The organism is Nocardia sp. NPDC050799 (assembly GCF_040654015.1).
In the GTDB taxonomy this organism is placed as follows: domain Bacteria; phylum Actinomycetota; class Actinomycetes; order Mycobacteriales; family Mycobacteriaceae; genus Nocardia.
This window is the reverse complement of sequence record NZ_JBFAHF010000031.1, coordinates 7,983-94,745: the sequence shown is the minus strand read 5'-3', so window position 1 is coordinate 94,745 and position 86,763 is coordinate 7,983. Positions and strand designations below refer to the sequence as shown.

The following is an 86,763-nucleotide window of genomic DNA, read 5'->3' as shown; positions in this document are numbered from 1 at the left end:
GCCTCGGGACTCGAGCCTTCGGCTCATGCGCTTTCGAGGCCGAAACGGCGAGACGGGCCTCAACCCTTCGAGGTGTCTCGTAAAACTCGACGCATGCGGGTTGCGTCGGCATTCGATGTTCGGATCCCATGCCGACTCGATCGCCCGGGCGCCTGGCGTCTGATCGTTTTCAGGAACACCAGCACCCTCTCGATGCCGAGTCTTACGAGACCCTGAAAGGGTCGAGGCCCGTCCCGCCCTTAGCCGAAGGTGCTCAATGGTTGCATTCTTCGGGTGGCCCACCGCACATTGCATGCGCCGCAGGCGCGAGTCCCGAGGCCTGAACGGCGGGACCGAGGGGGCCTCGACCCTGCGGCGCCGGAGGCGCCGCCAATAGACACGAATCACACTGCGACGCGCCGTATGCGAGCAGATCCGTGAGCGTGTCTACCCCACTCGCGTCGGTGCGGCGGGTTACGCTCATCGGCGTGATCTCCATGCGTCGTTGCTGCCGACCCGGCTGCAAGAATCCGGCCGTCGCGACGCTCACCTATGTCTACTCGGACTCCACCGCGGTGGTGGGCCCGCTGGCGACGGTGGCCGAACCTCATTCCTGGGACCTCTGCGCAACCCACGCCTCCCGGATCACCGCCCCCAAGGGCTGGGATATGGTCCGGCACGAAGGCGGCTTCTCCACCAGCCCCGACGACGACGATCTGACCGCGCTCGCCGAGGCCGTTCGCGAGGCCGGGCTACGCCGCCGCCCGCCGGAACCCGATCAGCGCGGCTACCGCGACCACAACCCACCGCCCCGGCCCACCCGCACCGGTCGCCGCGGCCATCTCCGGGTACTCCCCGATCCTCCCGGCTGAACTGTGCTTATTTGCGGCGCCTCCGGCGCCGCGGGGTCGAGGCCGACGAAGTCGGCGCCGAAAAGTAGGGTAGTCGCCATGACAGTCGCCCGCCCTGCCGAGTCCGTGAACGCGGTGATCAAGGCCTACGACATTCGCGGTGTGGTCTCCGACCAGCTCGACGCCGATTTCGTCCGGGACACCGGTGCCGCGTTCGCCCGGTTGATGCGAGGTGAGCAGGCACGGCGCGTTGTCGTCGGCCACGATATGCGCGCCTCGTCTCCCGAGCTGGTGGCGGCTTTCGCCGAGGGCGTGCGCGCGCAGGGACTGGATGTGGTCCACATCGGGCTCGCATCCACCGATGAGCTGTACTTCGCCTCCGGCCGGCTCGACTGCCCGGGCGCCATGTTCACCGCCAGCCACAATCCGGCCCGCTACAACGGCATCAAGCTCTGCCGTCCGCGAGCGCTACCGGTCGGTCAGGACACCGGTCTGGCGGCCATCGCCCAGGAGCTGGTGACAGGGGTGCCGGGTTACGACGGCGAGCCCGGTACCGCCACCGAGGTCGATCTGCTCGAGGATTACGCCGCCTTCCTGCGCGACCTGGTGGATCTGGGCGGTATCCGGCCGCTGACCGTGGCGGTGGACGCCGGAAACGGGATGGGCGGGCATACCGTCCCCGCGGTCTTCGGCGCGCTGCCGCAGGTCACGGTCGTACCGCTGTACTTCGAGCTGGACGGCAGCTTCCCCAACCACGAGGCCAACCCGCTCGATCCGAAGAATTTGGTGGATCTGCAGGCGCTGGTCCGTGACTCGGGGGCCGATATCGGCCTGGCCTTCGACGGCGACGCCGACCGCTGTTTCGTGGTCGACGAACAGGGGGAGCCCGTCTCGCCGTCGGCCATCACGGCGCTGGTCGCCGAACGGGAGCTCGCCAAGGAGCCCGGGGCCACCATCATCCACAATCTGATCACTTCCCGGTCGGTACCGGAGCTGGTGACCGAACTGGGCGGTAACCCGGTGCGGTCGCGGGTGGGTCATTCGTTCATCAAGCAATTGATGGCAAGTTCCGGCGCCGTCTTCGGCGGGGAGCACTCCGCGCACTACTATTTCCGGGACTTCTGGGGCGCCGATTCCGGCATGCTGGCCGCTCTGCACGTACTCGCGGCCCTGGGCGAGGACAAGCGGCCCGTTTCGGAACTGATGTCCTCCTACACCGCCTACGCCGCCTCCGGCGAGATCAACTCGACCGTCGACGACGCGGCCGCGCGGACCGGCGCCGTGCTCGACGCGTTCGGCGGACGCGCGGTCTCGGTAGACCGACTCGACGGCGTCACCGTGCAACTACCGGACCATGCCTGGTTCAACCTGCGCGCTTCCAATACCGAACCGCTGCTACGACTCAACGTCGAAGCCAGGTCCCAGGAGGAAGTAGACGCACTCGTGACCGAGATCCTGCGCATCGTCCGCGCCTGACTGGAATAGTGGAAATACACACCGTGGATTCGCCCGTTCCAGACCCGGTGTCCACAACGCGGGCGGTCGCGGCCGAGACCGACAACAGCGCGATGAGGGGAGGTGCCACGCCCGATGATCGCTGATACCCCGGTACTCGATCTGGACGATGCCGCAATGCTCGAAGCCGCCGATACCGGCGGCGCCCTCCGTTCGGCTGCGTCCGGTGGCGCCCAGGTGCGTGCCACCGCGGCAGCCGTGGCAGAAGGCGCACTCGCCCGGCTCGATGGTTTGCGCCCGCGAAGTCTGCTGCTGGTCTCCGGCACCGGGCGGGCCGCCCGGGCCGCCGCGCTGCTCGTCGCGGCGCTCGGTGACCGGGCCGGTCTGCCGCTGGTCCAGGTCACCACCGTGCCCTCCTGGGCCGGTCCGCTGGACGTGGTGCTGGTGGCCGGTGACGACGCCGGCGATCCACGGCTCATCGATGCGGTCGACCGCGCGCTGCGCCGCGGCGCGGAGGTGGTCGTGGCGGCACCGGACGAAGGTCCGTTGCGGGCCGCCGCGGCCGGGCGGGCCGCGCTGCTCGCACCCCGCATTCCGGTACTCGACGAGAACCGGCTGCTGCGCTACCTCGGCATCGGCATCGCGGTGCTGCGGACCATCGACGGGCACCGCAGCGCCACCTTCCTGCCCGAACTGGCCGAACTGGCCGATGTCCTCGACACCGAGGCCCTGCGCGACGGCCCGCAGCACGAGGTCTTCCATAATCCCGCCAAGAATCTGGCCGCGCGGACCCAGCAGCGCGGACTCATCCTCGCCGGTGACACCGAGGCCACCACCGGGCTGGCGGTGCACGCGGCCGAGGTGCTGCTGCAATCGGCGGGCCGCACCGCGACCGCGGTGGACCTCGCCGTCGCCGTGACAGCGCTACCCCGCCTGGTGAATGCCGCCACCGCGGCCGCGCCGGACTACGATCCGCTATTCCACGACGAGCAACTCGACGGCCCGCCGCCGGTGGAGAAGAAGCGAATCTTCGTGTGCAGTACCGACTCCGATCTCGTCGCGGCGCGCCGCCGGATCGCGGTATTCGGTGGGGCGGGCGGCGGCACCGTGGACGCCGACCTGGTCACCGCGGAGCTCGAAGCGATCCCCGTCGATCCCGCCCGCGCCGGATCGACGGAACCCCCACCGGCGCCCGCCCCGATCGGCGGTGAACTGGAACGTCTCGCGGTGCTCGCGCTGCGCTGGGAGATGGCGGCGGCCTATCTGCGGCTCATCGGTGGCCGGGCGATCGCGGCGAGCGATCCGGACAGCTACGACGGGGGACACTACTAGTGCACGAACTAGTGGGTGCACTGCGCTCGTACGCCTGGGGCTCACGCACCGCGCTCGCCGAACTGTGCGGACGCCAGGTCCCGTCGGCACATCCGGAAGCGGAATTGTGGTTCGGTGCCCATCCCGCCGATCCCGCCCACCTGCGCACCGACAACGGCACCCGGTCGTTGCTGGAGGTGGTGTCGGAGAACCCCGGCGAGGAACTCGGCCCGGCCGCCGGGCGGTTCGGTGACCGGCTGCCGTTCCTGCTGAAGATCCTGGCCGCCGAGGAACCGCTGTCGCTGCAGGCCCATCCGAGCGCGGAACAGGCACGGTCCGGTTTCGCCCGGGAGAACCGCACCCGGGTGCCGCTCGATTCCCCGATGCGCAACTACCGCGACGACAGCCACAAACCCGAACTGGTGGTCGCGCTGGAGAGGTTCGAGGCACTCGCCGGTTTCCGTGACCCGCTGCGCACCGTGGACCTGTTCCGGGCGCTGGATGTCGCCGAACTCGCCCAGTACGCCGACCTGCTTGCCGCGCAACCCGATTCCGACGGCCTGCGAACCCTGTTCACCAGCTGGATCACCCTCCCGCCGACCGCACTGGACACCCTGCTGCCGACCGTGCTGGACGGCTGCGTGCGGTATCTGTCCGGTTCCGAACGCGAATTCGCCGCCGAAGCCCGCACCACCCTGGAACTGGCCGAAGCCTATCCCGGTGACGCCGGTGTACTGGCCGCGATGCTGCTGAACCGGATCACCCTGCAACCCGGTCAGGGCCTGTTCCTCGCCGCCGGGAATCTGCACGCCTACCTGCACGGTGTGGCCGTGGAGATTATGGCCAACTCCGACAACGTGCTGCGCGGCGGTCTCACGCCCAAACACGTTGATGTCCCGGAACTGCTGAAAGTGCTGGATTTCGAACCGATCGACCTGCCCTTGGTCCTCCCCCGGCCCGCCGGCGACGGTTCCGTCCGCTACCCCACCCCCGCTCCCGAATTCGCGCTGCGCCGCTTCGACCTCACCGCCGGATCCGCCCTGGTACCCCTGACCGACGCGGGCCCGGGCATCGTGCTCTGCACCTCCGGTTCGGCCCGTTTACTCGACGGCGATTCGAAGGTCACGCTGACCCGCGGCTCGGCCGCGTGGATTTCGGCGACGGACAAGGACATCCGCGCCCAGGCCACGGGCGAACCCGCCACGCTGTTCTGCGCCTGCGTCGGCGCTGCGTGAATCAGGGGAGCCGGTCCACCGGGTAAGGCACGTCCGGGCGACGGAATGGGTGCCGAAGTTTTCGCGGCGGGGGTTTGCCTCGCGCGCTGCTCGAGCGTTGCCGAGATGATCGGTGGCAGGCCGGCCGGTGAAGGTCGGAGATGGGCTTACCCGTGAAGGTGAGAGGCAGGCCGATACAAGAAGGCAAGTTGTGGGCTCGCTCGTGAAGGTGCTGTGTTTTTTGGCGGCGCCTGCGGCGCCGCGGGGTTGAGGCCCCTTTGTCTCGCCGTTTCGGCCTCGAGACTCGAGCCTTCGGCTCCTGCGATGTGCGGTGGGCCCTCCATAGAGTGCGACCTTTGAGCACCTTCGGCCAAGGGGCGAGACGGGCCTCAACCCTTTGAGGTGTCTCGCAACACTCGATACATGCGGGTTGCGTCGGCATTCGATGTCCGGATCGGACGCCAACTCGACCGTCCGGCCGGCCTGGCATCTGATCGCCTTTACGAATACATGGACCCTCTCGGTGCCGAGTCTTACGAGGCCCTGAAAGGCCGGGCGATTCGCGAGAACCTGGTGGACGGGACCACGATCGACCGCCTGATCCATATCAAGACCCAGTATCTGGGCCCGAAGGAGCTGCTGGTGGCGGCGAAGGTCGCGGTGACGCCGGGGCTGGATATCTCCCAGATCGCGGCGGGTATCGATGCGGCAGAGAACCGGGTGCGGGCAGCGGTCCCGGCCGCGCGGATCATCTATCTGGAACCGGACCTGTATCGCGAGACCACACCCGAGGCCTAGGGCGCCGGGTCCGGTGCGGTGTCCGCGGTGAGCAGCCGGTAGGGGTCGGCACGGTTGCCGAAGACCGTGCGCAGTGCGTGCCGGGCGGCGTGTACACCGCTCATTCCGTGGACGCCGCCGCCGGGCGGGGTGGCCGAGGAACACAGGTAGATGCCGGGCAGTCCGGTGCTGTACGGATTCCAGCGCGGTACCGGACGGAAAACGGTCTGCGCGAGGGTCATCGCTCCCGCGTTGATATCGCCGCCGACATAGTTGGCGTTGTAGGCGGGCATTTCGGCGGCCGTCCGGACATGTTTCGCGAGGACCAGATCGCGGAAGCCGGGGGCGAATCGTTCGATCTGGTCGGCGACGAGTTCGCTGACGTCCCGGTCGGAGCCGTGCGGCACGTGGGCGTAGGCGTAGAGAGTGTGCTGTCCGGCGGGGGCCCGGGTCGGGTCGACCACGCCGGGCTGGATGACCAGGGTGAAAGGGCGGTCGGTGTGGATTCCGGCGGCTACCGCGTGTTCGGCGACCATCGCTTCGGCCCGGCTGCCGACCAGGTGCAGGGTGCCGGCTTCGGCGCATCCGGGTGCCTGCCACGGCACCGGCCCCGAGAGCGCGAAATCCACTTTGCAGGAGCCGCCGCCGTAGCGGTAGCGGTCGAGCCGGCGGCGATATCCGGTGGGGAGGCGGTCGCCGGCGATCCGGACCAGTTCGGCCGGCGCGATATCGCAGAGGATCGCGCGAGCGGCCGGGAATTCCGCCAAGGAGTCCACCCGATGTCCGGTGTGCAGCCGCCCGCCGCGCCGGCGCAGGTCGGCGGCCAGCGCGTCCATGATCGCCTGGCTACCACCTCGCGGCACGGGCCAGCCGACCGCGTGGGCGAGGGTGGCCAGCAGGAGGGCGGCGCCCACGGCGGGGAGCTGCCGGGGCGGGATGATGACGTGTTCGGCGACCCCGGTGAACAACGCGGGCGCGACCCCGTCACGGAAACGGGTGTTCCACAGTGGGGAGCCCTGTTCGAGCATGCGCAAACCGAACCGGATGGTGGCGACACTGAACGGAATGTGCCGCATATCCGACATCGCCGTGCGTACGACATGCTGCCAGTCCCGGACCAGCGGGCCGAACAACGAGCGCCAGGCCTTACCGTCGGCCCCCAGTTCGTCGGCCGTCCGATCCAGGTCCCGCCACGCGATCCCGGCGGTGCCGCCGTCCAGTGGATGGGCGTAGGAGGCCGCCGGGGTGAGCAGTTCGACCCCGTGCGCGGCGAGATCGAACGCCTGGAAGAAGGGGGAGGCCAGGGCCATGGGATGGGCGCCCGCACATTCGTCGTGCCGGAACCCTGGCAGGGTTGTTTCCGCGGTCCGGCAACCGCCGCCCAGGGTATCCGCGGCCTCGTACACCTCGACCTCGAGGCCCGCGGCGGCCATGGTCACCGCCGCCGCGAGGCCGTTGGGGCCGGAACCTACCACTACGACATCCGCCATCCCCCGATTCTGCCTTCTCGGATGGTTCAGGGTCGGACAGCCACCGCGTCCACCTCGAACAGCATTGTCGGTAGCGCGAGGGCCGCGACGCCGATCAGCGTCTGGACCGGTGGCCGATCACCCCAGATCTCGCGGTGTGGTGACTGTCGACAGTGATCCGACGATTCGCGCGCCGACTGTGACATCACCACCGCGGATCAGGCGATGGGCTGCCCGGCCCGGGCGCGGGGACCGGTGTGGACCGGCAGGGTCTCGTAGCCGTGCAGGGTGTACAGCTGCCGCCGCCGCGGCGTACCGCCGAGCCGGAGGTCGGGGAACTGTTCGAAGAGAGCGCGCAACGCGTGGGCCGCCTCCATCCGGGCGAGGCCGGCGCCGAGACAGGCGTGGATACCGCTGCTGAAGCCGAGGTGTTCCCTGGCGTTGGGGCGCGTGATGTCGAAGCGGGCCGGGTCGGGGAACATCGCCGGATCGCGATTGGCGCCGGCCAGCGACAGCACCAGGGTCGCGCCCTTGCGCAACCGGCGGCCCGCGATGTCCACATCGGTGTGCGCCAGCCGCGCGGTGGTCTGCACCGGGGGATCGAAACGCAGGATCTCCTCCACCGCGCCGGGCCACAGCTCCGGCTCGGCCCGGAGGCGGGCGAGCTGCTCGGGATGTTCGAGCAGCAGCACAATGCCCTTGGAGATGAGATTGACCGTGGTCTCGAAACCCGCGCCCATCAGCAGGGTCGCCGACGCGCAGAGTTCATAGGAAGACAGTTCTCCCTTGCGGACCAGGCTGCTGAGGATATCGTCGCCGGGTTCGGCGCGCAGCCGGTCGATATGGTCGAGCAGATAGTCCTGTACCGCTTCCGACGAGCGCATTGCGCGGTCGTGGGCGCGCCAGGAGATACCGATATCCAGCAGCGGGCTGATGGCATCACCCCAGCTCAAGAACATCCGCCGATCGCGATCGGGAAACCCGAGCATCTCGGAGATGATGGCGATCGGCACCTGCGACGCGAACTGGCCGACCAGGTCGGCGGGAGCGTCCTCGGGCAGGGCGGCGAGCAGTTCGTCGGTGACCGTGACGACCCGGTCCCGCAGGCGGCCGATGGCCCGCGGGGTGAAGGCCGCCGCGACCGGTTTGCGCATCCGGGTGTGTTCGGGCTGGTCGATCATCAGCATGGAGGGCGGATCGACGGGATTGGCCGGGATCGGGCGCCGCGCCAGGGCACGGCGGGCGAACCCGGGCAGACGGACGAGCGCGGGCATGCCCACCCCGAAGCGGTTGTCCCGTAATACTTCCCGGACCACCGCGTGATCCATGGTGATCCAGAGGGGCCCGGCACGGTGTATGCCGCCCTCCCCGCGTAGTTCCTCGAGTAACGGGTACGGGTTCGTGATCCCTTCGGGTCCGCCGTTGAGGCGGGCGAACAGATCCCCCCGGCGCAGCTGCGCCTTCTTCGCGACGCGGATCAGCCCGTGCTGATTCACCCAGCGGAACACGTATTCCGGTTTCATCCCACCCACTCCTGTCGTACGACGACTTCCCGGTGCCTCGCCCGCCCGACGGCCCGGGCGGCGGACAGGTGGCAGCCGGCCGACGGGTCGCGTGCGATGTCCACCGGCACCGGAGGACCACCGCTACGAACGGTACGGACCGCGCGGTGGCCGGGGAACCTGCCGGAGTCGGAAACTCCGGCCCTACCGTGGTAGGAGACGAACCGTCACAGGATGCAGGTGACCCGTTCGCTCTCTACCCGCCGCTCCCGCAACGCCGGATCCGGATTGGCCACCTGGACCAGGGAGGCGCCCGCGGTGAGCACCGCGAGATAGCCGTCGATCAATTCGGCGGGCGTATCCCAGGAGGCACTGGAGAGCACCCGGTCGCCTTCGGCGAAACCCTGCCGGGCAGCGGATTTCCGGGCCTCGGTGAGTACCTCCGATACCGGCATACCGTCGAGGGCCGCACCGGTGCCGCCGGGCAGGAACTGATCTCCGTGCACGCGGACCGCGGTCGCGTAGTCGGTGACCCCGATCGGCAGATTCCGGGCCGGCCCGCCCATCGGGTCCAGCGACAACGCCGCCACCTCGGGCGCGTCCTCGGTTTCGGCCAGCCGGTCCGCCGCGGCGAAAACGAGTTCCGCGTCCGGGTCGGCGTGCAACACCACTTCGGTTCCGGCCCACCAGCAGCCGAGCAGGACCGCCGCGGTCTGCCAGTGGGCGGGCAGCAGCACCGCGACCCGGGCGCCCGGAGTGAGCCCGAACTCGTCGCGGATCAAATTGCCGGTTTTGGCGGCCCAGTTGGCGAGGGTGATCCCGGACAGCTCGATCCGGGCGCCGGTCGCGTCGTCGTACCAGGTGACGCGGGGGGCGGCCGGTTCGCGGTCCAGAATCGGCTCGAGCACCGCTTCGGGAAGGGTTGTTGCCTGGTCTATGTCACGCATCGTCTGCTTTCGGCGCTCAATTCACACAGGTGGGTCCGTCTTCGGCCGCCGCAATCGGCGGCGCGGGCGGCACCGGAGTGGCCGAGGTCGACGTAGAGCCGAAATCGATCACGTCTCCGCTACCGGATCCGGGGCCAGCGTAGTCGCTCGTCAGCACCACGCTCACCGCTCCCGTCGCAATCGACGGATCCGAGACGACGGGTACCCCGCCCAGCGCGGCCGCGACCGCCTTCGCGCCCGGATCCGACGCCGAGGGGGCGCGCACCTGGCTCTGCGACACCGGCCCACCGGAATAGTTACCCACTGACCCCTGGGTGTAACCGAGACCGAGGAGTTCCTGGGCGACCGCGTTCGCCAGGCCCGAGACCGTGCTGGAGTTGTACACCGATACCTCGACGTTGCCCGGGTTCACCGAGGGGGTGGTGGTTTCGGTCTCGGGCCGGCGGGTCGGTTCCTCGCCGACCAGCGCGGCGACATAGTCGTGCACCTCGTCGGGATCGACGCGGACCACCGATTCCCCGTTGGTGGTGGTGCCGTTGAGATCGGCGACCGGAACCGTCTCGAAGGTGACCTCCCCGGCGGCGAGACCCTGGAGCTGGTTCAGGAAACCGATCAGATCCCAGCCCTCGTCGAGTACGACGGTGCGCCCCACGGCGTCGCTGAGTTCGCGCAACCGGCTCGGATTGCTCAGCGTGTCAGCGCTCACGACCTGGTGGACCAGCTGGGCCATGAACACCTGCTGCCGCACGATGCGGTCCAGGTCGCCGCGTTCGAGATTGTGGCGTTGCCGCACGAAGCTCAGCGCCTGGGGCCCGTCGAGCTTCTGCCGCCCGCCCGGGAAATACGCTCCCGAGAGCGGTTCGTCCACCGCATGGCGCAGGCAGACGTCCACCCCGCCGACCGCGTCGGTGAGCAGGACGAAACCGAGCAGGGAGACCTCGGCGTAGTGGTCGACGGTGATCCCGGTGAGCCCGGCCACCGATTCGATGAGTGCCTGCCGGCCGCGCTGGGTCGACTGCTCCTCGGCGTCGTCCGCCGAGACCCCCTCGGCGAGCAGATCGTCCTGCACGGTCTGTTTGGTGACCCCGTACGCGGAATTGATCTTGCCCTTGCCCAGGCCCGGGATATCGACATAGGCGTCGCGGGGTATCGAGATGGCCGTGGCCGAACGGCCGTCGTTGGGCACGCGCACCAGCACGATGGTGTCGGTATTGGTGCCTATCTCGTCACCGGCGTGCAGCATGGCCCGTTCGGCGTCGGTGAGGGGGTTGCCCTTGGCGTCGGTACGCGAATCCACGCCGACGAGCAGGATGTCGACCGCGCCGTCGGTATGCCCACCCAGGCCCAGATCGCTGATCCGCTCGATGTTCGAGACCAGGGAATCCACCCCGCGCCAGGCGAACCCGGTCGCCACCAGCACCATCAGAGCAACCGATGCGACCAGCACCCGCACCGGGCTCCACAACGTCGGCTCCCCACGCTGCGCCACCTTGGACTTCCTCTCCCCTTACGGATCGGTCGAGGACCCCGACCCACTTCGCGTATGCCGTCGAAACACCTTCCGCACCACGCAGGCTAACCAACAGCAGCCCGGGTGACCCCGATTCGGCGACCGACGGCGTGCCAGACTGGGCCGGTGAACGCCGCGCTACCGCCCGCAACCGAAGTAGCCGACCGTCTCCTCGTCACCGGGGCGGGCGGTCAGGTGGGTGGTGAACTACTCCGGCTGATACCCGCTCTCCGGGCCTTCACCCGGTCCCGGCTCGACATCACCGATCGGGCAGCGGTGGAATCAGTGGTCCGTCCCGGCGATATCGTCCTCAACTGTGCCGCGTTCACCGCGGTCGACCGGGCCGAATCGGAACCCGACAGCGCGTTCGCCGGTAACGAGACCGGCCCGGCGGTACTGGCCGCGGCCTGCGCGCGCGCCGGCGCCCGGCTGATCCACCTCTCCACCGACTACGTCTTCCCCGGCACCGGAGACACCCCCTACGAACCATCCGATCCCACTGGGCCCACCACGGTGTACGGCCGCTCGAAACTCGCCGGGGAACGTGCGGTGCGTGATCTGTGCTCGGGGGCCCACATCGTGCGGACGGCCTGGGTGTACGCCGGGACCGGCACCGATTTCGTGACCACCATGCGTCGCCTGGAAAAGGAACGAGACACCATCTCCGTGGTGAACGATCAGATCGGCTCCCCCACCTTCGCCGCCGACCTCGCCGCCGGACTGCTCGAACTGGCCGCGAGCCCCACGGCACCCGCTGTGTTGCACGCCACGAACTCCGGCCGGGCCAGCTGGTACGACCTGGCCCGCGCGGTATTCGCCGGTATCGGCGCCGACCCCGAGCGGGTCCGGCCGTGCACCACCGCGGAATTTCCCCGGCCCGCCGCCCGGCCCGCTTTCTCGGTGTTGTCCGGGACCGCTTGGCGCGAGGCCGGACTGACGCCTTTGCGCCCATGGGAATCCGCGCTGACCGAGGCACTGAACCGGGCCGCCCGTTAGGGTGGTGCGCTGTGAGCGCTTCCGATACCCCGCACGACCGGCCACGTCTGGCCGTGGTCACGGTCACCTATTCGCCGGGCGAACATCTCGAGCATTTCATCAGCACCCTGGCCACGGCCACCGCGGAGAAGCCGCAGGTCATCCTGGCCGACAACGGCTCCACCGACGGTGTCCCCGAACTGGTGGCCGACGCCAATGCCCATGTGCGCTTCCTACCGACCGGCGGCAATATCGGATACGGCGGCGCCATCAACCGGGCCGTCGCCGAACTCGACCCCGAACTCGAATACGTGTTGATCGCCAACCCGGATATCCGGTGGGGCAACGATTCCATCGACATCATGCTCGAAGCGGCCCAGCGCTGGCCCCGGGCCGGCGCCATCGGGCCCATGGTCCGCGAACCCGACGGCAGCGTCTACCCCTCGGCTCGCTCGGTGCCCGGGATCATGGACGGCGCGGGTCACGCGATCCTCGGCGCCGTCTGGAAGACCAACCCGTGGACCCGGCGCTACCGTCAGGAGAACGAGGAGATCTCCGAACGCACCGTCGGCTGGCTGTCCGGGTCGTGCCTGCTGGTGCGGCGCGCGGCGTTCGATTCGATCGAGGGCTTCGACTCGCGGTACTTCATGTACATGGAGGACGTCGACTTCGGCGACCGGATGGGCCGGGCCGGCTGGCACAACGTCTTCGTGCCCGACGCCGAGGTCACCCACGCCAAGGGGCACGCGGCGGGGCGCCACCCCGAGACGATGCTGCCCGCCCACCACGCCAGCGCCTACCGCTTCCAGGCCGACCGGCATCCGCACTGGTGGCAGGCCCCGCTGCGCTGGGCGCTGAAGGCCGGACTTGCGGTGCGCTGCCGGATTGCGGTTCGATCCGCTCTGCGTGCACGGGAGCGGGAGCAGGCCGGGTAGACAACCGACCGCTGCCGTGCCGGGTCGATGATCGAAAGGGAACAAGGGAGCTCCATGGCATCACAAGCAGGCGCGGACGCGGTGATTCTGGTCGGCGGAAAAGGGACACGGCTGCGGCCGCTGACCCTCTCGGCGCCCAAGCCGATGCTCCCGACGGCCGGGCTACCGTTCCTGACCCATCTGCTGACCCGGATCGCGGGCGCGGGCATCACCCATGTGGTGCTCAGCACCTCCTACAAGGCCGAGGTCTTCGAGGAGTACTTCGGTGACGGCGCCGAATTCGGCCTGGAACTCGAATACGTCACCGAGACCGAACCGCTGGGCACCGGCGGCGGTATCCGCAATGTGCTGTCCCGGCTCACCGCGGACAACGTCATGGTGTTCAACGGTGACGTCCTCGGCGGCACCGACCTGACGTCCATTCTGGAGACCCACGAGAAGACCCGGGCCGACGTCACCCTGCACCTGGTGCGGGTCAGCGATCCGCGCGCCTTCGGCTGCGTACCGACCGACGCCGACGGCCGGGTCACGGCCTTCCTGGAGAAGACCCAGGACCCGCCGACCGACCAGATCAACGCCGGCTGCTACGTCTTCCGGCGCGAATACATCGAGAAGATCCCGGCCGGGCGCCCGGTCTCGGTGGAGCGCGAAGTCTTCCCCGCGCTACTGACCGAGGGCGCCCGTGTCCAGGGTCACGTCGACACCTCGTACTGGCGGGATATGGGCACTCCGGAGGACTTCGTCCGGGGTTCCGCGGACCTGGTCCGCGGAATCGCCCCCTCCCCCGCGCTCCCCGGTCAGCGCGGTGAATCCCTCGTGCACGAAGGCGCCGGGATCGCCCCGGGCGCCCTGCTCATCGGCGGTACCGTGGTGGGCCGCGGCGCGGAAGTAGGCGCCGGTGCCCGCCTCGACGGCGCCATCCTGTTCGACGGCGCCAAGGTGGAGGCCGGGGCCACGGTGGAACGCTCCATCATCGGTTTCGGGGCTCGCATCGGCCCCCGCGCCCTGGTCCGCGACGGAGTGATCGGCGACGGTGCCGTCGTGGGCGCCCGCTGCGAACTGCTGCGCGGCGCCCGGGTGTGGCCGGGAGTCGAGATCCCCGACGGCGGGATCAGGTTCTCCACCGACGTGTGAGAGTTACGCGAAGCCGACGGCGCGCTCTCCCCAGGCGGTGAGCAGGTCGCCCTCCGGGTCCGGTACCACTCGGTCGATCGAATCGATCAGCAACGTGTCCCGCGACTCCGGATGGTAAGGCGGCCAGTGTTTCGACCCGTCCAGCGCGGCCGGGACGCCGTGCACGGCGAAGGCCAGCCAGCGGCGCATCATCCGGCCCGAAACCTCGGCGGCCTGTCTACGGCCCCCGAGCCAGAAGGTGGGGTCGTGGTCGAAGGTGCCGAAGTTGCCGAACACGTACGGCAGTTCGGTGGCGTGCCCGGCGCCGACCCGGGCCGCCCGCAGCATGGGCGTGGCGTGGTCGAACCGGTACATCCAGGTCCGTGAATGCTGGGCGTGGCCGTCGGCCACCCACAGGGCCGGCATCCGGAACGCCGCGTCGGTGGACATGGCCAGCGCACCCCGTGGCTTCGCCAGGTCGGGATACACCGCGGTGATCTCCGCGAGCCGTTCCGCCGTCAATCCGGGATGCCCGGCCTGCACCTGTTCGAGCATCATGTTCACCGCTTGCGGGGTCACCGGCATGATCGGCGACCGGAACAGCCGGAACAGCGACGCCTCGTCCTTGTTGGTGCCGATGATGAGCGGTACCCGATGTGACCGCCCGTCCCGGAATCGGTCGGTGGGATAGCCGGGCAGCAGATCCTCGTCGACGACCGGGGCGGCGGCCAGAGTGCCGGGCGCCTGCAGCGGCACCTCGTCGATCAGGACCGCGGCGGCCCGCACGATCCGCTCGAGTGGGCATTCGAGCAGTTCACCGATCCGGGCGCGGGGCAGGTCGACCAGTTCACGGAAGCGTTCGGCCACCCCGGCCGCGCGTTCCTGCCCGTACACGGCGGTGGCGGGCGGGCTCTGCGCGATGGCCCGCTGAAACAGGCCGGCGGCCCGCGGCGCGGTGAGCAGCGCGGTGACACAACCGGCCCCGGAGGATTCCCCGAAAAGGGTCACATTCCCCGGGTCGCCGCCGAAGGCGCCGACATTGTCGCGCACCCATTCCAGGGCCGCGAGCTGGTCGAGGAGGCCCAGATTGGGAACGAACTCGTCGGACAGCGACGACAGGTCCAGGAACCCGAACGCGCCCACCCGGTAGTTCACCGTCACCACCACCACGTCACCCATCTCGGCCAGGTGGCGACCGTCGTAGACGCCCTGGGCCGCGGAGCCGAGGCAGTACGCGCCGCCGTGCAGCCACACCATCACCGGCCGCGGTTCCTCCGACGCGGTGGCCGGCGCCCAGATATTGAGCCATAGGCAGTCCTCGCCCATGGCCAGCGAGCGGTCCATGGGCACAGTGTTGGCCATATCCTGCGGCGCGATCTGCCCGGCGACCAGACAGTCACGGACCCCGTCCCAGCGTTCCGGGGCCCGCGGGGGCCGGAACCTGCGAGGTCCGGCGGGTGCGGCGGCGTAGGGAATACCCCGCCAGACCGCTACCGCGCCCTCCCGGCTACCGCGGACCGTGCCGAACTCGGTCCGCGCCATCGGGGCGCGCTCGTCGCCCACCGCAGGCGTCCCCTCGAAGCACTGGACGTTCATCACAGACCTCCTCTACCTGTGCATTCGAGGGTACGACCGAAGTGGTTACACTTCGGTTCCAAAAATGTCGCGTTGCATCGCGAAAAAGGGCCGCCGGGCCGCCCTAGAATTCGGGCATGCCGAGTTATGAGTTCCGCTGCCGCAGCTGCGGCGACACTTTCGAGATCAACCGACCGATGGCACAGGCGTCGGATCCGGCCCGGTGCCCACACGGCCACGACGACACCGTGAAACTGCTGACCACCTTCGCGACCATCGGCCGCGCGGCTGCTCCGGCCGTCTCCGCGCCCGCCGTGCCTACCGGCGGTGGCTGCTGCGGCGGCGGGTGCTGCGCCTGATCCGCATCCCGAACCGGATCGCCGCCCGGCCCGGCCCGGCGGATCCGCGGGGCGGTGTGGCGTCTCTTCTGCTGCAGCCCTGGGCACGACTCATTCCGTGACGCCGGGATCCGCGCTGCCGCGGTCGCGGTCGATATGGCCGAGATCGCGCTCCGGGGCGATCCGGTCGCGGACCCGCTGTTTGAGGACGGCGATATCCGGAAATCCCCCGTCGGCCCGGCGCTCCCACACCTGGGTGTCGTCGACCATGATGCGGAAGACGCCGCCCTCACCGGGAATCAACGCGACCTCGCCGATATCGGTGGTGAAAGTGGCCAGCAGCTCCTGGGCCATCCAGCTCGCACGCAGCAGCCAGCGGCACTGGGTGCAGTATTCGATGGCGATACGCGACACGACAGGCACATTACCGGCGGACGGGACGGGTGGCCGGGCAGCCGGCCGGGCCGGTCACCATCTGTCGACCTCCCCGTCCACGTACTGCCAGCATCCGTCGACCCGCAGGAACCGGCTGGTCTCGTGCAACCGGCCCCGGCCACCCGGATCCCGATAGTGCGCGGTGAATTCGACGGTCCCGGATTCATCGAACGGACCGCCCCCGGCCGTGTGCTGGATCTCCACGAACAGCCAGCGCCGGGCGGGGTCGAGATCGAGTTCGGCGGGGCACGTACCGGCGTGCCAGGTGCGCCGTAGATAGCCGATGTCACCCACCGCGAAGGCGGTGAACCGGGACCGCATCAGCGCTTCGGCGGTAGGCGCCGGGCGACCGGCCAGCAGCGGACCGCAGCAGTCACCGAAAGTATCGCCGCGGCGGCACGGGCACGGCTTCGTATCGTCCACGTCCCGATTGTGCCCGGCGGGTGCCGGCCGCCTCGGATACCGCCCGCTCATCCGGGTACGGCGGCCAGTTCGGTGGCGATCCGGGCAGTGTCGTCGCGCCAGCGGCGCAGCTCGGTGACACCGGGCGCGAGCTCGTAGTCGTGATGATGAGTGGCATGCGACAGCGCGGTCCACAGGGCGGCGATCCGGGCGGCGGTGAGCGGGTCGGTCACCACCCGCAGCGCCAGGAGCTGGGCCCGCATCGGACAGCGTGCGAGGTCGGGTTCGGTTCGCGACCACAGATCGTCCACCGACTGTTCGAGCGCGATCCGCAGGATCCACGCGGTCGCGCGCGACCAGACGCCGCCGGCGGCGGGCACCGATCCCTCCAGCAGCCGATCCACCACCGCCAGTCTGTCCCCGATACCGGGCCGCGGCACGGGGTCCTCGGCGGGGCGGGGCCGCACCGGCCGGCCGTCGGTCCGCGGGCCGCGGCTCCGGCCGTCGCCTCCGCGCCGCCCCGAGCCCCGGTCCCGGCGTCCGCTCACCCCGCCAGCCACTCGGCGAAACGTTCGGTATCGGCGATCAGCTCGGCGAGATCGCGGTCGATCGGTACATGGGCGCCGGCGGTGGCATCGCGCACAACCTCGACCGCCCAGCGCCCCTCCTTGGCCAGCTGTTTGTTCAGATCCTCGATCCGGTGCCCGGGACCCAGCACCGCGAGGGTGACCATTGCCCGGGTCGATTGGGCCCGGTCGATCCGCCGCTGGACCTCCCGGTGATCCATCCCGCCGCCGAGCAGCACCCGCTTGGCCCGGGCCAGGCTCGCCGCCTCCAGCGCGGAACGGCAGCAGGTCGCGACGAGTTCGTCGGCGATGGTCCGGGGCAGCTGCGGAGTGCGCAGCAGAGCGCGCGCGTCGTCGAGGTAGCGGTGAACCGGGTCGCTGGACAGCCGGACCTCCACCACCGAGCGTTCCCGGCGCTGCACCTCGACGATCCGGGCGTCGATCTGCATCCGGCGCACTGCCTCGGCGAGCCGGTCGTCGTGGGTGAACACCACCACCTGGCGTTCCCAGGCGACAGTGGCCAGCACCCGGGCCAGCCCGTCCACTTTGGCGGGATCCATCGCCTGGACCGGATCGTCGATCACCACGAACCGGAACGGGCTCGCCGCGACGGTCGCCCGCGGCAGGAACAGGGCCAGGCCGAGCGCGTGCAACTCGCCCTGGCTCATCACCCCGAGCGCGGCGCCGTCCACATCGTCCACGGTCACCTCCAGCTGCACCCGGCGCGCGCTGTTCGCGTTGCCCTGCAAATGGATGCCGCCGAGTTCGACGCTGCTCTGCTGGCGCAGGGTCTGCCACACCCACCGGGCGGTCCCGGCCAGCGGGGCCAGCCGCTCGTCACGCACCCGTGCGGTGGCCGCTTTCAACCACTCCTCGGCCGCGCGGGTGGTCTGTCGTTCCGCGGCCTGCGCGGTGACCGTGCGGGTGAGTTGGAGCCAGGCACTCAGGCGCGGCGCGAACGGTGCCCAGGCCTCGTCGAGCCGGTCCAGCTCCTTACCGGCGCACTGCTGGGCGAAATCCAGTTCCGCGGACAGATGCTCGTGCTCGGCGCGTAACCGGCCGGGCAGTTCGTGCGGCTCCCCGGATTCGGGCAGACCGACCCAGCGGACCCAGGCCTCGCCCAGCGCCACGGTATCGAGGCCTGCCGTCTCCGCCGCGGCCAGCGCCGGCGGATGTTCGCCCGTGAGCACCCGCAGTTCCGCCAGCGCCCGGGTGAGCTCGTCGCGGGCCCGGACGAGATCCGCCGTCCGTACCGACAGTCCGTCGATCGCGGCCGCGGTATCGAGCGACCACTGCCGATCCAGCGTGCCGCCACCGCAGACGGGACACGGCGCGGTGCGGTGATCGTCGGCATCCGGGCCCGTCCGTGATCCGGCCGACGAGAACGCCGGATCGGCAGCGGGCGGCCCGTGCGTGGTGACATGCGCGTACGCGGCCCGCAATACGTCGAGGACGCGCAGGTCCGCGGCCATTTCGGGTGAGGTTGCCGCGGCGACCGCGGCAGCCGCGGTGGAGATCCGGGCCGCCAGCGCGGCTATCCGCCCGGCCGACGGCAGCTCGAGGGCGAGTACCGCGCGCAACGCGGCCGGTTCCGGCCCGCCGGCGGTATCCCCCACCAAAGTCTCGAGCGCGGCGATATCGGGGGCCGGTTCGCGCAACAGCGCGACCGCGCGCCGCGCGCGCGGATCGGTGACCTCGGCGAGTTCGGTCAGCAGGGTCTGCCTGTCCCGGCGCGCGGTCCGGGCCGCGCGCTCGAGGTCCAGGCGGCGGACCCGGATTCGCTCGTGCGCGACGATCAGTTCGTCCAGACCGAGCAACTGGTGCAGCGCGTCGAACAGTTCGCTGGGCTTCCCGTCCACCAGCGCGCCGAGTTCGCTGTAGGACAGGAAAGGCCGGTACAACTCCATGGGCAGCGCCCAGTCACCGCTCGCGAACACCTGCGCGGGCCCGTCCCCGTGCCGCTGGGTCCAGGTGCCGCCCGGCAGCGGTTCCTCGGCGTCCCATTCCCGGGCGACGGTCAGCGCGGGTTCCGGGCCGTCGGTGCGCAGTTCCAGTTCCACCCGGACCGGGCCGGACCGGTGCAGGTTGCGCCAGCCCTCGCGCCATGCGGTCGAACGGCCGTCCCAGCGCCGGTTGCCGCCGGTCAACGCGAGTTCCGCGGCTTCGGCGAAACTCGATTTCCCGCTGCCGTTGCGGCCGGTCACCAGCGTCAGCCCCGGGCCGGTGGGCAGTTCGAGCGTGGTCTCCGGCCCGATACCACGGAACCCCCGCACCCGGATGGCGCGCAGAAAGACGCCGTCGAGGCCGGAACTCGTTGCGTTCGCGGTCGATTCGGCGGATCCGGGCGGCGGATCGAGGGCCGCGCGCACGAGCGCGGCCACCGCGGCGGGAATATCCGGATCCGCATCGACGCGGCGCGTTATCACGTCGGCGGGCCGGACGGATGTCGCCCCGGATTCCTCACGCACAGAGTTCACGGAAGTTCTCCACCCCCTCGAGGCCACACGCCTGTCGAGCCCCCGTGTGTGGTCGTACGGTCGAAAGCTGTGCGGAACGCTACCCGATAGCGGCCGTTCCGGACAGAGCCGGTTCTCGGCTCCGTCCCGGACGGTTGCGATACACCGCGCCGGAACCGAGCGCGGGGAAGTACGCACGGCCGGCGGCTCGAACGTGCCCGCGGGGATGGGATCTGGTCATCGGCCGACCCGACCGGCTGCCGATGGCCACCCCTCGCCAACCCCGTCGGGCAGCTCGTCGGTGTGTCACCCTTCAGGGGTGGCTCGGGCTGGCCGAACAGAACAGAATGCCAGACTCGATCGGATCACGCAACATTTGCGATATTGCCCAGCGCCTCGAATCCGGTTCGGCGCCAAGCTCTTCCATCAGTGACCATGCCGCGGAGAAATTCTGTCGGTGCGGTGCGATAGAAATCTCTCGACCGAGAGACGGGGCATCATGACCGACCGAAACGAGTCCGCCGGATGACACAACGGTGGAGCGAGAACCAGGTGACAGCACTCGCGCCCGATACGAGTTCCCTCACCGCCGCCCGCAAACTGGCCGGAAAATGGTCCGGCACCGGCTGGTCCGGGACCACACTGTGGGGATTGTGCAAAGGCAGCGGGCAAACTCCGTACCAGACGATCATCGATCTGGCCGGGCCCGCTTTCCGCTGCTCCTGCCCGAGCCGCAAATTCCCGTGCAAACACGGCCTGTCACTACTGCTGATCTGGTCTGTGGGCACGGTGGCGGAGTCCGCCGAAACAGCCGATTTCGCCGCCGAATGGATCGGCCGGCGCGCCGCGAAGGCAGCCGCTCCCCCGAAACCGCCGCGCGGCGGCGATCCGGCCACCGCGCAGCAGCGGCAGGAACGGGTGAAAGCCGGCCTGGCCGAACTCGATACCTGGCTCACCGACCAGATCCGCACCGGACTGGCCCAGACAGATCGCTCCCACGCGGCGTTCGAGGCGGTGGCAGCGCGGCTGGTGGACGCCCAGGCGCCCGGCCCGGCCGCCGCGGTGCGCCGCCTGCCCGACGCGGTGGTGCGCCGGGCGAACTGGCCGGAGGTGCTGCTGGGCCGGTTCGCGTGGCTGCACCTGCTCATCACCGCCCATACGCGATCGGACACGCTGCCCGCACCGCTGGCGGCCGCCGTCCGCAGCCATATCGGCTATCCGGTTCCGGCGGAGACGGTGCAGGCCGAACCCCCGGTGACCGATCGGTGGCTGACCGTCGGCATGCGCACCGAGGAAGAAGACCGGCTGCACACCCGCCGGACCTGGCTGCACGGCATGCGCACCGGCCGGTGGGCACTGCTGGTGGATCATTCTTTCGGCTCGCCCGTCTTCCCCGCGAACACCCCCCCGATCGGCCTCGCGGCCGAGTACGCGGTGCACTTCTATCCGGTCGCGGCGCCGCTGCGCGCGGTGGCCGGATCGGCCCGGGGCGAGGCGGCAGCCACCGCCGCGGAACCACCGGAGACCGCCGGATCGGGGACCGTCGCCGCGGCGCTGACGGATTTCGCGACGGCGGCGGCCGCCGATCCGTGGCTGGAGTCCTGGCCTGTGCTGCTGCGCGGGGTGACACCTGTCCGGCAGGGCGAGGACTGGCTGATCGGCGAATCCGACGGTACCGCGCTGCCACTCGCGGAGCCCGCACAACCGTGGCGGCTGCTCGCGCTGTCCGGCGGCCGGCCGGTGACCGTCTTCGGTCTCTGGACGGGCCGGCGGCTGGAGCTGATCTCCGTCCTGGCCGACGGAGATTTCCACGATGCCGGGCCCGCCGCGGATGCCGCCGGCTCCGCCGTCGCCGCCACACCGGAGGCGGCGTCGATCGCCCTGCTGGGTACCGCACGCGGCGCGGGCACACCGTCGGGGATCGGTGCACAGGTCGCCGCGGCCGTCGCGGCGCTTCCGGAGCGGGATGCCGCGCAGCGCCTGCTCGCGACCACCGCGCTGGAGCTGGCCTGGGCGCGCGGCGGCTATCTGCCCCGCCGGGTCGAGGTATCCGGTGCGCCGGCCGCCGACGACCCGCGACCGGCACTCCCCCGTGCGGCCGCCGACCGGCTGGCCCTGCTGATCGAATCCCGGCCCGAATTCCTGTCCGAATGGTTCGCCGCCGCCGCACCGCACGAGTACCGCGCCCCGCACCGGCTGGTGGGACCGCTGCTCGAATTCGCCGCGGGCAACGGCGAATCGCGCGAGGCGGCCCTGCGGCTGGCCGGCACCCGCGGCCGCTGGCTGGCCGAATGGATTCCGCGCTGGCACGATCTGGCGCGGCGGGATACCGCCGAGCCCGAACCCACCGAGGAGACCTGGCACCTGGGCCGACCGCCGGAACGGCTCGCCTGGCTGATCGCGCTGCGACACCGGGATCCGGCTGCCGCACGCGCGGCCCTGACCGAGGCGTGGCCGCGGGAATCGGGCGCGCCGAAGGCCGAACTGCTCGGGGTACTCGCCGACGGGCTGAGCGCCGCGGACGAGGAACTGCTCGATCGGGCGCTGGGCGATCGGCGCGGTGATGTGCGCCGTACCGCCGCCGAGTTGCTGGCCCGGCTACCCGCCTCGGCGTTCGCCGAGCGGATGGCCGCACGCGCCGCCGACTGGATCAAATGCGGCGATGCCGGTGCGGGTCAGGGAACCGAGCTGTTCGTCGGCATCCCGGAGACGCTGGACGAATCGGCGATCCGCGACGGTTTCACCGACGGCACCACGGAATTCGGTTACCGCTGGAACGGGCAACCCGATCTGGCGGCGACCCGGCTGCGGAAACTCGTGGCCGCGCTACCGCTGAGCTACTGGACCGGCCCCTTGGGTCCGCCGGTACGCGCGGTCGTGACCCACGTGGACGACCGTTTCCGGCAGCCGCTGTTCGACGGCTGGATGGATGCCGCCCTCGCCCAGCGCGATACCCGCTGGGGAGAGGCCCTGTTCACCGCCGGGATGCCGTCGAACCTGGCGATCCTGCGCCGTCGTGAACTGTTCGCGCTGCTCCCGCCCGGCGACCAGCTGCGCCATCTGCTGCGGCTCGGTACCTCCTGGCTGTCCGAACTCGAATCCCTGCTGCCCGCGGTGGCCCACCCCTGGCCTCCGGAACTGGCCCGGCATCTCCTGCACCTGTTCGAGGAACGGGCCCGGACCGCCGCGGCCCGGCGGGGCGCGCCGGGCACCTACCCCAGCGCGCACCGTTCGCTGTTGCACACCGCCACCCTCCATCTGCCACCCGACTGCGCGGGCGAGGTCACCGCGCTGGCGGGCCGCTGCGAAGCCGACGACTGGGCCGCGGCCCTCGGACTGCTCGCCCACGACCTCCACCAACGATCCGCAATGCTCGAGGAGCTGAAATGAACACCGTCACCGAACCCGCCCCGGCGCTGCTGCGCCCGCACGCCGAACAGGCATTCGCCGACGAACTGCGCGCCCTGATCGCCGTGGACGATCGTCCGCGCCCGCCGTCGTGGACCATGTCACCGTGGGCTGTGGTCACCTATCTGCTGGGCGGCGCCCTGCCCAACGGCACCGTGATCAGCCCCAAATACGTGGGACCGCGCCGGCTGATGGAGGTCGCCGTCGCGACCCTGGCGACCGATCGCGCCCTGCTGCTGCTCGGTGTCCCCGGCACCGCGAAGACCTGGGTCTCCGAACATCTCTCGGCTGCCATCAGCGGGTCGTCCACCCTGCTGGTCCAGGGCACCTCGGGGACCGCCGAGGAAGCCATCCGGTACGGCTGGAACTACGCCCGGCTGCTCGCCGAGGGTCCCAGCGATGCCGCGCTGGTGCCCTCGCCGATTTTGAACGCGATGCGCACCGGTGCCATCGCCCGGCTCGAGGAACTCACCCGGATCCCGTCGGATGTCCAGGACGCGCTGATCACCATTCTGTCGGAGAAGACCCTGCCGGTTCCCGAACTCGGGATGGAAGTGCAGGCCGCCAAGGGTTTCAACATCATCGCGACCGCCAACGACCGCGACCGCGGCGTGAACGAACTGTCCTCCGCACTGCGCCGCCGGTTCAACACCGTCGTCCTCCCGTTGCCCGGCAGCGAAGCCGACGAGATCGATATCGTGACCCGCCGGGTCGAACAGCTGGGTTCGGCGCTGGAACTGCCCGAGGTCCCGGCCGCCGCCGAGGAGGTGCGCCGGGTGGTGCGTATCTTCCGGGAGCTGCGCACGGGCCTCACCGCCGACGGCCGGACCAAGCTGAAGTCTCCGTCGGGCACGCTCTCCACGGCCGAGGCCATCTCCGTGATCACCAACGGTATGGCGCTGTCGGCGCATTTCGGTGACGGTGTGCTGCGGGCCGCCGATATCGCGGGCGCGGTGATCGGTTCGGTCGTCAAGGATCCGGTAGCCGATTCGGTGGTGTGGACCGAGTACCTCGAGGCCGTGGTGCGCGAACGTCGCGAATGGTCCGATTTCTACCGCGCCTGCCGGGAGATCAACGGATGAGCCGCGCGCAGGCGGCCGAACCCGGAGAGACCCGGGTCTTCGGGATACGGCATCACGGCCCCGGTTCGGCGCGGTCGTTGCGCCTGGCACTGGAGGAGTTCCGGCCCGACACCATCCTGATCGAGGGCCCGGCGGACGCCGACCCCTTGGTGGTCCATACCGCCGCCGCGTCGATGGCGCCGCCGGTCGCCCTGCTCGGTTATGTCTCCGACGAACCGGCCCGGGCCGCGTTCTGGCCGTATGCGGTGTTCTCCCCGGAATGGCAGGCGCTGCGCTACGCGGTCGACAACGAGGTACCCGTCCGGTTCTGCGATCTACCCGCCGCCCAGGTCCTGGCCGTCGACGACCGCGCCGGTGGCCGTGACGCACTGGCCGAACTGGCGGCCGCGGGCGGCTACGACGATGCCGAACGCTGGTGGGACGCGGTGGTCGAATCGACTTCGGACAGCGGGACATTCGAGGCCATCACCGAGGCCATGGCCGCGCTCCGCGAGACCGCGATCATCGAACCGGAAACCGGAACGGTCATCGGCCCGACCGGTGCGCCCGAAACCGAGGGCGGTACCGCCGATCCGGAGGCTCCACCGGCCGGCGAGTTCCAAGCCGCCTCCGCCGATGAGGTCGGCAACGGCGATCCCGGCGCCGCACCGGCTGCCGAACATCCCGGCGAGTCCCCGACCCCCGCACCCGACGAGACCGACGGTCCGGAGTCGGCGCCCCCGCAACCCGAACCGCTGATCCTCGACCGGCACACCCTGATCCGCGAAGCCCATATGCGGCAGGTACTGCGCAAGGCGCGCAAGGACGGCGCCCGCCGGATCGCCGTGGTCTGCGGCGCCTGGCACGCCCCCGCGCTCCAGGAACCGCTCGGACCCGCCGCCGCGGATCTCCGCCTGTTGAAAGGCTTGCCGAAGGTCAAAGCAACCCTGACCTGGGTGCCGTGGACGCATTCGCGGCTCGCCGCCGCGTCCGGTTACGGCGCGGGAGTCACCTCGCCCGGGTGGTACCACCATCTGTTCACCGAGACCGAGCGCCCGATCGCGTCCTGGCTCACCAGGGTCGCGGGCGTATTGCGCGCCCACGACCTGCCGGTCTCCAGTGCCCACATCATCGAGGCCGTACGGCTCGCGGAAACGCTGGCGGCCCTGCGGGCGCGGCCGCTGGCCGGGCTCTCCGAGGTCACCGAGGCGACCCGCGCGGTGCTGTGCGAGGGCGACGATACGGCGCTGCGTCTGGTCGGGACGGAGCTGGTGGTGGGCGAGTCACTCGGCGCGGTACCGCCCGAGGCGCCGACCGTACCGCTGGAAGCCGATCTGCGGGCCGCGGCCCGTACCCTGCGGCTGAAACAGGAAGCGCTGGTCCGCACGCTGGACCTGGACCTGCGTAAAGAACGCGATATCGGCAGATCGAGGCTGCTGCACCGGCTCCGGCTGCTCGGCGTGCACTGGGGTACACCCGGCGCCGGTACCGTGCAGTCGAAGGGTACGTTCCGGGAGACCTGGGAACTGCGCTGGGAACCGGAGTTCGCGGTCCGGGTGATCGAGGCCTCCCGCTGGGGTACCACGGTGCAGGCGGCGGCCGAGGCGAAGATCCTCGATACGGCCGCGCGGTCCGGCAGCGGGGTCACCGAACTCACCGAGGCGCTGGAATTCGCGTTGCTCGCCGAACTGCCGGGCGCGCTCGACGGGCTGATCACCCGGCTCGGTTCGGCGGCCGCGGTGGACCACGATATGACCCATCTGCTGGCCGCGCTGCCCGGTCTGTTGCGCACGCTGCGGTACGGAGACGTCCGCGGCACCGATACCTCGGCGCTGACCCATGTCGCCGACAGCATGCTGGTCCGCATCTGCGCCGGCCTGCCCGCCGCGGTCACCGGACTCGGCGACGACACCGCCGCGGCGCTGCGCGATCAGCTCGATACCGCCACCACCGCCGTCCATACCCGGGACCACGCCGAATCCACCGAACAATGGCTGTCGGTACTCGCCCGGCTGGCCGACCGGCCCGATGTGCACGGCCTGCTGGTCGGCCGGACGGTACGCCTGCTCTGCGACGCCGACCGGATCGATACCGAGGAGGCGGCCCGGCGGCTGGCGGCGGCTTTGTCGGTCGGCCACACCGCCGCCGCGAAGGCCGCCTGGGTCGACGGTTTCGTCGGCGGCCGCGGCCTGGTGCTGGTCCACGATCGTGCCCTGCTGCGGCTCATCGACGGCTGGCTCGCCGGTCTGTCCGAGGAGCAGTTCGTCGAGGTGGTACCGCTGCTGCGCCGCACCTTCGGCGCCTTCGAATCCGGGGAGCGCCGCGCGATCGGCGAAGCCGTGCGCGACGGCCGCCCGGCCGCGACCGCTCCCGGGGCCGCCGAAACCGATCCGGCCCGCGGCCTGCTCGCCCTGCGCACCGTCGCCGACATCCTGGGAGTCCCCGCTTGAATACCACCCCACTGCACGGTCTCACCGACGAGGCCCGGCTGCGCCGCTGGCGCCTGGTGCTCGGCGCGGCCGCCGAACCGGCGCTCGGCGGACTCGGCACCGCCGACGACAAGGCCATCGACAAAGCCCTCGGCGCGGTCTACGACAACGGTGGCGGCTCCCGTGGTGATCGGGCCGGCGGCCTGGGCGGGTCGGCGCCGCGGGTCGCGCGGTGGCTCGGTGATATCCGCACCTACTTCCCGTCGACCGTGGTGGAGGTGGTGCAGCGGGACGCGGTGGAGCGGCTGAACCTCACCCAGCTGCTGCTGGAACCGGAACTCATGGAGGCGGTCGAACCCGATGTGCATCTGGTCGGCACGCTGCTGAGCCTGAACCGGGTCATCCCGGAAACCACCAAGGCCACCGCTCGGATGGTGGTATCGAAGGTGGTCAAGGAGATCGAGCAACGGATCGCGACCCGTACCGTGGCCGCGGTGAGCGGGGCGCTCAACCGGTCCGCCCGCACCTCCCGGCCCAAACCGCGCGATATCGATTTCGACCGCACCATTCGCAAGAACCTCGCCAATTACCTGCCCGAGCAGCGCACCATCATCGCCGAACGGCTGGTGGGTTACGGTCGGCGGGCCCAGGCGGTGCATCGTGATGTGATCCTGGCGATCGACCAATCCGGTTCCATGGCCTCCAGCGTGGTGTACTCCTCGGTATTCGGCGCGGTCCTGGCGTCGATGCGATCGCTGCGCACCTCACTGGTGGTTTTCGACACCGAGGTCGTGGACCTCACCGAAAAGCTGTCCGACCCGGTCGATGTGCTGTTCGGCACCCAGCTCGGCGGCGGGACCTACATCAACCGGGCCATCGCCTACTGCCAGTCGCTCATCACCCGTCCCACCGACAGCCTGTTCTTCCTGATCTCCGACCTCTACGAGGGCGGGGTCCGGGAGGAGATGCTGCGCCGTGTGCACGCCATGAAGGAATCGGGTGTCCAGGTGGTGGTACTGCTGGCGCTCTCCGATGACGGCGCGCCCTCCTACGATCGCGAGAACGCCGCGGCGCTGGCGGCACTCGGCGTGCCGGCCTTCGCCTGCACCCCCGACCGGTTCCCGGACCTGCTGGCCCAGGCGCTGAACCGGGGGGATCTCATGCGCTGGGGAACCGAGCACCGCTGAAACCGTGCGCGCACTCCGTGGCCCGGCCCGAGCGGGCCGGGCCACGGAGCCCGACTCACAGGTCGGCGATCGCGGCCAGCGGTGGGGTGCGCGCGGCCCGGATCGCCGGCCAGAGCGCGGCCAGTACTCCCACGATCGCGGAGCCGACCAGCATGTACACCAGCTGATCCCACGGCACCGCGATCTGGTCCAGGCCGAGATCCCGCAGGGTGCGCAGGAATCCGACGCCCAGGCCCAGGCCCAGGATCGCCCCGACGAGGGCCCCGAACACCGCGATCAACATGGATTCCAGGTAGATCGTGCGGCGTACCTGTGCCCGCTGGGTGCCCACCGCGCGCAGCATGCCGATCTCCCGGCGGCGCTCCACCACCGAAAGCGCCAGGGTGTTCACGATGCCCAGTACCGCGATCACCACTGCCAGGGCGAGCAGACCGTAGAGGATGGCCAGCAGGTTGTTGATCTGCTTGGCGTTCTCACCCTTGAACTCCTCGCGGTCCATAACCTGCACGATCACGAATTCCTCGGTGGCGCGCTCCAGATCGGTGCGCATGGACGCGAGGTCGGCCCCCGAGCGGGCCTTGATCAGTACCGCGACATCGGCCCGCAGGGATATCGGAACCGCCCGCTCGTAGACCGTCGACGGCACCATCAGCGGCCCCAGGACCCGCGAATCCGTGTACACCCCGGCCACCGTCAACGGGATCTCCGTACCGTCGAGGGTTTTCACCGGTAGCCGGTCACCGGTGGTCACGCCGTGCTCGGTCGCCTCGTCCTGGCCGAGCAGGATTTCGGAGTCGCCGAGGGTCGCCGAACCGCTCAGCATGTCGAGGTTCACGACCTGGTCCAGGGGGCCGTCGGGCGAGGTCCCGAATTCGTCGTCGTCACCGATCTTCAGCGCCAGTCCGCGCAAGCCCACGGTCTGCGCCGCCTCGGGCACCTTCGACCGCACCGCGTCGGCGGCGTCGGTCGGCACGCCCATCATCTGCGGCCCGGTGAGGACGTAGTCGGCTTCGATGCCCTGGTCCACCACTCGGGAGATGCTGACCTTCGCCGATTCGCCGAGCATGCCGATGGCGGTGACCAGCATGAGTCCCAGGGTCAGCGCGAACGCGGTGGCAGCGGTACGGCGGGGATTGCGGGTCGCATTATTGCGCGCCATCCGTCCGATCGATCCGAACGGCCGGATGAGCAGGCCCAGTCCGGCCAGCACCGGGCGCGACAGCGCGGGCGAGGCGAACAGCACCGCCAGGATCAGGCCCAGCGCCCCGACACCCACCACGGCGGCCGCCCCGCCGCCGGTGTTGCGGGCGCCCAGCACCACCAGCACGATGCCGGCGACCGCCAGTACCGCGCCGGTCACCGTGCGCGCCCGCAGGGTGTCACCGGCGGAGGCGAACTCCTCGCGCATGGCCTGGACCGGCGGAATCCGGGAGGCACGGCGGGCCGGCGCGTACGCGCTCACCACCGTCACCAGCAGGCCGACCGCGAAGGCGACCGCCACGGTCCGGGGCAGGACGGCCATCCGGCCCGTCGGCAATCCGAGATCGAACGCGTTGAGCAGCCCGGCGAGCCCGTAGGCGAGCCCGATACCGGCCAGCAGGCCGAGCAGACTGCCGAGCACGCCGACGACCAGCGCCTCCCCGACCACCGACCGGCCCACCTGACCACGGCTCGCGCCGACGGCCCGCAGCAGCGCGAGTTCGCGCAACCGCTGCGCCACCAGCATCGAGAAGGTGTTGTAGATGATGAAGGTGCCGACGATCAGCGCGATGGCGCCGAAGGCCAGCAGGAAATAGTTCAGGAAGTTCAGCGCCTCGGAGAGCTGGGACCGCATATCGGCGCGCACCTGGTCGCCGTTCTGCACCTTGTAGTCCGGGTACAGCATGGACAGCCGGTCACGCAGGGTGTCTCCGGGTATGCCCTCGGCCGCGATATCGACGTAGGCGACGTGGGTCCCGTCGGTGAACAGTTCCCGGGCCTGGGCCTCGGTGAACTGCAGCCCGATCATGCCCCCGGTATCCGCGGGCAGCGCGTAGATGCCGGTGAGCGTGACATCGATCGGACCACCGTGGGAGGGGACGAGCACCTTGGTGTGGTCCCCGACCTTCAGGCCGGCCCGTTCGGCGGCACCGGTGTTGAGGGCGAACTGGCCGGATTCGGCGGGGGGTACACCGGCGACGAACGGATCGGGCTCGGCGACCGCCTGCTGCGGCGAGATATAGGCCTGCCCTGAACTGGGCGCGCCGCCGGTCTGCACCGCTTTCTTCCCGGACGGATCGAGCAGCACCACCGACCCCTCGATACCGGGGGCCACGGTGCGAACGCCGTCCATGGCGGCGATCCGGTCGACCACGTCCTGGGGAATACCGGCGGACTGCCGCTCCTCCGGGCTCACCCGCACATCGACGCCCTTGGCCTCATTGGCGAAGATCCCGTCGAAGGTGCGCTGCAGCGTATCGGTGAAGACGAACGACCCCGCGATGAACGCGGTCCCGAGTACCACCGAGAGCAGAGTCAGTACCAGCCGCACCTTGTGCGCGGCGAGATTGCGCAGCGCCACCCGGCGCATCGGATTGGCGGCCACTACCGGACCGCCCGCGCCGGCCGGGGACGCTCGCACATTCCAGGGTGCGTCACCGGACCTCCAGGGCTTTCATCCGGTCCAGCACCGAGTCGGCGGTCGGATCGCGCATCTCGTCCACGATCCGGCCGTCGGCCAGGAAGACCACGCGGTCCGCGTAGGCCGCGGCGGTGGGTTCATGGGTGACGATAACGACCGTCTGGCCGAATTCGTCCACCGCCGCCCGCAGGATCGACAGCACCTCGCCGGAGGAGTGGGAGTCCAGGTTGCCGGTCGGTTCGTCACCGAAAATAATCTGCGGTTTAGCCGCCAGCGCCCGTGCACAGGCGACCCGCTGCTGCTGGCCGCCGGACAGTTCGCTGGGCCGGTGACCCAGCCGGTCCTCCAGACCGAGCCGCTTCAGCACCGTGTTCAGCCATTCCGAGTCCGGGGGTCGGCCGGCGATATCGAGCGGCAGGGTGATGTTCTCCAGTGCGGTCAATGTCGGGACCAGGTTGAACGCCTGGAACACGAAGCCGACGCGGTCCCGGCGCAGGGCGGTCATCTGTTTGTCGGACAGGTCGGTGAGCTCGATGTCACCGATCAGCACCCGGCCCGAACTGGCCTCGTCCAACCCCGCCAGACAGTGCATGAGGGTCGACTTCCCGGAGCCGGACGGCCCCATGATCGCGGTGAACTCGCCCCGCGCGAAATCGACCGTTACCGCGTCCAGCGCGGTGACCCGCGTATCCCCGGACCCGTAGACCTTGGTCAGTTCGATGGCGCCGGCGGCGACGGTGGACGGGGTGCCCGGCTCGGCCGGGTCCACGTCGACAGCGTGAGCAGTCATGGGTCCAGTGTGTCGGGCCGCCGCGAGCGGCGCCATCCGGGATCGCCCTGACCACTCCTACACCTGCGGGGTCGCCGCGTACGCGGGTGGGATGACACCCACCGCCAGAAAACGAAACGGCGGGCCCACCTGTCGTGGGACCCGCCGTTGTCGCTACGTCGCTCAGTTCAGTGGTGCCGACTTCCACCAGGTCAGCATCTCGTCGACGGTGCCGACGATGCCGTCGGTGTACATCAGGTACTGGGCTCGTTCGGGATGGTTGGTGAACACCGTGACCATCTTCGGGCCGTCGCTGTCCCATGTGTAGTTGGTGTAGGTCTGGCCGCCGTTGGCGTCGGTGGACTTCTCCGAGGTCGCGGGCAGTCCCTTGACCACCGATTCCACCTCGGCCGCGGAGGCGTAGGCGTAGATCCGGTAGAACGGATCGTCGTTGTTGTTACCGCCGTAGCAGCGCCACTGCCAGGCCCATTTACCGAAGTCGGGTTCGCCGTCGTCGGGGCTGGGTGTGTAGCTGTTGTCGGTCTCCCAGCATTTCGCGTCGTGGTACCCGACTTCTTCGGACGTCGACCCGGGCACCAGCTGCGGGAATTCCTTGCTGATGGAGTCCGCGGTCGCGGGTACCGGGGCCACGGTGGTCTGGGTACTGGTTCCGGCGGCCGTGGGGTCCGTTTCGCCGCCTCCGCCGCTCCCGGCGAGGGCCACCACGCCGATGACGACGCCGATCAGCACCACGAGCCCGACACAGATGGCGACGATGAGTCCGGTGTTCGACTTGGGCGGGCGCGGCGCCTGCTGGACCTGAGCCATCGGCTGCGGATAGCTCGTGGGCTGGGTGTATCCGCCCGGTGTTCCGCCGCCGTACGGCTGGCCGACGGGCGTGGTGTACCCGAGAGTGCCACCGTAGGGCTGCTGGTGCCCGTCGCCGGGACCCTGCTGGAATCCGCTCGCGTACTGCTGGCCCGGCGCCCCGCCGGCATAGGGCTGGCCCTGGACACCACTGGCATAGTGCTGACCCTGCACATTGCTCGCGTAGGGCTGGCCCTGGACACCACTGGCATAGTGCTGACCCTGCACATTGCTCGCGTAGGGCTGGGCCGGTGCGCCCCCGGCGTAGGGCTGGGGCGCCGCGGTGCTCGGGTACTGATTCGCCCCGCTGTTGTACGGCCCGGACTGATAGGCCGGGTTCACCATGGTGGGCGGCGGTACGGCCAGCGGGATCGCCGGAGAACTCGGCGAGGTGAGCGCCTGTTTGGCGGCTTCGGCGAATTCGGTGCACGAGGTGAACCGGTCATCGGGACGCTTCGCCATCGCTTTGGCCAGGACCGCGTCCAGCGACGGCGGCAGTTCCGGCCGGGCCGCGCTCAGCGACGGCGGCGGTGACTGCAGATGCCCTTGAATGACCCCCGCCGGATTGGTGGAGGTGAACGGCCCGCTGCCGGTGAGCAACCAGTACAGCGAACAGGCGAGCGAATACTGGTCCGAGCGGTGATCGAGGTCGGCGCCGGTGAGCTGTTCGGGTGAGGCGTAGGCCAGTGTGGCCGTGAACGTACCGGTCTGGGTGAGGTGTCCGGTGTCGTCGCGCAGGCGCGCGATACCGAAATCGGTCAGGTAGACCCGTTCACCACGGCCGCCGGTCGAGCGGGCCAGCAGGATATTGGCCGGTTTCACGTCCCGGTGCATCACTCCCATACCGTGCGCGTAGTCGAGCGCGGACGCGGTTTCGGCGATGATCTGGACAGCCCGTTCGGGCGGCAACTTCTGCGGATCCACCGAGGCGGCGTCGATACCGTCGATGTACTGCATCGAGATCCACAGCTGTTCGTCTTCGAGACCGCGGTCGTAGACCGTGACGATATTGGGGTGGTCCAGGCGGGCGACCAGATCGGCCTCCCGTTCGAACCTGGCGCGCACCTCCTTGTCGAAGAACATCTCGCGGTTCAGCAGTTTGAGCGCTGTCATCCGCGGCAGCCGCGGATGTTTCGCGAGGTAGACCGAGCCCATCCCACCCCGGCCGAGTTGCCGGTCGATGACATAGCCGGCGAAAACATCGCCGTTGGCCAGCATGTCTGCTCCAATTCCCGCCTGCGGGACCGGGACCCACCGGTACGCAGGCGTAGACGAAAAGCGTGTCCGGACCGCAGCGGTCCGGGCACGCGAAATCATCGAAACCATAGCAGCAGTCGATGGAGCGCCGAGGGCTCTCACCGGTCCGCATACGCAGCCGCAACACGGTCGCTACACCGGCACTGCGCTACCGGCACGCCGCCGGAACCCCGGCACCGGGCCGACCCACCACCGATACACGGGATCCCGGCGCTATGGCGTCGCGCCTGGATCCCGGGGCGGCCGGGGCGGTTGCGCCACCGGCGGGGCCACCCCGGGAAGGTTGCGGAAGCCGGGCAGATCGATCATCGCCGGCTCGGCCGGATTCGAACGGTGCGCCCGGCCGGGGCGGGTGGCCCGTTCGTCCGCCGGGGACACGGTATCGGGCGCGTGCCGGGTGTCGGGGTTCGGCTGCCGGAACTCGGCCGAACCCGGTTGCGGCCCGGCCGTGGCCGGGGGCCGGTGGCCGCCGGGGCCGGGCGGCGGACCGGGCTGCCGGTATTCGGCGGACCGGTAGGGCGGGGCCGCGCCCGGATGCGGGTACTCGGTGGACGGATACCGCGGCGGCGGCGGACCGGGGCGACGGTGTTCGGTGGCGGGATAGCCCGGCACGCCCCGCGTTCCGGGCTGCCGGAACTCCCCCGATCCGTACCCCGGGGCGGGTCCCGTCGGCGCCGGATACCGCTGCGCGGGCCGCAATCTGACCCCCGGCGGCCCGCCACGCGGTCCCGGCGGGCGCAGTGTCCGCGCGGCGGCCGTCGCGAATTCGGTACAGCTGAGGAACCGGTCGGCGGGATTCTTGGCCAGGGCCCGCGCGAGGACCTCGTCGAGCCCCGGGGGCAGTCCCGGCCGGATCCGGGTGAGCCGGGGCACCGGTGCGGTCAGATGAGCCTGGATGAGCTCGGCCGGATTGTTGCCGCGATACGGCCCCGACCCGGTGAGCAGCCAGAACAGGGTGCAGGCCAGTGAGTACTGGTCGCCGCGGTGGTCGAGTTTCGCGCCGGTCAGCTGTTCGGGTGCGGCATAGGCCAGGGTCGCGGTGATGGTGTCCGCCGCGGCGATGGTGGTTTCGGCGTCACGCACCCCCGCGATACCGAAATCGGTGAGCAGCACCCGTTCCGGCTGCCCGATGGGCGGCTTCGCGAGCAGGATGTTGCCCGGTTTCACATCCCGGTGCAGCACCCCGTTGGCGTGGGCGAAGTCCAGGGCGATCCCGGTATCGGCGACGATCTGGACCGCCCGCCGGGGATCGAGGACGTGCAGATCCACCAGCGAGGCATCCGAACCCGGCACGTACTGCATCGAGATCCAGAGCTGTTTGCCCTCGGCGCCGCGGTCGTAGACGGTGACGATATTGGGATGCTCGAGCCGGCCCGCCAGTTCGGATTCCCGTTCGAATCGCAGACGGATCTCCCTGTCCAGGTACAGGTCCGGGTTGAGCAGTTTCAGCGCGACCAGCCGCGGGAGCCGCGGGTGCCGGGCGAGGAACACCATGCCCATCCCGCCGACGCCCAGCCGCCGCCGGATGGCATAGCCCGCGAAGTCGTCACCGGGCTCGAGCATGGCCGATTCCCCCTCGTCGGGTCGTACGCGTGTCTTCCGGTGTATCTTCCCGCACCGCCCGGGCGCAACACGAGAGCCGGTTGTCGGTTCGGGCCGATAGTCTGACGCCATGCGCATTGGAGCACATGTCCGCACGGAGAGCGACCCGATCGGGTACGGCGAGCGACTCGGCGCCGATGTCGTCCAATTGTTCGTAGTGGATCCGCAGAGTTGGGACAAACCCACACCGCATCCGGCGACCGAGCAGATCCTGGCCAGCCCGATCGATGTGGTGGTCCATTCCTCCTATCAGATCAATGTGGCCAGCACCAACAACCGGCTGCGGATGCCGTCGCGTAACGCGGTGGCCCAGCAGGCGCGGGCGGCGGCCGATCTCGGCGCGTTCGGGCTGGTCGTGCACGGCGGTCATGTGCGCAATGACGACGAGATGGAGGCCGGTTTCGTCAACTGGCGCAAACTTTTCGAGCGCCAGCAGGACAAGGGCGGTTTCGCGGTCCCGATCCTGATCGAGAACACCGCCGGTGGCAACCACGCCATGGCCCGGCATTTCGACAATATCGCCCGCCTCTGGGATGCGGTCGGCGAATACGGGGCCGGGTTCTGCCTCGATACCTGTCACGCCTGGGCAGGCGGGGAGGATCTGGTCGGCGTGGTCGAGCGGATCCGGGGCATCACGGGCCGGATCGATCTGGTGCACCTCAATTCCTCCCGGGACGCGTTCGATTCGGGCGCGGACCGGCATGCCAATTTCGCCGAGGGCACCATCGATCCGGATCTGCTCACCGAGGTGTGCCGGAGCGCCGACGCGCCGGTGGTGCTGGAAACCCCCGCCGAGGGTATCGCCGACGATCTGGCCTATCTGCGCGAACATCTGGGCTAGCGGCGCGCGCCTCCCGGCCGACGCTGCCTCCCGGGACGAGATCACGACGGTGGCCCGCGCACGGGTGGTGGCACCGTTGTGATCAGCGCGACCGCAATCCTGGTCGGTGCGGGACCCCGGTGGTGTGCTCGAGAAGCGAACGATTCCGCTCTCGATCCGTGAGGTGCTCATGACATCCGAAAACGCCACCCCCGCCATCCTCCCCACCGTGGTCAAGCTCGGGTCCAGGATCGGCGCGCGCATCGACGGAGTACGACTGGGCGGTGACCTCGGACCGGCGGCCGTCGAGGCCATCCGCAAGGCGCTGGTGGAACACAAGGTGATCTTCTTCCGCGGCCAGGATCAGCTCACCGAAGACGGCCAGTACGAGTTCGCCGGACTGCTCGGCAGCCCGACCACCCCGCATCCGACGGTCACCTCGCACGGCGAGAAGACCCTGGCCATCGACTCCGAATACGGCAGCGCCAACAGCTGGCACACCGATGTCACGTTCGTGGACCGCATCCCGAAGGCGTCGATCCTGCGGGCGGTGACCCTGCCGCCCTACGGCGGCTCCACCACCTGGGCCTCCACCGTGGCCGCCTACGATTCGCTGCCCGAGCCGCTGCGGCTGCTGGCGGAGAACCTGCGGGCGGTGCACACCAATGTCTACGACTATGTGGGCCGCCACGGTGAGCACCCGGACGAGAAGACCAAGGAGCACCGCGCCGAGTTCGAGTCCTCGCTCTACGAAACCGAGCACCCGGTGGTGCGGGTCCATCCGGAGAGCGGCGAACGCGCGCTGCTGCTCGGCCATTTCGTGCGGAACTTCGCCGGCTTCTCGACCACCGAATCGCAGGCGCTGTTCCGGATCCTCCAGGACCGGGTGATCCGGCTGGAGAACACGGTGCGCTGGGATTGGCAACTCGGCGATGTCGCGATCTGGGACAACCGCGCCACCCAGCACTACGCGGTCAACGATTACGACGGCCAGCCGCGCCGGCTGACCCGGATCACCCTTGCCGGTGATATCCCGGTGGGTGTCGACGGCCGGCCGAGCACCGTCATCTCCGGTGATGCCGGTCACTACTCGGTGGTCGAGGCACCGCGCGCGCTGGCCTCCTGAGCCGGTCGGCCTCCGCGGTCGGGGTATGCGCCGAGGTCCGCCGGGTAAACCCGGGTGCGACCGGCCGCGGGGGCATCCGCCAGACTGGTGGGCATGAACTACTGGCCACCGACAGGTTCGCCCCAGGCGGCACCGGGCGCTACCGGAACCTTCCCGGCCGATTCCCGAGCCGGCGGCGCGGTCCGGGTGCGGATCACTCCGCGCCGCCCCCGCGGCGGCGGTGCGGGGGTCGCCCGGTGACACGACGTCGTACTGCCCGCGGCCCACGCAGCCGCAACCGTCACGAACTGCGTGCCCCCGCGCACCGGCGGCCGACGGTCCATCCCAACCCCGCGGGCCTCAGTGACAAGCCCTGCGGCGGCGTGATGTGTGTCCGTCCCGGGCCGGGGCAACCCGAGGCCGGGTCCTAGGCAGTGTCTCCCAATAGTCGGAGCCATTCGGTGATAAGTGTCAGGAGCAGCCCGGCGCGGTAGGCCAGGGCGAGTTCGTCGTATCCGGTAGCGATGGCGCGCCATTGCTTGATTCTGTTGAAGGCGCGTCCGACCACGTTGCGGCGTTTATTGATGACAGAGCTATAGCGCATATGCTTATGTCATAACGGCGGCGTGTCGCAGCGTGGACACGGTTGCGAACGCGACGACCGCGCCACAGCGCCCATGTACGAGACAGCAGGTGGCGGCACGCTCGCGCTCGCTGCCCAGGTCCCGGTGAGCGCGGCCTTCGGCGATTCCGGCAATGGCCGTCGAAACTGCGAACTGTGGCCGGCGATACGGTTCGGGGCCGCGGCGATTTCGGTGTTACTCCGCGCCGTGGTCGCGGCGGTCGGCCTCCACCCTGCCCGCTGTGCCGGCCGGCAGGCCGCGCCCGCCCGTCAGCGGCAACCCATGGCGACCGCGCCTTCGCCGGTGCGCACGGAGCGAGATCTCCGATTCACGAAGGCCGTTCGGCCGCGGTTTTCCGCCTCGCCCGCGATGCGCGCAGGTTGGCGAGATTGCCGCAGGTGAGCACATCATGCCAAGCGCCGCTGTTGTTGGGCGATCGATCGTAGAAAGCTCCAGGGCAACGCGGATTGCGGCAGGTCTTCAGCCGGCGGAAGGTGTTGCTCACCTGGGCCTGGTGCGCCTCGATGGCCATCGCCGACATGATCCGGCGCCACCCCTGCCCGACCGGCTCGAGCACCACCGCGCCGTCCGGCCCAACGACCGCGTTGACGTCGACCTCCGCGATCGAGGCAATGGGCTCAGGTCCGCCCTCGTGCCCGCCACGGCGGCGAACCGCCTCGGCGATGCGCGTCCGGACACCACGCAACTCGCCCAGGTCGTCCTTTGTGAGCCTGACTTGCCGGTACGTCCGCCCGGTGACCTCGGACCACTGGCGCAGCGCGTCGTCGGCCCACTCTTGCGCGGAGCGCACCGAATCGAGCAGATCCGCGGTTTCGGGCCGGGCCCGCGGCCTCGTGTTCAAGAAGTCCTGAATCAGCGCCAAGCCACCGGGCGCCGTCGACAGCTCGTACCGTTGGGAGGCTGGCCATGACATGGCATCAGTTTAGAGCCGTCCGATACTGCACTGACCCCGTCGCGGCGCGGGGCCGGCACGCCGAGAACCCCGCACCGCGAGGGCGCTCGTGCAGGAACCGCTACGCCGGCAGTTTCGTCGCGAGAAGGTCCACCGGCGTGATGACCGGCGGCGTGGCGAACAACTCGTCACCCCGGGCTTCGATCTCCTCCCGAACCTTGCCCTGCAGGTGAACTTCGCGGTCGTCCTCCGTCTCGAACGCGTCGAAGATGCGGAACGACGAGGGGCCGAGCCGGAACGCGAACCAGGCCAGCGTCCCGGGCTCGGCATCGACGAGTTTCTCGGCGTCGACCAGGAACCGCGCGACGTCGTCCTCCTTTCCTTCCCGGGCCTCGAACTCCACGAAGAATCCGTATGCGGGCATTGACTCCACCTTTCCGATCCAACTGGCACTTCACCAGAAGCTACGTGGCGCAACCGCACCGTCTCGCGTGCATCGCGCCGATCTCGAGCACTCATTCGGCCACACTCGAGCGCCGACTATGACAGAACCATATCGATTGTGATTATGTCTACTACAACTGCCGTCCCGTTGAGTAGTCGCGAGTTCCGCGGGGTCGCGGGACGATGCGGCCGCCCGGCCCGGGCCCGACCCACACGCGACTCAGCGGAGATTCTTGGCATACCAGTCCATAACGAGTAACGTTCTTGTCGAACCAGTCCAGAATGGATCGGATCACACAGCTATGGAGAGGATTCTCATGAGCACCAGCGATCGCCGTTTCCTGATCACGGGCGCAGCAGGCAAGACAGGCGCAGCGACCACCCGCCTCCTGCTCGAGCAGGGGCACGCCGTGACCGCGTTCGTGTACCGAGAGGACGAGCGGTCGCATGCTCTGGCCAGAGCCGGCGCTGACGTCGTGGCGGGCGATCTACGCGACTTCCGCGATGTGAGCGCGGCGATGGTGGGCGTCGAAAGCGTTTACTTCTGCTACCCGGTCGAGCCGGGGCTGATCGAAGCGACGGTCAACGTGGCGCAGGCTGCCGCCGAAGCCGGCGTGGACGCGGTGGTCGACATGTCGCAGGTGTCAGCACGCCGCGACGCGAAGAGTAACGCCGCACGACAGCACTGGATCGCAGAGCGACTCCTGGATCGCGGCCCCTTCCGCACCACGCACCTGCGGCCGACGTTCTTCGCAGAGTGGATCAACTGGGGCTGGCTCGGTGGTGGCGAGCCGGGAGTGCTGGCGTTGCCCTTCGGCGCCGGACGGCACGCGCCGATCGCGGGTGACGACCAGGCGCGCGTCATCGCCGCCGTTCTCACCCACCCCGCGCCGCACGACCGTCAGATCTACCCGCTCTACGGGCCCGTCGAGATGAATCACGACGAAATCGCTGCCGCGATGTCGCGAGCCCTCGGTACAGCGGTCCGGTACGAGCCGATCAGTGTGGAGACTTTCCAGGCCGGCCTCCTGGCCCGTGGCGTGTCGCAGCACCTCGTCCAGCACCTGGGCAATGTGGCTGTCGACTACCGGAACGGCATCTTCGCCGGAACCAACAACCTTGTCGAGGTCATCACCGCTCAGCCACCCATGACAGTCGAGGACTACGTCGCAGCCAACCGCGAAACTTTCGACGTCGAAGCCGGACGCTTCGCAATCGCACCTACCGCCGCGTAGCCGCCCGGACCCGGGCGGACCTGCCGCCCGGACGGTTGTGGACCAAACTGTCAAGAACGGGCTAATCTGGCCACCATGGCACGCCCACGGAGTTTCGATCGGAACCAGGTCCTGGCCGCGGTCGAACGCCAATTCCGACGTACCGGGTACTCAGGCACGAGCCTCGACGATATCGCGGCGGTCACCCGCCTGGGCCGCGGCAGTTTGTATGCGGCGTTCGGGGACAAACACCGGCTGTTCCTGCTCACCCTCGGGGAATACTGCGATCGCAAGGCAGCCGAGGCAGAGAGCATGCTGACCGGCTCTGACGAGTCGGCCCTTCAACGCCTGCACGCCTATCTGACCGGCAACGCGCGCTTCGCTTTCGACGATCTGGACGGACTGGGCTGCATGGCCGGGAAGTTCGCGCTCGAAGTCGGCAGCTCGGATCCGGAAGCCGCGGAACTGATCGGCGCGTGCTTCACCCGGCAGCGTGCGGCGATCGAGGAATGCCTCGAGTCGGCGCGCCGGCACGGGGATCTCGATCCCGCGTCCAACCCTGCGGAGCTGGCCGCCATGCTGCTCGCGCTCGTCCGCGGCATCGACGTGATGGCCGGGGCGCGCATGGCCGGGAAACCCATGACGGCCGCGGTCCGGCAGGCGCTCGCCGGGTTGCCCGCCACCCGGCGAGGGCGGCGGGTCGTACAGCAGGTACTCGACGGCGGCGCCGCCTGACGTCACGCCGGGAAATCGTTGCCCACCCGGCCGGATTCTTCGGTCGCTGGCACAGCGAATTGTGAGTGCTCCGACTGCACCGTTGCCCACGCATCCAGTCGCACGTCAAGGCGGCGCGGTGACTCCAGACCCCGCTTGTGAATCGGCTGTCGGACGCTCGGACAGAATCAGCCCGTCCGTGATGCCGTAACCGGCGACCGGTCCGGGCAGCCCGAACTGCAATACATCTCGAAGCTCGCCCTAGTGGGTGCACCCGCTAGTACCGCCGCGTACTCAGCGCATCCCGGGCATCCCGGCGAAGAGCACCTCGAACACGGTCGGGTGGTTCCGGTAGATCCGGGTGGACGGGACGAACGGATCGACCTCCGAGGTATCGGTGACCACGTAGTCGGCGTGGCTACCCGGCGCCCGGTCCAGGACGCCCGAGCAGCGTGGCCCGCCGGTGGCGTTCACCTTGGGCAGATCGTTCGGGTACTGATAGGCCTCGGCTCCGTACATGAAACTCGCGTTGAACGAGGCGCCCGGGTTGCGCCCGCCGAAGAGGTCCTCGGCCAGCGGCATGGCCTTGGCGATCCCGCTGACCACGCAGAACAGCGCCGGTTTGTAGGCGTCGAGCAGGTCGGTGGTGGGCCGGAGCAGGTCCAGCGCGGTGGCCAGGTCCCGTTCGTTCTCGGTGAGCACCGCGCCGGTGGTGTCGGCCAGGCCGATCGTATCCAGCAGCAACGCGTCGAAGTTCTGCTCGTTCTCGGTAAGGGTGTGACTGAGCGCGGTGGCGTTGTCGACCGTGCGCAGCAGATCCGGGGCGGTGTCGGCGTAGAGGTCTGTCACCGCGGCGGCGGCCTGGAAATCGTGCCGGAGCGCGGGAATGCTCGGATTGATCTCGCGTAGCAGCCGGTCCGCGTCCACCAGCAGATCGCCGAGTCGCTCGCCGCGCCCCTGCAGCGCGGTACCGAGCGCGGTGAGCGTGGCGTTCAGTTTCGCCGGTTCGACCATGTTCAGAACTTCGGTGAGCCGCTCGAACAGCGTATTGAATTCGACGGTCACCGATTCGCCGCGCAGGACCTGACCCGGTCGCAGGCGGCCGGCGGGCTGGGCCGGCTCCAGGAAGTTCACGTATTTGGCACCGAACACCGTGGTGGAGCGAATATCGACTCCGGCGTTGCCCGGGACGAGCCGCATAAGGTCGGGGTTCATCTCGAGTTCGAGGCGAACCTCCCCGTTACCGGATTCGATCTTGCCGACCCGGCCGACCTCCGCGCCCCGGAATTTCACCTTGGCGTCGGGATCCATCACCAGCCCGCTGCGCGGTACCACGACCGATACCGGTTCCTTCGGCGTGAAGCCGCCGAAGAACATGATCAGCGAGAAGACCACGGCCAGGGCGATGATCAGCACCATCCCCAGCGCCGCGAGCTTGTACTGCACGGCGGCCCAGACCTTGCGCAGTGTCGTTGTCGGCCGATCGGACCGATTGTGTATCGGTACCACCACTCACCTGCCTCGAGCCGTTCGGCACCCCGGCGTGCCCGAACTGAACCGGATTTATGTCCAGACAGTTGTCCATGTTATGGCCGATTCAGTCCGGGCGGGCGGTTTTCGCCGATCACGTCCGGATTGCGACGTATCACGCGGTTTTCGCAGGTAGAAAGTGAAAAAGGCCCGCTCACAACTGGGTGAGCGGGCCTCGATCATAAGCCGTTACGGCATCGGTTACAGCGCTTTCTCGATCGCCGCGACCAGCGTGTCCGCATCCGGTGCGGTAGTGGGCCGGAACCGCCCCACCACACTCCCGTCCCGGTCGATCAGGAACTTCTCGAAGTTCCACTGCACATCACCGGCCGCACCCTCGGCGTCGGGGGTTTCGATGATCTCCCGGTACAGCGGATGCCGGCCGTCGCCGTTCACCTCGATCTTCTCCAGCAAGGGAAAGTCCACACCGTAGGTGGTGGAACAGAACTGCTGGATCTCCTCGGCGCTGCCCGGCTCCTGCCCCATGAACTGGTTGCACGGCACACCGACCACACTGAAACCGCGGTCACCGTAGTTCTTCTGCAGTTCGACCAACCCGGTGTACTGCGGTGTGAGACCGCATTTCGACGCGACGTTGACCAGCAGCACCACCCGGTCGCCGACCAGCTCACCGAGCGTGGACGCCGAACCCGACAGCGTGTTCACCGGAATATCCCGAACGTTCATTGGTAGCGCACCTGCCAACTCTTGATTCCGTTGATCCACCCCGATCGCAACCGTACCGGATCGGAAACGGAGGCAAGGTCGGGCATGGCATCGGCGATCGCGTTGAACATCAGGTCGATTTCCAGCCGGGCCAGATTGGCGCCCACACAGTAATGGGTGCCGGTACCGCCGAATCCGACATGCGGATTCGGATCGCGCAGGATATCGAAGGTGAACGGTTCGTCGAACCCTTCTTCGTCGAAATTGGCGGAACTGTAGAACAATCCGAGACGCTGCCCCTTCTTGATCTCCTGTCCGCCCAGGATGTGATCGGCGGTGGCGGTGCGCTGGAACGCGGTCACCGGAGTGGCCCAGCGCACGATCTCGTCCGGCGCGGTCCGCGGCCGCTGCTCCCGGTACAGCGCCCACTGTTCCGGGTTGTCCACGAACGCCTTCATCCCGTGGGTGATGGCATTGCGAGTGGTCTCGTTACCGGCCACGGCGAGCAGGATGACGAAGAACCCGAACTCGTCGGAGGCCAGTCCCTCCCCGTCGACATCGGCGTTGACCAGCTGGGTGACGATATCGTCGGCCGGACACGACCGCCGCTGTTCGGCCATGTTCCAGGCGTAGCCGAGGATCTCCGCCGAGGCCACGGTCGGGTCGCCGTATTCGGGATCGTCGTAGTTGAGCATCTGGTTCGACCAGTCGAACACCTTGCGCCGGTCCTCCTGCGGGACCCCGAGCAGTTCGGCGATCGCCTGCAGGGGCAGTTCGCAGGCGACCTGGGTGACGAAATCGCCACCGCCGCTCTTCTTCGCCTCGTGCACGATGCGGTGCGCGCGCTCGGTGAGCGCCGCGCGCAATCCCTCCACCGCCCGCGGAGTGAAACCTTTGGAGATTATCCGCCGCACCTTGGAATGCTTCGGGGGATCCATGTTCACCAGCAGCGCTTCGGTCAGCTGCATCTGATCGGGGGTGATATCGCCGGGCAGCCGGACAATGGACCCCTTCTCCTGCGAGGAGTACAGCTCCGGGTTGCGGGACAGTTCCTTGACATCCTCCAGCGTGCTGACCACCCAGTAGCCGCCGTCGTTGAAGCCACCCGAGGTCTCGTCGGACTGGGCGTTCCACCACACCGGCGCCGTCCGGCGCAGCAGCGCGAATTCCTCGACCGGACTGCGATCGGCCCACAGTGCGGGGTCGGTGAAATCGAACCCCGGGGGCAGTGCGGTTGTCATCAGGCGTCCTTTCCTTCTTCCGGGAGCGGTCGCAGCGGCGCTTCCGGTTGCACCTCGACCAGCACGAGATGGGCACCCCGCGGGGTGCCGACGACCGCGGACACCGCCCGGGCCAGATCGGAGGCACGCAACATGTACGGATGCCGCGCCAGCCCCCAGGCCTGCCAGGACTCCAGCAGCGGTCCCACTACCTCGGGCGAGGCATTCATGCCCATCCCGGTAACGGTCGGACCGGGCCGGACCAGCGAGGCCCGGATACCGGTGCCTTCGAGTTCCATCCGCAGCTGCTGCACCATCGCCTCGACTCCGGCCTTGGCGGCGCTGTAGGCCCCGTTCCACGGCCGCGGCAGCGGCGCACAGTCGGAACTGATCAGCACCACGTCGCCGCGCCGGCGGGCCAGCATGCCGGGCAGCACCGCATGGGCCATGCGGTGCGCGCCGATCAGATGGATCTGCACCTGCTGCGCGAAATCGGCCGGGTCCATGTCCTGGATGAGGCCGAATTCGATATCACCGGCCCCGGAGACCAGGATCTCGGTGGGTCCGATGGCCGCCTCGGCCGCGGCGACGAATTCGTCCACCGAGGCCTGGTCGGTCACATCGAGGCGGTGGGCGAACGCGGTACCGCCGTCGGCCCGGATCTTCCCGGCCAGATCTTCCAGGATCTCCACCCGGCGCGCGCCGAGCGCCACCGGATGGCCCTGCGCGGCCAACTCCACGGCGGTGGCGGCGCCGATACCCGACGAAGCGCCGGCCACGATGGTCGGCCGTTTCCCGGGATGGGGATCGAACCGGGGCATTACCGCACCTCCACGGAGATCGGGAGCTTGGCGAAGCCCCGCACATTGGACGAGTGCACGCGGACGAATTCGTCCTCGCGCACCCGGTAGGACTTCACCCGCGCGGCGAATTCGCGCAGCGCGACCGTCGCTTCCAGGCGGGCCAGATGGGCGCCGAGGCAGAAGTGCACACCGGCGCCGAAGCTGGCCAGATTGCCCTTCTCGGCGCGGTCCAGGTCGTAGCTGTCGGCCTCGTCGAAGACCTCGCCGTCCCGGTTGGCCGAACCGATCAGCAGCAGCACCTTCGACCCCGCCGGGACGATCCGGCCGTGATACTCCAGATCCTCGGTGGCGGTCCGGGCGACGATCTGACTGGACGTGTCGTAACGCAGGGTCTCCTCGACCCAGTCCGGGACCCGCTCCGGATCGGCGGCGACCTTGGCGTATTCCGCCGGGTTGTGGCCCGCCCAGTACAGGGCGTTGCCCAGCAGTTTGGTGGTGGTCTCGTTCCCGGCCACCACCATCAGGAACATGAATCCGATGATCTCGTCGTCGGTGAGCCGGTCCCCGTCGATCTCGGCCCTGAGCAGCGCGGAGGTGAGGTCGTCGGTGGGGTTCTCCCGGCGCTGGGTGACCATGTTCGAGTAGTAGACGACCAGGTTCAGCGAGGCCTCGATCGCCGAATCCGGGACATCGGTCACCCCGTCCTCGCGGTGCATGACCATATCGGCCATATGGCGGATCTCGTCGCGGTCGGCGGCCGGTACACCCATCAGCTCGGAGATGACGTCCATCGGCAGTTTGCCCGCGAAGTCCTGGATCCAGTCGAAATCGCCGCGCTCGAGCGCCGGTTCCAGGTATTCCAGCGTCAGTTCCCGGATGCGGGTCTCCATATCGGCCACCCGCTTGGGGGTGAAACCTTTGAACACCAGCTTGCGCATCCGCATATGCCGGGGGTCGTCCATGGCGAGGAACGACATGGTCTTGTGCGCGTGCGGCCCCCAGGCCGCGGGGTCGAGCGAGACGCCGTTGGCATTCGACAGCGCGGCGGCGTTGCGGAATCCCGCGGTGACATCCGCGTGCCGTGACAGCGCGTAGAAATCGAGTTCGGCGTTGTAGTAGAGCGGCGCCTCCGCGCGCAGCCGGGCGTAGACCGGGTACGGGTCTTCGTGGAAGACGTAGTCGTAGGGATCGAACGTCACCGGCTCCAACGATGCGGCCGTCATCGGACCCACCTCTGTTTCGATAACGAGTTCTCGCCGGACACGATTGCTCGGCCGCCGGGGAGAGACACATAGCTGGACATGTGTCTGGACGGTACCAGCGGCGCGGCCCCGCGACAATGATCGTACGGGAATTGACTGCTCAGAAGCGCCGTGACAGCCGAACCGGAATATCGGCCCGGACAACCGCTCCCCTTCGGGCCGAGTGTGCGGCACGATCAGCACGGAGCGCGAACGATAGAACCCGTTCTTGCACTCGAGAAAGAGTCCGGACTATATTCCATACACCTGTCCAGACAGTATTGGGGTCTTTCATGAACAGTCTTCTGCCCGGCGACAGTTCTCGACTGCTGATCGGCGGCAGCCTCGTGCCCGGCGGCAACGGCGTGTTCGAGAATGTGAACCCGGCGACCGAAGAGGTCATCGGCACCGCGGCCGACGCGGACGCCGCCGATATGAATGCCGCGATCGCTGCCGCCCGCACCGCCTTCGACGACACCGACTGGTCCCGCGACCACGCGTTCCGGGTGCGCTGCCTGGAGCAATTACAGGCCGGCCTGAAGGCGCACGCGGAGGAACTGCGGGAGATCACCGTCGCCGAGGTGGGCACGCCGATCATGTTCACCAGCGGACCCCAGCTCGACGGACCCGTCGAGGACCTGAGCTTCGCCACGCAACTGGCCGCGAACTACGAATGGGAAACCGAACTCGGCGTGGCCGCGCCGATGGGTATCCGCACCCACCGGGCGCTACGCCGCGAAGCGGTCGGCGTGGTCGGTGCGATCACCCCGTGGAACTTCCCGCACCAGATCAACTTCGCGAAATTGGGCCCGGCGCTGGCCGCCGGCAACACCGTCGTCCTCAAACCCGCCCCGGACACCCCGTGGTGCGCGGCGGCACTGGCCTCGATCATCACTGCGGAGACCGAGATCCCGCCCGGGGTGGTCAATATCGTCACCTCCGCCGATCACGGCCTCGGCGCCCAGCTCTCCGGTGACCCGCGGGTGGACCTGATCAGTTTCACCGGGTCCACCCACACCGGCCGCGCCGTGATGGCCTCGGCCGCGGCCAATCTCAAGAAGACCTTTCTAGAACTCGGCGGGAAGTCCGCGTTCATCGTGCTCGACGATGCCGACCTCGCCACCGCGGTGAGCTACGCCGGATTCTCGCTGTGTGTGCATGCCGGCCAGGGCTGCGCCCTGTCCACCCGCCTGCTGGTACCGCGGAGCAAATACGAGGAGGCACTCGAGGCCGCCGCGAACACCATGCGCGGTATCCGTCCCGGCGACCCGGCGAACCCCGGCACCGTATGCGGGCCGGTGATCTCCGACCGCCAGCGCAGCCGGGTGCTCGGCTATATCGACAGCGCCCGCGCCGACGGCGGCCGGATCGTGGCCGGCGGCGGCCGCCCGGCCGAACACGACCGTGGTTTCTATGTCGAACCCACCGTCATCGCCGACCTGGACAACAGTGCCAAGGCCGCCCAGGAGGAGATCTTCGGCCCGGTCCTGGTGGTGCTCCCGTACGACGGCGACGACGACGCCATCCGGATCGCCAACGACTCCCCCTACGGCCTGTCCGGCGCGGTGTGGGGTAAGGACCCCGAGCGGATTCGCCGGGTCACCGACCGGGTGCGCACCGGCACGCTCGGCGTCAACGGCGGTATGTGGTACAGCGCCGACGCGCCCTTCGGCGGCTACAAACAGTCCGGTATCGGCCGCGAGATGGGCGTCGCCGGGTTCGAGGAGTACCTGGAGACCAAACTCGTCGCCACCGCGCGGTAGTCGCGCGGCGCCCCCCAGCAGCGAAACCTTGTCCGACCAAGCTTTCCCGATCAACGAGGAGCTCATCCCATGGCTCGTTTCACCGGTAGGACCGCCATCGTCACCGGCGCCGCCCGCGGTATCGGCGAGGTCTACGCGCAGGCGCTGGCCGCCGAGGGCGCGTCGGTCGTCGTCGCGGATCTGAACGAAGAGGGCGGTACCGCCGTCGCCGAGAAGATCGTGGCCGACGGCGGTACCGCGTCGTTCCACACCGTCGACGTCTCGGATCCCGAGTCGGCAAAGGCACTGGCCGATTTCACCGTCGAGAAGTACGGCAGGATCGACCATCTGGTGAACAACGCCGCCATCTACGGCGGGATGAAGCTCGATCTGCTGCTCACCGTGCCCTGGGACTACTACAAGAAGTTCATGTCGGTGAACCTGGACGGCGCCCTGGTGATGACCCGCGCGGTCTGGGAGAACATGGCGGCCAACAGCGGCGGTTCGATCGTCAACCAGTCCTCCACGGCGGCCTGGGTGTACTCCGGCTTCTACGGTCTGGCGAAGGTCGGTATCAACGGCCTGACCCAGCAGCTGGCCACCGAACTCGGCGGCTCGAACATCCGGGTCAACGCGATCGCTCCGGGTCCCACCGATACCGAGGCCACCAAGACCACCACGCCCGCGAGCATGGTCAAGGATATGGTGAACCGGCTGCCGCTCAAGCGGATGGGCACGCCCGACGATATGGCCGGCGCCCTGCTCTACCTGCTCTCCGACGACGCCTCCTGGGTGACCGGGCAGATCTTCTGCGTCGACGGCGGCCAGGTGATCCGGTAGTGAGCGCGGACTCCGCCGGCGGCACCCGGGTCGGTTTCATCGGCCTGGGCGATATGGGCGCGCCGATGGCGAAGAAACTGCTGAACTGGTCCGGCGGTCTCACCGTCTGCGATACCCGGCCCGAGGCGGTGGAACCGTTCACCGCCGCGGGCGCCGAGGCCGCCGCCACCGCGGCCGAACTGGCCGCGAAATGCGGGGTCATCAGTATCGCGGTGGTGAACGACCGGCAGGTCCGCGCCGTACTCACCGGCGAGCACGGCATTCTGAGCACCGCCGCGCCGGGCACCGTGGTGGCCGTGCACTCCACCATCGGCGACGAGTCCGCGGTGGAATTCGCCCGGCTCTGCGCCGAACGCGGCGTGCACCTGGTCGATGCCCCGATCAGTGGCGGGGCCGCGGGCGCGAACAGCGGCCGGCTGGCCGTGATGATCGGCGGCGGCGCCGACGCGGTCGCGGCGGTGCGTGAACCCTTCGGTTGTTTCGCCGATCTCGTGGTGCACGCCGGCGAGGTCGGCGCCGGCACACGCATGAAACTGGCCCGCAATCTGCTGCATTTCATCTCGTTCACCGCCGCCACCGAGGCACAGCGGCTGGCCGAGGCCGCCGGGCTCGATATCACCGCGCTGGGCAAGGTGGTCCGCCACTCCGACGCGGTGACCGGCGGGGCGGGTTCGATCATGCTGCGCGATACCACCGCCCCCATCGCGGCGGGCGATTTCTGGTTGCCGATCCTCACCCATGTCCGGGAACTCGGGGAGAAGGATCTGTCCCTGGCTCTCGACCTGGGCGGCCGGGTCGACGCCGACCTGCCCCTGGCCGCGCTGGCGCTGACGCGCCTCGGCGCGGGACTGGGCGTCGGGCGGGGCGAGATCGCCGCCGCGCGGCACGGAGCCGCCGCGCCGCAAGACACCCCCACCGCTGAGCGGGACGGCCACCCCACCCCCGTACCGGGACATGCCACCATCGCCGCACAGCCGGCCGCCCCGGGGCCCCCGGCAGCCGGCGCGCAGAACGACAGTAAGGAATTCGAATAATGGCCGACCCCACCTCTCTCCGACCGTTACCCGCCGCCGAGGTCACCGAGTGGGACCGCACCGCCGATGTGGTCGTGGCCGGCTACGGGATCGCCGGTGTCTGCGCCGCGATCGAGGCGGCGCGGGCCGGTTCGAACGTCCTGATCCTGGAGCGCACCAGCGGCTGGGGCGGTGCGGCGGCGCTGGCCGGCGGTTTCATCTACCTCGGTGGCGGCACGCCGTTGCAGGAGGCCCTCGGGTTCGCGGACAGCCCGGAGAACATGGAGAAATTCATGGTCGCCGCGCTGGGTCCGGGGGTGGACCGCGCGAAGATCGCCGACTACTGCCGCGGCAGTGTCGAGCACTACGAATGGCTGGTGGCCAACGGCGTGCCCTTCAAAGCGGAATTCTGGGGCGAACCCGGCTGGGAACCCCCGCACGACGAGGGCCTGATGTATTCCGGCGGGGAGAACGCCGCCCCGTTCAACACCGTCGCCGACCCCGCTCCGCGCGGCCACGTCCCGCAGATGAGCAACAAGCGGACCGGTTCCAAGGGCGGCGGCTACATGCTGATGAAACCGCTGGCCGAAACCGCCGAAAAACTCGGTGTCGCAGCCGTGTACGACACCCGGATCCAGCGCCTGATCGTCAACGGCGACCGGGTCGTCGGTGTGGTCGCCAAACAGTACGGCAAGGAACTGACCATCCGGGCCGAGCGCGGGGTCGTCCTGGCCACCGGCAGCTTCGCCTACCACGACCAGATGATCGAGGGCTTCGCGCCGCGGCTCATCGGCCGCCCGGGCGCCGCCATCGAGGAACACGACGGGATCGCCATCCGGATCGCGCAGGCGCTCGGCGCCGACCTGGCCCATATGGACGCCACCGAGGTCGCGTTCTTCGGCGATCCGCAGATGATGGCGCGCGGCATCCTGGTGAACGGCCGCGGCCAGCGGTACGTCCCCGAGGACACCTATCCCGGCCGGATCGGGCAGCTGACCCTGTTCCATCAGGAGAACCAGGCGTTCCTGATCATCGGCGAGGCCGCCTACGAGGAATCACTGACCACCGAGACCTCCACCCCGTTCTTCCGCCAGCCGCCGACCTGGGCGGCGGAGACGATCGCCGAACTCGAATCCGATATCGGCCTGCCCGAACTGGCCCTGCAGACGACGGTCGAGCTGTACAACAAGCATGCCGCGAACGGTCAGGACCCGCTGCTGGGCAAGAAGACGGAGTGGACGAAACCGCTGGAGGGCCCCTTCGCCGCGTTCGATATGCGCGGATTCACCGCGGGGTTCACCCTGGGCGGTCTGCGTACCGATCTGGATTCGCGGGTCCTGCACGTAAACGGCGAACCCATCGCCGGGCTGTTCGCCGCGGGACGCTGCACCTCCGGTGTCTGCGCGGGCGGATACGCCAGCGGGACCTCGCTGGGTGACGGCAGTTTCTACGGCCGCCGGGCCGGGATTGCGGCCGCGAAGAACTGAAACGGTACATTCAGACACATGTCCGAAGGTGAACCCGTCGTCGTGGAGGCGACCCGTCGGCGCCTGTCCGCCAAACAGGCCGATACGGTCGACAAACTGACGAAGGCCGCGGTGGAGGTATTGACCCGCGAGGGGTTCGCGGGAATGACCATCCGGATGGTCGCCGCCGCGGCCGGTGTCGGCACCGCCACCGCGTACACCTATTTCTCGTCGAAGGAACATCTGGTCGCCGAGATCTTCTGGCGGCGGCTGGTGGCGGCGCCCTCACCGGTCAGCGAGGACCCCGATCCCACGGTCCGGGTGGTGGCCGAACTGCGTGCGATCGCCATGCTGGTCGCCGACGACCAGGAGGTCTCCGGCGCGGTCACCAGCGCCATGCTCGGCCGCGATCCCGATGTCGCCCATCTGCGCGCCCGCATCGGCCTGGAGATCCGCACCCGGATCGAGCGCGCGCTGGGACCCGACCCGGACCCCGAGGTGGTCGTCTCGCTGGAACTGGTCTACGCGGGTGCGCTCGTCCGGGCCGGTATGGGGTATGCCTCCTACGCCGATATCGCCGGCCTCATCGAGAAATCCGCACTGTTGATCCTGCGCTGAGCATCGGAGCTTCGAGAAGTGAACAACCGCCCCAAACAGCTCGACTCGTCCTTCGTGCCGACTGTCATCAAGTACATGTCCAAGGTCAACACCTGGGCCTACCGGAAAACCGGCGGCCGGATCGGCGGCACCTGGCGGGTCGGGGCGGGCTTCCGCAAACCGGTGCCCACGCTGCTGCTGGAACATACCGGCCGCAAATCCGGTAAGCAGTTCACGGTGCCGCTGCTGTTCCTGCGCGACGACGCGAACATCATCGTGGTCGCGTCGCAGGGCGGGCTGCCGAAGAACCCGCAGTGGTACTACAACCTCGTCGCGCAGCCGGATACCACCGTGCAGATCGGCAAGGACCGGATCCCGGTGCGGGCCCGCCTCGCCGACGACACCGAACGCGACCGGCTGTGGCCGAAACTGCTCGAACTGTACGCGGATTTCGACAATTACCAGTCGTGGACCGAACGCCGTATCCCGGTGTTCGTGCTGGAGCCCCGCACCACCTGACAGTTGCTGCGGTCCCGGACGGATGCGCCCGGATTCACCGGACCGCCCTCGTGCCCGCGAGGAGAACGCCGGCGTGGGCGGGCGCCGGCCCGAGACGTCCGCGAGTCCGATCCGCTCGGCGGGGCCAACCCGGCGTCAGGATGGATCACAACGACGACGCCGGGTCGCGCACTGCCACCCGAGTCCACGGACACGAACGGCGGCACCCGGTCCGGATGCCGCCGTCTCGGCAACTGCGACTTCTCAGGCCTGCGCGGGCACATTGGCCCGCTCGGCGCCGAGGGTGGTGTCAGGTCCGTGCCCCGTGTGGACCACCGTCTGCTCGGGTAGCGCGAACAGTCGCTCGTTGATGGAGGCGAGAATGGTCGGATAGTCGGAATAGGACCGGCCGGTCGCGCCGGGGCCGCCCTCGAACAACGTATCGCCGCTGAAGACCTCGCCGCTCGCGGCGGAGTACAGGCAGCACGAGCCCGGTGAATGCCCCGGCGTGTGCAGGACCCGCAGTTCCGCGCCACCGACCCGGAACACCTCACCGTCGGCCAGCGGCCGGTACTCCACGCCGGGATGGGTCTGCTGCCAGAGCACATCGTCGTCGGGATGCAGGAAGATCGGCGCACCCGTCGCCGCCGACAATATGGGCGCCACGGTGACGTGATCGTTGTGCGCGTGCGTGCACACGACGGCGGTCACCCGGCGCCCGGCCACGGCGCCGAGAATCGGCTGCGCGTCGTGCGCGGCATCGATGATCAGTACTTCGTTGTCGTCGCCGACGAGCCAGATATTGTTCGCCACATCCCAGCAGCCGCCGTCGAGGCAGAACTGCCCCTCGGTGACGATCCGTTCGACCCGGGCCGTCACAGGACCACCACCGAGCGCAGGACCTGCCCACCGTGCATGGTGTGGAAGGCCTGCTCCACCGCGTCCAGCCCGATCCGCTCGGTCACGAACTTGTCCAGCGGCAACCGGCCCTGCCGGTACAGGTCGATCAGCATCGGGAAATCCCTTTCCGGCAGGCAGTCCCCGTACCAGGACGATTTCAGCGCGCCACCGCGGCTGAAGAAATCGATCAGCGGCATCTCCAGCGTCATATCCGGGGTCGGCACCCCGACCAGCACCACGGTGCCGGCCAGATCGCGCGCGTAGAACGCCTGCTTCCAGGTCTCCGGGCGGCCGACCGCGTCGATCACCACATCGGCGCCGAATCCTCCGGTGAGGTCCTGGATTCCGGCGACCGCGTCGGTGGCGGACGCATCGATGGTGTGGGTCGCGCCGAGTTCGCGCGCCCAGTCGAGCTTCCGGGCGTCGGTGTCCACCGCGATGATGGTGCCCGCCCCGGCCAGCCGGGCGCCGGCGATCGCCGCGTCGCCGACCCCACCGCAGCCCAGCACCGCCACCGAATCGCCGCGGCCGACATTGCCGGTGTTCACCGCCGCGCCCAGACCCGCCATCACGCCGCAGCCCAGCAGGCCGGCCACCGCCGGGTCGGTCGCCGGATCGACCTTGGTGCACTGTCCTTCGTGGACGAGGGTCTTGTCGGCGAAGGCGCCGATACCGAGCGCCGGGGTGAGTTCGGTGCCGTCCTCGAGCCTCATGGGCACACTGGCGTTGAAGGTGTCGAAGCAGTACCAGGGGCGGCCGCGCCTACACGCGCGGCACCGGCCGCAGACCGCCCGCCAGTTCAGGACGACGAACTCACCCGGTTCCACCTGGGTGACCGCCGAACCCACCGTTTCCACCACACCCGCGGCCTCGTGGCCGAGCAGGAACGGGAACTCGTCGTTGATCCCGCCGTCACGGTAGGTGAGATCGGTGTGGCAGACCCCGCATGCCTGGATCTTCACCACCACATCCCGGGGACCGGGGTCGGGTATCACGATCGGGACCAATTCGACCGGGGCACCGGAACTGCGGGCGATGACACCTCGAACCTGCTGTGGCACAGCATCTCCTCTCGGGCGGTAATGCGACGATGCGCGATAGCGCATACGTTATCCGCCCGCGCGCCGCACGGGCAGTGCCCACCGCGCCCGGCGGGCCGTCTCCCGGTACGATCAGCAACGAACGAGCGGCCGGAACGCAGTGTGGCGGCGCACCCGCCGGGCGCACCGCCACACTGTCGGCAAACACTCAGAGAACTCCCCAGGCCTGCAGCAGATAGGTCACATTGGCGGCGATGGACGTGACGAGATTCGCCAGATTCAGGGCCGCGGACCCGGCTTCGATCATGTTCTTCTCTTCCTTCCGATCCCACCCGACCGGAGCCCAAAGTACCGACGAAGCCGAAGTCGAGCAAACGCCCGAGCAACCGGAAAACGGGCCACGACGGGCCGCCCGGACGAGTGAGCACCTGACCGAAAAGCTGATCGGACACGTGTCCCACTCAGTGCGCAATCGCAGGCGTCCGCGCCCGCGCGACCGCTCGGATCGCGATTGCCGAGGGCAGGGACAGGCCGCGCCCGCCGGCTCAGCCGGCGATACCCGCCTCGGGTTCGGGACCGGGCCCGTCGGCGCGCAGCTTCAACAGGGTCAGCCCCGCGGTGCACGCCAGTATGAGACCGATCACGGTGATGATCACGTGCAGGGTGCCGATACCGAAAGCCGCCGCACCCAGCCCACCGGCGAAGACCAGCCAGCCCAGTACTCTGCCCACTGTCGCACCTGTACCACCCGATACAGGATCCGCCGGCTCCGGAGCCTCCGCTGCGGCAGATTCCTCCGCCGCGCCCGGCAGGTCGGTGGTGGTCTGGTCTCCCATCATCTACTCCTCGATGGCGCCGATCCGGAAATCGTTTCGCGCCTACCACTTCAGTGCACGGTCACCGAGAAACTCCGGTGCCTCATGCGTCACTTCAGCAACATACGCTACGACCACAACCCGAAGATTGTTACGCGACACAAGCCCACGACACGCGGCTGATATCAATTCGATACCTGAACCGTACCCTTTCTCCACCGTTCTACACCCGGTAACCAGGGGATCAGCAGATGGGGGTCTAGTTCTCCCCGGCGCACTGAATTAAGGTTGGGCCACTGACATATCACAGGAGCGTCACCGATGGAGAGCAAAACGAAGGTCGCCGGACCCCTGGCGGCCGCCGGGGCGGTTTCCCTCGGGCTGGTGCTCATCGGCGCATGCGGAATCGGCCAAGAGGATACCTACGTGCCGCCGCCCCCGATCCGCTCCGGTCCGCAGGCCGCGGAACCAGCGGGGTTCACCGGCGAACCCTCCACCGGTGTCGCGAAAGTGCTGATACCGCCGTCCCCGTCGTGGCGGATGGCCCCGGAGCCGCCGCCCCGGCGCACCCTCCCGCCCGAATACCGGATCTCGGTCACCGCCTCCACCGGCCCCGGCGCCGAGCCGACCGCCGGCGAGACCACCCGCCGGGTCACCCTGCCCGCCACGCCCGACCCCGCCGGCCCGGCCGAGCCCGGCTGGACCACCGCCTCGCTGCCGAGCCCGCCGCTGGAACCGGCCCACACCGAATCCCCGCTGCCCGCACCGCCTCCGAGCACGACCGTGGTAATCGCCCCGGTTCCGACCGAGGCCGGGGGCCCGCCGCCCGCCGAACCCCCGGTCGCACCACCCGCCGAACCTCCGGCCCCGGCCGTACCTCCGGCAGCGGTAGAGGAGCCGAGGTCCCCGGAAACGGCTCCGGCGGAAGGCGTCCCGGCGGAGTCGACGCCCACACAGGTCCCCGTCGCGCCCCGGGCCGCCGCACCCACGACCGGCGAGGCGCCCATACCGGACTCCGCCGAAAAGCCGCCTCTGCCCACCCCGACCGGCACCATCGCACCCGGTAACTGACCCCGAGGGCCACGAGTTCCGGCTGCTGCTTCTGCCTCCCGCCGCCGAGAGGGCCGATCACGCTGTTTCGACAGCTGCGCACCGCTGCGGAGTTGCGGCACCGTGCCTGTCCCCTGTTGCTGATCGGTGGTCCGCGGCTGCTGATGCGACCTGTACGCAGTCGCAGTTGGACGTGTTCGAGTCGATGTCGGTAGACCGCCGACGACTTCGTCGTGTACGTGCTCGAAATCCTCCTCGTGACGCGCAACGGTCATCTCCGGCGCGGTCGAACCCGGCCGGTTCGCACGGTCGGTCAGCAGGTACTCCGACTGCGGCCGGTGGTCCCGGCTCCGCGCCGGCCACCCTGGGCGGCCTGACACTCGAAGAGGATGCCGGACGTCGAACCACCGCCCCGGCTACCGCGCCGCCCGCGGCCGGCGGCGGACGAACTTCGAATGCGCTCTCAGGGAGCAGGTCTCGAAACTCAGTGTTCGGCGTAGGCGACCGACCGCTGGGCGGCGGCGATCATGGGCCGCAGGGCGTTGGTGAAACCTTCGGCGCCCACCGGGGCGATCTCGACATCCTTGCCGGTGTGGACCGCGTAGCGGCCGTCGCCGGTGATATCCACCCAGCACAGGACGCCGAACGGCGCCGGTCCGGTGTGCCGGTGCACCGACACCACGATCTGGCCGATCCCGTCGCGGGGCAGTGTGAGCCGCTTACGGATCCGGGTCGCCACGGTGGGCCCGGACACCGGGACGGTCACCCGGTCCCGGCCGTCCTCGACGACCTCGCTGCGTGCCGCGCGCAGCCGCCCTCCGGTGCCGGCGGCCACGGCCGGCAGGGCCGCGATCACGCGGACCGGTAGCGAGGTGGCGGTGCCGGCGGTGATCCGCAGTTCGCCGCCCCGGTCCGGATCCGGGCCCGGCCGCTGGGTGGCGACCACCCCGATACGGCCCGCCGAGGCGGCGAGTATCCGCACGGCCGGAGTGCGGTCACCGTCCTGTCCGAATGTCTCCACACTCACCTCGGGACCGGCCAGGACCCGGAGCGCGGCCTCCAGGTCGGCGTCGAGAGTGCCGTCGCACCACTGCCGCAGGGCGGGTAGCTGGGCGGTGCGCTCGACGGAATCACGAGCCGACAGGCGTACCGCCAGCGGATAGGGAATACGGTCGCCGACGGTCCGTTCCCACGCCAGCGCGAACTGGTCCGGGGTGAGGAGCCAGTTCACTCCTCTTCCGTCCACTCACCCAGCACCGGCGGAATGGTGGGCTCCAGGGCGCCGATCAACTGACCGGCCGGTTCGCCCGCTTCCAGATAGGTGAGTTCGTCGTCGGCGAAGTGGAGATCGTCCTCGGCCGGAGCGGTCCGCTCGGTGCGCGGCACCACCGGGGTGCCGGACCGGACCGTATCGGCCGCCATGGCACCGCCCATCAACCCGCCGATGGCCCCCGCACCCATCCCGGTGATCGCCTCGCCTCCCGCGGACCGCTGCTGTTCGTCCCGGGAACGTTCCTGGTCACCGGTCGAACCCGCCGGGCGGACCGGGGCGGCGATCAGTGGGACACCCGCTGCCACAGCGGGGCTCGCCGGCGCGGCCCCGGCGGTGACCGGCGCCGCCGCGGGCGCGGTGGTGGGCGCGGCGATCTGCCCGGTGGCCGCCGCGATCGTGCTCTCGGCGCCGGAACCGGCCGGAGCGAGATCCGGGGTATCGGACCGGACGCCGGAGACCGTGACCGCCGGCGAGCCGGGTTCGTCCGGGGTCGCGACTCCGGACGAAGCCGCGGCCGGCTGCCGGTCCGCCCCGGTCGTCCCCGCGGGCGCGGCGGAAGGCCGCGGTCCCGCCGTGGTTTCCGGGCTCGGGGCCGCGGGCGCGGCCGGAGCCGCACCGCCCGGCACCTCGGTGCCGGGGAGCGTGTCCGGGAGGTCGGGAAAGGCGGGGATCTGGGCTCCGGTCGGAATGAAGGCACCGGCGTAGACGCTGTCCATCACCCGGACCACCTCGGCGCGATCGTCGTCGGCGGTCCGCTGCGCGGCGATATTGCCGGTGGCCGCATGCGGGTCCAGTAGCGCCGCCGCGAGGTCCGGTTCGGCGCCGCCGGGTTCGGGGACCGCGGCGCGTAGTGTTTCCGCGGCGTCCCCCGCCCGGCCGAGCCGCTGCCCTACGGTGGCGAGCACATCGGCGAGGTGCCGCCCGGCGGCCTCGAAATCACGGACCGCGGCCGCGGCCAGACCGGCCGCCGAACCACGCCAGCCATCGGCGATGGCGCCGCGGATCTCGGTATGCGCCTGCGCCACCGCGTCGGTGAGGCCGGTCGCCGCACCCTGCCAGGCCTGCCCGCCACTCTGCAGTACCGACGGGTTCATGGCGGCCACCCCGGCGTGGATCTGCCGGTGGGTGAGGTTGTCGAATACTTCCACGGTGGGGGCGTACTCGGGATCGACGCGGTAGTGCACACCGCGCGCCCCGGCCCGGGGTAGTTCACGCACCGGAGGCTCCCGCCGGCTCGGCGGCGCCGAGCGCCGCGGCGATATCGGTATCGGATTCGCGGTAGGCCGCCGCGGCGGCCCGGAAAGTGTGCGCGAGTTGCCGGGCGGTATCGGAGTACCGGCGCAGCGCCGCGATCGCGTCGGTGGCCTTGCCCTCGAATCCGGAGCGCAGTGCCGCACCCGAATCGAATCCCCCGAAGCCGGGCAGCGATACCGCCGCGGACAGTGTGTCGATCTGCGCGTCCACCTGGTCGGCGAGTTGTTCGTAGCGCAGTGCGCACTGTTCGGGCGCACCCTCGGCCACCAGGATGCCATCGATCCACAGCTGCCCGTCTTCGACGGCGGAATCGAGCGTGGTGATCGCATTCGGCTGCATCGTGTCCCCCTTCCTGCTCCACTGTCACACAGCGGATTTCACGGTCGTCGCACCGGCCCCGCGACGATCTCCTGCGTCCACTGCACGATATCCGCCGTCACCCGGGCGCGCACGCGCTCGTGCAGCAGATCGTGTCCGGCATCGGCGTATTCGCGCAGTTCCACCGCCTCGCGCCGCCGCGCCCACGCCCGGACCGGGTCGATCGGCGCCCGGCGGTCATCCACCCCGTGGACGGCCAGGACCGGCGGGAGCCGCGGCCCGGCGGCATCGGCGCGCTCGTCGAGGGCGCGCGCCGGAGTACCGCACAGCACCAGTCCGGCCGGCAGATCGGCCGGGACGGCCGGGGTCGCCGCGACGGCGGGGTCCAGGGCGGGCGGGGTGGCGCCCAGCATGGCAAGCGCGGTGATCGCCCCGAGCGAATGCCCCATGAGCGTGAGCGGGAGTTCCGGAGCCTGCGCCCGCGCCAGAGCGAAGAATCCGGCCGCGTCGGCGACCAGTTCGGACAGGACCGGCGGGGCTCCGGGATCACCCTCACTGAGGCCCTGGCCCGCCGGGTCCAGTGTCCAGACGGCTATGCCCGCCTCGTTCAACTGCCGGGCGAACTCGTGGTAGTGCCCGCTGTGCTGGCCGGTACCCGGCAGCAACACCAGGCCCGTCGCGGCCCCGGCGACCGGCCGGTTCCGATAATGCATGCGGCCGCGCACGCCGTCGAAGAAACCCATGGCCGGATTCTGGCAAAGAATGACGGGCCGTTGGGGGCCACGATCGGCGGCGGTGACCGTCTCGCCCGGGCTACCGCGGACCTGTCCTCCGCGCCGGGGGTCAGGCCGGGGCGGGCGCGGGTGCCGGCGCGGGGGCCGGTTCCGGCGCCGGTGCAGGTGCGGGGGCCGGGGCGCCCGGTTCCGCGGGCGGCGCGGCGGGCGCGGACTGCGGCGCCGGCGCGGGTGCCTCGGGTACCGGGAACATGCCGACCGTGGGCGTCATCACACAGAGCGCGCCCGGATAGTCGATGGTGCCCCACATGGACGCGAGGACGGTACCCGGACCGCTGTCCACGGTCCGGGACAGCGACGGGGTGCCGAACTCGGTCACATCGTCGAGCATGTCGAGACCGCTGCGCCCGTTGTTGATATTGATCCAGGCGACGACGAGGCCGGAGGCCTGCGGGATGCCCGGATGGCCGGGGGTCGCATGGAAGGTCAGGGTGCCGGGGGTACCGCTGATGTTGGCGCTGGGACCGTTGGCGGTGCCGGCCGCGATGATGGTCGTGATCGGGCCGTTGCTGCCGCAGCCGAAGGTGGGCGCCGCGTAGACGAAGGGTGTGTAGAGGCCGATGGTGCTGATGTGGTTGGCCGCGACGTAATCGGCATAGCGGTCCAGCGCGTCCACACCGGCGCGGGTTTCCGGTTTGTCGGCGGTCTGCTCGGTGAGCGCCTGCATCGCCGTTTCGGCCGGGGTGGGCGCGGGTGCGGCGGCCGCCGGGGTGAAGGCGAGCGCTGCGCTGATTCCGAGGGCGGCTGCCGTGGCCGCGGTGCGCGCGACAATTTTGTTGTGCACTGCTGACTCCCTACATCCGATCGGGGCGACGGTGCCGGATCCGGCCGGCGACCCCCCGCCCACCGCAGCAAAGTACCAGGCCCGTCCGGTCGCCGCCCGGTCACACTCCGCTCTCGTCCGCCCTGATCGGCCCTGCGCTCCCGGCACATGTGATGCACTCGACACGGCAGGATCGGGGAGGGGTGTAAATTCTATGCGGGACAATCGAGACATATTTGGAGATGTGTATGAAATTAACTCTGTCTCCCGACGAGGTCGCCTTCCGTGACGAGCTCCGGAAGATCTACACCACCGCGATCCCGGCCGAGATCCGGGAACGCGTGAAATACGGTCACGAACTGTCCCGCGAGGACGTCGTGACCTCCCATCGGATCCTCAACGAGCACGGCCTGGCCGTACCGAACTGGCCGGTCGAATGGGGTGGCAAGGACTGGACCCCGATGCAGCGGCATCTGTGGCAGGACGAGATGCAGCTGGCCAGCGTGCCGGACCCGCTGACCTTCAACGCCACCATGGTCGGCCCGGTCATCGCGCAGTTCGGCTCCGAGGAACTCAAGAAGCGTTTCCTGCCGGCCACCGCCAACCTCGACATCTGGTGGTGCCAGGGCTTCTCCGAACCCGATGCCGGTTCGGACCTGGCCTCGCTGCGCACCACGGCCGTGCGCGACGGTGACTCCTACATCGTCAACGGCCAGAAGATCTGGACCACCCTCGCCCAGTGGGCGGATTGGATCTTCTGCCTGGTCCGCACCGACCCGAACGCCCCGAAGAAGCAGGCCGGGATCTCGTTCCTGCTGTTCGACGTGAAATCGCCCGGTGTCACCATCCGGCCGATCAAACTCATCGACGGCGGCTACGAGGTCAACGAGGTCTTCTTCGAGAACGTGCGCGTCCCGGCCGACCAGCTGGTCGGCGAGGAGAACATGGGCTGGACCTACGCCAAATTCCTGCTCGGCAACGAGCGCACCGGGATCACCGCCGTCGCCCGCACCAAGGTGCGGATCGGCGTGGCCAAGGAATACGCGGCCGCCACCAAATCCGGTTCCGGGACCCTGCTGGAAGACCCGCTGTTCGCGGCGCGCATCGCCGAACTGGAGAACGAGCTGCTCGCACTGGAACTCACCCAGTTGCGGGTGGTGTCCAACTCGACCGAGGGCAAACCCAACCCCGCGTCGTCGGTGCTGAAGATGCGCGGTTCGGAACTGCAGCAGGCCGCCACCGAGCTGGTGCTCGATATCGCCGGCCCCGACGCGCTGCCGGTACACGCCGCGGATATCGCCTCGCCGGACTGGGCGCAGCGCTCGGGTCCGAGCTATCTCAACTACCGCAAGACAACCATCTACGGAGGTTCCAGCGAGGTGCAGCGCACCATCATCGCCTCCTCGATCCTCGGATTGTGAGGTCAGGTTATGGATTTCGATCTCACCGATGAACAGGCCCTTCTCCGCGACACGGTGCGCGACCTGCTGAATCGCCATTACAACCCGGAATCCCGGCTGGAGGTCATCGGTACCGACCTCGGCTGGAGCCGGCAGGTCTGGAATCAGCTCGCCGAACTGGGCGTGCTGGGGCTGAGCTTCGCCGAGAAGGACGGCGGTATGGAGGCGGGCCCGGTGGAGACCATGCTGGTGCTCGAGGAGATCGGGCGGCGGCTGGCGCCGGAACCGCTGCTCGACGCGGTCCTGGTACCGGGCGGGCTGATCAGCGCGGTGGGCACGCCCGACCAACGCCAGCGCATCCTGCCGGAGGTCGCCGCCGGGTCGAAACTGCTGGCCTTCGCGCACGGTGAACCCGGTACCCGCTGGCCCGATCACGCGATCGCCACCGCGGCCACCGCACAGGGCGAAGGTTACACGCTCAGCGGTACCAAGAATCCGGTACCGCACGGCGACTGCGCCGACGACCTGGTGGTCAGTGCGACCCTGCCCGACGGCGGTCTGGGCCTGTTCCTGGTCGCCGCCGACGCCACCGGGGTGACCCGTACCGCCTACGCGACGGTCGACGGCCTGCGCGGCGCCCAGATCGTTCTCGACGGCGCACCGGCCGAACTGCTCGGCACCGGCGGCGACGCCACGAGCGCCGTGGACGAGGTGCTCGCCCGGGCCCAAGCCGGGTTGTGCGCGGAATCGATCGGGGCGATGGCGGAGGCGCTGCGGCTGACCACCGACTATCTGAAGACCCGTAAACAGTTCGGTGTCACGCTGTCGAAGTTCCAGGCCCTCACCCAGCGTGCCGCGAACATGTACGTCTCGCTCGAACTGGCCCGCAGTATGAGCTACTACCTCACCGCGTCGCTGGTCGACGGTGCCGGGGACCCGGTCATCGCCTCCCGGGCGCGGCTGCAGGTCAGCCGGTCGGCGAAGCATCTCGGCCAGGAAGCGATCCAGATGCACGGCGGTATCGGCGTCACGTCCGAATACCCGGTGAGCCACTATGTGGCCCGGCTCACCGCCATCGAGCGCACGCTCGGTAGCTCGCTGGAGCATCTGCGGGTGCTGACCGCGCAGGTCGCCGGCTACGCCCAGCCGGAGCTGTAACCCGGCCCACCCGGCTCCGGACGCCCGGTACCCTTCACCGGGCGTCCGGCCGGAGCAGGTCGGTCACCTCGGCGTCCGCGAGCTGGTGGAAATCACGGTAGGCGCCGCCCACCCCGGCCAGCGCGGTCGGCGCCTGCGGGCACACCACCTCGTCGGCTTCGGCGCGGATCCGGTCGAGCGCCTCGGGCGCCGACACCGGCACCGCGACCACGATCCGCCGCGGTTTCCGGGCCCGGGCCACCCGGCAGGCCACGACCACGGTCGCCCCCGTGGCCACCCCGTCGTCGACGATCACCACGGTCCGGTCCCGCAACGGGATCGGCGGGATGTCACCGCGCCAGACGATGCGGCGGCGGTCCAGTTCGGCGCGCTCGTCCGCCTCGATGGCCTCGAGCCGCGCCCGGTCCAGTCCGGTCTGGCGCAGGACATCGGCATTGAGCACCCGCGCACCCTCCTCGCCGATCGCGCCCGCCGCGAGTTCCGGCTGCCAGGGCACCCCGAGTTTGCGGACCAGCAGAATGTCGAGGTCGCCGCCGACGATATCGCGGACCGCCGCCGCCACCGGAACCCCGCCCCGGGGCAGTCCGAGCACCAGCGGGTGCTCCGCACGCAGGTGCGTCAGTTCGCTTCCCAGTGCGCGCCCGGCGGTGAGACGGTCGGCGTAGAGCATTACCTTTCGACGCTACTCGCTTCCGGTGCGGTCACCACGAATCTGCGCAGCGCAAGGCTCGGATTGGTCCGCCGGACCCGGTTCACCAGGCCGGTCTCCAGCTCCGCGACGGCGACACCGGGCGCATCGGCCAGTTCGGCCAGCACCCGGCCCGCGGGGTCGATGATCATCGAGGCACCGGCGCCGCGCGGTCCGCATTGGTCGGCCGCGGCCACATACACCGTGTTCTCGATGGCCCGGGCGCGCAGCAGAGTGGTCCACTGGTCGACCTTGCCCGGTCCGGGAATCCACTGCGCGGGCAGCAGCAAGACCTGCGCGCCGGCCACGGCGAGCCGCCGGAACCCCTCCGGAAACCGGAGATCGAAACAGGTCTGCAGGCCGAAGGTGAGCCCGTCGGCGGTGAACAGCGCCGGTTCGTCCACCGGCCCGGGCGCCACCACCTCCGATTCGCGCTGACCGAACGCGTCGTAGAGGTGCACCTTGCGATAGCGCGTCCGCAGCGATCCGTCGGGACCGAGCACCACCAGGGTGTTGTGGATCCGTTCGTCACCGGGCGGGGCCGTCTCCACCACCCCGGCGACCAGGTACACCCCCGTCTCGGCGGCCAGTCCGGCCAATGCGGTGACATACGGGCCGTCGAGCGGTTGCGCGGCGGCCAGGGCCCGCTCGTCGAGCCGGCCGAGCGCGAACATCGAGTACTCGGGAGCCACCACGATCCGGGCGCCCTGCTCGGCCGCGGCCCGCACCCGCGCGGTGAGTGCGACGAGATTGGCATCGATATCGGTATGCGGTGCGAACTGCACGACCGCGAGAACCGTCGTGCCGTCGTGCGGGGGGTCGGAGAGCTCGGTGGGGGCGGCGTTCATGCTCACACCGTATGGGCCGGTGGGCCGGACGACCAGGCCGTACCAGTAAACTTCTGGTCAATGAGCACCAATGAGGGCGACGACAACCTGGGCGAGCACCCCGGCGAGACCGAACCCGAAACCGCCGGACCGTCCTTCGCAGATCTCGGTATCGATGACCGCATCCTTTCGGCCATCGCCGATGTCGGCTACGAATCGCCCTCCCCTATCCAGGCCGCGACCATCCCGCCGCTGCTGGAGGGCACGGATGTGGTCGGTCTGGCGCAGACCGGTACCGGTAAGACGGCGGCCTTCGCCATCCCCATCCTGATGGGCCTGTTGGAGGAGCATCCCACCGGCAAGCAGCCGGCCGCGCTGGTGCTCGCGCCCACCCGGGAGCTGGCGATCCAGGTCGCCGAGGCGTTCGGCCGCTACGCCACGCATATGCCGGGCACCCACGTCCTGCCGATCTACGGCGGCCAGAGCTACGGGGTCCAGCTGTCCGGTCTCCGGCGCGGCGCCCAGGTCGTGGTGGGGACGCCGGGCCGGGTGATCGATCACCTGGAGAAAGGCACCCTCGACCTGTCGAAGCTGCGCTATCTGGTGCTCGACGAGGCCGACGAGATGCTGAAGATGGGGTTCCAGGAGGATGTGGAGCGCATCCTCGCCGACACCCCGGCCGAGAAGCAGGTGGCGCTGTTCTCCGCGACCATGCCCGCGGCCATCCGCAAGATCTCCAAGCAGTACCTGCGCGAACCGGTCGAGATCACGGTCAAGTCCAAGACCAGCACCGCCACCAATATCGCCCAGCGCTGGGTGCTGGTATCGCATCAGCGCAAACTCGACGCGCTCACCCGGATCCTCGAGGTGGAGTCCTTCGAGGCCATGATCATTTTCGTGCGCACCAAACAGGCCACCGAGGAACTGGCCGAGAAACTGCGCGCCCGCGGTTTCTCCGCCGCGGCCATCAACGGCGATATCGCCCAGGCCCAGCGGGAACGGACCATCGGCCAGCTGAAGGCGGGCACCCTCGACATCCTGGTCGCCACCGATGTCGCTGCCCGCGGACTCGACGTGGACCGGATCTCCCATGTCGTGAACTACGACATCCCGCACGACACCGAGTCCTACGTGCACCGTATCGGCCGCACCGGCCGCGCGGGCCGCAGCGGCGAGGCCCTGCTGTTCGTCGCCCCGCGCGAACGCCATCTGCTCAAATCCATCGAACGCGCCACCCGGCATCCGCTGACCGAGATGCAGCTGCCCAGCATCGACGATGTGAATGCCCAGCGGGTCGCGAAGTTCGGCGACGCCATCACCGAGAACCTCAGCTCGGACAACCTCGCCCTGTTCCGCAAACTGATCGAGGACTACGAGCAGGAGCACAACACCCCGCTGGCCGATATCGCGGCCGCGCTGGCGGTGGTGGCGCACGACGGTGAGAGCTTCTTCCTCGAACCCGAACCGGAGCCGGTGGAGCGGCCGCACCGTGAACGGGCGCCGCGCCGGTTCGAGGAGGGCGGATTCGAGGAGCGCCGGGGTCCGTCCCGGCATCGCGCGACCGGCGCGGAGCTGGCCACCTACCGCATCAGCGTGGGCAAACGGCACCGGGTGGTGCCCGGCGCGATCGTCGGCGCCATCGCCAACGAGGGCGGCCTGCGGCGCAGCGATTTCGGGCATATCAGTATCCGGCCGGACCACAGCCTGGTGGAACTGCCCGCCCAGTTGCCGCCGGAGACACTGGAGGCATTGCGCAGCACCCGCATCAGCGGTGTGCTGATCCAGCTGCAGCTCGATCAGGGCGGGCCCGGGCATCGCTCGATCGGCCGCGGCCCCCGCCGTGACGGCCCGAAACGTCAGGATCGCCGGAAACCGCGTTCCTGACGCACGGCCCGTTCCACCAGGTCGGACCCGGTGGCTACAGTGGGGCCCGTCCGGCCCGCGCGCGAGCGTCGGCCGGGGCGGCACTGGGCGCAGGAGGGCCATAGTTGTTCGTTGTCGGTGATCGGGTGGTGTACGGCGCCACGGATCTGGTGCGCGCCGCGCGCTGCGAATTCGCGCTGCTGCGTGCGCTCGACGCCGAACTGGGCACCGTCGGCCCGCTCCCCGGTGACGACAGCGACTGCGCGACAGCGGAGCACGCTCGCGACGTCGAGGAGGTCACGGCATTCGACCGGGTACTCGGTGATATCGGGCAGCGGTACGCGAGCACGCTGATCGAGATCTCCCCTCCGGGAACACTTCCCGATTCGCTCGCGGCACTGTCCACCGCGCACACCGAGACCCTGGCCGCCATCGTCACCGGCGCACTGGCGGTGCGCAACCCGGTCGTCTTCGACGGTGCGGTGTTCGCCTCCGCCGATCTGCTGACCCGCAACGCCGTTGGTGTCCGGCTGCACGGCGTCGATACCGACGGTTCCGGACCGGTCGCCACGGCGCTGCGGATCACGGTCGCCGCCGCACTGTTCGAGCAACGGTCGATCCGGGTCGACCCGGAGCTTTCGGTTCACTCGGAAGCCGGGACCCGGCCGGTCGCGCTCTCCGACACCCGGCCGGTGTATTTGGCCCGTCGGCACCGGATCACCGAGATCCTGGCCGAGCATTCCAGCGAGCTGCTGCCGGTGCAGTGGGGCGATCCGCGCTTCCGTGCCTGCCACCGGTGTGCCGTCTGCCGCGCCGCTCGCGCCGAGGCCCGGGATCTGCTGCTGGTGGCCGGGATGGACTTGCCCACGCGGGCCGCGCTCCGGGCGGCCGGTGTCACCACCATCGACCGGCTCACCACCCGCACCGTTGCCGCGCCGGAGATACCCCCACGCCTGCTGACCCGGTTGCGCACCCAGGCCGTCGTCCAACTGCGCCAGGAACATTCCGGCCGCGGCGAATACGTCACCGCCGACCCGTCCGCCCTCGATATGCTGCCCGCCGCCACCCCCGGCGACCTCGCACTCCAGGTGGACGAGATCGCCCCCGGCCGGTTACGGATCCAGGTCGCCGCCCGCGATACCGTCCGCCTGACCCGTGAGGTCCCGCTCGAATCGCCCGGCGTCACACTGGGCCCCGCGCGGCGGCACGAACTGCGCGCCGCCGGGCGCCGCGCCTTCACCGATATCCTCGCCGCACTCACCGAACCACTGCTGGCCGATCCCGATCTGCACATCTACCACTACACCGCCGCCGCCCGTACCTTTCTGTTGCACACCGGTGCCCGGCTCGGCTTCGGTGAGGAAACCGTGGACGTGCTGCTGCGGGCGGGCACCCTGGTGGACCTGTATCCGATATTCCGGGGCGCTTTCGTCGCCGGATCGCAGACCTACGCGTTGCCCGCCGTCGCGGCGGTGCTCGGTGCCACCTCGGTGGGTTCCGGGGCCCCCACCGTGCTGCGGCTCGCGGACCGGTTGCGCGAGCAGGTGGGCGAACCGCCGGCCGGGCACGTCCAGACGCTGGAGCGCCTGCTGCGCGAAACGCCCTCGCCGCAACCCTCGTCCACCGAGGCCGCCCTGGCCGAATTCGCCGGCCGGCGCCCGGATGCGGAGGCGGACGATCCGGCGGAGCCGCACCGGGTCGCCGCGCTGACCGCCGCGCTGCTCGGGTATCACCGCCGGGAACAGCAGACCGCCTGGTGGGCGCATATCGACCGGTTGACCCACCCACCGGCCGACTGGTCCGCCGAACCCGGGGTCATGGTGGCCGATTCGGCCGCGGTCGATACGAAATGGCATATCGGTCCCGGCGATACGGTGCGCCGCTTCCTGCGGCTCACCGGCCGGCTGGCCGGTCCGGGCCTCGCGCCGGGCACCACGGTCTGTGTGGTCTACGAACCCGCCGGACGCGCACCGCGAGCCGTCCGCACCTGCGGGACCGCCACCGTCCTCGGCTGTGCGGCGGACACCGATTTCGCCGATACCGTGCGCCTGGAGGAGACGCTGGCGCCCGGGGCCGAACCGCACGACGAACTACCCGTCGCGCTGGCACCGGCATTGCCGGAACCACCCGTCGCCGCGGCGGACGCGACGGAGGATATCGGCCGGCAGCTGCTCGTCTCACTCCCCGCGATCCCCGCGACCGCCCTGTTCGACCTGCTGACCCGCCGCCCACCCCGCCTCGGCGCCGCTGCCGCGAATTCCGCCGGGCCACAACTACCGCCCGCCGGAGACGACCCGCGGGCCGCGATCACCGCGGTGCTGCGCGATCTGGACCGCTCGTATCTCGCGGTGCAGGCACCCACCGGGACCGGCCGGACCGCCGTCCTGGCCGATGTACTGGCCGCGCTGGTCACCGCGGACAACTGGCGGATAGGTATTGTCGCGCCGACCGCCGCGCCGGTCGAGAACCTGCTCGACGCGGTAGTGCGCGCGGGTGTGCTGCCCGAACTGGTCGCCAAGAGCGAGTCGGTGGCCGTGGCTCCCGAATGGCTGATCCTGGAAGCCGACCGTTACCCCCGGTTCCTGGCGAACGCGATCCGCGGCTGCGTCGTGGGGGGTACGCCCGCCGACTTCACCGACCCCCTGCGGATCCCGCCTGAATCGCTGGACCTCCTGGTGATCGCCGACGCGAACGCCTTCCCGCTGGCGACCACGGCCGCGGTCTCGGTGAGTGCCCGCAACCTGCTGCTCACCGGCGATCCGGCCGCCCGGTACGACCTCGATCCGGGGCCGCATCCGGAACCGGTGCACACCCCGGCCCTCTCCTGGCCGAGTTCCGGTCACGTGACGCTGCCCACCACCCACGGCTACTTCCTGGGCCGGACCCGGCGCCTGCATCCGCGGCTGAGCGAGGCGCTGTCACCCCTCTACTTCGAAGGCCGGTTGCGGGCGTACCCGCCGCCCGCCGAGCCGTTCGCCGATGCCGTCGAACCCGGAATCGCCACGGTGCCGGTGGATCACCACGGCAACAGCACCGCCTCCGACGCCGAAGCCCGCGAGGTCCTGCACCAGATCCGAAACCTGCTGGGACAGCGATGGGACGACGGCACCGGGCCCCGGCTCCTGCAACCGCACGACATCGTCGTGGTATCCCCCTACCGCGCCCAGGTGGGCCGGATCCGAAACCTGCTGGCGCGGGCACGGTTCGAGGAGGTGCTGGTGGGCACTCCGGATCTGCTCCGGGGCCGCGAGGCGGCGGTGGTCCTGCTCTCCCTCGCGGCGTCGAGTCCCGAGGATTCGCCGATTCCCGTCGGTGTCCTGCTGTCGCCCGCGCTGGTACACGACGCGGTGGGCCGGGCCCGCCGGCGGGCGGTGATCGTACGCTCCCCACTGCTCACCGAATTTCTGCCGGAGACCCTCGACGAATTGGCGCATATTTCGCGCTTCGTCCGACTGGATAAAAACTAGGAATTCGTGGACGGTTTCGTCCTGCTGGGACAGTCGGCGCAGTTTCCCGAAATTACGGGGGAGCAACGGGAATTACTGCCGGAATAATGCGTCTCCGCCGTATCGGATTCGGCCACCGCTCATCCGAAACATTTACCTTCGCCACGATATGTCGGTACCGCCACGCGCGAGCCGTCACCGTCCACCAGATACAACCGGTCGAACCGTTCACACAGCTCACCGGCCTTGGCGTGCCGGAACCACACCCGGTCCCCGATCGACAGATCCGCGGCTCCGGCCAACGGTGTCTGTACCTCGCCCGCACCTTCCGTACCGAGCAGCCGCAATCCCTTGGGCCACACCGCTTCAGGTACGCGCGAAGCCCCCGTCGGCCCGGAGGCGATATATCCCCCGGCGAATACCGTGACCATTCCGGACGCGGGCCGGCGCAGGACCGGTAACGCGAAATACAATGCGGGCCTGGGCCGGAACGATCGATATCCGTCGAACAACGTCGGCACGTACAGCCCCGATCCCGCGGTGATCTCGGTGACTCCCGGTGCGGCGGCGGACAATTCGATCGAACCCGTACCCCCGCTGTTGACGATCTCGAGCGGACCGGTCACCGTGTGCACGGCGTCCAGCACCGCGCCCCGGCGCCGGCCGATCTCCCGGGCGGAGGCCTTCTTCACCAGGCGCACCGGCAGCGAGGTGTCCGGTAGTCCGGCGATCTGCGCCTCGTAGGTCATCAGTCCGACCACCCGGAACCCGCGGCCGACGGCCGTCTCGGCCAGTTCGGCGGCCTGTTCCGGGGTCCGGATCGGCGAGCGGCGCACCCCGAGATGCACGGGACCGATTCGCAGCGAGGCGTCCACATCCAGGCAGACCCGGGGATATACGGTCACACTGCCGACCGCGGCACGGACGAGGTCCAGCTGCGCCACATCGTCGATCATCAGCGTGATCGCCTCGAGCAGGACCGGATCGCCGCCGAGTTCGGCCAGCGCCGCGCGATCGGCACTCGGGTACCCGAGCAGCACATCGCGAGCGCCCTGCCGGACCAGCCAGATCGCCTCGGCGAGCGAATACGACATGAGGCCGGCGAAGCCGCCCGCGGCGGTCAGGCCGGCGCCGAGCACTTCCTCCAGGACCGCGCGGCAGCGCACGGATTTACTGGCCACCCGGATGGGCCGGCCCGCAGCCCGGCGCACCAGGTCGGCGGCATTGGCCCGCAGGGCGGTGAGGTCCACCGCGGCCAACGGCGGATCGAGATCGGCGGTGGCCGCATGCAGAGAAGTAATCGGCGAGGTCACACTCACCCGACCACTCAACCACCGTACTGGTCGAACGTCCAGCTTTATCGGGACTGGTTTCCGGCGTCGATCGCCCGGGTGACCAGATTGGAGACCAGATCGTCGAAGGCGACCAGGACGACCTCGTCGTCACAATCGGCCAGCCACCGCAGCACCGAACCCTGGACCACCATGATCACGTAGGACGCCACCGATTCGACCGGCTCGATCCAGCGGGTACCCGAACGGGCGGCACACAGCTCGAGCCATTCGATCACATCGCGCTGCTGGGCCCGCTGCCGCTTGGAGACCACCGGGTCGGGTACATACTCCGCGGTCGAATCCCAGTGCCGGCACAGGGTCTGAACGGTCTTGGAGTAGGCGTGGATCTGCTGCACCGGCGTCGACTTGACCAGCGGCCAGTAGGCGCTCACCCCGGCGTGCAGCAAGACCCGCAGCGCCCGTAATCCGGTGATATCCATAACCGCGTCTGCATGATCGACCGCTTCTCGCACGGCCGACCGGATCCGGACCTCCGCTATTTCTCCACGTACGCCCAACGCAAGCTCCCTCGGCAAACAACTCGCACACTCCGGACCGAAAACTCGGCACCGCAGTGGCCGGTCGGATCGGTAGGCATAGTCGGGAAGTTGCAGCCTATCCAATCCGTCTTCTCGATATTAGAAGGTTTTCGGGGTTTGAGAACAGTTCTGACGGGAAACCCGTACCCGAAGACTGTTTTTACGGCCCTTTCGGGACCGATTCCGCATACTGCGGAAACCCGGTACACGTACGTCCGGCCCACCCTGGACCGAGCCCCGGGCGACGTACCCGTACCGCCACAGCGCCTCATGACAGAGACCATCGGCAAGTCTACGACCGGGTCCCGGCGATCTTCGTCGGCTGTGCGGCATCACACAACGCGCACGGTCGGGCGGCAGTTAGCCTGATGCGGTGACAAGCTCTCCCCTCGCCGGGCATCTCCGGATCAGCGGCACATTCAACTTTCGAGATCTCGGCGGATTGCGTCTGCACGGCGGCGGGACGACACGACCCGGAGTCCTCTTCCGTTCGGCCCAGCTCAGCCGGCTCGACGACGCCGGCCACGCCACCCTCCGGGAACTGGGCGTGGGGGCGGTCCACGATCTGCGCGGCCACCTGGAGATCGAACGCGCCGGCGCCGACCACCTGCCCCCGGAGATCCGGCTGAACATCACCCCCTTCGACGACGGAACGGTCACCGCGCCCCCGCACGAGGCGGGCGCCGGCCGGCAGGACGCGCCCGGCGCCGCGCTCGCCTACATGATGGACGTGTACCGCAACTTCCCGGCCCGGCCCGAGGCGCACGCTGCGATCACAACCTTGGCCGAGGCGATCGTCGCCGACCGCGGGGCCGTCCTGGTGCACTGCGCCGCCGGTAAGGACCGCACCGGCTGGACCATCGCCACGCTGCTGCGCGCGGTCGGGGTCACCGAGTCCGAGATCCTCGGCGACTACCTGCTGAGCAACCAGGCGGTCGCCGAACTGCGTACCTCGCTGAAGGACGAGTTCGGCGCGGATCTGCCGCAAGCCGTGCTCGAGGTACGGGAGGAGTACCTGCGCGCGGGCCTCGAATCCGGAATCGAACTGCACGGTGATTTCGATGCGTATCTGAGCGCCGTGGGGCTCACGTCCGACCTGCGGGAGCGGCTGCGGGAACGACTCGTCGCCTGACGCTCAGGCGCTGCGCCGGACCAGGCCGTCGGTGCCGATGCACACATGGTCGCCGGTATGGAACCAGCTGCCGGTGAACCGGTCGGCGGTGCGCTGGGGATCGTTCCAGTAGCGCCTGGTCACATTGGGGCCGCGGCACAGCAGCTCGCCGCGCCCCGACGCGGCCTCCGGCCCGCACAGCGCCAGCTCGGTACCGCCGAACGGGAACCCGAGCACGGTACCGTCGCCGTCGCCGTCGGCGGCCGGACCGGCGGTCGGCCCCAGCGCCAGCCCGATCCCGCTGGTCTCTGTCGCACCCCACACCGACCACTGCCGGGCCGAGGGGAAGACCGCACCGAGATCACCGGCGGACGCCGACCCGGGCTCCCCGGCGTCGGCGCGATGACCGGCCGTGCTGATCCGGATCACCCGCTCGGTGCGCAATCCGCCGGCACGCCCCGCGGCCAGCTCCGGCAGCAGGCCGCCGAGAATACGGGTGCTGGCCGCGAGCGTGTCCACGCCTTCCTCCGCGATCGCCGCCGCCACCGCACCGGTGCCCTGGGCCAGGACCACGGTGCCGCCCACCGCGAAGGTGGGCAGCAGCTGATCGACACAGCCGCTGGCGTGGGCCAGCGGCTGCAGCACGAGATTGCGCATCCCGTCGGTGGGCAGATCGAGGGCGGCGACCATCGAGCGGATGGCGGAGAGCAGATTCTCGTTGGTCAGTTCCACCCCGGTCGGCACCGCGCCGGCCCCGGCCCCGCTGGTGTAGCAGAGCAGCGCCAGATCACCGAGCGCCGCACCGTCGTCGATGAACGCGGCGCCGTCGGGCAGATCGGCGGCCCAGCGGCTGTCGCTGCGAGTGGCGCCGCAACCCCGTTCGGGCGCGCCCAGAACGAAATCGGCATCACTGTCGGCGATGACCTTGTCGGCCGCCGGGCGCGGCAGCCCGTACTGGACCAGCACCGGCACCGCCCCGCTGAGCAGCGCCCCGAGGAACGCCCGCACCCAGCGCACCCCCGGCGGCATGTGCACCGCGACCCGGTCCCCGTAGCCGATCCCTTGCTCCTGCAGCCCACCGGCCACCCGGGAGGCCGAATGCCACAGCTCCCGATAGGTCAGCCGGCCGCCGCCGACCTCGACCACGGCCTCCCGGTTGGAGAAGGCATGCACCTGGAGATCGAGGAGTTCGGTGAGGGCGGGGCTGAGGTTGCCGTAGCGCAGGATGCCGTCCGCGCCCCGCGACAGCGGCGCCGCGGCGCCGGCGTCGACGATATGGAACTCCACCGGATCCGGCCGCCGGCCGGAAGCGCCGCCGGACTGCCGCACCGGGCCGGACGGATCGGCCGCGGGCCCGATGATCGTGGTCGTACCGCCTTGCATCGGACCTCCGCACAGTCGAACAGCCTGACACCTGTGACTATATGACGCAGATCACAAATTAGGGTGCGGAGTCGGCGAATCGCCGGGATCGGATGACGAAATCGTCATCCGATAGGTCAGCGCCCCCGGTAGGTGGCCTTCCCGGGTCCCAGTTCCAGGAAGCTGCGCACCGCCCGCGGCAGGTCCTCGGTGGCGAACAGGTCACCGGACACCTGCGGTGTCACCGAATCCGCGTGCGCCACCCCGCCCGACCGCCACGCTTCGACGATCCGCTTGGTGGCGGCATGCGCGCGAGTGGGCCCCTCGGCCAGCCGATGGGCCAGCTCGACCGCCGCGGTGTCGAGATCCTCGTGGATCCGGTTCACCACACCCCATTCGCGCATGGTCTGCGCGTCGTACAGATCGCCGGTCATCACCAGTTCGCGGGCCCGGCCCGACCCGGCCCGTTCGGCCAGCCGCTGCGGCCCACCCATCGACGGCGTCAACCCGACCACGATCTCCACCAGCCCGAACTTCGCCTTCGGCGCGGCCAGGATCAGATCGCAGGCCAGCGCGATCTCGAACGCCGCGGTGAGGGTGAGACCGTGCGCGGCGAACAGCACCGGGCACGGCAACGCCTCGATCGGATGGCTGATCCGAGCGAACAGGTCCTGCCACAGCTGGGCTCCCTGCGCGGCGGTGAGCCCGTCGAAGGTGTGCACATCCACCCCGCCCGAGACCACTTTGCCCTCGGCCCGGATCAGCAACGCGCGCGGCGGCCGCGCCGACAGCTCGGCGATATCGGCGACCAGGGCGTCGAACATGGCCTGATCGAACAGGTTCAGCGGTGGGCTCGCCAGCGTCAATGTGGCGACTTCGGCACCGCCGGCGGTGATCGTGCGTTCCAGCCGGGTGGGTTCGGTAGCGCTCATACCGTCAGCTTATGGGCCGGTCCTGCGAGACTGGTGCCATGACCGACTCGGAAACCGCACAGGGCACCTACGTCGAACCGGGCGAATTCACACGCGACACCAACTACATCACCACCCGGATCACCGCCGACGGCCGCGACGGCTACCCGGTCGAACCGGGCCGGTACCGGCTGGTCGCCGCCCGCGCCTGCCCGTGGGCCAACCGCACCCTGATCGCGCGCCGCCTGCTGGGCCTGGAATCGGTGATCTCGCTGGGCCTGTGCGGTCCCACCCACGACAAGCTCAGCTGGACCTTCGACCTGGACCCGGGCGGGGTGGACCCGGTGCTGAAGATCCCGCGGCTGCGCGACGCCTACCTGGCCCGTTTCCCCGGCTATCCGCGCGGTATCACGGTGCCGGCGATCGTCGACGTACCGACCGGCCAGGTCGTCACCAACGACTACGCGCAGATCACCCTCGACTTCTCCCTCGAATGGACCGAGTACCACCGCGACGGAGCGCCGCAGCTGTATCCGGAAGCACTGCGCGCCGAGATCGACGAGGTGAACGCACGCGTGTTCCGCGAGGTGAACAACGGCGTGTACCGCTGTGGTTTCGCCGGGGCCCAGGATGCCTACGACGCCGCCTACGACCGGCTCTTCACCGCCCTGGACCGGCTGTCGGACCGGCTGACCGGGCAGCGCTATCTGGTCGGCGACACCATCACCGAAGCCGATATCCGGCTGTTCACCACCCTGGCCCGGTTCGACCCCGTCTACCACGGCCATTTCAAATGCAACCGCAGCAAACTCAGCGAGATGCCGGTCCTGTGGGCCTACGCCCGCGACCTGTTCCAAACCCCCGGATTCGGCGACACCATCGATTTCGCGCAGATCAAGGACCATTACTACAAAGTCCACACCGACATCAACCCGACCCGGATCGTCCCCCAGGGCCCGAGACTCGCCAACTGGCTCACCCCCCACGGCCGCGAATCCCTCGGCGGCCGCCCCTTCGGCGACGGCACACCCCCACCACCCCCCGTCCCGGCCGAAGTGGTCCCGGAGGAACACGGGGCACAGTAGGTACGGAACCTGCGCGATGGGTAGTCCGTTACCAGTCGGAGCGAACGTCCGGCCTTCGTGCCCTACAGTGCACAGAGGCCGCAGAGGAGGGATGACGCCGTGCGTAACGGGGCATTGGAAAAGGCCGTGGTCGAGGCATTGGATCACGGTTCCCGGCTACAAGCACCCGCCGTCGCCAAGTATGTCGCGCGCTTGCGGCGCGCACATCCCGACGAGTCGCCCGCGCAGCTCGTCGAACGGCTCGAACGCCAGTATCTGCTGGCGGTGACCGGCAGCGGTAGCGCGGTCGGGGCGTCGGCCGCGATTCCCGGAGTGGGGACCATCGCCGCGCTGGCGGCGGTGAGCGCGGAGACCACGTTCTTCATGGAGGCGTCGGCGTTGTTCACGCTGGCGGTGGCCTCGGTGCACGGAGTTCGGCCGGAGAACACCGAGCAGCGGCGGGCGCTGGTGCTCGCGGTGGTTCTCGGTGACAGCGGGATGGAGATCGTCCAGAAGAGTGTCGGTACCTCGGCAAAGAACTGGGGCACGGTGTTCGCCAACAAGATCCCGGGTCTGTCCGGGATGAACGATTCGCTGCTCAAACGGTTCCTCGTCCGCTTCATCACCAAACGTGCCGCGTTGATGGCGGGCAAGGTGTTGCCCGCCGGGATCGGCGCGGTGATCGGCGGGGTCGGTAACCGGGCGCTGGGCAAGGCGACCGTCAACAACGCGCGCGAGGCATTCGGCCCGGCGCCGGCGTATTTCCCCGACGAGATGGTGATCGACGCCGAGGTGCCGGCCGCGCTGGAGCAGCCGAAGAAGTCGCTGCCGCAGGGCGATCCGAGCGAACTGCCGCGCGAGGAGACCGGTGTGCGTCACCGTGGGACCCAGCCACCGGCCGGGCCGCGGTGACGCCCTCGGCGCGCCCGGCGATCACGGTCCGGGGTCTGACCAAGCGGTACGAGGATTTCAGTATCGGTGCCCAGGACATCTCCTTCGAGGTCGCGGCGCGTACCTGCGCGGCGCTGGTGGGCCCGCCCGGTTCCGGGAAGTCGACGGTGGCCGGGATCCTGCTGGGCCTGCTCCCGCCGACGGCGGGATCGGCCACGGTGGCCGGCGGCCGCGGGAGCGCGGCGGTGGGCGCCGTCCTCGCGCCACGCGGTCTGCATCCGCGCCGTACGGTCCGCGACCATCTGCGGGTCTATGCCGCCGCGGCCGGGTGCCCGGACCGCCGGGTGCGCGCCGTGCTGGAGATCACCGGTCTCACCGAGCGCGCCCGCGCCGTCCCCGACGATCTGAGCCCCGGTGAGGAGACCCGCGCGGCGCTGGCGACGGCCCTGCTGCCCGACCCGCCACTGCTGGTGCTCGATGATCCCGCCGCCGGTATGCAGCTGGGCGAACTGTCCTGGTTGCAGGGTTTCCTGCGGGAGCACACGCGGCGCGGCGGCACCGTACTGTTCACCACCCCCAGCCTGGTGACGGCGCTGCCGGTCGCCGATCATCTGGTGGTGCTGAGCGGCGGGTCGGTGGTCTATCAGGGCAGCCCGGCCCGCCTGCGGCGCCGTAACCCGGATCGTCTGGTGGTGGCCTCCTCGTCGTCCATCGCAGTCGCCACCGCCCTGGCCGCCCGCGGTTTCACCGACGCGGTGATCCGGCCCGACGATCAACTGGCCGTGGCGGACGCGTCCGAGGACGATATCGTGGCCGCCGCCCGCGCCGCAGATGTCCGGCTGGACCGTATAGTCGCCGATCGGATCCATCCCGACCGGGTACTCGCCTCCCTGACCCACGCGGCCGCGCCGCAGCCGGTCGGACCCGGTATGCCGCCGCCCACCTCGCTGCCGTATGGGGTTGCCCGATGATCGACGTCGTACCCGCGGAACTGCTCCCGCCGGTCCTGTCCGAGTACCGCAAAGCGGTGACCCTGCGCTACACCCGGGTGCTGGCCGGGACCCTGGTCGCCCTGACGATCGTGGCCGCTTCGGTGACCGCGATCATGGCCGGGCCGCGTGACCCGGACAGCGATCCGGTGACCGGTACGGCGACCATCGGGCTGTATCTGGCGCTGTTCGCGGTCGTCGTGGCGGCGGGTGTTTTCGGGGCCGCGGGAGCGGCGGGTGAACACCAGCACAACACACTGGTGACCACCGCCCTGTTCACGATGGACCGGGACCGGCTGGCCGGGTCGAAATACCTGGTGACCGCCGCCGCCGCTGTGGTGGCCGCGCTGGCGGTCGAGGTTGTGGCCATGGTCTGCCTGCTGCTGTTCGGCCGCGGCAAAATCGAGATCACGGCCGCGTTCTTCGCGGTACTCGGTGGCGGTCTGCTGGCCGCGGCGTGCTGGGCGGTGATCGGCACCGGGCTCGGGCTGCTGCTGCGCTCACCGGCATTGGCGGTCGGCGCGGTACTGGTCTGGCTGCTGCTCGCCGAGCCGCTGCTCTGGGTGGTGACCGCCGGGATCGGGCTGCCGGGCGCGGCGACGCTGCTACCCGGTTCGGCGACGCTGAGCACCGTCCTGGCCGGCTCGTTCACCGACAGCGATCTGCTGGCCCCCGCCCCGGCCGCGATCGTGGTGCTGCTGCTGTGGACCGTCGGAGTCGGCGCGGCCGGCTGGTGGGCGCTGCGCCGGGCCGAACTGTGATCCGCTGAGCCTGTCCCGGCGGGAGCGCCGGGAACAAGACCTTGTCGCCGGGCGTCGTTATGGTCGATGACAGGTCGAGGTGAAGGGGGGCCCATGGGTAGCGGCGCGCGGCCGGGATGGCTTCGCAGGCTGTGGTCGGAGTGCCGGCGTTTCGGGGGCACGCTGGCCGGTATCGCCGTGGCCCTGGTGGCCGGCGCGGCGGCCGAGATCGTGGCACCGCTGCTCACCAAATGGGCCGTGGATTCGGCCACCAGCGGGGCTACCCGGGTGATCGGTATCGTCGCCGGGCTGCTGGCCCTGCTGGCGGCGGGCCGGTTCGCGGCGTCCTTCGGGCGGCGGATGCTGGCCGGCAAATTGTCACTGGACGTCCAGCACGGGCTGCGGGTGCAGCTGCTCGGATCGTTGCAGCGGCTGGACGGCGCCGGTCAGGACGCGCTGCGCACCGGGCAGGTGGTTTCCCGCTCGATCACCGACCTCCAGCTGGTGCAGTCGCTGCTGGCGATGGCCCCGCTCTCGGGAATGTCGTTTCTGCAGTTCGTGCTCGCCGCCGCGGTGATGCTGTGGTTGTCCCCGCCGCTGGCTGCGGTGGCGCTGCTGATGGTGCCGCTGGTGATCGTGGTGGTGTACCGGATGCGGCCCAAGCTGCACGCCGCCACCTGGTCGGCCCAGCAGCGGGCCGCCGAACTCGCCCAGCACGTGGAGGAGACGGTCACCGGGGTCCGGGTGGTGAAGGGGTTCGGCCAGGAAGCCCGCATGGTCGATGTGCTCGAACAGCACGGCCGCCGGTTGTTCGCCGAGCGGATGCGCGCGGCCCGGATCAACGCCCGCTTCTCCCCCACACTGGCGGCCATCCCGCAGGCGGGGCTGGTGGTGGTGATCGCCGTCGGTGGCTGGCTCGCGTTGCAGGGCCAGATCGGTCTCGGCACCTTCCTCGCGTTCAGCGCCTATGTCACCACCATGACCACCACCGCCCGCACCATGGCGTCGGTGCTCATCCTGGCCCAGCTCACCCGGGCCGCGGCCGAACGAGTGTATCAGGTGATCGACGCCGGTCCGGCGGTGGCCGATCCGCCGCGACCGGTCCCGGTGCCGGAGGGCCCGCTGGGTATCGAACTCGACGGGGTGAGCTTCGGCTTCGATCCCGCGCAACCGGTCCTGCGCGACCTGGACCTGCGGGTCCGGCCGGGCGAGACGGTGGCGATCATCGGACCGGCGGGGTCGGGCAAGACCACGCTGTCGCTGCTGCTACCCCGGTTCTACGCGCCCGATGCCGGTCGGATCCGGCTGCTGGGCACCGGTGCCGCGCAGCCGGTGAACATCGCCGAGGTGTCCGCCGCGCAGTTGCGCGCCGCGGTGGGCGTGGTTTTCGACGATCCATTCCTGTTCAGTTCCAGCGTGGCCGCCAATATCGCCCTCGGCAGGCCCGACGCCACACCCGACGAGATCCGGGCCGCCGCACGGCAGGCCGCCGCCGACGAGTTCATCGAACAGCTGCCGGACGGTTACGACACCGTCGTCGGGGAACGCGGGCTCACCCTCTCCGGTGGTCAACGGCAGCGCATCGCCCTGGCCCGGGCGTTACTGGCCCGGCCGCGCATCCTGGTGCTCGACGACGCCACCTCCGCGGTGGACGCGGTGACCGAGGCCGCCATCTTCGGCGCACTGCCCGATCAGGGCACCCGCACCACCATCATCTTGGCCCATCGCGAGTCGACCCTCGCCCCTGCCGACCGGGTGATCCGCCTGCCCGAACCGGACACCGTGCCGGTCGCCGGCCCGGTCTTCCAGCCCGACCGGCTGCCCGCGGCCGCGTCCGCCGACCGCTTCGGCCCCACGCCCGACCTCAGCGCGACCCCCGAACTACGCCGTGCCATCGACGCGCTGCCCGCCGCCACCGAGCGGCCGGGGCTGGACGAGTCCCGGCTCCGGGAACCGGACCCGGGGTTCCGGCTGGGCCGGCTGCTGTGGCCGGTGCGAACCCTGGTGCTGGCCTCGATGGCCCTGCTGGCACTCGACGCGTTGATCGGGATCGGTTTTCCGCCCCTGGTCCGCCATGCGATCGACGCCGGCGTCACCGATGGGCAGCCGTCCGCCCTCACCTGGTCGGCCGCACTGGGTACCGGGCTGGTGCTGGCGGGCTGGGTGGTGGCCGCCGCGACCACCCTGTTCACCTCCCGCACCGGCGAACGGGTGCTGTACGGACTGCGTGTCCGCAGTTACGCCCACCTGCAACGGCTCGGGCTGGACTACTACGAACGCGAACTGTCCGGCCGGATCATGACCCGGATGACCACCGATGTGGACGCCCTGTCCACCTTCCTGCAGACCGGAGTGTCCACCGCGCTGGTGAGCGTGCTGTCGCTGGGCGGTATCGCGGTCGCCCTGGTGGTGATCGATCTGCGGCTCGCCCTGGTGGTCCTGCTCGGGGTGCTGCCGCCGCTGATCATCGCCACGGCGGTGTTCCGCCGGGTCGCCTCGGTGGCCTACACCGTCTCCCGGGAACGGGTCTCCACGGTCAACGCGGATTTCCAGGAGAACATCGCGGGACTGCGGGCGGTGCAGGCCAATCGGCACGAGCGACTCGCGGCCCACCGATTCGCCGAATACTCCACGAAGTACCGGCGCAGCCGGATGCGGGCCCAGCGCGCCATCGCGTTGTACTTCGCCTTCGTGGCGGCGTGGACCGATCTGGCACTGGCCCTGGTGGTGTTCACCGGGGCGCACGCGGTGGCCGCCGGCACCACCAGCACCGGCACCCTGGTCGCCTTCGTGCTGTACCTGGAGCTGTTGTTCGGTCCGGTCCAGCAGCTGTCGCAGGTGTTCGACGGATACCAGCAGGCGCGGGTGGGTCTGCACCGTATCGGCGATCTGCTGCGCACCCCGTCCTCCATCGGCGCCGATCCGCCCGACGCCGATCCGATCGCCGCGGGCCTGCGGGGTGATCTGGCTCTCGACGCGGTGCGTTTCCGCTACCCGGGCACCGAGCGTTTCGCGCTCGACGATGTGGATCTGGCGGTCGCGCCCGGGCAATCTCTGGCTCTGGTGGGGGCGACCGGCGCCGGGAAATCCACCATCGTCAAACTGCTCGCCCGCCTCTACGACCTCTCCGGCACCGATACCGGGGTCATCCGGGTGGACGGCGTCGACATCCGCGACTACCGGCTGGACCGCTACCGCGCCCGGCTCGGGATGGTCCCGCAGGAAGCTCACCTGTTCACCGGCGATATCGCGAGCAATATTGCATTCGGGAAGCCTGACGCGTCCGAGGCGGAGATCGAGGCGGCCGCCCGGGCGGTCGGGGCGCGGGAGATGATCGCCGGCCTGCCCGGCGGATTCCGCCGGCCGGTGGGCGAGCGCGGGCGCGGACTCTCGGCGGGTCAGCGTCAGCTCATCGCCCTGGCCCGTGCCCAGCTGGTGGACCCCGATCTGTTGCTGCTCGACGAGGCGACCGCCACCCTCGACCCCGACACCGAGGAGAAAGTGCTGGCCGCGACCGGATCGCTGGCTCGCCACCGCACGACGGTGGTGGTCGCGCACCGGCTGGCCACGGCCGCGCGGGCCGATCGGATCGCCGTCGTGGAGCACGGCCGGATCGTCGAAGTGGGCACTCATGCCGAGCTCGTGGCGGCCGGTGGGCACTATGCCCGCCTCTGGACAGCGGCCGGAAGCGGCGAAGGAATACTCTCGGTCGAGGACGAGTCGTCAACAATGAGGTCGGGATTGTCCGGTGGTCGGTGACCGAGCGGATGTGCGCGGGGGCATATCCTCGTCTTCAGGGCGTATCGGTATCCATCCGCCGAGGCCCTGTGCCGGGCACGTCACAAACGTCGCAGCGCGAAGAACGAAATGAGGCGAACACCTGCTGTGAGCAGCTCAAAATCCCAGTTCGGTCAGAACCAGTGGCTGGTCGACGAGATGTATCAGAAGTTCAAACAGGATCCATCCTCGGTCGACGCCAGCTGGCACGAGTTCCTCGCCGACTACACCCCCGAGATCTCCGGTGAATCCGGTAACACCCAGTCTGCTCCGGCGCCGACCGCGGCGGTGAAATCCGCCCCTGCCGCCGTGCCCGCCGAAAATTCTTCGGTCCGGACCCGGGCCACCGCCCCGACCGCTCCGGCCACCACGTCCGCGCCGGCCGCCGCGCCGAAGTCCGCCCCGGCCGCCACCACCGCCGCGCGGACCACCGCGGCCGCCCAGCAGCGGGCCCCGCAGACGACCCCGGCCCCGGCATCCAATGCCGCCGCCACCTCGGGTGCGCCCAAACCGGCTCCGGCCGCGGACGAGAAGAAGGTGCTGCGCGGTGCCGCCGCCGCGGTCGCCAAGAACATGTCGGCGTCGCTGAGCATCCCGACCGCCACCAGCGTGCGGGCCGTGCCGGCCAAGCTGATGATCGACAACCGGCTGGTCATCAACAACCATCTCGCCCGCACCCGGGGCGGCAAGATCTCCTTCACCCATCTGCTCGGCTACGCGATCGTGCAGGCGGTGAAGGCGTTCCCGAACATGAACCGGCATTTCGCCGAGGTCGACGGTAAGCCGAACGCGGTCACCCCCGCGCACACCAACCTCGGTCTGGCCATCGACCTGCCCGGTAAGGACGGCAGCCGGTCCCTGGTCGTCGCCGCCATCAAGGGCACCGAGGACATGACCTTCGGTCAGTTCCACACCGCCTACGAGGACATCGTCCGCCGCGCCCGCGACGGCAAACTGACCGCCGAGGACTTCAGCGGGGTCACCATCTCGCTGACCAACCCGGGCACCATCGGCACCGTGCACTCCGTACCGCGGCTGATGCAGGGCCAGGGTGCGATCATCGGCGCCGGGGCCATGGAGTATCCGGCGGAGTTCCAGGGTATGAGCGACGAGCGGATCGCCGATATCGGTATCGGCAAGCTCATGACGCTGACCTCCACCTACGATCACCGCATCATCCAGGGCGCGGAATCCGGCGATTTCCTGCGCACCATCCACAAGCTGCTCATCGCGGACGAGTTCTACGACGAGATCTTCCACGGTCTGGCCGTGCCGTACGAGCCGGTGCGCTGGCGCAAGGACATCAAGGAACGCGGCGTCGACAAGAGCACCCGGGTGCTCGAGATGATCGCCGCCTACCGCAACCGCGGTCACCTGATGGCCGACACCGATCCGCTGCGCCTGGTCAAGGACAAGTTCCGCAGCCACCCCGATCTGGATGTCACGCAGCACGGCCTCACCCTGTGGGATCTGGACCGCGAGTTCAATGTCGGCGGCTTCCACGGCGAAGAGCGGATGAAGCTGCGCGATGTGCTGTCGGTGCTGCGCGATTCCTACTGCCGCCACGTCGGTGTCGAGTACACCCACATCCTCGAAGAAGACCAGCTCAAGTGGATGCAGGACCGGGTCGAGCAGAAGCACGTCAAGCCGACCGTCGCCCAGCAGAAGTACATTTTGAACCGGCTCAACGCGGCCGAGGCGTTCGAAACCTTCCTGCAGACCAAATACGTCGGCCAGAAGCGCTTCTCACTGGAGGGCGCCGAAACCGTCATCCCGATGATGGACGCCGTGATCGACCAGTGCGCCGAGTACGCGCTGGACGAGGTCATCATCGGTATGCCGCACCGCGGCCGCCTCAATGTGCTGGCCAATATCGTGGGCAAGCCCTACTCGAAGATCTTCACCGAGTTCGAGGGCAATATGAACCCGGCCGCCACCCACGGCTCGGGCGATGTGAAGTACCACCTCGGTGCGCGCGGCAACTACCTGCAGATGTTCGGTGACAACGAGATCGAGGTCTCGCTGACGGCCAACCCCTCGCATCTGGAAGCGGTCGATCCGGTACTCGAGGGTCTGGTCCGCGCCAAGCAGGACCTGCTGGACAAGGGCGACGGCCCCGAGGGCTTCTCGGTCGTACCGCTGATGCTGCACGGTGACGCCGCGTTCGCCGGCCAGGGCGTGGTGGCCGAGACCCTGAACCTGTCGGGCCTGCGCGGGTACCGCGTGGGCGGCACCATCCACATCGTGGTGAACAACCAGATCGGTTTCACCACGGCCCCGGAGAACAGCCGCTCCACCGAGTACTCCACCGATATCGCCAAGTTCATCGGCGCCCCGATCTTCCACGTCAACGGCGACGACCCGGAGGCGTGCGACTGGGTCGCGCGCCTGGCGGTCGATTTCCGGCAGAAGTTCCGCAAGGACGTGGTCATCGACCTGATCTGCTACCGCCGTCGCGGTCACAACGAGGGCGACGACCCGTCGATGACCCAGCCGTACATGTACGACGTCATCGACACCAAGCGCAGCGTTCGCAAGAGCTACACCGAAAGCCTGATCGGCCGCGGCGATATCTCGCTGAAAGAGGCCGAGGACGCGCTGCGCGACTACCAGGGCCAGTTGGAGCGGGTCTTCAACGAGGTCCGGGAGCTGGAGAAGTATCCCCAGGGACCGAGCGCATCGGTGGAGGACGATCAGCAGGTCCCGTCCACCGTGCTCACCGCGGTCGACAAATCGGTGCTGCAGCGGATCGGCGACGCGTTCCTGAACGTGCCCGACGGTTTCAGCGTGCACCCGCGGGTGCAGCCGGTGCTGGAGAAGCGCCGGGAGATGGCCTACGAGGGCAAGGTCGACTGGGCGTTCGCCGAGTTGCTCGCCTTCGGCACGCTGATCGACGAGGGTCGCGCGGTCCGGCTGACCGGCCAGGATTCGCGCCGCGGCACCTTCACCCAGCGCCATTCGGTGATCATCGACCGTAAGACCGCGGCCGAGTACACCCCCCTGCACAACCTCAACAGCGCCAACCCGGGCTGGTTCGCGGTGCACGATTCGGCGCTGAGCGAATTCGCCGCCGTCGGCTTCGAGTACGGCTACTCGCTGGGTAACCCGGACGCGCTGGTGCTGTGGGAGGCCCAGTTCGGTGACTTCGTCAACGGCGCCCAGTCGATCATCGACGAGTTCATCTCCTCCGGTGAGGCCAAATGGGGCCAGCTGTCCGAGGTCGTGCTGCTGCTGCCGCACGGGCACGAGGGTCAGGGCCCGGACCACACCTCCGGCCGTATCGAGCGCTTCCTGCAGCTGTGCGCGGAGGGTTCGATGACGGTGGCGGTGCCGTCCACCCCGGCGAACTACTTCCACCTGCTGCGCCGGCACGCGCTGGACGGTATCCGCCGTCCGCTGATCGTCTTCACCCCGAAGTCGATGCTGCGCAACAAGGCCGTCGTCAGCGATCTCAAGGATTTCACCGAGAGCAAGTTCCGCTCGGTGTTCGACGAGCCCACCTACGAACAGGGCATCGGCGACCGCGCCGCGGTCAAGCGCGTCCTGCTCACCAGCGGCAAGCTCTACTACGAGCTGGCCGCCGCGAAGGCCAAGCGCAAGCGTGACGATGTCGCCATCGTCCGGGTCGAGCAGCTCTACCCGCTGCCCAAGTTCCGGTTGAACGAGGCCCTGGAGCGGTACTCGAACGCCACCGAGATCGCCTGGGTCCAGGAGGAGCCGGCGAACCAGGGCGCGTGGCCGTTCTTCGGCCTGAACCTGCCGGAGCTGCTGCCGGAGCGGCTGGGCCGCTTGCGCCGTATCTCGCGTCGTGCCATGTCGGCCCCGTCCTCGGGTTCGAGCAAGGTGCACGCGGTGGAGCAGGCCGAGATCATCGAGGAGGCGTTCGCGCCCACCGAGTGAGTCGCGGCGCCTACCCGACGCCGGGCGTGCCCCTTGCTCGAACCCGAGGACGGGGCCGACATGGCACGACGCGAGATACGGCGCAAGCGGCCCAGCC

Annotated in this window: 68 protein-coding genes and 2 pseudogenes; 35 read left to right on the top strand and 35 right to left on the bottom strand. The window is 69.6% G+C overall.

Annotated elements, in window-relative coordinates; all coding sequences use genetic code 11:
• Positions 1–467: 467 nt before the first annotated feature.
• The 5 genes and pseudogenes from AB0H42_RS27120 to AB0H42_RS27100 all read left to right on the top strand — a co-directional run.
• The gene (locus tag AB0H42_RS27120) at positions 468–851 is read left to right on the top strand and encodes a DUF3499 domain-containing protein (protein WP_357060911.1); all 384 of its coding nucleotides are present in this window, start codon (positions 468–470) and stop codon (positions 849–851) included.
• 78 nt (positions 852–929) lie between these two features.
• On the top strand, positions 930–2,306 hold the full coding sequence (locus AB0H42_RS27115) for a phosphomannomutase/phosphoglucomutase (protein WP_357060884.1): 1,377 nt from the start codon (positions 930–932) through the stop codon (positions 2,304–2,306).
• Between the two features lie 114 nt (positions 2,307–2,420).
• Entirely contained in the window at positions 2,421–3,617 is a 1,197-nt protein-coding gene (locus tag AB0H42_RS27110) for a tobH protein (protein ID WP_357060881.1), read from the top strand.
• The gene (gene manA, locus AB0H42_RS27105; protein ID WP_357060879.1) at positions 3,617–4,831 is read left to right on the top strand and encodes a mannose-6-phosphate isomerase, class I; all 1,215 of its coding nucleotides are present in this window, start codon (positions 3,617–3,619) and stop codon (positions 4,829–4,831) included. The genes AB0H42_RS27110 and manA overlap by 1 nt, the downstream gene beginning before the upstream one ends.
• Before the next feature lie 567 nt (positions 4,832–5,398).
• Positions 5,399–5,608 (top strand): annotated as a pseudogene (locus AB0H42_RS27100) (cation transporter); the annotation flags it as partial.
• On the opposite strand, the gene AB0H42_RS27095 reads toward AB0H42_RS27100, so the two are convergent.
• From AB0H42_RS27095 to AB0H42_RS27080, 4 genes are all read right to left on the bottom strand, one after another.
• Complete coding sequence (locus tag AB0H42_RS27095; protein WP_357060876.1) at positions 5,605–7,077, bottom strand: NAD(P)/FAD-dependent oxidoreductase; 1,473 nt, start codon at positions 7,075–7,077, stop codon at positions 5,605–5,607. The pseudogene AB0H42_RS27100 and the gene AB0H42_RS27095 overlap by 4 nt on opposite strands.
• Positions 7,078–7,274: 197 nt before the next feature.
• Positions 7,275–8,579: a cytochrome P450 gene (locus tag AB0H42_RS27090; protein WP_357060874.1), complete on the bottom strand. Its 1,305-nt coding sequence runs from the start codon at positions 8,577–8,579 to the stop codon at positions 7,275–7,277.
• A gap of 206 nt (positions 8,580–8,785) precedes the next feature.
• Entirely contained in the window at positions 8,786–9,505 is a 720-nt protein-coding gene (locus AB0H42_RS27085; protein ID WP_357060871.1) for a TIGR03089 family protein, read from the bottom strand.
• A gap of 16 nt (positions 9,506–9,521) precedes the next feature.
• The gene (locus AB0H42_RS27080) at positions 9,522–10,928 is read right to left on the bottom strand and encodes an LCP family protein (RefSeq protein ID WP_357060908.1); all 1,407 of its coding nucleotides are present in this window, start codon (positions 10,926–10,928) and stop codon (positions 9,522–9,524) included.
• A 213-nt stretch (positions 10,929–11,141) separates the two neighbouring features.
• Between AB0H42_RS27080 and rfbD the strand changes: the two genes are divergently transcribed.
• The 3 genes from rfbD to AB0H42_RS27065 are packed head-to-tail and all read left to right on the top strand — an operon-like array spanning position 11,142 to position 14,059.
• The gene (gene rfbD / locus AB0H42_RS27075; protein WP_357060868.1) at positions 11,142–12,011 is read left to right on the top strand and encodes a dTDP-4-dehydrorhamnose reductase; all 870 of its coding nucleotides are present in this window, start codon (positions 11,142–11,144) and stop codon (positions 12,009–12,011) included.
• An 11-nt stretch (positions 12,012–12,022) separates the two neighbouring features.
• Entirely contained in the window at positions 12,023–12,925 is a 903-nt protein-coding gene (locus tag AB0H42_RS27070) for a glycosyltransferase family 2 protein (RefSeq protein WP_265803992.1), read from the top strand.
• Between the two features lie 54 nt (positions 12,926–12,979).
• A complete protein-coding gene (locus AB0H42_RS27065; RefSeq protein WP_357060866.1) occupies positions 12,980–14,059 on the top strand; it encodes an NDP-sugar synthase in 1,080 nt (359 codons plus the stop codon).
• A gap of 3 nt (positions 14,060–14,062) precedes the next feature.
• On the opposite strand, the gene AB0H42_RS27060 is transcribed toward AB0H42_RS27065, so the two are convergent.
• Positions 14,063–15,580: a carboxylesterase/lipase family protein gene (locus AB0H42_RS27060; protein WP_357060905.1), complete on the bottom strand. Its 1,518-nt coding sequence runs from the start codon at positions 15,578–15,580 to the stop codon at positions 14,063–14,065.
• A 170-nt stretch (positions 15,581–15,750) separates the two neighbouring features.
• Here AB0H42_RS27060 and AB0H42_RS27055 point away from each other — a divergent pair, with 170 nt between their 5' ends.
• Entirely contained in the window at positions 15,751–15,972 is a 222-nt protein-coding gene (locus AB0H42_RS27055) for a zinc ribbon domain-containing protein (protein WP_357060863.1), read from the top strand.
• Between the two features lie 90 nt (positions 15,973–16,062).
• On the opposite strand, the gene AB0H42_RS27050 is transcribed toward AB0H42_RS27055, so the two are convergent.
• From AB0H42_RS27050 to AB0H42_RS27035, 4 genes are all read right to left on the bottom strand, one after another.
• Positions 16,063–16,365 (bottom strand): SelT/SelW/SelH family protein, encoded by a 303-nt coding sequence (locus AB0H42_RS27050; RefSeq protein ID WP_357060860.1) that lies wholly within the window; start codon positions 16,363–16,365, stop codon positions 16,063–16,065.
• A gap of 54 nt (positions 16,366–16,419) precedes the next feature.
• The gene (locus tag AB0H42_RS27045; RefSeq protein ID WP_357060858.1) at positions 16,420–16,860 is read right to left on the bottom strand and encodes a YchJ family metal-binding protein; all 441 of its coding nucleotides are present in this window, start codon (positions 16,858–16,860) and stop codon (positions 16,420–16,422) included.
• Positions 16,857–17,192 carry a hypothetical protein gene (locus AB0H42_RS27040; protein WP_357060855.1) on the bottom strand — a complete coding sequence of 112 codons (336 nt, stop codon included), beginning with the start codon at positions 17,190–17,192 and terminating at the stop codon, positions 16,857–16,859. The genes AB0H42_RS27045 and AB0H42_RS27040 overlap by 4 nt, the downstream gene beginning before the upstream one ends.
• A gap of 140 nt (positions 17,193–17,332) precedes the next feature.
• Positions 17,333–19,831 (bottom strand): AAA family ATPase, encoded by a 2,499-nt coding sequence (locus AB0H42_RS27035; protein ID WP_357060853.1) that lies wholly within the window; start codon positions 19,829–19,831, stop codon positions 17,333–17,335.
• Between the two features lie 504 nt (positions 19,832–20,335).
• Here AB0H42_RS27035 and AB0H42_RS27030 point away from each other — a divergent pair.
• Genes AB0H42_RS27030 through AB0H42_RS27015 form a run of 4 tightly spaced genes read left to right on the top strand, consistent with a single transcriptional unit; the run spans position 20,336 to position 27,895 of the window.
• Complete coding sequence (locus tag AB0H42_RS27030; protein WP_357060852.1) at positions 20,336–23,200, top strand: DUF5691 domain-containing protein; 2,865 nt, start codon at positions 20,336–20,338, stop codon at positions 23,198–23,200.
• Positions 23,197–24,300, top strand: coding sequence for an AAA family ATPase (locus AB0H42_RS27025; protein WP_357060849.1), 1,104 nt, complete (start codon positions 23,197–23,199; stop codon positions 24,298–24,300). The genes AB0H42_RS27030 and AB0H42_RS27025 overlap by 4 nt, the downstream gene beginning before the upstream one ends.
• Positions 24,297–26,729, top strand: coding sequence for a DUF5682 family protein (locus AB0H42_RS27020; RefSeq protein WP_357060847.1), 2,433 nt, complete (start codon positions 24,297–24,299; stop codon positions 26,727–26,729). The genes AB0H42_RS27025 and AB0H42_RS27020 overlap by 4 nt, the downstream gene beginning before the upstream one ends.
• Positions 26,726–27,895: a VWA domain-containing protein gene (locus AB0H42_RS27015; protein ID WP_357060844.1), complete on the top strand. Its 1,170-nt coding sequence runs from the start codon at positions 26,726–26,728 to the stop codon at positions 27,893–27,895. Before AB0H42_RS27020 ends, AB0H42_RS27015 begins: the two co-directional genes overlap by 4 nt.
• 55 nt (positions 27,896–27,950) lie before the next feature.
• Here AB0H42_RS27015 and AB0H42_RS27010 read toward each other — a convergent pair whose 3' ends face one another.
• From AB0H42_RS27010 to AB0H42_RS26995, 4 genes are all read right to left on the bottom strand, one after another.
• Positions 27,951–30,464, bottom strand: coding sequence for an ABC transporter permease (locus tag AB0H42_RS27010; protein WP_357060902.1), 2,514 nt, complete (start codon positions 30,462–30,464; stop codon positions 27,951–27,953).
• 64 nt (positions 30,465–30,528) lie between these two features.
• A complete protein-coding gene (locus tag AB0H42_RS27005; protein WP_357060841.1) occupies positions 30,529–31,305 on the bottom strand; it encodes an ABC transporter ATP-binding protein in 777 nt (258 codons plus the stop codon).
• Between the two features lie 162 nt (positions 31,306–31,467).
• Entirely contained in the window at positions 31,468–33,369 is a 1,902-nt protein-coding gene (locus tag AB0H42_RS27000) for a protein kinase (RefSeq protein ID WP_357060840.1), read from the bottom strand.
• A 252-nt stretch (positions 33,370–33,621) separates the two neighbouring features.
• Positions 33,622–34,971, bottom strand: coding sequence for a protein kinase (locus AB0H42_RS26995; protein ID WP_357060837.1), 1,350 nt, complete (start codon positions 34,969–34,971; stop codon positions 33,622–33,624).
• 109 nt (positions 34,972–35,080) lie between these two features.
• On the opposite strand from AB0H42_RS26995, the gene AB0H42_RS26990 reads away from it, so the two are divergent.
• Entirely contained in the window at positions 35,081–35,851 is a 771-nt protein-coding gene (locus AB0H42_RS26990) for a deoxyribonuclease IV (protein WP_357060835.1), read from the top strand.
• 169 nt (positions 35,852–36,020) lie between these two features.
• Positions 36,021–36,956 carry a TauD/TfdA family dioxygenase gene (locus tag AB0H42_RS26985; protein WP_357060832.1) on the top strand — a complete coding sequence of 312 codons (936 nt, stop codon included), beginning with the start codon at positions 36,021–36,023 and terminating at the stop codon, positions 36,954–36,956.
• Positions 36,957–37,362: 406 nt separating this feature from the next.
• Here the strand turns inward: AB0H42_RS26985 and AB0H42_RS26980 are convergent.
• The 3 genes and pseudogenes from AB0H42_RS26980 to AB0H42_RS26970 all read right to left on the bottom strand — a co-directional run.
• Positions 37,363–37,509: pseudogene (locus AB0H42_RS26980) on the bottom strand (IS5 family transposase); the annotation flags it as partial.
• A 377-nt stretch (positions 37,510–37,886) separates the two neighbouring features.
• The gene (locus AB0H42_RS26975; protein ID WP_357060829.1) at positions 37,887–38,492 is read right to left on the bottom strand and encodes a CGNR zinc finger domain-containing protein; all 606 of its coding nucleotides are present in this window, start codon (positions 38,490–38,492) and stop codon (positions 37,887–37,889) included.
• A 100-nt stretch (positions 38,493–38,592) separates the two neighbouring features.
• A complete protein-coding gene (locus tag AB0H42_RS26970) occupies positions 38,593–38,895 on the bottom strand; it encodes an antibiotic biosynthesis monooxygenase (RefSeq protein WP_357060826.1) in 303 nt (100 codons plus the stop codon).
• A gap of 337 nt (positions 38,896–39,232) precedes the next feature.
• Between AB0H42_RS26970 and AB0H42_RS26965 the strand changes: the two genes are divergently transcribed.
• The gene (locus AB0H42_RS26965) at positions 39,233–40,150 is read left to right on the top strand and encodes an NAD(P)H-binding protein (RefSeq protein ID WP_357060824.1); all 918 of its coding nucleotides are present in this window, start codon (positions 39,233–39,235) and stop codon (positions 40,148–40,150) included.
• Between the two features lie 75 nt (positions 40,151–40,225).
• Positions 40,226–40,864, top strand: coding sequence for a TetR/AcrR family transcriptional regulator (locus tag AB0H42_RS26960; RefSeq protein WP_357060821.1), 639 nt, complete (start codon positions 40,226–40,228; stop codon positions 40,862–40,864).
• Positions 40,865–41,137: 273 nt separating this feature from the next.
• Here the strand turns inward: AB0H42_RS26960 and AB0H42_RS26955 are convergent, their stop codons facing one another.
• The 5 genes from AB0H42_RS26955 to AB0H42_RS26935 all read right to left on the bottom strand — a co-directional run bounded on the left by AB0H42_RS26955 (position 41,138) and on the right by AB0H42_RS26935 (position 46,285).
• Positions 41,138–42,289, bottom strand: coding sequence for an MCE family protein (locus tag AB0H42_RS26955; protein ID WP_357060899.1), 1,152 nt, complete (start codon positions 42,287–42,289; stop codon positions 41,138–41,140).
• Between the two features lie 285 nt (positions 42,290–42,574).
• Positions 42,575–43,060, bottom strand: a complete 486-nt coding sequence (locus AB0H42_RS26950) for a glutathione peroxidase (protein ID WP_357060818.1) — start codon at positions 43,058–43,060, stop codon at positions 42,575–42,577.
• A complete protein-coding gene (locus AB0H42_RS26945) occupies positions 43,057–44,283 on the bottom strand; it encodes a cytochrome P450 (RefSeq protein ID WP_357060897.1) in 1,227 nt (408 codons plus the stop codon). The genes AB0H42_RS26950 and AB0H42_RS26945 overlap by 4 nt, the downstream gene beginning before the upstream one ends.
• Positions 44,280–45,080, bottom strand: coding sequence for an SDR family oxidoreductase (locus AB0H42_RS26940; RefSeq protein WP_357060817.1), 801 nt, complete (start codon positions 45,078–45,080; stop codon positions 44,280–44,282). The genes AB0H42_RS26945 and AB0H42_RS26940 overlap by 4 nt, the downstream gene beginning before the upstream one ends.
• A complete protein-coding gene (locus tag AB0H42_RS26935; RefSeq protein WP_357060814.1) occupies positions 45,080–46,285 on the bottom strand; it encodes a cytochrome P450 in 1,206 nt (401 codons plus the stop codon). Before AB0H42_RS26935 ends, AB0H42_RS26940 begins: the two co-directional genes overlap by 1 nt.
• 311 nt (positions 46,286–46,596) lie before the next feature.
• Here AB0H42_RS26935 and AB0H42_RS26930 point away from each other — a divergent pair, with 311 nt between their 5' ends.
• The 6 genes from AB0H42_RS26930 to AB0H42_RS26905 all read left to right on the top strand — a co-directional run bounded on the left by AB0H42_RS26930 (position 46,597) and on the right by AB0H42_RS26905 (position 52,480).
• A complete protein-coding gene (locus AB0H42_RS26930; RefSeq protein ID WP_357060812.1) occupies positions 46,597–48,066 on the top strand; it encodes an aldehyde dehydrogenase in 1,470 nt (489 codons plus the stop codon).
• A 69-nt stretch (positions 48,067–48,135) separates the two neighbouring features.
• Entirely contained in the window at positions 48,136–48,885 is a 750-nt protein-coding gene (locus tag AB0H42_RS26925; RefSeq protein WP_357060809.1) for an SDR family oxidoreductase, read from the top strand.
• Entirely contained in the window at positions 48,885–49,919 is a 1,035-nt protein-coding gene (locus AB0H42_RS26920) for an NAD(P)-dependent oxidoreductase (protein ID WP_357060807.1), read from the top strand. The genes AB0H42_RS26925 and AB0H42_RS26920 overlap by 1 nt, the downstream gene beginning before the upstream one ends.
• The gene (locus AB0H42_RS26915) at positions 49,919–51,385 is read left to right on the top strand and encodes an FAD-dependent oxidoreductase (RefSeq protein WP_357060805.1); all 1,467 of its coding nucleotides are present in this window, start codon (positions 49,919–49,921) and stop codon (positions 51,383–51,385) included. The genes AB0H42_RS26920 and AB0H42_RS26915 overlap by 1 nt, the downstream gene beginning before the upstream one ends.
• A gap of 18 nt (positions 51,386–51,403) precedes the next feature.
• Positions 51,404–51,982 (top strand): TetR family transcriptional regulator, encoded by a 579-nt coding sequence (locus AB0H42_RS26910; protein WP_357060802.1) that lies wholly within the window; start codon positions 51,404–51,406, stop codon positions 51,980–51,982.
• Positions 51,983–52,057: 75 nt separating this feature from the next.
• Positions 52,058–52,480 (top strand): nitroreductase family deazaflavin-dependent oxidoreductase, encoded by a 423-nt coding sequence (locus AB0H42_RS26905; protein WP_357060894.1) that lies wholly within the window; start codon positions 52,058–52,060, stop codon positions 52,478–52,480.
• A gap of 243 nt (positions 52,481–52,723) precedes the next feature.
• Here AB0H42_RS26905 and AB0H42_RS26900 read toward each other — a convergent pair whose 3' ends face one another.
• The 3 genes from AB0H42_RS26900 to AB0H42_RS26890 form a co-directional block, all read right to left on the bottom strand.
• The gene (locus AB0H42_RS26900) at positions 52,724–53,338 is read right to left on the bottom strand and encodes an MBL fold metallo-hydrolase (protein ID WP_357060799.1); all 615 of its coding nucleotides are present in this window, start codon (positions 53,336–53,338) and stop codon (positions 52,724–52,726) included.
• Positions 53,335–54,420, bottom strand: a complete 1,086-nt coding sequence (locus AB0H42_RS26895; protein ID WP_357060797.1) for an S-(hydroxymethyl)mycothiol dehydrogenase — start codon at positions 54,418–54,420, stop codon at positions 53,335–53,337. Before AB0H42_RS26895 ends, AB0H42_RS26900 begins: the two co-directional genes overlap by 4 nt.
• A 524-nt stretch (positions 54,421–54,944) precedes the next feature.
• Positions 54,945–55,130: a hypothetical protein gene (locus tag AB0H42_RS26890; RefSeq protein WP_051164584.1), complete on the bottom strand. Its 186-nt coding sequence runs from the start codon at positions 55,128–55,130 to the stop codon at positions 54,945–54,947.
• 405 nt (positions 55,131–55,535) lie between these two features.
• Between AB0H42_RS26890 and AB0H42_RS26885 the strand changes: the two genes are divergently transcribed.
• Complete coding sequence (locus AB0H42_RS26885) at positions 55,536–56,285, top strand: hypothetical protein (RefSeq protein ID WP_357060794.1); 750 nt, start codon at positions 55,536–55,538, stop codon at positions 56,283–56,285.
• Positions 56,286–56,748: 463 nt separating this feature from the next.
• Here the strand turns inward: AB0H42_RS26885 and AB0H42_RS26880 are convergent, their stop codons facing one another.
• From AB0H42_RS26880 to AB0H42_RS26860, 5 genes are all read right to left on the bottom strand, one after another.
• Positions 56,749–57,495: an ESX secretion-associated protein EspG gene (locus AB0H42_RS26880; RefSeq protein ID WP_357060792.1), complete on the bottom strand. Its 747-nt coding sequence runs from the start codon at positions 57,493–57,495 to the stop codon at positions 56,749–56,751.
• A complete protein-coding gene (locus tag AB0H42_RS26875) occupies positions 57,492–58,754 on the bottom strand; it encodes a hypothetical protein (RefSeq protein ID WP_357060789.1) in 1,263 nt (420 codons plus the stop codon). Before AB0H42_RS26875 ends, AB0H42_RS26880 begins: the two co-directional genes overlap by 4 nt.
• Positions 58,747–59,130, bottom strand: coding sequence for a hypothetical protein (locus AB0H42_RS26870; protein ID WP_357060786.1), 384 nt, complete (start codon positions 59,128–59,130; stop codon positions 58,747–58,749). The genes AB0H42_RS26875 and AB0H42_RS26870 overlap by 8 nt, the downstream gene beginning before the upstream one ends.
• Positions 59,131–59,168: 38 nt before the next feature.
• Complete coding sequence (locus AB0H42_RS26865) at positions 59,169–59,852, bottom strand: alpha/beta fold hydrolase (RefSeq protein ID WP_357060784.1); 684 nt, start codon at positions 59,850–59,852, stop codon at positions 59,169–59,171.
• A gap of 100 nt (positions 59,853–59,952) precedes the next feature.
• Entirely contained in the window at positions 59,953–60,687 is a 735-nt protein-coding gene (locus tag AB0H42_RS26860; protein WP_357060782.1) for a hypothetical protein, read from the bottom strand.
• 227 nt (positions 60,688–60,914) lie between these two features.
• Here AB0H42_RS26860 and AB0H42_RS26855 point away from each other — a divergent pair, with 227 nt between their 5' ends.
• Together AB0H42_RS26855 and AB0H42_RS26850 are read left to right on the top strand one after the other, a co-directional pair.
• On the top strand, positions 60,915–62,087 hold the full coding sequence (locus AB0H42_RS26855; RefSeq protein ID WP_357060779.1) for an acyl-CoA dehydrogenase family protein: 1,173 nt from the start codon (positions 60,915–60,917) through the stop codon (positions 62,085–62,087).
• Positions 62,088–62,096: 9 nt separating this feature from the next.
• A complete protein-coding gene (locus tag AB0H42_RS26850; protein WP_357060776.1) occupies positions 62,097–63,224 on the top strand; it encodes an acyl-CoA dehydrogenase family protein in 1,128 nt (375 codons plus the stop codon).
• Between the two features lie 34 nt (positions 63,225–63,258).
• Here the strand turns inward: AB0H42_RS26850 and AB0H42_RS26845 are convergent, their stop codons facing one another.
• Entirely contained in the window at positions 63,259–63,894 is a 636-nt protein-coding gene (locus AB0H42_RS26845; protein WP_357060774.1) for a phosphoribosyltransferase family protein, read from the bottom strand.
• On the bottom strand, positions 63,894–64,760 hold the full coding sequence (locus AB0H42_RS26840) for a carbon-nitrogen hydrolase family protein (protein ID WP_357060771.1): 867 nt from the start codon (positions 64,758–64,760) through the stop codon (positions 63,894–63,896). Before AB0H42_RS26840 ends, AB0H42_RS26845 begins: the two co-directional genes overlap by 1 nt.
• A 60-nt stretch (positions 64,761–64,820) precedes the next feature.
• Between AB0H42_RS26840 and AB0H42_RS26835 the strand changes: the two genes are divergently transcribed.
• Together AB0H42_RS26835 and AB0H42_RS26830 are read left to right on the top strand one after the other, a co-directional pair.
• Positions 64,821–66,623, top strand: a complete 1,803-nt coding sequence (locus AB0H42_RS26835; protein ID WP_357060769.1) for a DEAD/DEAH box helicase — start codon at positions 64,821–64,823, stop codon at positions 66,621–66,623.
• 104 nt (positions 66,624–66,727) lie between these two features.
• Entirely contained in the window at positions 66,728–70,069 is a 3,342-nt protein-coding gene (locus AB0H42_RS26830; protein ID WP_357060767.1) for an AAA domain-containing protein, read from the top strand.
• Between the two features lie 119 nt (positions 70,070–70,188).
• Here the strand turns inward: AB0H42_RS26830 and AB0H42_RS26825 are convergent, their stop codons facing one another.
• Both AB0H42_RS26825 and AB0H42_RS26820 read right to left on the bottom strand, forming a co-directional pair.
• Positions 70,189–71,361 (bottom strand): amino acid deaminase/aldolase, encoded by a 1,173-nt coding sequence (locus AB0H42_RS26825; RefSeq protein WP_357060891.1) that lies wholly within the window; start codon positions 71,359–71,361, stop codon positions 70,189–70,191.
• A gap of 44 nt (positions 71,362–71,405) precedes the next feature.
• Complete coding sequence (locus AB0H42_RS26820) at positions 71,406–71,822, bottom strand: TetR family transcriptional regulator (protein WP_357060765.1); 417 nt, start codon at positions 71,820–71,822, stop codon at positions 71,406–71,408.
• Positions 71,823–72,294: 472 nt separating this feature from the next.
• Between AB0H42_RS26820 and AB0H42_RS26815 the strand changes: the two genes are divergently transcribed.
• Complete coding sequence (locus AB0H42_RS26815) at positions 72,295–73,053, top strand: tyrosine-protein phosphatase (protein WP_357060762.1); 759 nt, start codon at positions 72,295–72,297, stop codon at positions 73,051–73,053.
• A 3-nt stretch (positions 73,054–73,056) separates the two neighbouring features.
• On the opposite strand, the gene AB0H42_RS26810 is transcribed toward AB0H42_RS26815, so the two are convergent.
• Complete coding sequence (locus AB0H42_RS26810) at positions 73,057–74,415, bottom strand: AMP-binding protein (RefSeq protein ID WP_357060760.1); 1,359 nt, start codon at positions 74,413–74,415, stop codon at positions 73,057–73,059.
• 116 nt (positions 74,416–74,531) lie between these two features.
• Entirely contained in the window at positions 74,532–75,326 is a 795-nt protein-coding gene (locus tag AB0H42_RS26805; RefSeq protein WP_357060758.1) for an enoyl-CoA hydratase/isomerase family protein, read from the bottom strand.
• 38 nt (positions 75,327–75,364) lie between these two features.
• Between AB0H42_RS26805 and AB0H42_RS26800 the strand changes: the two genes are divergently transcribed.
• The 6 genes from AB0H42_RS26800 to AB0H42_RS26775 all read left to right on the top strand — a co-directional run bounded on the left by AB0H42_RS26800 (position 75,365) and on the right by AB0H42_RS26775 (position 86,666).
• Positions 75,365–76,390 carry a glutathione S-transferase C-terminal domain-containing protein gene (locus AB0H42_RS26800; RefSeq protein ID WP_357060756.1) on the top strand — a complete coding sequence of 342 codons (1,026 nt, stop codon included), beginning with the start codon at positions 75,365–75,367 and terminating at the stop codon, positions 76,388–76,390.
• 114 nt (positions 76,391–76,504) lie between these two features.
• Positions 76,505–77,281, top strand: a complete 777-nt coding sequence (locus AB0H42_RS26795; RefSeq protein WP_357060890.1) for a hypothetical protein — start codon at positions 76,505–76,507, stop codon at positions 77,279–77,281.
• Entirely contained in the window at positions 77,278–78,231 is a 954-nt protein-coding gene (locus tag AB0H42_RS26790; protein ID WP_357060753.1) for an ATP-binding cassette domain-containing protein, read from the top strand. The genes AB0H42_RS26795 and AB0H42_RS26790 overlap by 4 nt, the downstream gene beginning before the upstream one ends.
• Positions 78,228–79,010: an ABC transporter permease gene (locus tag AB0H42_RS26785; RefSeq protein ID WP_357060751.1), complete on the top strand. Its 783-nt coding sequence runs from the start codon at positions 78,228–78,230 to the stop codon at positions 79,008–79,010. Before AB0H42_RS26790 ends, AB0H42_RS26785 begins: the two co-directional genes overlap by 4 nt.
• 93 nt (positions 79,011–79,103) lie before the next feature.
• Positions 79,104–82,748, top strand: coding sequence for an ABC transporter ATP-binding protein (locus tag AB0H42_RS26780; RefSeq protein ID WP_357060749.1), 3,645 nt, complete (start codon positions 79,104–79,106; stop codon positions 82,746–82,748).
• A 108-nt stretch (positions 82,749–82,856) separates the two neighbouring features.
• A complete protein-coding gene (locus AB0H42_RS26775) occupies positions 82,857–86,666 on the top strand; it encodes a multifunctional oxoglutarate decarboxylase/oxoglutarate dehydrogenase thiamine pyrophosphate-binding subunit/dihydrolipoyllysine-residue succinyltransferase subunit (RefSeq protein WP_357060747.1) in 3,810 nt (1,269 codons plus the stop codon).
• Positions 86,667–86,763 lie beyond the last annotated feature (97 nt).

Excerpts from the sequence above, each read along its gene's own strand:
- AB0H42_RS27115 (WP_357060884.1), top strand. The coding sequence starts at position 930 with ATGACAGTCGCCCGCCCTGCCGAGTCCGTGAACGCGGTGATCAAGGCC.
- AB0H42_RS27110 (WP_357060881.1), top strand. The coding sequence starts at position 2,421 with ATGATCGCTGATACCCCGGTACTCGATCTGGACGATGCCGCAATGCTC.
- AB0H42_RS27095 (WP_357060876.1), bottom strand. The coding sequence starts at position 7,077 with ATGGCGGATGTCGTAGTGGTAGGTTCCGGCCCCAACGGCCTCGCGGCG.
- AB0H42_RS27090 (WP_357060874.1), bottom strand. The coding sequence starts at position 8,579 with ATGAAACCGGAATACGTGTTCCGCTGGGTGAATCAGCACGGGCTGATC.
- AB0H42_RS27085 (WP_357060871.1), bottom strand. The coding sequence starts at position 9,505 with ATGCGTGACATAGACCAGGCAACAACCCTTCCCGAAGCGGTGCTCGAG.
- AB0H42_RS27080 (WP_357060908.1), bottom strand. The coding sequence starts at position 10,928 with ATGGTGCTGGTGGCGACCGGGTTCGCCTGGCGCGGGGTGGATTCCCTG.
- AB0H42_RS27065 (WP_357060866.1), top strand. The coding sequence starts at position 12,980 with ATGGCATCACAAGCAGGCGCGGACGCGGTGATTCTGGTCGGCGGAAAA.
- AB0H42_RS27060 (WP_357060905.1), bottom strand. The coding sequence starts at position 15,580 with ATGGCGCGGACCGAGTTCGGCACGGTCCGCGGTAGCCGGGAGGGCGCG.
- AB0H42_RS27055 (WP_357060863.1), top strand. The coding sequence starts at position 15,751 with ATGCCGAGTTATGAGTTCCGCTGCCGCAGCTGCGGCGACACTTTCGAG.
- AB0H42_RS27045 (WP_357060858.1), bottom strand. The coding sequence starts at position 16,860 with ATGAGCGGGCGGTATCCGAGGCGGCCGGCACCCGCCGGGCACAATCGG.
- AB0H42_RS27030 (WP_357060852.1), top strand. The coding sequence starts at position 20,336 with ATGACACAACGGTGGAGCGAGAACCAGGTGACAGCACTCGCGCCCGAT.
- AB0H42_RS27025 (WP_357060849.1), top strand. The coding sequence starts at position 23,197 with ATGAACACCGTCACCGAACCCGCCCCGGCGCTGCTGCGCCCGCACGCC.
- AB0H42_RS27020 (WP_357060847.1), top strand. The coding sequence starts at position 24,297 with ATGAGCCGCGCGCAGGCGGCCGAACCCGGAGAGACCCGGGTCTTCGGG.
- AB0H42_RS27010 (WP_357060902.1), bottom strand. The coding sequence starts at position 30,464 with ATGCGCCGGGTGGCGCTGCGCAATCTCGCCGCGCACAAGGTGCGGCTG.
- AB0H42_RS27005 (WP_357060841.1), bottom strand. The coding sequence starts at position 31,305 with ATGACTGCTCACGCTGTCGACGTGGACCCGGCCGAGCCGGGCACCCCG.
- AB0H42_RS27000 (WP_357060840.1), bottom strand. The coding sequence starts at position 33,369 with ATGCTGGCCAACGGCGATGTTTTCGCCGGCTATGTCATCGACCGGCAA.
- AB0H42_RS26995 (WP_357060837.1), bottom strand. The coding sequence starts at position 34,971 with ATGCTCGAGCCCGGTGACGACTTCGCGGGCTATGCCATCCGGCGGCGG.
- AB0H42_RS26990 (WP_357060835.1), top strand. The coding sequence starts at position 35,081 with ATGCGCATTGGAGCACATGTCCGCACGGAGAGCGACCCGATCGGGTAC.
- AB0H42_RS26985 (WP_357060832.1), top strand. The coding sequence starts at position 36,021 with ATGACATCCGAAAACGCCACCCCCGCCATCCTCCCCACCGTGGTCAAG.
- AB0H42_RS26975 (WP_357060829.1), bottom strand. The coding sequence starts at position 38,492 with ATGTCATGGCCAGCCTCCCAACGGTACGAGCTGTCGACGGCGCCCGGT.
- AB0H42_RS26970 (WP_357060826.1), bottom strand. The coding sequence starts at position 38,895 with ATGCCCGCATACGGATTCTTCGTGGAGTTCGAGGCCCGGGAAGGAAAG.
- AB0H42_RS26965 (WP_357060824.1), top strand. The coding sequence starts at position 39,233 with ATGAGCACCAGCGATCGCCGTTTCCTGATCACGGGCGCAGCAGGCAAG.
- AB0H42_RS26960 (WP_357060821.1), top strand. The coding sequence starts at position 40,226 with ATGGCACGCCCACGGAGTTTCGATCGGAACCAGGTCCTGGCCGCGGTC.
- AB0H42_RS26950 (WP_357060818.1), bottom strand. The coding sequence starts at position 43,060 with ATGAACGTTCGGGATATTCCGGTGAACACGCTGTCGGGTTCGGCGTCC.
- AB0H42_RS26940 (WP_357060817.1), bottom strand. The coding sequence starts at position 45,080 with ATGCCCCGGTTCGATCCCCATCCCGGGAAACGGCCGACCATCGTGGCC.
- AB0H42_RS26935 (WP_357060814.1), bottom strand. The coding sequence starts at position 46,285 with ATGACGGCCGCATCGTTGGAGCCGGTGACGTTCGATCCCTACGACTAC.
- AB0H42_RS26930 (WP_357060812.1), top strand. The coding sequence starts at position 46,597 with ATGAACAGTCTTCTGCCCGGCGACAGTTCTCGACTGCTGATCGGCGGC.
- AB0H42_RS26925 (WP_357060809.1), top strand. The coding sequence starts at position 48,136 with ATGGCTCGTTTCACCGGTAGGACCGCCATCGTCACCGGCGCCGCCCGC.
- AB0H42_RS26915 (WP_357060805.1), top strand. The coding sequence starts at position 49,919 with ATGGCCGACCCCACCTCTCTCCGACCGTTACCCGCCGCCGAGGTCACC.
- AB0H42_RS26910 (WP_357060802.1), top strand. The coding sequence starts at position 51,404 with ATGTCCGAAGGTGAACCCGTCGTCGTGGAGGCGACCCGTCGGCGCCTG.
- AB0H42_RS26905 (WP_357060894.1), top strand. The coding sequence starts at position 52,058 with ATGTCCAAGGTCAACACCTGGGCCTACCGGAAAACCGGCGGCCGGATC.
- AB0H42_RS26885 (WP_357060794.1), top strand. The coding sequence starts at position 55,536 with ATGGAGAGCAAAACGAAGGTCGCCGGACCCCTGGCGGCCGCCGGGGCG.
- AB0H42_RS26870 (WP_357060786.1), bottom strand. The coding sequence starts at position 59,130 with ATGCAGCCGAATGCGATCACCACGCTCGATTCCGCCGTCGAAGACGGG.
- AB0H42_RS26865 (WP_357060784.1), bottom strand. The coding sequence starts at position 59,852 with ATGGGTTTCTTCGACGGCGTGCGCGGCCGCATGCATTATCGGAACCGG.
- AB0H42_RS26855 (WP_357060779.1), top strand. The coding sequence starts at position 60,915 with ATGAAATTAACTCTGTCTCCCGACGAGGTCGCCTTCCGTGACGAGCTC.
- AB0H42_RS26850 (WP_357060776.1), top strand. The coding sequence starts at position 62,097 with ATGGATTTCGATCTCACCGATGAACAGGCCCTTCTCCGCGACACGGTG.
- AB0H42_RS26845 (WP_357060774.1), bottom strand. The coding sequence starts at position 63,894 with ATGCTCTACGCCGACCGTCTCACCGCCGGGCGCGCACTGGGAAGCGAA.
- AB0H42_RS26840 (WP_357060771.1), bottom strand. The coding sequence starts at position 64,760 with ATGAACGCCGCCCCCACCGAGCTCTCCGACCCCCCGCACGACGGCACG.
- AB0H42_RS26835 (WP_357060769.1), top strand. The coding sequence starts at position 64,821 with ATGAGCACCAATGAGGGCGACGACAACCTGGGCGAGCACCCCGGCGAG.
- AB0H42_RS26820 (WP_357060765.1), bottom strand. The coding sequence starts at position 71,822 with ATGGATATCACCGGATTACGGGCGCTGCGGGTCTTGCTGCACGCCGGG.
- AB0H42_RS26810 (WP_357060760.1), bottom strand. The coding sequence starts at position 74,415 with ATGCAAGGCGGTACGACCACGATCATCGGGCCCGCGGCCGATCCGTCC.
- AB0H42_RS26805 (WP_357060758.1), bottom strand. The coding sequence starts at position 75,326 with ATGAGCGCTACCGAACCCACCCGGCTGGAACGCACGATCACCGCCGGC.
- AB0H42_RS26800 (WP_357060756.1), top strand. The coding sequence starts at position 75,365 with ATGACCGACTCGGAAACCGCACAGGGCACCTACGTCGAACCGGGCGAA.
- AB0H42_RS26785 (WP_357060751.1), top strand. The coding sequence starts at position 78,228 with ATGATCGACGTCGTACCCGCGGAACTGCTCCCGCCGGTCCTGTCCGAG.
- AB0H42_RS26780 (WP_357060749.1), top strand. The coding sequence starts at position 79,104 with ATGGGTAGCGGCGCGCGGCCGGGATGGCTTCGCAGGCTGTGGTCGGAG.
- AB0H42_RS26775 (WP_357060747.1), top strand. The coding sequence starts at position 82,857 with ATGAGGCGAACACCTGCTGTGAGCAGCTCAAAATCCCAGTTCGGTCAG.